Raw genomic sequence first — 110688 nt, 5'->3', positions numbered from 1 at the left:
TGCTTTCATCAACATGTCGGTACCCTTGGGATCACTTGATCAGGCTGAGGAATTCGCTGCGAGTAGCGGCGTTTTCGCGGAACTCGCCCAGCATCACCGAGGTGATCATCGACGAATTCTGCTTTTCCACGCCGCGCATCATCATGCACATGTGCTTGGCCTCGATGACCACGGCAACGCCCAAGGCACCGGTGACCTGCTGGATCGCGTCGGCGATCTGGCGGCTGAGGTTTTCCTGGATCTGCAGGCGGCGGGCGTACATGTCGACGATGCGCGCGACCTTGGACAGGCCCAGCACCTTGCCGCTCGGGATGTAGGCCACGTGGGCCTTGCCGATGAACGGCAGCAGGTGGTGTTCGCACAGCGAGTACAGCTCGATGTCCTTGACCAGCACCATCTCGCTGTTGTCGGAGCTGAAGAGCGCACCGTTGGTGACGTCTTCCAGGGTTTGTTCATAACCGCGGCAAAGGTACTGCATGGCTTTGGCGGCACGCTTCGGCGTGTCGAGCAGGCCCTCGCGGGATACGTCCTCGCCGAGTTTGCCGAGAATCGCGGTGTAGTGCTGTTCCAGGGACATGGATCTAAACCTGTGGGAATTTTCGCAAACGCGAAGGGTACGGCGCTGGCCGCGTCGCTGCAAGCGCGAGGTTATTCGTCGCGCCCTTCAAGCATGGTGCGCTTGAGCATCACGTACACCGCGCCAGCGCCGCCGTGGCGCGGTTGGCAGGACGTGAAGCCCAGCACCTGGGCATGTTGTCGCAGCCAGGTGTTGACGTGGCTCTTGATCATGGGGCGCTTGCCGTCCAGGCGCACGGCCTTGCCGTGGGTGACGCGCACGCAGCGGATTTCGAACTTCACCGCCTCGGCCAGGAAGGCCCAGAGGGTTTCCCGGGCCTTTTCCACGCTCATGCCGTGCAGGTCCAGGCTGCCCTCGAACGGGATCTGGCCGACCTTGAGCTTGCGCATCTGGCTTTCCTGCACGCCGTCGCGGGCCCAGTGCAGGTCGTCCTCGGGGCCCACGTCGATGACGAACTGGTCGCTCAGGCCATCGACGGTGGTGGCGTCCTGGCGCACGGTCGCGGCCTGGCGCAGGGTGGCCAGGTTCTTGCGGTCGGTCTTGGGTTTGCCCGTGTCGGCGCGGTCATGCTTGATCGGCTTTACGCCGCGCATTTCGCTTGTAAACAGGGAAAAATCATCGTCTTGCATGTCAGCCTCCACCAGGAAGGCCTAGTTTACGCGACTCAGTCGTGTTTTTTCATCAGGTGCGGCGCCAGGTTCAATTCGCGGTTGCGATGGCGACGACGACGGCAGCGGCGCCACAGGCCCACGCCCAGGTACAGAATCAGCAGGCCGAACACCACCAGCAGGGCGGCGCCGGTCTTGCTGGCGTTCAGGTCGCCCAGGGCCGGGGGGTGGCCCAGAAGGCTGGCGGCGCCGGCCATGGCCAGCAGCACCCCAAGGGCTGCCAGCAGCGCGGCGAAGGCCTGGCCCAGGCGTGTTCCCCAGTTACGTTGGCCGCGTGGGCGAAGGCGGCGAGCGTCAAAACCATCGGATAACTTCATTCCGATTTCCTCAGTGAATATCCGGCCTTCGACTCGCCAGCGGCGTCGGGGTTCCGACACGGGGGGCAATTAGGAAAAATGAACGCTTTTATCGGATGGGCGGCCACGTCGCGCGGCCGCCGGGTCATGCACTGCCGGTGGGGTCAGACCAGTTCGTCGGTCTGGGCCACGCAGGCGAAGTTGTCATTCATGGTGGCCATGCCCACCTGCTTCACGGTGGCTGCCGGTACCACGCCGTCCTTGAAGGGCAGGTCGCGGGTGGCGCAGGCATCTTCCACCAGGGTGCTGCGGTAGCCGTAGTCCTTGGCCGCGCGCACGGTGGTGCTGATGCTGGAATGGGTCATGAAACCGCAGACGATCAGGTCGATCGGGCCTTTTTCCTGCAGGGTCTGGTGCAAGGCGGTGTTGTTGAACGCGTTGGGCATGTTCTTTTCGATGATCGGCTCGTCACCCAGTGGCTCAAGGCCGGGGATGAACTTGCCGCGGTCGCCCTGGGGGTCGAACAGGCCGCCCACGGTGCCCAGGTGGCGCACGTGCACGATGGGGCGGTGGGCAGCGCGCGCCGCCTTGAGCAGGCGGGCAATGTTGGCCACCGCTTCGTCAATGCCTACCAGGGCCAGGGGGCCCTTCAGGTATTCACGCTGGGCGTCGATGATCACAAGGCTGGCGCGGCTGAGATCGGCAGGGGGATGGCCGCGGCCAGTCAATTGGAACATCGTCTTTGTATCGGACATCGGGGGCTCCTTTGGATAGGGCTTTTGCCACATTCTCCACTGCTGGAGCCTTTCTGTGAATCGCTACGCGCACTTGCGGTGCAGATTCGGGGCGGTAGTCGGGTGCCGCGCTGCTGCAAAATGCCAGCAGGGGCCCCACGGGCCGGGCTTCACTGGTAGAATGCGCGGCTGTATTCAAAGGAGTCTGCCGTGATCACTTCCCGCCTGCGCACCCTGCGCGACCACATCCGTTGGGCTGTCAGCCGTTTCCACGGGGAAGACCTGTACTTTGGCCACGGCACCGACAACGCCTGGGACGAAGCCCGGCTGCTGGTGCTGGGTGCCGTGCACCTGCCTTACCAGATCGCCGACAGCTACCTGGACTGCGCCCTGGAAGAAGACGAGATCGTGCACATCCAGGGGTTGCTCAAGCGCCGCATCGAAGACCGTGTGCCGGTGCCGTACCTGCTCAACGAGGCGTGGTTCTGCGGCATGTCGTTCATCGTCGACGAGCGCGTGCTGATTCCGCGTTCGCCCATCGGCGAGCTGATCGAGGACGGCTTCAGCCCCTGGTTGGCCAACCCGCCGGCGCGCATCCTCGACCTGTGCACCGGCTCGGGTTGCATCGGCATCGCCTGCGCCGACGTGTTCCCCAACGCCGAAGTAGCGCTGGGCGACCTGTCGTTCGAGGCCCTCGAGGTGGCGAACCAGAACATCGAGCGCCATGGCGTGGAAGACCGCGTGTACACCGTGCAGGGCGACGGCTTCGACGGCCTGCCGGGCCAGCGCTTCGACCTGATCGTGTCGAACCCGCCCTACGTGGACGCCGAAGATTTCGCCGACATGCCCGACGAATACCAGCACGAGCCGGAACTGGGCCTGGCCTGCGGCGACGATGGCCTGAACCTGGTGCGGCGCATGCTGGCCGAAGCGGCCAACCACCTGACCGAGAAGGGCCTGCTGATCGTGGAAGTGGGCAACAGCCAGGTGCACGTCGAAGCCCTGTACCCGGAGGTGGACTTCCACTGGCTGGAATTCCAGCGCGGCGGCCATGGCGTGTTCATGCTCAGCGCGGCGCAGTGCCGCGAGCACCAGGCGCTGTTCGCTTCGCGCGCGTAAAGCGCCGCCGGCATCCCGTAGCCGCAACTGTCTTGTGGGAGCTGGCTTGCCAGCGAGCTTTTATGGCCCCAACAACTCGCTGGCAAGCCAGCTCCCACAGGATGTAGCAGCGGCGGGGCGGCCATCCGCCGCCAGGCCGCGTCCCTGGCACCGCCATCAGCGGTGGGTGGCGATCCAGATCAACAGCCCCGCCTGGAACACCGCGAACGCCACCAGGCAGGTGATGGTGAAGCGCAAGCCCGCGTCCTCGCGCTTGAACTTGCTGACCTTTTCTTCCTGCTGGCGCAACTTCACTTCCAGTTCCTGCAGGTTCTGCTCTGCCAACTGCAGCATGTTGGCGGCGTCGAGAATCTCCACCACCTGCACCTTGTCGCCGTTCCAGGTGGCAATCAATTCGCCCACCTGCACGCCCTCGTAGCTGGCCTTGAGGTGCTGGGCGTCGGCATAGCTGACGGTCAGGCCATGGCTTTTCAGCACGTGGTCGCGGCGCAGGCGGGTGTCTTCGTTGAGGGCGTCCTTGCTCGCCAGCGCGGCGCCCTCGACCCGGTAGTGCGCCCATTTGCGCTGGGCCCAGATCACCCCCTGGGCAATCAGGAAACGCCCCAGGCCGCGGTTCAGCGGTTCCATGAACAGGCCGGACTCGGGGCCGAAGCTGACGGTGCGGGCCTGGTGGTTGGCCCATACTTCCAGGCGGTTCTGGTCCTTGCGCACCTTCTGGCCCGGCAGCTGGATGTCCATGCGCAACAGGCTGTAGTCCTTGCTGTGGCGCTCGGCGCGGCCGAACTGCACGAAGCGCAACGGCCGCGCACCGGTGGCGCGGTCCACCGGCAGGGGCACCAGACGCAGCATCTTGAAGTGTTCAGGCAGTACGTCCGCCCACGGCAATTCCACCGGTGCGGGGGCCTGTTCAGGTTCGACAGCCACTTCGGGTGACTCTGGGGTTTGCGTATCGGTCATCTCGGCGATCCTCTTTCGCGCAGCGCTGCGGGTATCAAAGTGGATACCTGCATCGGCGTATCGGCAGGCTTTGCCGATACTTGCGTGCTATTTGCGCGATCAATGCACCGATTGGATAAACGCCACCAGGTTGCGCCCCAGTTCATCGGCCAGCGGCAGGTTGCGGTCGTTGTAGGACGCCACCTGGGCCTTGAGGTCGTTGGGCACGATGCGCAGCACGTGGTTCATGCCGTCGATCAGCACCAACCTGGCCTTGGGCTGGGCGGCCTTGAGTGCCTGGGCGTCGGCGACGCCGACCTGGATGTCGTTGCGGCCCTGGATGATCAGCGCCGGCACCGTCAGGCGGGCGAAGGCGGCGGCCGGGTCCTGGCGCAGCAGCGACACCAGGTAGGGCTGCACGCTGGGGCGGAACACCACTTGTAAGGGCGCAGGTACATCCGCGTCGTACTGGCCGGCCTTGAGGCGGTCCAGCAACTGCCCGGCGCGCTGTTCCAGGTCGGGGGGCAGGCGGCCCTTGAGCTGCTCGCGAATCACCTGGTCCAGCGGGCGGCCGCTGCCGGCCACGGACACCACTGCGTCGGCGCCGGCCTGGGGCGCGGCCAGGGCGGCGATCAGCGCGCCTTCGCTGTGGCCCAGCAGAATCAGCGGGCCGTAGTGCGGGTCGGCCTTGAGCTGCCGGGCCCAGGCCTGGGCGTCGGCGACGTAGCCTTCCACACTCAGGGTGCGTTCGTCCGGCGCCAGCGGCTGGCCGCTGGCCACGCCGCGCTTGTCGTAGCGCACGCTGGCGATGCCGTGGTTGGCCAGCAGCAGCGCCAGCTTGCGCAGGCTGTCGTTGCGCCCGCCCTGGGGGTTGTTGCCGTCGCGGTCGGTGGGGCCGGAGCCGGAGATCATCAGCACCACCGGCACTGGTTTATCGGCCATGGGCAGCAGCAGCGAGCCGTGCAGCACGCCGCTGCCGGTGTCCAGGTCGATGGGGCGCTGGGCAATCACGGGGGCGGCCTGCAGCAGGGGGGAGACGAAGCAAATCAGCAGCGCAACAATACGTAACATCATCAAGCCAGTATCCGGAAGGTGGCAATTGGACTTATACCAAGGGCGAAGGTTCGCACATCCAGGGATGAATCAGGTCACTAGCGTGCGTATACTGCCCGTCTGATCTGATTTCGCGGAGCGTCCTGCATGTCCGGCAATACCTACGGCAAGCTGTTCACTGTCACCACCGCTGGCGAGAGCCATGGCCCGGCGTTGGTCGCCATTGTCGATGGCTGCCCACCGGGCATGGAGCTGTCCCAGCAAGACCTGCAGCGTGACCTTGACCGGCGCAAGCCGGGCACCAGCCGCCACACCACCCAGCGCCAGGAGCCCGACGAGGTCGAAATCCTGTCCGGCGTGTTCGAGGGCCGCACCACCGGCTGCGCCATCGGCCTGCTGATTCGCAACACCGACCAGAAGTCCAAGGACTACTCGGCGATCAAGGACCTGTTCCGCCCGGCCCATGCCGACTACACCCTGCACCACAAGTTCGGTGAACGCGACTACCGTGGCGGTGGCCGCAGCTCGGCGCGCGAGACCGCCATGCGCGTGGCCGCCGGCGCCATCGCGAAGAAATACCTGGCCACCCAGGGCATCGTCATTCGCGGCTACATGAGCCAGCTGGGCCCCATCGAGATCCCGTTCAAGACCTGGGACAGCGTGGAAGAGAACGCCTTCTTCAGCCCCGACCCCGACAAAGTGCCGGAGCTGGAGGCCTACATGGACCAGCTGCGCCGTGACCAGGATTCGGTGGGTGCGAAAATCACCGTGGTCGCCGAAGGCGTCAAGCCGGGCCTGGGCGAGCCGATCTTCGACCGCCTGGACGCCGAACTGGCCCACGCGCTGATGAGCATCAACGCCGTGAAGGGCGTGGAAATCGGCGCCGGCTTCGCCTGCGTGTCCCAGCGCGGCACCGAGCACCGCGACGAGATGACCCCCGAAGGCTTCCTCAGCAACAACGCTGGCGGCATCCTGGGTGGCATCTCCTCGGGCCAGCCGATCGTCGCCCACCTGGCGCTTAAGCCAACTTCCAGTATCACCACCCCGGGCCGTTCCATCGACGTGCACGGCAACCCGGTGGAAGTCATCACCAAGGGCCGCCACGACCCGTGCGTGGGCATCCGCGCCACGCCGATTGCCGAGGCTATGATGGCCATCGTGCTGATGGACCACCTGCTGCGCAACCGCGGCCAGAACGCCGACGTGCGCGTCACCACCCCGGTGCTGGGCCAGCTGTAATGACCCTGGCCCCCGGGGCTGCCGGGGTTCCCTACTGGCGGCTCTCGGGGTTCTACCTGTTCTATTTTGCCTTGCTGGGCGCCACCGCGCCCTTCCTGGCGATGTACTTCGACCACCTGGGCTTCGCCAGCGCGCGCATCGGCGAGCTGGTGGCCATTCCCATGCTGATGCGCTGCATCGCCCCCAACCTGTGGGGCTGGCTGGGTGACCACACAGGCCAGCGCCTGGCCATCGTGCGCTTTGGCGCCCTCTGCACCCTGGGCTGTTTCTCGCTGATCTTCGTCAGCAAGACCTACGCCTGGCTGGCCATGGTCATGGCCCTGCACGCCTTTTTCTGGCACGCGGTGCTGCCGCAGTTCGAGACCATCACCCTGGCGCACCTGCACGCCCAGCCGGCGCGCTACAGCCAGGTACGGCTGTGGGGCTCGATCGGCTTCATCCTCACCGTGGTCGGCATGGGCCGCCTGTACGAGTGGTGGAGCCTGGACGCCTATCCGTATGCGCTGGTGGTGATCATGGCCGGCATTGTCGCCGCCAGCTTCTGGGTGCCGAACATCCAGCCCCAGGTGGACCCGCGGCGGCCGGCGGGGGAGGGCTTTCTCAGCCAGCTGCTGCGCCCCGGCGTGCTGGCCTTCTATGTATGCGTGGCGCTGATGCAGGTCAGCCACGGGCCGTATTACACCTTCCTCAGCCTGCACCTGGAACACCTGGGCTACAGCCGTGGGGTGATCGGCGTGCTGTGGGCGGTGGGGGTGGTGGCCGAGGTGTTGATGTTCCTGGCCATGAGCCGCATCCTGGGGCGCTATTCGGTGCGCCAGGTGCTGGCCGCCAGTTTCCTGCTGGCCGCGCTGCGCTGGCTGTTGCTGGGCAGTTTTGCCGACCACCTGGGCCTGCTGGTGCTGGCCCAGGTGATGCACGCGGCCACCTTCGGCAGCTTCCATGCGGCTTGCATTCATTTTGTCCAGCGCACCTTCGGTGGCCGCCAGCAGGGCCAGGGCCAGGCGTTGTACGCCGCCCTGGCCGGCACCGGCGGCGCCCTGGGTGCGCTGTATTCGGGCTACAGCTGGAACAGCCTGGGGCCGGCGACGACCTTTGCGCTGGCCAGCCTCGCCGCGCTGGCCGCGGCAGTCATCATTGCCACACGGCTCAAGGAGGAGGCTGCATGAGCGTTGAACGCGACACCCTGGCCCAGCAGATCATCGAGGCAGGACGCCTGCTGTACGAGCGTGGCTGGTCCCCGGCCACCAGCAGCAACTATTCCGCCCGGCTGGGCACCGACCAGGCCCTGCTGACCGTCTCCGGCAAGCACAAGGGCCAGTTGGGGCCAGACGATGTGCTGGCCACCGACATGGCCGGCAACAGCCTGGAGCCGGGCAAGAAACCCTCGGCAGAGACCCTGTTGCACACCCAGCTGTACGCCTGGCAAGCGCAAATCGGCGCGGTGTTGCACACTCATTCGGTGAATGCCACGGTGTTGTCACGGCTCACCCCGGGCACCTTCCTGGCGTTTGAAGGCTATGAGCTGCAGAAGGCCTTCAGCGGCGTGACCAGCCACCAGTCCTGCGTGCGCGTGCCGATTTTCGACAACGACCAGGACATCGCCCGCCTGGCCAGCCAGGTGCAGCCCTGGCTGGACGCCCACCCCGAGTGCGTGGGCTACCTGATTCGCGGCCACGGCCTGTACACCTGGGGCGCGGCCATGAGCGACGCGCTGCGCCAGGTCGAGGCCTTCGAGTTTTTGTTCGAGTGTGAATTGAAAGTGCGATCGGTCACCGGTCGCTAGAAAAAGGAGTTGCCCCTGATGAGCAGCCTGACCGTGTACCACGTTTCCACCCCTGGCATCCCCAACAAGGTCCTGACCCACGCCGAGGACATCAGCGCCACCCTGGCCGAGCAAGGCGTGCGCTTCGAGCGCTGGCAGGCCAACGCGCCGATCCAGCCCGGCGCCAGCCAGGAGCAGGTGATCGACGCCTACCGCGGGCAGATCGACCAGCTGATGACTGAATGCGGCTACCAGACCGTGGACGTCATCAGCCTGGACCGCGACCACCCGCAGAAGGAGCAGTTGCGCGCCAAGTTCCTCGACGAGCACGTGCATGGCGAGGACGAAGTGCGCTTCTTCGTCGCCGGGCGTGGCCTGTTCACCCTGCACATCGACGACTACGTGTACGCCGTGCTGTGCGAGAAGAACGACCTGATCTCGGTGCCGGCCGGCACGCCGCACTGGTTCGACATGGGCGAGCAGCCGCATTTCGTTGCCATCCGCCTGTTCAACAACGCCGAAGGCTGGGTGGCGAAGTTCACCGGCGAGCAGATCGCCAGCCTGTTCCCGCGCCTCGACGACTGACCCCGGAGCTCGCATGCCCATCACTGCCATCCTCACCGACATCGAAGGCACCACCAGCGCGGTGAGCTTCGTCTTCGATGTGCTGTTTCCCTTCGCCGCCCAACACCTGCCCGGTTACGTGCGTGCCCACGCCGCCGAGCCTGCCGTGGCTGCGCAGCTGGACGCCGTGCGCCAGGCCAGCGGCGAGCCGGGTGCCGATGTGGAACGGGTGATCGCCATCCTGCTGGGGTGGCTGGCCGAAGACCGCAAGGCCACGCCGCTCAAGGCGTTGCAGGGGATGGTCTGGGCCCAGGGCTATAACGCCGGGCTGCTCAAGGGCCACGTGTACCCGGACGCCGTGGAAGCACTGACCCGCTGGCACGCCCAGGGCTTGCCGTTGTACGTGTATTCGTCGGGCTCGGTGCAGGCGCAAAAGCTGATTTTCGGCTGCTCCCAGGCGGGAGACCTGACGCCGTTGTTCAATGGCTACTTCGACACCACCTCGGGCGGCAAGCGCGAGGCGCAGTCATACCGCACCATCAGCGCGGCCATGGGCGTGGCGGCGGGGCAGGTGCTGTTCCTGTCGGACGTGGTCGAGGAGTTGGATGCAGCGCGGGCGGCGGGAATGCAGACCGTGGGGTTGGTGAGAGAGGGTGGGGAACTCGGCGATCACTGCTGCGTCGAAACATTCGCTGGGATCATTCCTTAACCGCGTCGCCTGCATCGCGGCCAAGGCCGGCTCCTACCACGGAACGCGTAGGAGCCGGCCTTGGCCGCGATGGGGTCAACGCGCGCTCAAGCCGAATGATAGGTCGGCAGCGCGAAGCGGTTCTGGCTCTGCAGCATGTTGATCGCCGGCAGCTCGCTGGCGGCACCTGCCAGGTCACGGCGAATGGCACTGATCACCCAGGTCAGTTGCTCGGCGGTGTGCAGTTGCTGGTACGAGATCGACCGGCGGGTCACTTTGCCTTCGCTGTCACGCAGGGTCAGCAACACGGCGCCATCGGGGCGCGGCTGGGTGGTGACTTCATAGCCTGCGAATACGGAAGCGAATTTTTCTTGAATGAAGTTCATGTCAGCTCCTGGCTCTTTGGTTGGCAAACCTGTGAGTAAGGAGTGCAGAGCCCGTGCCAGCTTTGCCATCAGGGCGAGACCCAATGAAACCGGGCACTTCAGGAAAATCGTGAATTTCAGATCCGTGCAAAATGCATGACTGGTCATTTGTTGCACGGCATTTTGCGCGACGGGTTCGGACAAACCCGGGGGAGGGTGGGGCGACTTTTCAGCCATCCCTATGGTCTATGACAACGTATTGCCAATTAATTCCCTTGTCCGCCGCCATAGGCAGGTTCTGTTGACCACCTGTCGCCGCCCCCGGACACTGAACAGCATTAGCCAGCCAGGAGAGCCCACCATGACCGACGCCCAACCCGCCCGCCAGATGACCCCGGATGAAGCCGCCGAATTCGCCGCGCAAGTGTTCGACGTGGCCCGCAGCGGCGACGCCGACATGCTGGGCCGCCTGCTGGACAAGGGCCTGCCGGTAAACCTGCGCAACCATAAGGGCGACACCCTGCTGATGCTGGCCGCCTACCACGGCCATCAGGACGCCGTGCGCGTGCTGCTGGCCCACGGCGCCGACCCCGAGCTGCGTAACGACAACAACCAGAGCCCGGTGGCCGGTGCCGCGTTCAAGGGCGACCTGGCGGTGGTGCGGCTGTTAATCGAGGGCGGCGCCAGCGTCGAAGGCGCCGGCGGCGATGGCCGCACCGCGCTGATGATGGCGGCCATGTTCAACCGCACCGCCATCGTCGACTACCTGCTGGCCCAGGGCGCCGACCCTCATGCCCGCGACGCCAACGGCGCCACCGCCCTGGCTGCGGCCCAGACCATGGGTGCCCAGGACACCGCCGCGCAGCTGGCCAGGCTCACGGCCTGATACCCTCGGGGCGCGAATGCGGCTATGCTTTGCGCCCTTTTTTCGTCCGCTGCAGGCTGCCCCCATGAAAGACCAACTGATTGAACTCATCACCAAGATCAGCTCGGGCTGCCTGGCGGACACCGACATCGCGCGCATCGCCGACGAAGCCGCCCAGGCCTACGCCGACCCACAGGCGTTCCTGGCGGCCAACCCGGACATCAACTACGACGACAGCTTCCCCATCGCCCTGGGCGAGTGGGTGGTGGTCGGCAGCCTGCCCGACACCGTGCTGTTCCAGGCCGACACCTACCAGGACCTGTTCCAGCAGATCACCGACTCGTTCGGCCCGGGCGTGGCGTTCAACTTCAAGGCCAAGCAACTGGCCAAGGTCGAGCCGCTGACCGCGCTCAACCGCATCCAGGTGCAGATGAGCAGCCTGGCCAAGGAAGACGGCGGCTACACCCTGGTCGACTTCAGCCAACCGCTGGATGACGAGCTGCAGTGCGTGCTGGTGTTCGGCAAGGACGTGGAGCGCGTGCTGGAGCTGTGCGCCGCAATGAACATCGCCGCCGCCGCCTCCCTGGAAGCCCTGAAAATAGCCGTGCACATCTAACCCGTAGCAGCTGCCGAAGGCTGCGTCCGTGTTCCAGGCACCCATTGCGGCGCTCCCGGACGCGGCCTGCGGCCGCTGCTACAACGTGGTGGGCTACGCTGAAGGGGGAATCCCTTTCTCGGAGCACTTCCCCATGGGTTCCACCTTCAACGGCCTGGTCGGCCTGATCATTCTGGCCCTGGATATCTGGGCCATCATCAATGTGCTGAAAAGCAGCGCCGAAGTCGGGATGAAAATCATCTGGGTGCTGCTGATCCTGCTGTTGCCGGTGCTGGGCCTGATCATCTGGGCCATCGCCGGCCCACGGGGCAATGTGCGGCTCTGAATTGTTACGCGGTGTGTGGGGGGCAGCCTTGCCCCCCGCTCTACAGGCCTTTCACAAAGATATGACGTTGCGCCTGGCAAAATTATGCAGTGCATCGCCTGCCATCTTGATGCACCATTTGCCGCCTCGTGTTTCACGATTCCAATAAACCATCCACGGATTTTCTATCGACATGGCCAACACGGACGCCCTGGGTCCGGCGCAGGCGTACAAACGCCGGCAGCCGACCGTCAAATCCCACCTTGCCTACACGTTGCTCAGCGGCCTGGCCATCATGGTGCTGCTCAGCCTGCTGCGCCTGGCGCTGCTGATCTACAACCGTGAAATGATCCTCGACACCCCGGCCGCAACCTTCGTCGAGGCTTTCGGCAACGGCCTGCGCTTCGACGTGCGCCTGGTGGTGTACACCCTGGTGCCGCTGATGATCGCCACGCTGGTGCCATGGCTGATGGCTCGCCGCGGCCTGTGGCGTTTCTGGCTGACCATCACCTCCAGCGTGATGATGTTCCTGGGCCTGATGGAACTGGACTTCTTCCGCGAGTTCCACCAGCGCCTCAACGGCCTGGTGTTCCAGTACGTGAAGGAAGACCCCAAGACCGTGCTGAGCATGCTCTGGTACGGCTACCCGGTGGTGCGCTACCTGCTGGCCTGGGCCCTGGTGACCTGGCTGCTGAGCCTGGTGTTCAAGGGCATCGACCGCCTGACCCGCCCGCGCGTTGACTACGTGGCCAGCGGCCGCCGCCCGGTGGCGCCCTGGTATGGCCGCCTGGCCGTGTTCGTGGTGCTGCTGGCCGTGGCCGTGGTCGCCGCCCGTGGCACCCTGCGCCAGGGCCCGCCGCTGCGTTGGGGTGATGCCTACACCACCGACTCCAACTTCGCCAACCAGCTGGGCCTCAACGGCACCCTGAGCCTGATCGGCGCGGCGAAAAGCAGCTTCTCCGACGAGCGCGACAACATCTGGAAGGCCACCATCCCCCAGGATGACGCCCAGCAGACCGTGCGCAACATGCTGCTGACCGCCAACGACAAGCTGGTGGACGCCGACACCGCCGCGGTGCGCCGTGACTTCACGCCGCCGGCGCAGAACGTCATGGGCTACAAGAACGTCGTGGTCATCCTGATGGAAAGCTTCGCCGGTCACTCGGTGGGCGCCCTGGGTGCACCCGGCAACATCACCCCGTACTTCGACAAGCTGGCGAAGGAAGGCGTGCTGTTCGACCACTTCTTCTCCAACGGCACCCATACCCACCAGGGCATGTTCGCCACCATGGGCTGCTTCCCCAACCTGCCAGGTTTCGAATACCTGATGCAGACCCCGGAAGGCGCGCACAAGCTGTCGGGCCTGCCGGAGCTGCTCAGCGCGCGCAACTACGATGACGTGTACGTGTACAACGGTGACTTCGCCTGGGACAACCAGTCCGGCTTCTTCGCCAACCAGGGCATGACCACCTTCATCGGCCGCAACGACTTCGTCAACCCGGTATTCTCCGACCCCACCTGGGGCGTGTCCGACCAGGACATGTTCGACCGTGGCGCCCAGGAACTGGCCAAGCGCGACAAGGCCGGCAAGCCGTTCTATGCCTTGCTGCAAACCCTGTCCAACCACACCCCGTACGCCATCCCGTCGCCGCTGCCGGTACCCCAGGTCACCGACCGTGGCCCGCTGAACCAGCACCTCACGGCCATGCGCTACTCCGACTGGGCCCTGGGTCAGTTCTTCGAGAAAGCCAAGAAGGAGCCGTACTACAAGGACACCCTGTTCATCGTGGTGGGTGACCATGGCTTCGGCAACGAACAGCAGATCACCGAGATGGACCTGGGCCGCTTCAACGTGCCCATGCTGATGATCGGCGAAGGCCTGCAGCAGAAGTTCGGCGCGGTGAACCACACCGTGGGCACCCAGATCGATATCGTGCCGACCATCATGGGCCGTGTCGGCGGCGAAACCCGCAACCAGTGCTGGGGCCGTGACCTGCTGAACCTGCCGGATGGCGACAAGGGCTTCGGCGTGATCAAGCCTTCGGGCAACGAGCAGACCGTGGCCATCATCACCGGCGACCGCATCCTGGTTCAGCCCAAGGACATGCCACCGCGCATGTTCCGCTTCCAGATGGGCAGCGACCCGAAAGCCGAGCCTATCGCCGATCAGCCCGACCAGGCCGACCTGCTGCACAAGCTCGACTCGTTCATCCAGACGGCCACCAAGAGCCTGTTGGACAACACCGCTGGCGTGACCGACTCGAAGAAGTAAGCTGATACCTGCACTGCAAAAAACCGATGCCAGCGATGGCATCGGTTTTTTTATGCCCCGCTTCAGGTGAAGGGTGCGCCCCCCGGGCGCTGGATGACCAGCCGGTTCAGATATACCCGCGTGTGGGCCAGGTCAAGGCCCACGTCTGCCACTACCACGGCGGGCGTCAGGCGGTGGGCATTGTGCGCGCGCCGTATCGCGCGGCTCAGGTCGCCCTCTGGAACATAGCGCATGAGCGCGTGGGCCCAGGAGCGATCGCTCAAGCCCATCATCAGCCCGGTGAACGCGAAGGTGTCGGTGTCCCAGAACAAAACTCTGGGAGAAACGACGTACAGGGTCTGGGTGTGCGGGTGCCTGCAGAGGGGCATCTCGATGCCGCGGACGTCGAGCATACCCAGCACCGTGTAGCCTTGTTGCTCCATCGCTCGGCTGGCCAGCCGGGCGTTGACCCGACGCTGCATCACCAGGTCACGCTGACCGCGCAGCGAAGCCTGGCGCAGCGTGCGCAGCCTGTCGATGTCATCGGCCAGGGCATGCATCTGCCCGGGGGTGAGTGGCCAGTGCTGCAACCCCTGCAGGGCGAAGCGCGAGACCGTCACCTGGTCGGTGCTCAACAGCCCTGGCGTCAACACCAGCGGCTCTGTAGTCAAGAGCGCATCGGGCCCGGCAGATGGAGGTGGCCCGGGTAGTGGCGCCAGCACTTCTTCCTCGTTGAACTGGTACTGGCCTTGCTCCAGCAACTGCGCGGCCTCGGCGAACGCGGCCCGGTCCTGGGGCATCAGCCCGGCCATCGCCAGCAGGTTCGGGTCAACCCATTGGTGCGCGTGCAGCACCGCTGCCGGGCCGGGCGACACGGCAGGCGGTCCCTCGGCCACCGGCAGCTCCAGTTCTGGCGCCCACAGGGTGGCGACGTGGGTACGCCAGGCCATGGAGTCGCTGCGCCGGACGGGCTGGCGTAGGGCATCGGGTTGCCTGGCGTCGAGGGCGCGGTAGCTGCCATGCACGGCGCTGTAGTCCACCTCGTGCTGGCGCACCTGGGTGGGGCTGTCGATGTGCCGGATGTAGTGGCGCCCGGCGTGATGGTAGACGCCGTCGCTGTCGGGGCTGGCGTGGGCCAGGTCGACCTTGGCCTCGGCCAGGGCAGGCAGCGCCTCGGCGATTGGACGAGGGCCCAGCAGCCTGGGTTGCAGCGCCTCGGGCCCGCGCCTGAACAGTGCCACGGGGGTGTGCGCCGGCCCCGGCAGGTGGCCGACGGGCACCAGCCCGGCCAGCGCGCCGCCGATTGCATCCACCGCCTGCTCGTGGTCGCCACGCTTCCAGGCCCGTACGCCATCGGCCACTGCCCGGGCGCTGAGCAGGCCGTTGACGGCGAGGCCCAGCCACGGGTTGACGGCCATGGCCACGGCGGACACCGCGATGGTGCACAGGGTGACGGCCACGTGCAGGTCGCTTTCCCGGTCGCTGGTGGACGCTGCGTCCGCCGAGGCCATCAGAGTATCGACCTGGGCCTCGAAACCAGCGTCCAGCGTGGCTTCGGTCAGCAGGCCGTCCTGCAGGGTCGGCTGCCAGGCGGGGTCGGGCGGGGCGCCCATGCGGGTGCGCTGGCGTTGCACGGCATGGCGGGCACGCTGCAGAAGGGCAAAGGCGGCGTGAAATTGCAGCTGGGCGGCGTTGTCGATCTGCCCGCGGACAAAGGCCGGGTAGCTGCCGCCCACGTCCACCTCGCGCACCACCTCGCGGATCAGGTCGGCCTCAAGGCCTGGGACGATGTTGCGGTGCTGGTCCACCACCAGCGCGGTCAGCCGGTAGTCCACGTCCAGCGGGCTGATGTTGGCCAGGGCCTTGTCGACGATCGGGGCCACGTCGCGGCCACGCTTCACCTCGCTGTAGATCAGCCAGGGCAGGCCTTTCCATAAATTGGGGATGATCCCCAACACCCGTGCTTCGCTGATGTACAGATGGTCGACGTCGATGCGCCGCTTCAGCCGGCGTCGCAGTTCGCCTTCTACGCGGGCCTTGGCGAAGCCCTTGAGGCTGGGCAACTGGTTCATCAATTGCTGGAACTGCAGGTGGTATTTGATCAGCGTGCGCGTGCGCTTTGCCAAGGCTTTGCGAGCAACGGCAGTGGAGTTGGCTAGCCAGGGCGGGGCAACCGCCTGGAGCAGGGCAGCGATGCGGCGGGTGAAGAAGCCGCTGGGGTTGAGCGCGTCATGCAGGTCGGTGGCACGGGTCAGGCCAATGACCCATTCCTCGCCCTGCAACGGGCTGAGGTCGCGGTGGTGCAGGTGGTAGTTGAAGTCGTCCAGTTGCTTTTCATGCCAGTGGCCGAGCAACTGGGCAATCAGGTGCCCGGTGATCTCGCTGAAGGTCACCGGGGCCTCGGGTGCCCGGCCCAGGCGCTTGTGGTCGCGGGTGGGCACGCCGGCTCGCAGGGTGTCGAGGCGGGCCAGGCGCTGACGCAGGCCGGCCAGGTCATTGAAGGCCTCCAGGCCTCCACCGGGGGTGAACAGTAGCAACAGGCCGACCTCTTCGGCTTGCGCCAGGCTGGCCAGCGGTGCATGTGCAGCCTGGGCCAGGACGAAACTGCCGATGGCCGGCACGCGCGCGTCGCTGGTCTCCAGGTGCAGGGCGTAGGCACGGGTGACGCGACCGTAGTGGCACGTACGCTCGGCCAGCTCGGGCCATTGGTAGACACTCTTGGCCATCAGCCAATGGTCGTTGCCGAGCAGGCCGTCGGCGTGCAGCAATTGGGCCTGGGCATGCACGAAGCCAGCCAGCGCCTTGGCGGCTGCGGCGGCGTGGGCCTGCCCCCCTTCGGAGCGCCGGTAGTCGCGGTAGCGGCTGGGGTAGGCCTTGGGCAGTTTTTCCAGCGGCGTGCGCGGGTCATCAGGCTCAAGGCGCTGCCCCATGCGCTGGAACACAGCCAGCGGCGTGGGCGCCTGGGCCAGGGCGCCCAGCAGGGTGTGGTAGTGGGCGAGCACGTCATCGTAGTGCTTCACGGCAGCTAGGGTGTCGGTCATGACCGTCTCCTTGGGTGGAAACGGTGCATTTCGCCCGTTCGTCTGCCCGCCAAGGTGTTATCTAAATGAATCATTGCCGCTGGCGGGCACCCGGCCGGAACGATGCCGGCCCTGGCCGGTCAAGTGAAGTAAGGCGCAAGCCTTGTGTCGTCGACTCCGTTCTGCCGAGGAGATCTAGATGAAAAAGTGGCAAATCACGTTTATCGATGAACATGGCCAGCAGTTGAACCTGCAGGTCGATGCGCAGGAACGTCCCGACAAGGACGAGGCGGCCAGGCATGTACGTGCCTATTACCGCCCGGTGCTGGAAAAGGCCGACCTCAATGATTTTGATAATCGTGCCGCGGAACCGGCGGCCAAGGCGCTCAAGGAGATGAATGCCATGGAAATCGTTTCTGTGACGCCAGTCGACTGATCCGCAATTGGTGCGCCTGACCCTCTGGCACAGGCGCCGCCTTCGCGCTACTCTGCAATCGAGAGCGGCCTGCCCCCTTTGGCCGTGCCCTCGTCTTGTTGTCAGCTCCATGCTTGTTTCCGGGTGACCCTTGAGTCGCGTAGTCCCATTGCAGTCGTTTTTCTGCCAACGGAGGTCCTGGAAGTACTGAAAGTCTATCCATCAATGATGAGGAGGACGATTCATGAGCACAGCCTATCAAGAAGACATCAGCACCCACGTGCTGCGCCGCATGAAGGAAGGCGGCTTCGATTTTGCCAGCATCCATCCCATCGAGTTCTATGCCGTGTTCCCGGACGAAAAGCGTGCGCGCACGGCAGCGGGCAAGTTCCAGGGCGAGTCACTCAATGCCCAGGTCAGCGAACGTGACGATGGGGCCTGGTACCTGGAGTTGAGCAAGGTGATGTTCGCCACCTATGGCGGCATTGGCGAGTTCGAGCAGGACTTCGAAGCCGTGATCGAACCGCTGGGCGGCGAGATAGAAGGGTGGGGTGTGAAGCATCAGGTGCAGCGCCTGCAGGCTTGACTGACCCCCGCAGTACATGACGGCTGGCCCATGGGCTGGCCGTTTTAGTTTGCAGGCCATCCACAATACCTCCAGTTATTGCTGCTGCCCTGGCTTGTGATCTTGATCTGGCTTTTGACTTGGCTTTTGACTTGGCTTTTGATCTGGCTTTTGATCTTGATTGTATGCCCCGTAAAGCGCCCGGGCCGACTGGAGGCGTCGATCAAGCGGACGACGGCCCGGAATAGAAGCGCCTCCGGTTCCGTCTCCCTCGGCTACGCCTCGGCCCGCTTGATCAACGCCTCCAGTCGTCCCGGGCGCTTAACGGGGCCAAGATCAAAATCAAAAGCCAGATCAAAAGCCAGATCAAGATCAAGAGCCAAATCAAGATCAAGAGCTTCAAGATCAAAAACGATTTGCGGGGATTGAATATTCATTAAAAAAACTGTCTGGCGCAGCGTTGCCGAAATCATCTCTGTCTATGCTGGTCATAGCAATTAGCCTTGAACTACCGCTTCGCAATGAAGCGTCCGGGGACGGGTTGGGGTCAATGACGCACAGGAATGGTGCGAGCGCGAATCGGGCGTTATCCAACCTGTTGTTATTTAAGCGTTTCTGCCGCTGGCACGAGCCTTGCGATGGGCTTGGTGTCCGGGTGACAAGGAGTACGGCATGATCCGCACCTTTTATGATGAGATGTACGATGCCGGCGGCGTGGTCCGCCCGCATTACCGGGAGTTCGCGCGCTGGCTGGCCGACACCCCCGAAGAGCTCCTGGCCCAACGGCGCCGGGAAGCCGATCTGCTGTTCCACCGGGCTGGCATCACTTTCACGCTCTATGGCGACGAGCAGGGCACCGAGCGGCTGATTCCGTTCGATACCATTCCGCGCAGTATCCCGGCCAGCGAGTGGCGGGTGGTGGAGCGCGGCTGTATCCAGCGGGTCAAGGCACTGAACATGTTCCTGGCCGACCTGTACCACGACCAGCGCATCATCAAGGCCGGCATCATCCCCGCCGAACAGGTGCTGGCCAACGAGCAGTACCAGCTGGCGATGCAGGGCCTGAACCTGCACCGTGACATCTACTCGCACATTTCCGGCGTCGACCTGGTGCGCGACGGCGATGGCAGCTACTACGTGCTGGAAGACAACCTGCGCACGCCCAGCGGCGTGAGCTACATGCTCGAAGACCGCAAGATGATGATGCGCCTGTTCCCCGAGCTGTTCGCGGCCCAGCGCATCGCCCCCATCGACCATTACCCGAGCATGCTGCTGGACACCCTCAAAAGCTCCAGCCACCTGGACAACCCCAGCGTGGTGGTGCTGACCCCCGGGCGCTTCAACAGTGCGTTCTTCGAGCATGCGTTCCTGGCCCGCGAGATGGGCGTGGAACTGGTGGAGGGCGCCGACCTGTTCGTGCGCGACGACCGCGTGTTCATGCGCACCACCGACGGCCCCAAGGCCGTGGACGTGATCTACCGCCGCCTCGACGATGCCTTCCTCGACCCGCTGGCGTTCAACCCCGAATCGATGCTGGGCGTGCCCGGCCTGCTGGCGGCATACCGCTCGGGCAACGTGGTGCTGGCCAACGCCATCGGCACCGGCGTGGCGGACGACAAGTCGGTATACCCCTACGTCACCGACATGATCCGTTTCTACCTGGACGAGGAGCCGATCCTCAAGAACGTGCCGACGTGGCAGTGTCGCAACCCCAAGGAACTGTCCCACGTGCTGGCCAACCTGCCCGACCTGGTGGTCAAGGAGACCCAGGGGTCGGGCGGCTACGGCATGCTGGTGGGCCCTGCCGCCAGCGCGGCCGAGATCGAGAACTTCCGTGCCCGCCTCAAGGCGCGGCCCCATGCCTACATCGCGCAGCCGACGCTGTCGTTGTCGACCTGCCCGACCTTCGTCGAGAACGGCATTGCCCCGCGCCATATCGACCTGCGCCCGTTCGTCCTTGCCGGCCGCGAAACCCGTGTGGTACCCGGCGGGCTGACCCGCGTGGCGCTGCGCGAGGGCTCGCTGGTGGTCAACTCGTCACAGGGTGGCGGAACCAAGGACACCTGGGTGGTCGAGGATTAAGGATGCCTGCCAAATGCTGAGTAGAACTGCCTCTGATCTGTATTGGATGTCACGTTACCTGGAGCGCGCGGAGAACCTGGCGCGCATGCTCGAAGTCAGCTATTCGCTGTCGCTGATGCCCCAGGATGGCCGTGGCGACGGTCTTGAAGAAATGGCCATGCCGCTGTTGATCACCGGCACCCTCGACGACTACCTGGAGCGCCACGGCAAGCTGCACGCCGAGCGCCTGCTGCACTTCTTCGCCCTGGACGCCAGCAACCCGGCCAGCCTCTACAGCTGCCTGGGCGCCGCCCGCGCCAGTGCCCACGCGGTGCGTGGGCGCATCACCGCCGACATGTGGGAAAACATCAACGCCACCTGGCTGGAGATTCGCGGCATCGCCGAGCAGGGCCTGGGGCGCTACGGCCTGAGCCGCTTCTGCGAGTGGATCAAGGAGCGTTCGCACCTGTTCCGTGGCGCCACCTACGGCACCATCATGCGCAATGACGCGTTCCGCTTCATTCGCCTGGGCACCTTCATCGAGCGCGCCGACAACACCCTGCGCCTGGTGGACGCGCGCTACGAGATGCTGGGCGACGAGGCCGAACTGGTGGACGAAAGCTCGGCGCGCAGTTACTACCAGTGGAGCGCGCTGCTGCGGGCGTTGTCGTCGTTCGAGGCTTACACCGAGATCTACCGCGACGCGCCCTCGGCCAACAACGTGGCGGAGATGTTGCTGCTGCGCGCCGACGTGCCGCGCTCGCTGCGCGCTTGCACCGAGGAAATCGACCAGATCCTGGCCTCGCTGCCCGGCCTCAACGGCCGCCCGGCCCAGCGCCTGGCCGCCGAGCTGGACGCGCGCCTGCGCTACACCGGCATCGGCGAGATCCTCGACGAGGGCCTGCATGCCTGGCTCACCGAATTCATCCCGCTGGTGGCACAGTTGGGCAACGCCATTCACAGTTCCTACCTGGAGGCAGTATGAGACTCTCCATCAGCCACGAGACCGCCTACCACTACGATGACGAAGTGCGCGCCAGCATCCAGTACCTGCGCCTGACGCCCCACGACAGCGAGCGCCAGCACGTGCTCAGCTGGCAGCTGGACCTGCCACGCCATGTGCGCGCGCAGATCGACCCGTTCGGCAACATCCTCCACGTACTGACCCTGGACGAGCCGCACCACGACATCATCATCGGCGCCCGCGGCCAGGTCGACATCGACGAGACCCGCGAGGCCGAGCACGAATCGCAGTCGCCATTGCCGTTCCGCCGCTTTACCCGCCTGACCGAGGCCGACGAGGCGCTACGTACGTTCGCCGCGAAAGAATGCGGGCAGCGTACTGACCGTACGGCGCTGATCGACCTGATGCAGGCGCTGAACCAGCATATCACCTACAGCCCCGGCGCCACCGAGGTGGACACCAGCGCCGCCCAGGCCTTCGCCGCCCGTGCCGGCGTGTGCCAGGACCACACCCACGCGTTCCTGGCCTGCGCCCGCAGCCTGGGCGTGCCGGCGCGTTATGTGTCGGGGTACCTGTTCAGTGGGGACAGCGAGCACCTGGCCAGCCACGCCTGGGCCGAAGCCTGGCTGGACGACGCCTGGTACAGTTTCGACGTGACCAACCAGCTGGCGCGCCCCGAGCGCCACCTGAAGCTGGCCGTGGGCCTGGACTACCTGGACGCCTGCCCGGTGCGCGGCATGCGCCGGGGTGGTGGCTTCGAACAGATGCACGCCAAGGTCCACGTGACGCCGACGGTGCAAGTGCAGGTGCAGTAACCCGCGCCCCGTAGCCGCTGCCGTCAGGCTGCGCTGGCCCCTGGGTACACTGGAAATTTCCAGCGAGGTCCAGGCCCAGCGCAGCCTACGGCAGCGGCTACGCCCATTCCGCTGATCCCGCCCGCGTCAGCAGTAGAAACTGTCCTTCTGGCACAGCCGGAACAGCGCCGAGTTCAAGTCCATGTAATTGCCGCCGTTGACGATGGCCAGGAACCCGGCTTTCTTCAGCGCCGCTTCCGCCTTGTTGGCGTTCGCGTCGGTGTCGCTGTACAGCACCACGACCTGGGCCTTGTTCTGGATCGCCTTGCCCAACTGGTAGGCCAGGCCGCGCGCGTCGGTGTCGCTGGAGGAGAGTGGGCGCAGCGACATGTCGACTTGCAGCGCATTATTGATGTGGCCAGCGGAATACTGGTCATCGGTGCGCACATCGAGAATCATCACGCCGTTTCCGATCTGGTCCACCGCCTCGTCAATGTCGACGTAGGCGTGGGCCTGGGTGCTGATCAGCAGTGAAAGGGAAAAGGGGGCAATCCATCTGCGCATGGGCCAATCTCCAGGAATTCAACCTGAAGATTGGCACAGATGCGCAGCGCCCGGTAGCAACGGGTGGCAAATTTTATTCGGCAACCGGTCGGTTGTGTTCAGCCGAACAACCGGGTGAGGTTGGGGAGGATGAGTAGCAGGGTGGTGATGGCGACGATAATGCCCGCCTGGCGTACTTTGTCGTGTTTGAACATGGTTGGCTGCCTTCTTGTTATTCTTCCTTTGCGCCGACTGCGGGCCTTTGGGCCGGGCGAAGACGTGCACCTTTACCGCGATCGCCTGGCGTGCTCGAAAAGGCCTCGGGCAGCTGAAGCGATATTTCTAACAGTAGGGCCCGGGAAGCCTGTGGCTTAGAACGCTTTGGTCTGGCTTATTCGATAAATAATCGCCAATTTGTCTAGCAGTGGCCTGAACATCTGCTTGATACCCATGCTAGAGAGGCTGCCTGCCTCTGAAGTCAGCTTTGTCGGCCTTGCACCGTTCGTCAGGCGCCGCCCAACGGTACAAAAAGCGCGGTGATCAGCCTTCATGGTCTTGCAAGGCCGCGTCGATTCGCGCAGTCTCAGCGCCGTGCACTGTTGCCTCTAATCGTGTCGGGTATTCTTTCTATGTCGTTACGCATCTGCATCCTGGAAACCGATGTCCTGCGGCCTGAGCTGGTCGAGCAATACCAGGGCTACGGCCGGATGTTCGAACAGCTGTTCGCGCGCCAGCCCGTTGCCGCGCAGTTTTCCATCTATAACGTGCTGAACGGCGAGTACCCGCCCGAGGGCGAGGTGTTCGACGCCTACCTGGTCACCGGCAGCAAGGCCGACTCCTTCGGCACCGACCCCTGGATCCAGACACTCAAGACTTTCCTGCTGGAGCGCTACAAGCGCGGTGACAAGCTGCTGGGCGTGTGCTTCGGCCACCAACTGCTGGCGCTGCTGCTGGGCGGCCGTGCCGAGCGGGCCAACCAGGGCTGGGGCGTGGGCGTGCATGACTACCAGGTGGACACCACTGCCGAGTGGATGAGCCCACCCGCCAGCGAACTGGCGCTGCTGATCAGCCACCAGGACCAGGTCACCGCGCTGCCCGAAGGCGCCACCGTGGTGGCGTCCAGCGCGTTCTGCCCGAACGCCGCCTACCACATCGGTGATCAGGTGCTGTGCTTCCAGGGCCACCCGGAGTTCATGCATGACTATTCCCGCGCGCTGCTGGACCTGCGCGTGCAGAGCCTGGGTGAAGCAGTGCACGGCAAGGCCGTGGCCAGCCTGGCGCGCGAACACCAGGGCACCCTGGTAGGCGAATGGATGATGCGCTTCGTCGCGCAGGGCCGCTAACGTCGCTGTGACGCTGTGTGTGGGAGCTGGCTTGCCAGCGAGCTTTTAGGGCCTCAACAGCTCGCTGGCAAGCCAGCTCCCACATGATCGAGTGTTTTGTTACAACCAGCCGGAGCGCTTGAAGCTGGCGTACAACGCCCCGCACCCCACCGCAATCGCCCCCAGCACCACGAAGTAGCCGTACTGCCAGTGCAGCTCCGGCATGTTCTGGAAGTTCATTCCGTAGATGCCCGCCACCGCCGTGGGAAACGCCAGGATGGCCGCCCAGGCGGCGAACTTGCGCTGCACGATGCTTTGCCGCGACGACTCCAGCAGCATGCCCACCTCGATGGTCTGGCTGGCGATGTCGCGCATGGTGCCCAGGTCTTCCATCTGCCGCGTCACATGGATCTCCACGTCGCGGAAATAAGGGCGCATGTTCCGGTCGATGAACGGGAAGTCCAGGCGCTGCAGTTCTTCGCTGATCTCCACCATGGGCGCCACGTAGCGGCGCAGGCGCAGTAGCTCCCGACGCAGGCTGTGCAGGCGCTGCACGTCGGCCTCGCGCAGGCAGTCGGCGAGCACCGCGGCCTCGATCTGCTCGATCTCGGCGTGGATGGCCTCGCTCACCGGCTGGTAGTTCTCGGTAACGAAGTCCAGCAGGGCATACAGCACGAAGTCCTCGCCGTGCTCCAGCAGCAACGGCCGCGCCTCGCAGCGCTGGCGCACCAGCGAGTACGACGCCGAGTGGCCGTTGCGGGCGGTAATGATGTACCCCTTGCCGGCAAAAATGTGGGTTTCGATGAACTCCAGCTTGCCGTCCTGGCGCACCGGCGAATAGGTGACGATGAACAGCGCGTCGCCGAAGGTTTCCAGCTTCGGCCGGCTGTGTTTTTCCAGCGCGTCTTCTATGGCCAGTTCGTGCAGGCCGAACTGGCGCTGCAGGTTGGCCAGTTCCGCGGCATTGGGCTGTTCCAGCCCGATCCACACGAAGTGCCCGGGCTTCTTGGCCCAGGCAGCGCCTTGATCAAGGCTGATATCAACGACTTTCTTCCCGGCGCTGTAGACCGCCGCGGCAACGACTCGACCCATGGTTTGGCTCTTGTTCTGGTGGCAGTGAATGCAGCTTGGCCTCAGTGTTGAGAGTCGGCAAGCGGCGCGGGGTTCAAGCGCTTCGCACGTCCTGGTCGAGGCCGTCGATGCACTGCTGCATCTGCTCGCGGCACTGGCGCATCAGTTCCGGGATGTCCTTGCTGGTCAGCCCCTGGGTGGAAATGGCCGGCAGCGAGCGCACGGCAATGCGCCCGGCGCGCCAGCGGTTCAGGCGCACGCTGCGGGTGTAGCGGCTCACGCACAGCGGCACGATGGGCACGCCGGCGTCGATGGCCATCTGGAACGCGCCTTTCTTGAAGGGCAGCAGGTCGTTGCTGGCATTGCGCGTGCCTTCGGGGAACACCCAGATCGACGTGTCGCGCTGCAGGGTGCGGGTGGTGGTCTGCAACGCACGGCGCGCCTGGTAGGCATTGTCACGGTTGATCAGCACGTTGCCGCCCAACCAGAACAGCTGTCCGAAGAACGGTACCCACTTCAGGCTCTTCTTGCCGATGCACACCGTGCGGCGTGGCACCACCTTGCCGAGCATGAACAGGTCGTAGTTGGACTGGTGGTTGGCGATGATCACGCAGCCGGGCGGCTGGTCGAACAGCGGGCCCACCTGGGCGTCCAGGTCGACCCCGAGGATCTTGAGGGCCGGTCGCGAATACAGGCGGGCGAACACCCGGCTGTTGTCGGGATGAAAGGGGCGGCACAGCCCTATCACCAGGCCCACGCCACCCACTGCAAGGAAATGCAGCCCCATCAGAAACATGCGAACGATAAAAAGCATCCAGCGACTCACCTTTGGCAGAGCGCTGGAGTTTAAGGGCGGGGCTGCGGTTGGATCAATTAACTATATGGATAGCCCTGACGCGGCCCACGGGCCGCTGCTACACCCCAGTCCCGTAGCAGCGGCCGCCAGGCCGCGTCCGGCCACACTTCAACCTCACGCCGTAACCGAATGCTCCTGGTCGCGGATGATCGCGTCGTCCAGCAGCTCCAGCAGCGCCTTGCGTACCTTGAGCTTGGTCTTGCGATGGGCGCTCATGTTGATCTTCTTCAACTGCTGCGCTGCCGCCAGCGCCTGCTCGCGCAATTGCTCGGCCGGCACAACCACGTCGAGGAAGCCTGCGTCCACGGCCGTCCCGGGCGTGAACATCTCGCCATTGATCACCGAACGATGGAACGCTGCCTTGCCCAGGCGATCACGGGCCAGCTCGATACCGGCGTGGTGCATGGTCATGCCGATCTGCACCTCGTTCAGGCCGATGCTGAACGGCCCCTCGACGCCGATGCGGTAATCCACCGACAGCAGCAGGAACGCACCCTTGGCCACGGCATGGCCCGGGCAGGCGACGACGACGGGGAAGGGGTGCGACAGCAACCGGCGCGCCAGGGTCGAGCCCGACGTGACCAGGCCGATGGCCTGTTGCGGGCCGGCGGTCATGACCTTGAGGTCATAGCCGCCGCTCAGGATGCCAGGCTGGCCGGTGATGATGACCACGGCGCGATCCTGCTCGGCACGGTCCAGCGCTGCATTGAAGGCGGCGATGACCTCCGGGGAAATCGCGTTGACCTTGCCGTTGCTCAGCGTCAGCGTGGCAATGCCATCTTCCAGGTGGTAATCGATCAACTCGCTCATGACGGTGTTCCTTGTTAGGGTTTTGCCGCTGACGTTACCCAGCCCGCAGGGCCAGGTAAAGCGCCGTGACTGACCCACCAGTCACGCTTGCCGCCGCCACCCGTACCGGCCGGGCAACCCCCGCCCGCCATGGCCGGTTTGCCCCGAACACAGGCCGTTTTCCCCGGATCGGCATAACTGCATGAAAAAATTGAAAAAAATGTTTGCCATCAGAAAAGCTTTCGACTACATTAGCGCGCCTCGACAGACAGAACATGTTTGAAGAGAAAACGGTGAAGTGTCCGAGTGGCTGAAGGAGCACGCCTGGAAAGTGTGTATACAGGAAACTGTATCAAGGGTTCGAATCCCTTCTTCACCGCCATATTCGATACGCAAGAGACCCCTGAAGCGGCAACGTTTCAGGGGTTTTTTGTTTGTGTCGCGTTTGTGTGAGCAAGATGGGTAGCCGATCGGCTACCGGGAGAGAGCTTCCTTACGCATGCAACCCCTGCAACCTCCCATTCAACTTCGAAAACGTCCGGCTATCTGCCACCGCCGTCAGTTTGCGGCCGTCCTTCAAGGTGGCGATGAACGTCACCTGTTCTTCCTTGCCGCCCAGCCACAGGCCCGCCACCAGGCCGATGGGGCCGGCGACCAGGGCGCCGGCAAAGCCCCAGCCGATGGCGCCGCCCAGGCTGCGGTTGACCTCGTGGTTGGCGACGGTGATGTTCTTGATGCGGTTGAGGGGGATCCGTTCCCCGGGGGAAGGGTGGTTGGCAGTCTTGAGTGTGAGCGATCCATTGCTGTACTCGCCTTCGCACTGCAAGAAATCACCGGCTTTTATTGTCAGCTTCATGGTGGGGATTTCCAGGTTGAATGCATTCATTTTCAAACCTTTGGAATAGCTCAACGCTGACGCAAGTCAATGTCGCGCGACGAGAGGCGACGATTTCGGGCTGCTGCGCCACAGCCACAGGCCGAGGGCCAGCACGCTGATGGCGGCGCCTGCGGTGACAATGCCCGACCAGCCGAAGCGGCTGAACAATTGCGTGCCGAGGGCCGAGCCCATGGCGCCGCCAATGAAGTAGCAGGTGATGTAGCCGGCGTTCAGGCGGTTGCGCGCCTGGGGGCGCAGGGCGTAGACGGCGTTCTGGTTGCTGACGTGGGTCAGTTGCACGGCCAGGTCGAGGATCAGCACGCCGGCCAGCAGGGCCCACAGTGATTGCCCGGCGAGTGCCAGGGGCAGCCAGGCCGCGAGCAGGGCGGCGAGGCCGATGAGGGTGGCCAGGTTGCCCTTGCCGCGGTCGGCCAGGCGGCCGGCAGCGCTGGCAGCCAGGGCGCCGGCGGCACCCGCCAGGCCAAACAGGCCGATGGCGGCATCTGAATAGCCGTAGGGCGGGGCGGCCAGCAGGAACGCCAGGGGTGTCCAGAACAGGCCGAACAGGCAGAACGACAACAGGCCCAGCCAGGCGCGCAGGCGCAGCACCGGTTCTTCCACGAACAGGGTCAGCACCGAGGCCAGCAGTTGCGGGTAGCTGAGCCCGGCCGACTGTTGCCGGCGCGGCAGCGACAGCCCCAGGGCAATGGCGCACAGGCTCAGCAACGCGGCAGCCAGCAGGTAGATGGTGCGCCAGTCGGCCAGTGAAGACACCAGCCCGGCCGCCGTGCGCGCCAGCAGGATGCCCAGCAGCAGGCCGCTCATCAGCGTGCCCACCACCCGGCCGCGATGCTCGGGCGCCGCCAGGCTGGCGGCCATGGGCACCAGCACCTGGGCCACCACCGAGAACAGGCCGGTCATGGCGGTGCCCAGCAACAGCAGCGGCAGGTTGGGGGCGAAGGCGCTGATTAGCAGCCCGGCGGCGCTGAGCAGGGTCATGGTGACGATCAGGCGGCGCTGCTCCAGCAGGTCGCCCAGCGGCACCAGCAGGAACAGCCCGGCGCCGTAGCTCAGCTGCGCGGTGATGACGATGGTGCCGGCGCTGGCGGCGCTCAGGCCCAGGTGCTGGGCAATGGTGTGCAGCAACGGCTGGGCGTAATAGTTGCTGGCTACTGTAAGGCCGGTGGCGATGGCCATCAGCAGGATCAGGGCGCTGCTCAACGGTTTTTCACGGGGCGAAGACATGGCGGCTTTCCAAGGCAGTGGCAGTCGGGGCAAGTATCGGTACTGGCTATCCATGACACCAATGTATTGTTGTCATCGGAATGATCGTGAAATGAGATGAGTGCCATGAACCTCAAGCAGATCGAATACGCCCTGGCGGTGGCCGACGAAGGCAGCTTCACCCGCGCGGCGGCGCGCTGCCACACGGTGCAGTCGGCGCTCAGCCACCAGATCGCACGGTTGGAGCGCCAGCTGGGGGCGCAGTTGTTCGAGCGCACCTCGCGGCGGGTGGCGTTGACCCCGGCGGGCGAGGCGTTCGTGCGCAGTGCCCGTGCCGCGTTGGACGCCACCCGGCGCATTGGCGACGACGTGGCGGCGGCCTGTGGCCAGGTGCGCGGGCGCTTGAGCCTGGGCATGATCTCGTCGCTGACCGGGTTGGACCTGGTGGAACACATCGCTGCCTTCCACCAGCAATACCCCCAGGTGGATATCCACCTGAATGTGGGGCGCAGTGAATGGATGGTGGAGGAGGTGCGCGGGCGGCGCATGGACGTGGCCATGATCGGCGTGTGGCCGGGTGCGCCGGTGGAGGGGGTGGCGCTCAGGGCGTTGGTGGATGAAGAACTGGTGGCGGTGCTGGCGCCGGGGCATCCGTTGGCGGCCGCGCAGCGCTTGCCGTTGGCGCAGTTGGCGGATCAGCCGTTGGTGGATTTTGCAGCGGGTACCGGCGCGCGGCGGCAGACGGACGAAGCGTTTGCGGCCGCCAACCTGGCGCACCGGGTGCAGTTCGAGATCACCGACATGCGCCTGGTGGAGCAATTCGTGCGCCGTGGCCTGGCGGTAGGGCTCGTGCCTGCCGCCGTGGCCCAGGGGTTCGAAGGGGTAGTGGCGGTGCCGATCAGCGATGCGCCGGTGCGCCGCGTCTACGCCATCTGGTCGAACACCCCGACCCCGGCCGCCCAGGCCTTTGTCGCGATGCTCGAACAGACCCTGGCCGATCAGGCGCCGAAGCCACCGTCGATGGTCAGGCTGGCGCCGGTGATGTAGCCCGCTTCCGGGCCGGCCAGGTAGCTGACGAAGCTTGCGATCTCGTCGGCATGGCCGTAGCGTTTCACCGCCATGAAGCCCAGCATGATGTCGGCGAAGTCGCCGTTGGCCGGGTTCATGTCGGTGTCCACCGGGCCGGGCTGGACGTTGTTGATGGTGATGCCGCGCGGGCCGAGGTCGCGGGCCAGGCCTTTCACCAGGCCCACCAGCGCCGATTTGCTCATGGCGTAGGCGGCACCGCCTTCAAAGGGCATGCGGTCGGCGTTGGTGCTGCCGATGTTGATGATGCGCCCGCCGTCGCCCATGTGCCTGGCAGCCGCCTGGCTGGCGATGAACACGCTGCGCACGTTGACGGCGTAGGTGCGGTCGAAGTCTTCCAGGCTGAACTCGGCCAATGGGCCGAGGGCCAGCACGCCGGCGTTGTTGACCAGGATGTCCAGGCGACCGAAGGTTTGCACGGTCTGTTCCACGGCGCCGCGAATGGCGTCGGCGTCGGCGCTGTCGGCCTTGATGGCCAGGGCCTTGCCGCCCTCGGCGGTGATGCTGTCGGCCAGTGCCTGGGCCGGGGCCTGGGAGCTGACGTAGGTGAAGGCCACGGCAGCGCCTTCGCTGGCCAGGCGCTTGACGATGGCGGCGCCGATGCCGCGGGAACCGCCTTGTACCAGGGCCACTTTGCCGCTGAGTTTCGCTTGATTCGACATGAGGGTGCTCCAGTTGCCAAGGCGGAATGCCTTGGTTGATGGGTTCAGTATCGACTGCTGATTATGCTGCCGGTAGACCATGGTTGAGATAGGCTGTGTAAACCAACGGTATCGAATAGCGGCCATGGAAACCTTCAGCAGCATAGAGTGTTTTGTCCGCAGCGCCGAAGCCGGTAGCTTCGCCGAGGCGGCGCGGCGCCTGCACCTGACGCCCGCAGCGGTGGGCAAGAACGTGGCGCGGCTGGAAGCGCGCATGGGCGTGCGCCTGTTCCAGCGCAGCACCCGGCGCTTGACCCTGACCGAGGCGGGGCAGCGCTTCCTGGCGGAAGTCAGCGCCAGCTTCGGGGTGATCCAGAATGCCGTGGCCAACCTGGCCGGTGCCCAGGGGCAGCCGGCGGGCACCTTGCGGGTCAGCATGGGCACGGTGTTCGGGCGCCTGTACGTGGTGCCGCTGCTGGGTGAGTTCCTGCGCCGTTACCCGGACATTGCCCCGGACTGGCATTTCGACAACCGCCAGGTCGATCTGATTGGCCAGGGCTTCGATGCCGCCATCGGCGGCGGGTTCGAGCTGCCCCAGGGCGTGGTGGCGCGCAAGCTGGCGCCGGCCCATCGGGTGCTGGTGGCGTCAGCCGGCTACCTGGCGCGGCGCGGACCGGTGCGCACCCCCGAAGACCTGGAGCAGCAGGACGGTATCCTGATCCGCTCGCCGCAGACCGGGCGGGTGCGCAGTTGGCCGTTGACCGGGCGCCAGCAGGCGCAGGCAGAATTGCGTTTGCCGGCGCGCATGACCCTCAGCGATTCCGACGCGGCGTGCGTGGCGGCGCAGCAGGATTTGGGCATTGCCCTGGTGAGCATGCCGTTTGCGGTGCCGTACCTGCAGGCGGGGACGTTGCAGCGGGTGCTGCCGGACTGGTACGTGGATGATGGGCATATCTGGCTGTACTACGCCGAGCATAAATTGCTGCCGGGCAAGACCCGGGCGTTCATCGATTATCTGCTGGAGCAGTTCACGGCCCAGCGCCTGGCCGAGCGTTTCACCGCCTGACGGCTCCCGTACCTGCACTTGCCTTCCTTGCGTGGGAGTGGGCTCTGCCCACGAAAAGGACGCCACCGGGTGTCAGGTATTGCGCAGGGTTCTTTTCGCGGGTAGAACCCGCTCCCACAGGCTATGGAAAAAGCGCGGCGCCTGGGGACGCGGCCTGGTGGCCGCTGCTACGGGTCATGCGGCGTGGATGACCCGTAGCAGCTGCCGTAGGCTGCGTCCGCCCCCAACGCGGTATACCTGGAAAAGCGCGGCGCCTGGGGACGCGGCCTGGTGGCCGCTGCTACGGGTCATGTGACGTGGATGACGGTATAGGCCTGGCGCACGGCTGCCACGGTGATGTTGACCTCGTCATCCTCGCGCTTGCCCAGCAGGCTCTGCCCCAGCGGCGAGCGCGGGGTGATGACGGTGACCAGGCGCCCGTCCAGGGTAATTTTCAATCCCGCCGCCTCGGGCCCCAGGAACATCCACTGCAGCTGGCCGTTCTCGGCCTCCAGGGTCACCAGCGCGCCGACTTCGATGCCACGCTGTGCGTCGTATTCCCGCAGGGTCAACTGCTGGTACAGCCCCTGCGCCTGGCGGATTTCTTCCATGCGCCGTGCCTGCCCGGTGGCCAGGTACGAAGCCTCCAGGCCCAGGGTGTCGTATTTGTTTTCGGCGACGTTCTCTTCGTGGGTCGCGGTTTCGTAGGCGGTCTGGGCGGCGCGCTGCAGCACCTCGAAATCTTGCGCCAGGCGTTCGACGATCAGCTGCCGCAGGGCGTGCTTGTCCATTTCAGTTGCAGAACTTGAGTACATTGGTGCGGCTCTTGTCGGTCGGGGCAGTGCGGTCCTGCTGCAGCCAGAACTGGCACTTGGGGTCCTGGCTGTGATTCTGCGCGTCGCCCTGGCTCTGTTCCTGGCGGCGCAGGTTGTCCTTGTACTGGTCGAACATGGCCGAGCTGTCGTCCGGGGCGCGCATGGCCGGCGGCGGTGGCGCCGGGGTGGCCACGGTCAGCGGCGCGTTGAAGAACAGCTTGTAGCCCAGCCAGGTGGTCAGGGCGATGGCCAGGAACCCCAGCCAGATACCCAGGGCAATGCAGCCCACCAGTTGCGCGGGGTTGAGGGTGACGAGCAATTGGCGGTGATTGGGACGGTAAGGCATGACGGGCCTCCTGGCGGCGCGGGCAAGGTTATGATTGTCTCACGAGCGATGACTTTGCCTCTACAATGCCCGATTTTGCCCGGAGGGCGTGATGGAAGCGAACATGAAAGCCTCCTGGGACATTTTCTGCTGTGTGGTCGACAACTTCGGCGACATCGGCGTGACCTGGCGCCTGGCCCGGCAGCTGGCCGCCGAACATGACGTGGCCGTGCGCCTGTGGGTCGACGACCTGAAATCGTTCGAGCGGCTGTGGCCGGCGGTGCAGCCGAGCCTGGCCAGCCAGCGCCACGAAGGCGTGGAGATTTGCCAGTGGCCGCAGCAGTGGCCCGCCGTGCAGGCCGCCGACGTGGTCATCGAAGCCTTCGGCTGCAAACTGCCGGCCGACTATCGCGCGGCCCTGGCCGCCCGCGCTGTACCCGCGCTGTGGCTGAACCTGGAATACCTCAGCGCCGAAGGCTGGGTGTCGGGTTGCCATGGCCTGCCGTCGCCGCAGCCGGACCGCCTGCAGAAGTATTTCTTCTTTCCCGGCTTTGTCGAGAAAACCGGTGGGTTGTTGCGTGAAAGCGGCTTGCTGGCGCGCCGCCAGGCGTTCCAGGCCGACCCCGAGGCGCGCCGCGCGTTCCTGGCCAGCCTGGGCGTGACGGTGGCCCCAGGCGCCCGGCTGGTGTCGTTGTTTGCCTACGAGAACTCCAGCCTGGCCGGGTGGTTCGACGCCATGGCCGCCGATGCCTCGCCCACCCACGTGCTGGTGCCCCAGGGCCGTGTGCTGGGGGACGTGCAGGCGTGGTTGGCAGTGGATGAGCTGGCGGTGGGCGCCGTGCATCGTCGTGGCGCCCTGACCGTGCAGGTGGTGCCGTTCGTCCGCCAGGACCAGTACGACCTGCTGCTGTGGAGCTGCGACTTCAACGCCGTGCGCGGCGAAGACTCGTTCGTGCGCGCGCAGTGGGCAGGGCAACCGCTGTTGTGGCACATCTATGAACAGGAAGAGTACGCGCACTGGGAGAAGCTCGAAGCCTTCCTGGCGCTCTATGTCGAAGCCTTGAGCCCGGCGGCGGGGCAGGCGCTGACCGACCTGTGGCGCGCCTGGAACCAGGGCCTGGCCATGGCCGACAGCTGGCGCCGGGTGCTGGAACACTGGCCGGAGCTGGCCGCCAATGCCCGCCAATGGGGCGAAAAACAGGCCGCTCAGCCTGATCTTGCGACGGCGCTGGTACAGTTTTACCGAAATTGGATATGATACGCGGCCTAGATTTTTGTAAATCCATCCAAATTCGGATATTCGCAATGAAAACTGGTAAAGAGCTTAAACCCGGTACCGTGATCCGTATCGACAACGACCCTTGGCTGGTTCAGAAAGCTGAATTCACCAAGTCGGGCCGTAACAGCGCGATCATGAAGACCAAGCTGAAGAACCTGCTGACCGGCTACAAGACTGAAACCGTCTACAGCGCCGACGACAAGCTGGACGACGTGATCCTGGATCGCAAGGAAGCCACCCTGTCCTTCATCAGCGGTGACTCCTACACGTTCATGGACACCACTGACTACACCATGTACGAGCTGAACGCCGAAGACATCGAATCGGTACTGCCATTCGTTGAAGAAGGCATGACCGACGTCTGCGAAGCCGTGTTCTTCGAAGGCCGCCTGGTTTCCGTTGAGCTGCCGACCACTATCGTGCGTCAGATCGACTACACCGAAGGTTCGGCTCGTGGCGACACTTCCGGCAAGGTCATGAAGCCTGCCAAACTGAAGAATGGCACCGAGCTGAGCGTTGCCGACTTCATCGAGATCGGCGACATGATCGAGATCGATACCCGCGAAGGCGGTTCGTACAAAGGTCGCGCCAAGTAATTCTGGCCCTTCCTGCGTAACAAAAAGCCCGACCATGAGTCGGGCTTTTTTGTGCCTGGGATTTGTGCGCCGCAGGCTTACACCGCCACGTGCAGGCGTACATCCACGTTGCCGCGGGTGGCGTTGGAGTACGGGCACACAAGGTGGGCGGCGTCTACCAGCGCCTGGGCGTCGGCTTGTTCCAGGCCCGGCAGGCTGATGCGCAGGTCGATGTCCAGGCCGAAACCGCCAGGGATCTGGCCGATGCCCACTTCGGCAGTGATGCGGGTGTCGGCGGGCAGGGCGCGCTTGGCCTGGCCGGCGACGAATTTCAGCGCGCCGATGAAGCAGGCCGAGTAGCCGGCGGCGAACAGCTGCTCAGGGTTGGTGGCTTCGCCGCCGGCGCCGCCCAGTGCCTTGGGGGTGGCCAGTTTCACGTCAAGGATGTTGTCGCTGGACACGGCGCGGCCATCACGACCACCGGTTGCAGTTACGGTTGCAGTATAGAGTGTTTGCATGGTGACACCTCAAGGCTGAATGTTTGGGGGTGTTGTCTGGGTACGGGGTTAGATTAGTGCGCTAATAGTTTGCGCGCAAGATAAATAATCGAAGGGCACGACGAACGGCGCACCCGTGGGCGGGAATCAGAGGCTTTCGTGCAGGTTGCCGCGCAGCTCCAGCAGGTCGCCCTGCAGCTTTTTCAGGCGTTCCACGGTCTCGCCGGTGGCGGCCAGGATGCAGCCGGGGATGGTCTTGGCCTTCTCGCGCAGGGCGCGGCCCTGGTCGGTGAGTTGCACGATCACCACGCGCTCGTCTTCACGGCTGCGGGTGCGGCTGAGCAGGCCTTCGGCTTCCAGGCGCTTGAGCAGCGGGGTCAGCGAACCGGGGTCGGTCAGCAGCCGGGTGCTGATTTCGCCCACGGTCAAACCGTCCTTTTCCCACAGCACCATCATGGTCAGGTACTGCGGGTAGGTGAGCTCCAGGGCTTGCAACAGCGGTTTGTAGACCTTGGTCATCAGCAGGGAGGTGGAGTACAGGGCAAAGCACAATTGGCTGTCGAGCAGCAGATCGTCGCAATGGCCTTCGGCAGCGCTGGAAGTGGGGCGGTCGGCGTTCATGCTGATCCTTGATTCAATTGAAGCGGGCGAATTTAGCGTCGAGGTGTTTAACGCGCCAGCTAATTCATCATGGCCGTATGGGCGGCTTCTTGAAAGGTTTGAGCCACGGACCACGCCCATAGTTCGTTAAATTACAACTTGAAGCCCTCGGCGATATGGTCGGCCAGGCAGTCGGTGATCGCGTTCTGCGTGCTGTCGTTGCGCAGCAGCATGATGCTCGCCATGGGCAGCTGTGGCAGGCCCTCGGCTTCACCGAGGATGCGCAGGTCCGGGGTAATCAGGCTCTGCAGCTGCGCGGTTACCGCAAGGCCGGCGCTGACCACTGCCATGATCGCCGCCAGGCTGGGGCTGGAGTAGGCGATGCGGTAGGGCTTTTGCCGCGCGTCCAGGGCGTTGCAGGCCCAGATGCGGCAGAAGCAGTCGTTGTTGAACATGGCCAGCGGGATGGGGTTCTGCTCCACGGGGTTGAAGCCGATGGCCTGGGCCCACACGAAACGTTCGTGGCGCAGCATCTGGCCGATCTCGCTGCCGGGCTCGCGGGTGACGATGGTCAGGTCCAGGTCCTGGCGCTGCATCAGTTGCTTGGAGCTTTCGCAATGCACCTCGACCTGCACCAGCGGGTAGGCCTGGGCGAATTGCGAGAGGATGCCGGGCAGGAAACGCATGGCGTAGTCGTCCGGCGTGCCGATGCGCACCGTGCCGACCATGTGCGGCTCGCGCAGGGTGGTGAACACTTCGCTGTGCAGCTTGAGGATGCGCCGCGCATAGCCCAGCAGGATCTGGCCTTCGGCAGTCAGGCGTACCTGGCGGCCGTCGCGCTCGAACAGCTGGCGCTGGAGGATGTCTTCCTCCAGGCGTTTCATCTGCATGCTCACCGCCGACTGGGTGCGGTTGACGCGCTCGCCGGCACGGGTAAAGCCGCCCTCATCGGCGATGGCGACGAAGGTGCGCAACACCTCTGAGTCGATGCTCTGGTACTGGGACATTCATCAATCTCCGAGATGCTACGCATAAGAAACATTCGTTGGATTGATCATAAGCCCGGCGCGACACTGAGTCATCCCCAACTGGAGGGTCGGATGATGAAAGGTCAAAAAGGTTATGTGCTGGTGATGCGGGTGCCGTTCCACGGCGTGTCGTTCCAGGGCCTGTTGCAGCGTGTGCGGCGCTGGCGGCAGTTGGCCTGGGAGCGCCGGCAACTGGCGGCCATGAGTGACGACATGCTCAAGGACATCGGCATGTCGCGGGCCGACGTCAGTCGCGAGACCGAACGGCCGTTCTGGGATGATCCACTGAAGAAATAAGCGCTGGCGAGGCGCCGGTGCCAGGGCTAACGTAGGGCAGGTTCACAAGGAGTGGTGCATGCCCGACTCACTGTCCATTGCCCAGGCCCGGCGCCTCGCGCTGGCCGCTCAGGGGTTCGCCCCGCGGCCGTTGCGCACGGCGCTGGCGCCCGGGCACCTGCTGAAAATGGTGCAGCGCCTGGGCGTGCTGCAGATCGACTCGGTGAACGCCGTGGTGCGTTCCCATTACCTGCCGCTGTTTTCGCGCCTGGGCGCTTACTCCCACGGCCTGCTTGATGACATGGCCTGGGGCCGTGGGCGCCAGCGCAAGCTGTTCGAATACTGGGGCCACGAAGCCTCGCTGCTGCCCCTGGAGCTTTACCCGGCCATGGCCTGGCGCATGGCCAGGGCTGCCCAGGGCAGGGGCATCTACAAGCAGCTGGCGCGCTTTGGCCTGGAGCAGAAGCCGGTGCTGGCGCGGGTGCTGGATGCCGTGCGCGAGCAGGGCGCCCTTGGCGCTGGCAGCCTGTCCACCCGCCAGGAGCGCGCCGGGCCCTGGTGGGACTGGAGCGCGGAAAAACATGCGCTGGAGTGGCTGTTCGCCGCCGGCGAGCTGACGGTGGCGGGGCGGCGTGGCTTCGAGCGTCTTTATGACTTGCCCGAACGGGTGATCCCGGCGGCGTTGCTGGCAGCGCCTGCGCCCAGCCTGGCCCAGGCCCAGCGTCAGCTGTTGCTGCACGCGGCCACCGCGTTGGGCGTGGCCACCGAGAAAGACCTGCGTGATTACTTTCGCCTGGAGCCTGGCGACACCCGCGCGCGCCTGGCCGAGCTGGTGGACGACCGCCAGCTGCAGCGTTGCAGCGTAGAGGGCTGGTCACAGCCGGCGTACCTGCTGCGTCAGGTGCGCATCCCGCGCCAGGTCACGGCCAGCGCCTTGCTGTCGCCCTTCGATTCGCTGGTGTGGGAGCGCGACCGCACCGAGCGGCTGTTCGATTTTCGCTACCGGCTGGAGATCTACACGCCGTCGCACAAGCGCGTGTACGGCTATTACGTGCTGCCGTTCCTGCACAACGAGCAGATCGTGGCGCGGGTGGACGTGCGGGCGGCACGCGCCACGGGTGAGCTGCGCGTGCTGGCGGTGCACGATGAACAAGGGCGCCTGGACGCCGAGGGCCTGGCGGCCCTGGCCGGGCAGTTGAAGGCGATGGCAGGGTGGCTGGGCCTGGCGTCGGTCACCCTGGAGTGCCAACGCCATACGCCATTTCTGTAGCCGCTGCCGCAGGCTGCGCTGGACCTGAGCCACACCGAGAATCTTCAGTGTGCCCAAGGGCCAGCGCAGCCTGGCGGCAGCGGCTACGGGGCTGCGGTGGCGGTAATCTAGCGGCGGACCTGCTTCAGCGTCTCGGCGATCATGAACGCCAGTTCCAGCGACTGGTCGGCGTTCATGCGCGGGTCGCAGTGGGTGTGGTAGCGGTCCGACAGGCCATCTTCGGTGATCGGCCGGGCGCCGCCGATGCATTCGGTGACGTTCTGCCCGGTCATCTCGATGTGGATGCCGCCAGCGTAGGTGCCCTCGGCCTCGTGGGCCTGGAAGAACTGCTTCACCTCGCTGAGGATCTGCGCGAAGTCACGGGTCTTGTAGCCGCTGCTGGCCTTGATGGTGTTGCCATGCATGGGGTCGGAACTCCACAGCACCTGGCGGCCCTCGGCCTTCACCGTGCGCAACAGGCGGGGCAGGTGGTCGGCGACCTTGCCGGCGCCCATGCGTGCGATCAGGTTCAGGCGGCCGGGGTCGTTGTCCGGGTTGAGGGCGTCGATCAGGCGGATCAGTTCGTCGGGCTGCATGCTCGGGCCGACCTTGACGCCGATGGGGTTGTTCACCCCGCGCAAGAACTCCACGTGGGCGCCGTCGAGCTGGCGGGTGCGGTCGCCGATCCACAGCATGTGCGCCGAGCAGTCGTAGTAGTCGTTGGTCAGGCTGTCACGGCGCACGAAGGCTTCTTCGTAGTTGAGCAGCAGCGCCTCGTGGGCGGTGAAGAAGCTGGTTTCGCGCAGTTGCGGCGCGCTGTCCAGGCCGCAGGCACGCATGAACGCCAGGGTTTCGTCGATGCGGTCGGCCAGCTGGTGGTATTTGTGCGCCAGCGCCGATTCGGCGATGAAGTCCAGGTTCCACTTGTGCACCTGGTGCAGGTCGGCGAAACCGCCCTGGGCGAAGGCGCGCAGCAGGTTGAGACTGGCCGTGGACTGGTGGTAGGCCTGCAGCAGGCGCTCCGGGTCGGGGGTGCGGCTTTTCTCGTCGAAGCCGATGCCGTTGACGATGTCGCCGCGGTAGGCGGGCAGGGTGACGCCGTCGATGGTTTCGTCATTGGCCGAACGCGGCTTGGCGAACTGCCCGGCCATGCGCCCCACCTTCACCACCGGGCAGCCGGCGGCAAAGGTCATGACAATGGCCATCTGCAGCAGCACCTTGAAGGTGTCGCGGATCTTCGCCGCCGAGAACTCTGCGAAGCTTTCCGCGCAGTCGCCGCCCTGCAGCAGGAATGCGCGGCCCTGGGTAACCTCGGCGAACTGCCGGCGCAGCTCGCGGGCCTCGCCGGCGAACACCAGCGGCGGGTAGCTGGCCAGGGTCTGCTCCACGTGGGCCAGGCGGCTGGCATCGGGGTAGAAGGGTTGTTGCTGGATCGGCAAGGCGCGCCAGCTGTCGGGGCTCCACGGAAGGCTCATGACAGGCTCTTATGCAAGGTGTTGATAGGTGAGTCGATGGTACCACCGTCACGCCCTGTGGGAGCTGGCTTGCCAGCGAGCTTTTAATGCTCAACAGCTCGCTGGCAAGCCAGCTCCCACAAGGGCCGCTGCTACGGTGTGCGCTGGGCCAATAAATGCGACAATCGCATTTTTCCAGGCTTGATGAGCGCCCGTGGTGCAAGACAACGAACCCGAAGTAACCCGTGAGCGCGTCGAGCGTCTGCTGGCCGAAGTGCATGATCAGTTCGGCATGATCCGTGTGCTGGAAGTGGAGGATTACCGCTTCCTGGAGTTTGGCGATGCCATCGAGCAGAGCTGTGTGTTCACCGCCGACCCCAGCTGGCTGGAGTATGACTACACCCGCGCCATGCTGATTGGCGCGCTGTGCCACGAACAGCCCGAGAGCGCGCTGTTCCTGGGGCTGGGCGCCGGCACCCTGACCCAGGCGTGCCTGAAGTTCCTGCCGCTGGAGGACGTCGAGGCCATCGAGCTGCGCCCCGACGTGCCGCGCCTGGCCATCGAGTACCTGGGCCTGGACGACGACCCGCGGCTGTACATCCGCACCGGCGACGCCATCGAGCTGTTGCCCACCGCGGAGCCGGCGGACCTGATTTTCGTCGACCTGTACACCGACCACGGCCCTGGCGTGGGCCATCTGGCCTGGCGTTTCCTGGAAGACTGCCAGAAGCGCCTGAACCCGGGCGGCTGGCTGGTCATCAACCAGTGGGCGGGCGATGACGGCAAGCCGTTGGGCGCGGCGCTGCTGCGCGGGCTGTACCACCGCCACTACTGGGAGCTGCCGGTGACCGAGGGCAATGTGATCCTGATCATTCCCGCCGAGCTGGACCAGGACCTCGACTTCGACGGCCTGAAAGCCCGCGCCGATGCCCTGGCGCCGCGCCTGGGCTACTCGCTGCAGGCGCTGATCGCGCAGCTGCGCCCGGCCTCCTGAGTCACTGCCCGGTAAAGGTGCCGGGCCGGCGCTCGTGAAACGCCGCCAGGCCTTCGCGGGCGTCGTCGCTGCCCAGCAGCAGGTGCGCCTGGGCGTGCAGGGTGGCGACGCTGGCCGCCTCGCCCTCCAGCACCGCCAGCCGCGCCGACGCCAGGGTGGCCTTGACGCCCAGCGGCGCCTGGGCGGCAATCCGTTCGGCCAGGTGCAGGGCGTTGGGTAGCAGGTCCTCGCTGGCCATCACTTCCTGCACCAGCCCCAGGCGCAGGGCCTCGTGGGCGTCGAACTCGTCACCGGTCAGCAGCCAGCGCATGGCGTTGCCCCAGCCGGCTATCTGTTGCAGGCGCACGGTGGCGCCGCCGAAGGGAAACAGGCCGCGCTGCACCTCCATCTGCGCGAAGCGCGTGTTGCTGGCGCACAGGTTGATGTCGGCGGCCAGCATCAGCTCGATGCCGATGGTCAGGCAATAGCCTTGGGCGGCGACGATCAGCGGTTTGCTCAAGGTCGGCCCCAGGCCCACGCGCCACGGGTCCAGGCCGCCTTCCGGCAGCTTCCAGCCCTGCACGAAGGCGGTGTTCACCGCCGCCAGGTCGAGGCCGGCGCTGAAGTGCTCGCCGTGGCCGTACAGCACCGCGGCGCGGGCGGCGGGCTCGCGCTCGTACTCGCCGTAGGCCAGGCTCAATTGTTCCAGCAGGGGCAGGTCGAAGGCGTTGCGCTTGGCGGCGCGGTCCAGGCCGATCAACATCACGTTGCCACGCAGTTCGCGGCTGACGTGGCCGGGGCAGGGTTGGCTCATATCGGCATCCTCGGGGGCAAGGGGTGAAACGATTAAGCCGGGGCGCCGGGCGCGCAGGTCTCTAGCAAAATAGACGCGTGGCCGATGTTGCGCAAAGCCTGTGACAATCGTGGGTTCAGCCGTCTGATAACAATAAAAAACTCTCACGTGCACGGCGATTTCAGGTATAGTGCGCGCCGGTCTTTAATCAGGCCACGTTTAGGTAGCGCAATCCCCCGAAGACAACTTCGACTGCACGTCCGTTCCGCGGACTCTTCCTAACGTTTCTTTTTTTTCATTCAATCGTTTTCGCAAATCCCCGCCGACAAAGCTGCCAGGGTGACTCTCGAGTCTTACAAGGCATGCGCAGCTTTGGAGCATGGGTCTTTGCGGATGCACTTAGAGGCAGACCCATGACCCAGGAAACCGGCGGCTTCGCCGCTCTCGGACTTAACCCGAACATTGTTGCAGCCGTCATCGCGACTGGCTACGAAGAGCCGTCGGCTATTCAGCAGCAATCGATCCCAATCATCCTGGAAGGTCATGACATGATCGGCCAGGCGCAGACTGGTACCGGTAAAACCGCTGCCTTCGCACTGCCGATTCTGAATCGCATCGACCCGAGCAAGCGCGAGCCGCAAGCCCTGATCCTGGCGCCAACCCGTGAGTTGGCGCTGCAAGTAGCCACTGCATTCGAAACCTACGCCAAGCAGATGCCTGGCGTTACCGTAGTGGCCGTGTATGGCGGTGCCCCGATGGGCCCGCAACTGAAAGCTATCCGCAACGGCGCGCAAATCGTCGTGGCAACCCCTGGCCGTCTGTGCGACCACCTGCGTCGTGACGAGAAGGTCCTGGCCACCGTGAACCACCTGGTTCTCGACGAAGCCGACGAAATGCTCAAGCTGGGCTTCATGGACGACCTGGAAGTCATCTTCAAGGCCATGCCCGAGTCGCGTCAGACCGTACTGTTCTCGGCTACCCTGCCGCAGTCGATCCGCGCAATCGCCGAGCGTCACCTGAAAGACCCGAAACACGTCAAGATCCAGAGCAAGACCCAGACCGTTACCGCGATCGAGCAGGCTCACCTGCTGGTTCACGCTGACCAGAAGACTTCCGCTGTCCTGCGCCTGCTGGAAGTGGAAGAGTTCGACGCCCTGATCGCCTTCGTGCGTACCAAGCAAGCCACCCTGGACCTGGCCAGCGCCCTTGAAGCCAAAGGCTACAAGGCTGCCGCCCTGAACGGCGACATTGCCCAGAACCAGCGTGAGCGCGTCATCGACTCGCTGAAGGATGGCCGCCTGGACATCGTCGTCGCTACCGACGTCGCTGCCCGTGGCCTGGACGTACCGCGCATCACTCACGTGTTCAACGTCGACATGCCGTACGACCCAGAGTCCTACGTTCACCGTATCGGCCGTACTGGCCGTGCCGGTCGCGAAGGCCGTGCCCTGCTGCTGGTTACCCCGCGTGAGCGCCGCATGCTGCAGGTCATCGAACGTGTAACTGGCCAGAAGGTTGCCGAAGTTCGCCTGCCGAACGCCCAAGCTGTGCTTGATGCCCGCATCAAGAAGCTGACCAACGGCCTGGCGCCGCTGGTTGCCGACGCAGAAGCCACCCATGGCGACCTGCTGGACCGCCTGACCGCTGACATCGGCTGCACTCCACGTGCCCTGGCCGCTGCCCTGTTGCGCAAGGCCACCAATGGCCAGGCGCTGACCCTGGAAGCGGTAGAGCGCGAGCAGCCACTGGTGCCGACCAGCGCGCCGCGTGAGCGTACCGGTGGTGACCGTCCTGAGCGTGGTGACCGCGAGCGTCGCGCGCCAATGCCTCTGGGCGAAGGCCGTGCACGCTGCCGTACTGCCCTGGGTGCTCGCGACGGTATCGCCGCGAAGAACCTGCTGGGCGCCATCCTCAACGAAGGCGGCCTGGCCCGCGAAGCGATCGGCCGTATCCAGGTACGCGACAGCTTCAGCCTGGTCGAGCTGCCTGAGGAAGGCCTGGAGAAGCTGCTGGCCAAGCTCAAGGACACTCGCGTTGCCGGCAAGCAGCTGAAGCTGCGTCGCTATCGCGAAGACTGATCCTGCCTTGCGGCTGATCTGAAATGAAAAATCCCCGGCCTGGTGCCGGGGATTTTTTTTGCCTGCGTGTGGGGCGGGACGCGGCCTGCGGCCGCTGCTACAGAGGCCCTGCGTAGCAGCTGCCGCAGGCTGCGTCTGTCAATCGAAGCGATAGATATCCATGCCGAGCGCGCCCAGGGTCCAGCCCGCGTGGGCCAGGCCGAAGGTGTCGCCTGCGCCGCGGGCGAAGTACAGCGGCAACAAGTGCTCGTCGTTGGGGTGGTTCTTCGCCGCAAAGGGCGCCTGCTGGCGGTAGTCGAACAGCGCGGCCTGGTCATCGGCCTGCAGTTTCTCCAGCATCCAGTCGCGGAAGGCCTTGGCCCACGGCGTGGCGCTTTCCGGGCCGGCGTGCCAGTCCAGTTCGCGCAGGTTGTGGGTGATACTGCCCGAGCCGATCAGCAGCACGCCTTCGCCGCGCAAGCCGGCCAGGGCCTGGCCCACCAGGTGTTGCAGCTGCGGCCCCAGGCGGCTGGGCAGCGACACCTGCACCACCGGAATGTCGGCCGCCGGGTACATCAGCGACAACGGCACCCAGGCGCCGTGGTCGAACGGCCGTTGTGGGTCCAGGCGCGCCGGCAGGCCGGCGTCGGTCAGGCGCTGGGCAATGTCCGCGGCCAGGGCGGGTTCGCCGGGGGCGGGGTATTGCACGGCAAACAGCTCGGGCGGGAAGCCGCCGAAGTCGTGCCAGGTTTCCGGGGCCGGGCTGCTGGCCACCAGCAGCTCGCGGCTTTCCCAGTGCGCCGACACCAGCACGATGGCTTTTGGGCGCGGCAGTTCGGCGGCCAGCCTGGCCAGTGCCGGGCCGCTGGCGCCGGGCTGCAGGGCGAGCATGGGCGAACCGTGGGAGATGAACAGGCTGGGCAGCATGATTGAAGTCCTGAGCGTTGAGATGGGATTATCATCGGCCAGTGATTGATCTAAATCTAATATAAGTTTTAGTGCCGTTTGATCGAATTGATGGGGTAAAGCATGCAGGCTGATTTTTGGCAGGAGCGCTGGCAGCGCAACCAGATCGGTTTTCACCAGGCGCAGGTCAACCCGTACCTGCAACGCCATTGGCCGGCCCTGGGCGTTGCGCCTGGCGCCCAGGTGCTGGTGCCCTTGTGCGGCAAGAGCCTGGACCTGGCGTGGCTGGCGGGGCAGGGCGTGCGGGTGCTGGGCGTGGAGCTGGCGGAGAAGGCCGTGCAGGCATTTTTCCATGAGCAGCAGCTGCAGCCCCAAGTACACGCCGAGGGCGCGTTCACGCGCTACCAGGCGGGTGATGTGCAGCTGTGGTGCGGGGATTTCTTCGCGCTGACGGCGCAGGACGTGGCCGGTTGTACGGCGCTGTATGACCGCGCTGCGCTGATTGCCTTGCCGCCGGACATGCGTCGCCGCTACGTGCAGCACCTGACGGCGATTCTGCCCAAAGGCTGCGCGGGGCTGCTGGTGACGCTGGACTACGACCAGGACGTGCTCCCCGGGCCGCCGTTCGCGGTGCCGGATGATGAAGTGCAGGCGTTGTGGGGCGGCCAGTGGCAGGTCGAGCAGCTGGAGTGCCGGGACATCCTGGGGGAGGGCGGCAAGTTCGTCGATGCCGGCGCCCAGCGCCTGCACGAGCGCGCCTACCACCTCACCTCGTAGCCGCTGCCGCAGGCTGCGCTGGCCCTTGTGTACGCTGGAGATCTCCAGTGTGGCTCAGGGCCAGCGCAGCCTACGGCAGCGGCTACAGGTGGTGTTGCGCCTCCATCAACCGCGGCGGCGCAGCGCCTCGATGCGGTCTTCCAGCGGTGGGTGGCTCATGAACAGGCCAGCCAGGCCGTGCTTGAGGCCGCCGTTGATGCCGAAGGCGGTCAGGGTGTCAGGCATGTGCACTGGCACGCCCTGTTCCGAGCGCAGGCGCTGCAGGGCGCCGATCATCGCCCCGGTGCCCGCCAGACGAGCGCCGGCTTCGTCGGCGCGGAATTCACGCTTGCGCGAGAACCACATGACGATGACGCTGGCCAGGATACCCAGCACCAGTTCGGCGAAGATGGTCGCGATGTAGTAGGCCATGCCCTGGCCTTCCTCGTTCTTGAAAATGACCTTGTCGACGAAGTTGCCGATGATGCGCGCGAAGAACATCACGAAGGTGTTCACCACGCCCTGCACCAGCGCCAGGGTGACCATGTCGCCGTTGGCCACGTGGCCGATCTCGTGGGCCAGCACCGCTTTCACCTCGTCGGGCGAGAAGCGCTCCAGCAGGCCCTGGCTGACCGCCACCAGGGCATCGTTCTTGTTCCAGCCGGTGGCGAAGGCGTTGGCCTCGTAGGCCGGGAAGATGCCCACCTCGGGCATCTTGATGCCGGCCTCGCGGGACAGCTGTTCAACGGTCGCCAGCAGCCACTGTTCGTGGCGGGTGCGTGGCTGGCTGATGATTTGCGTGCTGGTGCTCATTTTCGCCATCCACTTGGAGATGAACAGCGAGAACAGCGAGCCGGCGAAGCCGAACACGGCGCAGAAGACCAGCAGTTGTTTGAGGTTCAGATCCACGCCGTTGGCTGCCATGAACCCGTTGAAGCCAAAAAGGCTCAGGGTGATGCTGGCAATCAGCACGACCGCAAGGTTGGTGGCTAGAAACAGCAAGATGCGCATCATGGTTGTTACGTACTCCTGACGGAAGAAATTGTCGCGTTGACGGGTATATAAGGGGAGGGCCCCGGCGATTCAACAACGCGACTATTTCAAACTGTGTCACAACCATGATTCTAGACAGCAGGGCGCTACCGCCGTGGGGTGGCGGGATCAGTGGTTGTTCGGAGAAGTGTTACCAAATGCGTAGCAGCTGCCGCCAGGCTGCGTCAGGGCTCCACGGGGTGGGGCTGACGCAGCCTGGCGGCAGCTGCTACGGGGGGGTATTACTGCTTGTAGTTCTTCAGGAAGCCGCCGATGCGGCCGATGGCCTGTTCCAGGTCGTCGACGCGCGGCAGGGTGACCACGCGGAAGTGGTCAGGCCATGGCCAGTTGAATGCGGTGCCCTGCACCACCAGCAGTTTTTCCGACAGCAGCAGGTCCAGCACGAACTTCTCGTCGTTGTGGATCGGGCACACTTTCGGGTCGATGCGCGGGAACGCGTACAGCGCGCCCATGGGCTTCACGCAGCTCACGCCAGGAATGTCATTGAGCAGTTCCCAGGTGCGGTTGCGCTGCTCCAGCAGGCGGCCGTTGGGCAGTACCAGATCGTTGATGCTCTGGTAGCCGCCCAGGGCGGTCTGGATGGCGTGTTGGCTCGGCACGTTGGCGCACAGGCGCATGTTGGCCAGGATGTCGATGCCTTCGATGTAGCTCTGGGCGTTGTGCTTGGGCCCGGAGATGGCGATCCAGCCGGAACGGAAGCCGGCCACGCGGTAGGACTTGGACAGGCCGTTGAAGGTCAGGCACAGCAGGTCCGGGGCCAGCGAAGCGGTGCACACGTGCACGGCGTCGTCGTAGAGGATCTTGTCGTAGATCTCGTCGGAGAACACCACCAGGTTGTGCTGGCGGGCGATTTCCAGCATGCCCAGCAGCACTTCCTTCGAATACACCGCGCCGGTGGGGTTGTTCGGGTTGATGATCACCATGGCCTTGGTGTTGGGGGTGATCTTGGCCTTGATGTCGTCCAGGTCAGGCCACCAGTTGGCCTGCTCGTCGCACAGGTAGTGCACGGCGTGGCCGCCGGCCAGGCTCACCGAGGCGGTCCACAGCGGGTAGTCAGGCGCCGGTACCAGCACCTCGTCGCCGTTGTTGAGCAGGGCCTGCAGGGCCATCACGATCAGCTCGGAGACGCCGTTGCCCAGGTAGATGTCCTCGATGCCGATGCCTTCCACCTGCTTCTGCTGGTAGTACTGCATCACGGCCTTGCGCGCGCTGAACAGGCCCTTGGAGTCGCTGTACCCTTGGGCGGTGGGCAGGTTGCGGATCACGTCCTGGAGGATTTCGTCCGGCGCCTCGAAGCCAAACGGCGCCGGGTTGCCGATGTTCAGCTTGAGGATGCGGTGGCCTTCCTCCTCCAGGCGTTTGGCGTGCTTGAGCACCGGCCCGCGAATGTCATAGCAGACGTTGGCGAGCTTGTTCGATTTGCTGACCTGCATGATGGAATCCCAAGGAAAAAAAGTGCCGCGAGATGGCGCGGTGAAAATGAAATTGAATGCGCCTGGCGTGGGTGACAGACTGGGGTCTGAACAAGGCGCAATCATACGTGCCACCCGATCCCCGGAAAAGGGACAGATCGGGGTTTTTCAGCTGCCGAGGTAACCCGATGACCAAGTTCACCAAGACCGAGGAAGAATGGAAGGCGATGCTCGACCCCGAGCAATACAACGTCTGCCGCCTCAAGGCCACCGAACGCCCGTTCACGGGCAAGTACAACAGCACCAAGACCGATGGCGTGTACCATTGCGTGTGCTGTAATGCCGCACTGTTCGATTCGACCACCAAGTTCGATTCCGGTTGCGGCTGGCCGAGCTTCTACGCGCCGATCGAAGACAGTGCGATGATCGAGATCCGTGACACCAGCCACGGCATGATCCGCACCGAAGTCACCTGCGCGACCTGCGACGCCCACCTGGGCCATGTGTTCCCCGACGGCCCGCCGCCGACCGGCCTGCGCTACTGCATCAACTCGGTGTGCCTGGACCTGGTACCCCGCGAGTAACAATTCCCGTAGCAGCGGCCCCAGGCCGCGTCCCAGGCGCCGCGCACCCTCGGCCAGGACGCGGCCTTCGGCCGCTGCTACGGGATGTTATTTAAATTGTGTGCAATTGAATTGCACGCTATGGTTATCCTTCCACCCACGGAGGACCTGCCATGAGCGACGCCCTGCTGAACATTCCCTGCGCCACCATCACCGGTGAGCAGAAAACCCTGGCCGATTTCGCCGGGAAGGCCATCCTGGTGGTCAACACCGCCAGCAAATGCGGCTTCACCCCGCAATACAAGGGGCTGGAGCAGCTGTGGCAGGACTACAAGGACCAGGGCCTGGTGGTGCTGGGCTTTCCCTGCAACCAGTTCGGCAAGCAGGAGCCTGGCAGTGAAGACCAGATCTCGCAGTTCTGCGAGCTGAACTTCGGCGTTACCTTTCCTTTATTCAAGAAGATCGACGTCAATGGCGCCCACGCCCACCCGCTGTTCGTGCAGCTGAAAAAGCGCGCGCCGGGGCTGCTGGGGTCCCAGGGCATCAAGTGGAACTTCACCAAGTTCCTGATCGGCAAGGACGGCAAGCTGGTCAAGCGCTTCGGCCCCACCACCAAGCCCCAGGAGCTGGACGGCGAGATCCAAGCGCTGCTGAAATGACCGGCCTGCTGTTGGACGACCAGTTGTGCTTCAAGCTGTACGCCGCCTCCCGCGCCGTGACCCGTGGCTACAAGCCGATGCTCGACGCCCTGGGCCTCACCTACCCGCAGTACCTGGCCATGCTGGTGCTGTGGGAGTGGCACGCCAGCGCGCCGGAACAGCCCACGGTGAAGGCTTTGGGCGAGCGGCTGATGCTGGATTCAGGCACCCTCACGCCGTTGCTCAAGCGCATCGAACAGTTGGGCCTGGTAGTGCGCCGGCGTGCCGTGCACGACGAACGTGAAGTGCACCTGGGCCTGACCGATCAGGGCTTGGCGCTGCGCGACCAGGCCGCTGCATTGCGCGAGCGGCTGATTTGCGCCAGTGGCCTGGACCTCAACCAGCTGCAGCCCTTGCAGCAGGGGCTGGAGCACCTGCTGGCGCAGCTCACGGCGCGAGGTTGAGTGGGATCCAGTGGTCGATCAGGGTGATCAGCTCTTCGCGACGGAACGGCTTGGCCAGGTAATCGCTCATGCCCGCCGCACGGCAGCGCTCGCGCTCCTCGGGCATGGCGTTGGCGGTCAGCGCCACGATGGGTAGCTGCGGCCAGCGCCCGCTCTGGCGGATGCGCCGGCTGGCCTCGTAGCCGTCCATTACCGGCATGTTGCAGTCCATCAGCACCAGGTCGTATTCCTTGTCTTCCAGTGCCGCCAGGGCCTCGCCACCGTGGGCGGCCACCGTCACCTCGCAGCCCAGCTTGCTGAGCATGCCCTTGGCCACCAGCTGGTTCACCGGGTTGTCCTCCACCAGCAGGATGCGCGCGCGGCGGGGCAGCGCCTCGCCGCGCTCCAGCGCCAGTTGCTGGCTGGGCTCGTCACCCAGCAGGGTGCGCCGCAGGGTCTGGTACAGGGCGTTGCGCGCCAGTGGCCGGGCCTGTTGTTGCAGCGGGCTGAGGGCCGTGGCCTGTTCGCTGGGCAGGAAGTTGCCGTAGGCGGTCACCAGCAGGATCGGCGCGGTAATGGCCGGGCGCAGGCCGAACAGGCAGTCCAGGCAGTCGGTAATCAGCAGGTCGGGGTTCAGGCCTTCCAGCGGCGCGTCGGTGCTCAGCCGCTGGTAGTCCAGGCCCCAACCAGGCAGCAGGCTTTGCAGCAGCTCGGCGAGGCCGCTGCTGGCCGGGCTGATGGCAATGACCTTGCCCTTCAATAAAGGCGGGGCGACGGCCGGCGTATGGGTCAGCAGTGGCAGGTCGGCGCTGAAGCGGCTGCCGAAACCGGCCTCGGAGCTGATGCTCAGGCGCCCCTGCATGGCCTCGCACAGGTTGTTGGTGAGTGCCAGGCCCAGGCCGGTGCCGCCGTATTGGCGAGTGATGCCGGCGCCGGCCTGGGTAAACGGCTGGAAGATCTTGACCTGGGCTTCCTGGGGAATGCCGATGCCGGTGTCGCACACCTCGATGCTGACGCCACCGGGGTAGGTGCTCAGGCGCACATCCACGCGGCCGAAGCGGGTGAACTTCAGGGCGTTGGACAGCAGGTTGCTGACGATCTGCCGCACCCGGGTCGGGTCGCCCAGCACCATGGCGGGGAACCGGGGGTCGATCAGGCAAGCCAGCTCGACGCTGGGCGCAGCGTTCTGCGACAGCAGGTTGGCGGTGTCTTCCACCAGCGCGCCGAGGTCGAAGGGAATGCGTTCCAGCTCCAGTTGGCCTGCGTCGAATTTCGACAGGTCGAGAATGTCGTTCAACAGTTCCACCAGCACCTTGCCCGAGTCATGGGCGATGGACAGCTGCTGGCGCTGCTCGGCGTTCAGCGGGCTGTCCAGCGACAGCGCGATCATGCCTAGCAGGCCGTTGAGCGGGGTGCGGATCTCGTGGCTCATGTTGGCCAGGAACGCCGCCCGGGCCTGGGCCATTTCCATGGCCGTGCGGCGGGCGTTCTCCAGCTCTTCGTTGGACAGGCTCAGGCGGATGTTGCTGGCCTTGAGCTCGGTGGTGCGCGCCGAAACGATGTTCTCCAGCTCGGCCAGGTAGTCGGTAAGGCGGTTTTCGGCCGTGCGCCGTTGCTGGATCTCGGTGCTCATGCTGACGAACTGCTGGTTGGCCGCACGCACCAGCACGCCGATTTCATCGTTCTCGTGGCCAGGCGGGTAGTCGAGCTTGGTAGGCTTGGCCGCGTGGGGGTTGGAGTTGCTCAGGGCGCTGATCACCCGCACCAGCGGCTTGGTCAGCATGGTGTAGAACAACGCCAGCATGATGGCCGCCAGCAGCAGGCTGCGCAGGAAGCCGGAGAACAGGGTGATCTCGGCGCGGCGCAGGAAGCGCGTGCCGAAGGCCAGGGTGTCGACGTCCAGGTGCAGGGTGCCCAGGCGCTCGGTGGGCATGTGGCTGAGGAACAGCGCGTCATCGTAGGTACGGCGCTCGCCGAACAGGAAGTCGCTGACGAAGCGGTAGCGGCTTTCCAGGCGTGGCCGGCTGACGTTGGCCAGCACGGTATTGTTGTTGTCGGACAGGCGTGCACCGACAATGGATTCGGAATGCAGCAGCCCTGCGGCCAGTTCCTTGGCCAGCTCGGCGTCGATGTTGTAGGCGATGCGTGAAGCGGGGTTGTGGCTGATCTCGAGCAGCGAGACCATTTCGCGGTTGATGGCCGCGTCGACGTTGGCATAATCGATGCCGATCTGCACAATGCTCAGCAATGTCCCGATAATGAAACCGACCACTACTGTCAGTCGAGCCTGCTTGTATGACAGTCTGTGGGTGAACTTTATATCCATATATACCGGGCCAAGGGTTCGTTCCGTGCGCGCTGGGCAAGCATAGCTGATGTCGTGTCCTTATCGGCGCTGTGATTTCAGTATATCGACAGCGTCCGCGCGCGTTTTACTGTGAAAATGTGCAAAGGAGAAGTCATGGATTCGCGTCTGGAGGCATTCCTGCAACGCGCCGAATCGGTGCTGGCGCGTTTGGAGCCGTTGTTGCCCGCCGTGCGCCCGTCGCTCGACTGGGAACAATGCCTGGCCGCGCGCTGGCAGCGCGACGGCCGCACGGGCTATTTGCTGCCGTTGCAGGTCAGCCTGAGCACGCGGCTCACCGACTTGATCGGCGTGGACCGCCAGCGCGACCAGCTGGGTGGCAATACCCGCCAGTTCCTCCAGGGCTTGCCGGCCAACCACGCCTTACTGTGGGGCTCGCGGGGCACCGGCAAGTCGTCGCTGGTGCGCGCGCTGCTGGCCGAATACGCCGGGCAGGGGCTGCGGCTGATTGAAATCGAGCGCGACCATCTGGCCGACCTGCCGCGCGTGGTGGAACAACTGGCGGGCCTGCCCCAGCGCTTCGTGCTGTTCTGCGACGATTTGTCATTCGAGGCGGGGGAGGGTGATTACCGTATCCTCAAGAGCGTGCTCGACGGTTCACTTGAATCGGCACCGGACAACGTGCTGCTGTACGCTACCTCCAACCGCCGGCACCTGGTGCCGGAGAAGGAGAGCGACAACGCCCACTGGCAAAACGTCGACGGCGAGATCCACCCCAGCGAGGCGGTGGAAGACAAGATCGCCCTGTCGGACCGGTTTGGCCTGTGGTTGTCGTTCTACCCGTTCAGCCAGGAGCATTATCTCAACGTGGTCGAGCACTGGATCGGCGAATTCGCCCGCCAGGCCGGCCTGCAGTGGCAGCGCACCGCGGAGCTGGACATCCTGGCGGCACGCTGGGCCACCGGCCGTGGCAACCGCAATGGCCGCTGCGCCTATCAATTTGCCCGTTATTGGGTAGGTCTCACATTACTGGAGCAACCGCAATGATCGATTTGAACAGCACCGGCCAGGGCCTCGAAGGCTACGCGATGCTGACCGCGCAACTGGAATCGCTGCTCGCCGACGAGCGCGACTTCATTGCCAACGCCTCGCAGTTCTCGGCGTTCCTCTACAACTATGTGGACGACCTGAACTGGGCCGGCTTCTATATCAACCGCAATGAAGAACTGGTGCTGGGGCCGTTCCAGGGCCAGGTGGCCTGCGTGCGCATTCCGTTCAGCAAGGGCGTGTGCGGCGCCGCGGCGGCCACCCGCCAGACCCAGCGCGTGGAAGACGTGCACGCGTTCCCCGGCCATATCGCCTGCGACAGTGCCTCGAACAGTGAGCTGGTGATTCCGCTGGTGAAGGATGGCCGCCTGATTGGCGTGCTGGACCTGGACAGCCCGAAGCTGGCGCGCTTCAGCGAAGCGGACCAGGCGGGGATGGAAAAGATGGTGGAGATTTTCCTGCGTTCCACCGATTGCTGATTCGGTGACGCAACCCCTGTAGCAGCTGCCGAAGGCGGCGTCGGCAGCGACGCGGCCCTGGGGCCGCTGCTACAGGTCAATCGTAGATGACTTTCTTCTTCCACTCGGGCTCGACTTCCTTCAGCCCCTCGGTCAATTCGTTGTGGTCGTCTTCGCTCGGTGCAGTGCTGTCCAGCACCAGGGCGTTGGCCCGCGCCAGCAACTTCTCCATGTACTTGAGCTGTTCCTGGTAAACCGCGGGCTCCGGCTGCTTGCGCAGGTATTGGGCGCCGCGCTCGAACGCCAGGCGCGCCTGGCCCGGTTGTTCGGCCTGCAGCGCCGCCTGCCCCAGGTTGTTGAAGAACTCGATGTGCAGCAGCACCAATATATGACGAATCTCGCGGATCCAGTGCTTGGCCTCGTTGGCCGGCAGGAAGCCGTCCTGGGCCGCGCGGGTCACCTGGGCGTGCAGGGCTTCGAGCAGGAAACGCACGTCCTTGGCCTTGACCTCGGTCTGGATAGGGATAGGTGCATTCTTTACAGCAATGCCTTCGCCCTTGGCGATTTCCGCTTCCAGTTCCACCAGGCGCGCCTTGATGGCGGCGTTGCCCTTGTCCTGGGCCAGGATGCGTTGGTTGAGGTTGAGTTCCAGGCGGGTCAGCAGCAGCTTCAATGCCGGTGTCATGAATTGCCCGGGGAAGGTCTCGGTGATCTCGCCACAGCGGCGCAAGCGGTCGGCCAGCTCATGCTTGAGCTTGGTCTTCTCCAGCTTGTTGGTCTCCACCACGTTATTGAGATAACCGATGGCGATCAATGCAACGATCCCCGCTACTATAATCAGGGTGATCATGAGTGGTGTCACCGTGTAAGCCTCGTCAGATTGTCGTCCATTTGAGTGTAGTGGCTAAGCCACGGCCCGGATAGAGGCTATCGCCTGAAGGCCGCCACGCCGGGCCGGCGAACGCCGCTCCCGGTCAGGCTATCGGCAGGGAAGTCATTGATTTAAATAAATTTATCATTGGGGGTTGACGACTTCCCAAACCACCCCTAGAATGCGCGCCACTTGCAGCGTAAAGCACACAGCGAAACGCAGCAGGGAGTGAATGTTGTAGTGTGTCCCCTTCGTCTAGTGGCCTAGGACACCGCCCTTTCACGGCGGTAACAGGGGTTCGAGTCCCCTAGGGGACGCCAATGCGGGAATAGCTCAGTTGGTAGAGCACGACCTTGCCAAGGTCGGGGTCGCGAGTTCGAGTCTCGTTTCCCGCTCCAATTTTGGTTCTGTAGAGTTCCACCGAATTCTGCAAGCCATTGAAAACTGGGCCGAAAGGCCCTTTTTTCATTCCAGTGACGTCCACTGGAAACCGCCAACATCCGGGACTTTTAAGTCCATCTTTAAGTCCATGAATACGGGTGAGGCGCTTTCCGGATTGTTGCTGGAGGAGCGAGGTCAACGAGACAAGCATCTAGTCCTGACTCAAAGTTCAGGAGCTGGAGCATGGCACTCTCAGATATGGCCGCCCGGAACGCCAAGGCGACCGGCAAGGCTTACACCGTCAGCGATATCGACGGACTCTCCCTCGCGGTCTCCCCGACCGGAGGCAAGACCTGGCACTACCGTTACTACTGGGCTGGCAAGCAGAAACGCATGTCGCTGGGCACCTACCCGGAGGTTGGCCTTCGGGAAGCACGTGGCCTTCGCGATGCGGCTCGTGCGTTGCTGGCCAAGGGCATCAATCCCCGAGCGGATCGCAAGCAGAAGCGGCAGGCCGTCCGGCTGGCCGACGAGCACACCTTCCAGGCCGTGTTCGACAAATGGGTCGAGCACCGCAGGCTTGTCCTCAAGGAGGGGCGGCAGAGTACGCTGACGCAGATCCTGCGCATCTTCAAGAAAGACATTTTGCCGACGCTCGGAAAGCGTCCTATCTACGAAATTCAGCGTCCCGACCTTCTGGAGGTCGTTGCCAAGATCGAACGGCGGAAGGCGCTCAGCGTGGCGGAAAAGGTGCGCACCTGGTTCAGGCAGATGTTCCGCTACGCGCTGATCATCGTGCCTGGCCTGCCGCAGAACCCGGCGTTCGATCTGGATGTCGTCGCTCTGCCGATGCCTCCCGTTCGCCACAACCCTTTCCTGCGAATGGATGAGTTGCCGGCGATGCTGTCCCGGTTGCGCAAGTACCACGGCCGACTTCAGACCCAGCTCGGGCTGCGGCTGTTGTTCCTGACCGGGGTGCGTACCGGGGAGTTGCGCCTGGCGACACCGGATCAATTCCATCTCGACCAAGGCCTATGGATCATCCCCCCGGAGGTCGTGAAACAGTTGCAGCTTGAGATGCGCAAGGAGGGCAAGCGACCTGGTGATATCCCTCCGTATATCGTGCCTCTCTCGGCACAGGCCATGGAGATCGTCCAGCACATGCTGGAGCAGTTCAAGCCGGCACAGCGCTACCTCTTCTCCCATGGCTGGGACCTGAAGAAACGCATCAGCGAGAACACCCTGAACCAGGCGCTCAAGCGTATGGGCTACACCGATCAATTGACGGGTCACGGTATCCGCGCGACGATTTCGACCGCACTGAATGAAATCGGGTATCCGAAAGTCTGGGTCGACGCGCAGCTTTCGCATTCAGACCCCGACAAGGTGAGCGCCGCCTACAACCACGCCGAATACGTGGAGCAACGCCGGCGCATGATGCAGGATTGGGCTGATCGGCTCGATCTTTTCGAACAGCATCAGGTCGAGGCCGCGAGCATGCACCTGACCGTCCACCTGGAAGGTGTTCCGGAGGTGCCTGATGAAGTGCCAGAGGGCGCTGAAGCAGCAATTCCGCCTGCCCCCATCGTGTTGGTCTCGAAGCCTGGAGCGGGTATGCCGACGCTGCCGGACTCGGTGCATCGATTGTCCGCTATCACGGGACCGCGCACACCGCCGGTCTTGTCGGAAAGCCAGCGCGAGCAACTGGAGCGGCTGGACATCTTCAATTCGCCACACCTTCTTTCCGCAGCCGATTTTGCAAAGATGGCTGGGAAGTCGCGGCGATGGATCAGCTACGAAATCAGTGGGCGCAAGATGTTGGCGCTCAGCCTCGGCAACCTGGGGCAGCGCGTCCCGGACTGGCATTTCACGCCGCTGAAACACAAGCTGATCCAGGCGGTACTCAAGTTCGCACGCGAGGCGGACTCATGGGAAATCTACCGTGCGCTTTCCCAGTCGCACGATGACTTTAAGGGGCTTGCTCCTATCGAAGTCGTAACCGTAGACAATCTTCATGAGGTTGCTATGGTTGTGTGCTTTACCTTGAAGGAAAATGAACACGCGTTGAGTCAATATGCATAATATATAAGTGGCAAAGCTGTCTTTGACGGCCTTGCCACTTATCGAACTACAAGAAACCGTATTGCTGCTAAATTCCGCCTGTTTTTCTCGGCAGTTCTGGGGCACGCTTTCACTCTGTCGAGGAATGCAGGTGCTTCAACACAAACGCTTAGCAATGTTGTTGCCATCGCGATGTCTGCCTGGCCAAAAAAGTGATCATATGACGCTAGAGAGTCCAGCAGTAAGATGATCAGGTCAATTACTTGAAAGGTATCCCATGAAAATTAAGAGCAGCAGCTTCAAAGACGGTGACATGATACCGGGCGACTTTGCATTCGCAGTTCAAAACGCCGCAACGCATATCCAGTTGTCGTCCAATCTGAATCCTCACCTTGCCTGGGAGGAGGTCCCTGAAGGGACGCAGTCATTTGTCGTTGTGGCACATGATCCAGATGTTCCAGGCAAAGGGGATGATGTCAACCAGGAGGGGCGAGTCGTTCCCGCGACCCTGCCTCGCATTGCATTTTATCACTGGATACTTCTCGACATTCCCGTGTCCACTGCTGAAATCAGTGCGGGCTCACACTCCCAGGCTGTTACACCTCGTGGAAAGCCCGGGCCCGACGCACCGGAGGGGCTGCGTCATGGTGTCAATGATTATACGGCCTGGTTTGCCGGAGATGAGCAGATGAAAGGCTCTTATTTTGGCTACGATGGCCCTTGCCCACCCTGGAACGACGAGCTCATGCATCGGTATATTTTTACCGTATATGCTCTCAGTGTTCCTGCCCTCGACGTTAATGGTGAGTTGAATGGCCCCAATGTCATGGCCGCACTTGAAAAAAACGTAGTGCTTGGTACAGCCAGCTTGACCGGCTTCTACACCCTGAATCCTGAAGTCAACAAAGACTGAGGACCTTCCGTCTGCATTCGAGTTGGCCCGTTATTTGCAGGACTACACCGTAAATGAGGTGCTGATCTGGCAAGTGGTGACGGTCGCTCATGGCTAGGTGTATTTATGTATACCTGGTAGGGGTTTGGTGCCTGGTTGAAACCGCGTGTACGGTGTGTATCATCGATTCTTTTACCTATCGCCTCTGCCTTAAATTTGGGGCTGCGGAAGAGGGCTGATCATGACACCTGTAAACCAATCAGCGGCGCTCATAAGAAACAACATTACGCGGTTTGCCTGCAATGGGTGCGGAACTTGTTGTAAAGGGCGTCTTATCCCCCTGACGTTACAAGAGACTGAGGAATGGATAAGTCGCGGAGGTAGCATCGCAGTCATACTTGAAGCTTTCGACACGTCAGTCTTTCCATTGCTGGATCACTACCGCCACAGTGTGCGACGCGCAGTAGAAGTCACCAGTGGAGAGGCACGTATTCAACTAATAGCCATTTTTGCTGGTAATGCACTGACGCAGTGTCCAAGTTTAGGGGAGGATAACCGCTGTAATATTTATGAAGATCGACCGCTGGTCTGTCGAATCTATCCGATGGAAATCAATCCATTTCTAACCGTCCGTCCTGAAGAAAAGGTTTGCCCGCCAGAAGTCTGGGAGGCGGGAGAGGTATTGTGTTCTGACCGTATAGTCGCTCCGGTCCTGGAGGATCAGATTCAGCGCTCCCGGCAGGCTGATCGCGACGACGCAAAGGCTAAAGTGTTAGTTTGCGCGGCGATGGGCATGAATGTTGCCGCCTGGAAAGGCAATGCGCTGGCTGTTTATCTTACCGACAGTGTGCAACTGCAGCAGGCCATTAGCCGCGTTCGCTCTGGAAGCGATGTACCGGAAAATGTGTTTTGGAAAGTACGTGTCGAGGATGCTGACCTCCACACTCGTGTCCGTGGGTCAGGTGTTGAAATGGATGTTCGCGCACAGACTGAATATATCTTTCACTCGATTTAACTGGAGGCCTGAGTGACTTATCTGTTTGAGTCGGCATCGACAAAATGAGTCCTGGGCAGGCGAGCCTGGCGGATGACCTGATCTCTGCCGATATCCCAGCGATGAGGGCGAGTACAGGACGCCTGGCTTGAGCGCCCCCAGGATATTCCGGGCGAGCGTCGTGCGTATGCGTAAAAGCAGATCGCTGAACTCGCGTCGTACTGGCTTTCCCCTGATCCGTTGTTATCCCAGGCCAGCGGCTATCCATTCATGGCCTGACGGTATAGAAAATATCGTCGCGGGGATATACGCTGATGTCGGTATGCCACTCGTGGCCGCAAGCGGGTAACTCTAATGGCCAGTCCTCATGATTAACAGGAAAAAACATTGCAGCCATTAAGTGAAGCATTATTGGGTAATCATAAGTCCGACTTTCCACGATTTAAGTGGCTACTTAACGTGGCATTCATTTTCACAACCCTTGGAATCTCAGGGCAAGCGTTGGGTTCTGATACCGATGTAGAACAGATCCTGTGTCGACCTCCGCTACCGGACAAACCCATCGAAGTGACATCAGCTTGCGTTGATCCTGTGTTTAGCAAACCGGTGATCGACTCAGTGCAAAACATCTCGCATCCAATGGTATTGCACAAGGTGTCAGGGCATTTTGATGGCACACCTGTTACGTTTAATTTTTACTATCCGCCAAAATCACAATGGCGCGGACGATTCTTTCATAACACGTATCCGTTTACTGATGGTGAGGCCACTGACCATACTCTAAAATTTGGTTCCGAAAGCGGTGCTTACACTGTGAGAACAGGACAAAGCTCGGGGTACAGGGCTGATGCTGCGGCCGCGAAGTTTTCTCGTCAGGTTGCTCGTGAGTACTACGGATTAGGTGATGAGCACATCTATGGCTACGTATATGGGGGAAGCGGTGGTTCATATCAAACCATTGCGGCTATTGAAAACAGTGATGGTGTATGGGATGGGGCTGTGCCCTATGTCATAGGGACGCCGACATCTATCCCTACTAACTTCTTCGTTCGTGTCTTCGCACGAGTAGTCCTGATGGGTAAGGCGGAGCTGATTGCGGATGCAATGAGACCTGGCGGCTCCGGTGATCCTTATTTGTTACTCAACCCGACGGAGTCGAGCGTGCTCCGGGAGGTGACTTCGATGGGGGTTCCTCTGGAGGGCTGGGCAGATCCGAAGTATTTGCTTGGCCTTGGGGACGAAAAAGGGTTGATGGGATTTCGCGAGACCGTCAGGCAATTTGATCCTGAATACGCGGCGGACTTCTGGAGTAAGCCAGGATATCTGGGGACTGAGAAGTCAGCTCTGGGTAACCTTTTTCGTGCGGCGGTTGTGGATATACGCACCGGATTCATCCTGGACAAGCAAACGCCAAATCTCCTCCGGCTTGAGGACATTCCAGAGGGGGGCTATCCGCCTGAATGGGAGTTTACCCTCCTCGATGCTAATCAGCGACCGCTCGCCGTCGTTTCTGGAAATCTGAATATCGCAGAAAAAACTCTAAAACTTGATGACGGGCAGAACCTTGACATCGAGGCGATGAGCAAGAAGGCGGCCACGGTTCGAATCGACAATCGCTGGGCGCTTGCCCTCGCCGTGTATCACCGCTACCAGGTACCCCATGAGCCCGGAATAAAAGTTTGGGATCAGTTTGTCAGTGCTGAGGGCCACCCCAAATTTCCTCAGCGCCCGGAGATTGGTCCAGTGATCGCACGTGGTGCATCGGGGGGAGGCGTATTCACCGGGGTGTATACGGGCAAAATGATTCTTCTCGGCAATCTGTTGGATGTTGATGCTTTTCCCTGGGACGCAGATTGGTACGCCGCCCGGGTTAAAGCTCGGCTGGGCAGGACCTATAATGACCGCTTCCGGGTCTGGTTTAACCAAAATGCAGATCACCATGACGGAAGCGTAATCGTGTCCGGGAAAACCGACACAAAACAGATCCGTCTGGTTAGCTATGTTGGGATCCTGGAGCAGTCGTTGCGTGATCTCAGTGCATGGGTTGAGCAGGGAATCGAGCCGTCACCGTCGACGAATTATGACATTGCCGACGGTCAGGTCAGCGTCGCTGCAAAGGCAACCGAACGTCATGGAATTCAACCGGTGGTTCAATTGAGCGTAGAAGGTGAGGAGAAAGCCACCGTAGACATACTCGAAGCCGTTAAATTGAATGCAAGGGTTGAGTGTCCGCCGGGAGCGGGAAATGTGGTCAGGATTGAGCTGAGCGGTTCTGGCGATGACCACTTTGTAGTGGTTCCCTTCAAGACGGCTGTGGACGGGAGCGTCATTGTCGAAAAGAGCTTAACGTTTTCAAAATCGGGTACCTATTATCCAGTGCTTAGAGTGATCACAAATCGTGCTGGTATTGCTGATAATGACGTTGCCGCAGTGCAAAATTTGTCCCGAGTCAGAGTCGTGGTGCTGGATAGATAGCAGGGACAGGTATTCGGATTGAAAATGCTCAGGTCGACAAGTCAGTTCGTAAGAAGCGCTATGGGGTCTCTGGATCTTAAAAGTGCCTCTAAAAACCCCGATTCCTGGCATCATGATTCCATTGCCATCCAGGGGCGGTGCCGATGATCAGTCTGTTTGCCGGAGCCGAGCGCGAGGTCAGGCGCCAGCACTTGAGCGATCCGCTGGAACTGCTGTCACGGCACATCGACTTCGCCTGGGCATCGACCCCAAGGGAGGTCGCCCGGCGTGGCCGACGGGGTTGATGATCGGCTGCTATTGCAGCAGCAGTTGGACAACCTGTCCAACGAGGCACTGGAGTATCCGGTGCTGGCCCGTACAGCTTCCAGCGCTTTCCCGGAGTGAAGCACCGCGGCAAGGTGCCCAACGTCAACACGATCCGGGTGTGGCATGAGCGGCTCAGGAAGCAGGATCTGATCAGCGAGATCGGCGCGGCGGTAAGCGGGCAACTGTAGCGAGCCTGATTCATCGTCCGAAGCGGACAGTGAGGCTGCCCCTGAAAACCGGAGCGCATAGCCGCATCCACGAACTGCTGCTCCAGCCTGTAGAACTGAATCTTACTCTATGTCAAGTGCGGGGCGCTTAAGAGCTGGCATTCGGGGTATCTGATTGACAATGTAAGTATAACTTATAAACTTGACGTCAATCAGGTACTCAGGCCCGCCAAATCCACTGAATCAGTGAATTCGGATGTCATCCCCCAGGTAAATATGCCCGATTTCAACGATTCATTGATTCTGGTACTTAAAAGGAAGCCGTCATGCTTAAAATTGAACCGCTCTGCTTCTCGTCCGACTGCCCCAGCCGGGCCTTGTTCGACCAGATCGCTGATAAATGGTCGATGATGGTGTTGGCCGTGCTTGATGACGGTCCACACCGATTCAATGCGATCCGTCGTCGCCTGGAAGGCGTCACCCAAAAAGCGCTTACTCAATGCCTGCGCCGGCTGGAGCGCAACGGCCTGATCGCGCGCGAGGTGATCTCGCTTTCTCCGGTCGCGGTGCATTATCAGATCACTCCGCTGGGTCGCACTTTGCAACAGCCTTTTCAGGCGCTGCACGAATGGACGCTCACGAAGCTGCCGGAGGTCGATGCTGCACGGCAGAGGTTCGACGCTGCTGCAAGCCAGGCGGCAAGTGCGCAGGGCAGGTTGCTCCACTCGATGGCATGAACGCGTCATCGGTCGATCGTGTATCGGTAGCCGAATGCCAACCGCCACATGCCTGTGGAACGGGGTGATGGGGTACACCGCCGCCCATGGCAAAACGCCAGGCGCGTCTACTGTCGGCGCGGGTGATGAAGGTTCACGGGATGCTTCTTCAGCGCCACACCGGTGCAATCGACACCGGTCGCCATGATGGACGTGTCGCCTTCGAGCAATCCAGTTTGTGCTGGGGTGGAGATCGGCTGCGACAACAAGGAGAAGGTTGGCATTGCCTTGTCCTCGATTTCTGCGATCGCGAAGCCATCGAACATGTCACGACAACCGAGGGCACCAAGAGTGAGGTCATCCAAGACCTTGTCATCACGGCTGTTGAGAATCGCTTCGGTTGCATCAACACCCTTCCAGAGTTGCTTGAATGGCTGGCGGACAACGGCTCCTGCTTTATCGCACAGGATACCAAAGCATTGCTCGTCGACATCGGTATGGCCGAGGCCCTCGTTAAAACCTTCAAGCGCGATAACGTCTCGGTGAACTAATTACCCGACGTCATAATCGTTATCGCGCAACTGCCCTCATGGTCCGAACATTAGAGTGCTCTTCACCCCGCATAAGGCATTGGTGTATCGGTCGCCTCGTGAGTTCTTAAACCGTCAACAGAAACCTGATCTTGCCCGGTTTTTAAGGGGCAACTCCAGACAGCGACGGCTATTACGGGATACCAGGTTTCTTCAGGCCTACCAGGGTTACAGGAGGTGCCTGATTGACACTAGGTTTATTTTTGATACCGTCTGATCTGTCCTCACTGAGGCGAGCGGTCCGGGCCGTCAGATTCGTTCGTCACGCTTACCGGCGAGTTGCAACCCGCAAATAGTCATTCGGCAGGAAGTCCTTCTTTGGTCAAGCCGTGCCTGACTAATCATTGAGCGCGGGCGGACGCCCATTAAATTCAATATCTGAGGAAAATATGGAAAATTTAAAACTGCTGACTCCCCTGAGCAACAAAGAGCTCACCTTTAAGAATCGGGTATTCATGGCGCCGATGACCAGAGGCCGATCCAGGGATCAGGTGGCCAACGAACTGACTGCATCGTATTACGTGCAGCGCGCATCGGCGGGGCTGATTTTCACGGAAGGCACCCAGATCAGCGCCCAGGCGGTCGGCTGGACAAATACCCCGGGCATTTACACGCCCGAGCAGATTGCGGGCTGGAAGAAGGTCACCCAGGCGGTTCATGAAGCGGGCGGTCTTATTTTCGCTCAGCTCTGGCATACCGGCCGGGCATCTCACCCTGATTTTCATGGTGGAGAACTACCGGTCGCGCCATCGGCGGTTCCCTTCAACAGCCAGGCGTTCACGCCGGAAGGCGTCAAGCCGTCTGTGACGCCGCGTGAAATGACGATCGATGAAATCAAGTCCACCATCGCAGATTATGGAAAAGCCGCACAGGCTGCGAAGGATGCAGGTTTTGACGGTGTCGAGGTGCACGGTGCCAATGGCTACCTGCCTGCGCAATTTCTCGAAGATGGTCCGAACAAGCGAAATGACGAATATGGCGGCACCACAGAAAAGCGGGCGCGGTTCCTGCTTGAAGCCACCGATGCTGCGATAAAAGTCTTCGGCCCGGCCCGTGTCTCGGTCAGGTTGTCGCCGCGCATTCCCTACAACGATATGGGGGACTCTAATCTGGAGCAGACCTACATGTACGCGGTGGAAGCGCTGGAGAAGAAAAACGTTGGCATTCTGCATTTCATGGAGCCGGCGGTCCTGCCGGAAGGCGTTAAGCCTCTTGCGCCCGGGGCTCGCCAGCGATTCTCGGGGATTTTCGTTCTGAATGTTGGCTATGACCGCAAGTCTGCAGAACATGCCCTGCAAACCGGCGCGGCCGATGCAATTACATTCGGCACGCTGTTTATCAGCAATCCGGACCTGCCGGAACGCTTCCGCCTGGACGCTCCGCTGGCTACCGCGGATGCTTCTACTTATTACAGCGGTTCAGAAGGAGGCTACACAGACTACCCGCCACTGGCCTAGTCAATCGTGATCGACGTGGAGTTCCGGCCTTGTTCTGAATCGCCTTGCTCCTCAGTGCGCCGTGCCCGTCGGGCACGGCTTTTTTGTGGAATGGATTTCGATGCGAAGGCGTATCCAGGGATCGGTCCGTCACCAACCCGCCACACTGTTTTTTACAAGGCTGACCAGTCGGTACGGCAGAGTGGCGCGAAGCTGACGATATTGCCCCTGCTTCGGCAAGAAGTCCGGCTGGCCGAATGATTACCCCGATGGCGCGCATACATGCCTGGTATCCCAAGCCCTACCAGAGCGACTTAAAGTACCTTATTGACTCCAGGTTTAAAAAATATACTAATGGTTCTTCCAGCTAATGAATGGGTTATTTTATGAGAAACAATCTTCAGTTTTATATCGATGGATCCTGGGTGCAGCCTGCCAGCGACTCGGTACTCGACGTCATCAACCCGGCGGACGAGACCGTCGTTGGCCAGGTCGCTCTTGGCGATGCCAGCGACGTGGACAAGGCCGTCTCAGCGGCGCGGAAAGCGTTCGGGACCTACTCGCAGACGTCGGTCGCGGAACGTATCGCCCTTTTTGACCGCATCATTGCCGCGTATGAAAAGAGAATGGGTGATGTTGCTCTCGCGATCACCGAAGAAATGGGTGCGCCGCAGTGGCTGGCCGAACAGCTGCAGGCGACGGTTGGTGTCACTCATTTTCAAATCGCACGTGCCGCTCTGGCTGACTACCGTTTCGATGAGCCACTGGGTGCGACAAAAGTGGTGCGCGAGGCGGTCGGCGTCTGCGCCCTGATCACGCCGTGGAACTGGCCGTTGATGCAGATCGCCGCAAAGGTCGCCCCGGCGCTCGCCGCAGGATGTACCATGATCCTCAAACCATCCGAAATTGCGCCATTTTCCGCGACGGTCTTCGCCGAGATCCTGGACGAGGCCGGTGTCCCCAAGGGAGTATTCAACCTTGTTCATGGTAATGGCCCGGGTGTCGGCAATGCGCTGACGACCCATCCCGACGTCGATCTCGTGTCGTTTACCGGTTCGACGGCCGCAGGTGTTCAGGTCGCGCGCAGCGCTGCGGGTACGGTCAAGCGGGTGCATCAGGAACTGGGGGGGAAATCGCCAAATATCATCCTGCCCAGCGCCGATCTGGCATCGGCTGTCGAGGGCGGTGTGGCGCAGATCATGCTGAATTGCGGCCAGTCTTGTAACGCCCCATCGCGCATGCTTGTCCATGTCGATCAGATCGCAGAAGCGATCGGTTATGCCCGGGCAGCCGCCGAGACCTGGTCGGTCGGACATCCTTCATCCAATGCGAAGATGGGGCCAGTGGCTTCCGAGGCGCAGTGGAACAAGATCCAGGGCCTGATCCAGACCGGCATCGATGAAGGGGCCACGCTCGTTGCTGGCGGGCTCGGCCGCCCTGACGGACTTGAAACAGGCTTCTACCTCCGGCCGACGGTCTTCGCCGACGTGCGCAACGACATGACCATTGCCCGGGAAGAGATTTTCGGCCCTGTTCTGGTCATCATTGCTTATTCCGACGAAGAAGAAGCCGTGAGGATTGCCAATGACACGGTCTACGGTCTTGCTGCCTACGTACAGGGCGAACGAGGAGCGGCTGAGGCGACGGCACGTCGCCTGCGGGCCGGTCAGGTGCTCCTGAACAACGCCAGTCTCGATCTGGCCGCGCCCTTCGGCGGGTACAAGCAGTCCGGCAACGGCCGCGAGTGGGGGCCGATGGCTATTGCTGACTTCCTTGAAACCAAAGCCATCGTGGGCCTCAACGGGGCAGTCTGATATCAGCTTTAAGTAAGTGCCTCTGGACCGGGTCACCCGGTTTCGGGGGCAAGCCTCTGGTCGGGCTTCTGAGCGCTCGAATATCAGAGCTCTTGGAACCGCCGGGATGTGGCTGCCACGGAGGCGACGTTCCGCAACCCGCCACGCGTGAACGGGAAGATAATGAATTCTGATCTCGTGACTGGGCGGGTGTTTCCCGTCCCGCCCGAGAGGCTATTTCTGGCGCATTTGAACAAAGAGCTTCTGGGCAGTTGGTTTCCACCACACACAGCGCAGAGGATCGCATCCAAACTGGATTTGCGCGCAGGAGGGCGTCTGGATTATTTGAAAGTCCACCGTCCAGTCCGACGAATGCCAGCCGAACGCTGATGGTGGTGTCGCTCCATATGTGTCCGTTTCGAAAAAGATCAAAGCAAAGGAGGTCATTTCCATGTCACTCAGCAAAACCGCCGTCATCTTTGGCGTGGGCCCCGGCATCGGCATAGCTGCCGCCCGCGAGTTCGCGGCACTGGGCTACCGGCTTGCGCTCGTCGCCCGGACCAGCTCGAAGCTTGAGCGGGTTGTCGCGCAGTTCGAGGCAGCCGGGGCGACCGCGAAGGGGTTTGTGGCCGATGGCGGAGACGGCGAATCGATTGACGCCGTCGTACCCGAGATCCGCAGGTGGGCGGGGGGCGACCCGAGTGTCGTGTTGTTCAACGCATTCACGTCTCAGCCGGCGGGGCCGACACACAGAGTCTCCCCGGCGGGATTCGCGCGAAGCCTGCTGGTGAACGCTGCTGCGGCGCAGCATCTGGCCTATCACTTCGCACCCGCGCTGGTGGCGGCAGGGGAAGGCTCGTTGCTCTTTACCGGGAATTCGATGCCGCTCCATCCGATGGGCAACGGCTTCGGCACGTTAAGCGCCGGCAAGTCTGCGATGCGCTCGTTGGCCCTGACTTTGGCCGAGGATCTTGCCGGGAGCGGCGTGCGTGTCGGCCTCCTCACGGTAGACGGCCCAACGGCACGGGGAAGCGCCCTTGATCCTGACGTGATCGCGGCCGAGTTCGTGAAGATGCACGAAGGCACCGTCACCGACACGGAGGTCATCTACAGTGGGCCATCCGCTACGGCCTGATGTTGATCTCGCTCCATGCGCGCAGTCATCAAAGGGCGCCGATACCAAGTTGCGACGAGCCGCCCAGCGTGACCGACGCCCTGCAAGGGGTCGGGTACCACGTTTGGCGGGCTACGCGGGCCTTCGATTGTCGTTCGGGAACGAACGGGCAGCCGCCCTTGATATTCTCCGGGACCGGACCAGCCGGTCCCGGAGAATATCCTTAAGGATGCCTCTTGTCGGACTTCTGAACGCCTGGAAATCAGCGCTTTTGAAAAGCCGAGATGTTCTCGCTCAGCCATGCCGCGACCGACCGCGGCGCCTTGCCGGTCAGCTCGGCAAAAGTCGCTGTCGTTTCGGCAAGGACGGATTCCCTGAACAAACGGTCGATCCCGAGCAGAAGGTCAGCCACTAAATCACTGGAACCCGAACCGATCAACACTTCGCGCTGCTCATCCGGGGTGCGATGCTGGTAAGTTATGGTTTTGCCCAGAAGCCGTGAGAGTTCCCCGGCAACGTCCTCCATGCTGACCGTGGACGGGCCCGTCAGATGGTAGGCTCGCTGGGAGCCGGTATGAGCCGCATCAAGTAGTGCGACGCGCGCTGCATCAGCGACATCGCGCGTGTCGATCAGATTGACGCGCCCGTTTCCGGCAGCGCCACCCCAGGTTCCCTGAGCAACCGGTGCTCCAGCACGCGCCAAAATATCGACGAAGGAAGATGGGCGCAGGAGGGTGTAGCCGATGTCCTGGCGAGCAAGGTGCGCCTCTATCTCCATGTGCCAGTCGAAGGGGTGTAGCTTCGATGCGGGGCCCATCACGGACAGCTTGACGATGTGGGCGACCCCGGCGGCGACTGCCGCATCTATCAGGGCAATCTCGTTGACGACCTGCTGCGCAGAAGTGCCATGCGCCAGGAACAGCTTGTCCGTACCGCGCAGCGCATCCAGCAACGACGATGGCTTTTCGAAATTGACCGTTGCCAAAGGCACGTCAGGTGGCACACGCCCGGCATCCGGATTCCGGGTCAGCGCCACGATGTCCACCGGATCACTGAGCAGGCTTGAAACCAGCGCAGCGCCGACACGACCGCTTGCACCGGCGATCGCAATGCGCGGACCCCCTTTAGCAGGTTGCTCATGAACATCCTTACCAGTATTGCTCATCATTTTCAGATTTCCCCTTTTGGTTTTTGCTTCGGTTCACTCTTGCCTGGCGAGTTGCGAGAAAGCTACCGGTCCTGGCCAGGGTCGCAGTCGACTGTCCAGTCAGGACGGAATCTGCCCGGCGACGCACGTTCAGCGGCATCCTGTTGACGAAACGCGCGGGGCGACATGCCGGTTGTGCGCTTGAATACTTTGGAAAACCCGAAGGCATCCTGATAACCGACGGCAGCAGCAACAACTTCCAGCGATTGCCGGGATCCGGCCAGCAACTGCATCGCATGTTGCATCCTCAAAGTACGGAGGTAATTGAGTGGGGTATCCCCCGTAGCGATGCGGAAGCGTTCGGCCAATGCCGTGCGTGACAAACCTGCCCGCTTTGCCAGTCCATCAAGTGTCCAGGCACTGGCCATCTCTTTCTGCATCAGCGCCATCACTTTGCCAATCTGCGGATCGCTTGCGCCCTGGCACCAGCCGGGTTGCTCGATCGCCTGGCGGGTAACCACCTCCCGCATTACGTAAGCGAACACCACGTCCAGCAAGCCATTGATGACGATCCCGCGGCCGGGCTCGCTGTTGCGTAGTTCCTGGGCCAGCATCCCGCAGGCCATGGTCAACGGGCTCAGGCGTGGCATGTCCTCCGCGCGCAGCACGTACCATGGGGGCATCTCGGCGAAAAACTGGTGCAGCGGCGTGTGCCAGAACTGATAGACCCCACTGAGCACATGTGCGGACTGCTCGGGAGAGGGGAGTTCCGTCGCCTCGCGAATATCCAGATAGATCTGATGCTGTCCGGCCAACTCTGCCGACAAACTGATGACGTGGGAAGTGCCCCGTGCCATCACCACGATATCGCCACGCGCCAGGGCCAATGACGACGCTTGACAGCTGGCGTGCAGGTACACAGGCCCGCGCAGCACGACGTGGATGCCAACGCTTCGTTCGCAGGGAAACTGCAGCGCCAGGTCTGGCTGCATGAAACTCAATGCGAGCTTGCGTGAAGACCAGCCGTTGTGCCGCAGTAAGTCGGTCAAAAGGTCGGTTGACATGAATTATGATCCAAAACTGAACGTATGGACATGATTTGTGAATCTAATGGCATTATAAGTTCAGATCAACGGGATTATATTTCATTCCTTCGCTACCAGAACGAAGCTCGACCATGGTCGTCATTACCGGTGCCACCGGCCAGCTCGGCCGTCTTGTTATCGAACAACTATTGAGCCTGGGCGTACCCGCTGGCGGCATCGTGGCCGCCGTGCGCAGTCCCGATAAGGCCGGCGATCTGGCCGATCAGGGGGTGATCGTGCGCGAAGCCGATTACGCCCGTCCGGACACCCTGCGCACGGCCATCGCCGGTGCGCGGCGCGTGTTGCTGATTTCGTCCAGCGAGGTCGGCCAGCGCACCACCCAGCATCGCGCCGTGATCGAGGCCGCTCGCGCCGAAGGCATTGAACAACTCCTCTACACGAGCATCCTGCACGCTGACCGTTCCCCGCTGCTGCTGGCCCAGGAACACCGTCAGACCGAAGCATTGATCCTGGCCTCTGGTTTGCCCTACGTCTTGTTGCGCAATGGCTGGTATACGGAGAACTACTTGCTGAGTGTGCCGGCTGCGTTGCAGGCGGGTGCCTTTATCGGCTCGGCCGGCGAAGGGCGCATCGCCTCTGCCACCCGTAAGGACTATGCGGCTGCGGCTGCGGCCGTGCTGACCCGCCCGGTTAAGGGCAATGCCGTGTTCGAACTGGCCGGGGATACGGCCTACACCCTCTCCGAATTGGTGGCTGAAGTGAATCGTCAGAGCGGTGCCCACCTACATTACCAGGATTTGCCGCAGACCGAGTTTGCCACTGCGCTCACGGCTGCCGGCTTGCCGGAAGGGTATGCGCAAATACTGGCTGATTCCGACGTCGGTGCTTCCAGGGGCGGTCTGTTCGATGATCGTCGTCAGATCAGCGCGCTGACCGGACACCCCACCACATCGCTGGCCGATGCCTTGAAAAGAGCACTGGCTCAAAGCGCGAACGCCAGTCACTCGCCAAACAGGAAAACAAGGTGACTGGAACACTTGTCGTCGGCACATCCGAACTGTGCGCAGTTACGAAACAACTGGGAAGCCTGTGCTGTTTGATTTTTGCGGCCAGGCCAACGACAAGGCACAGGTGCGAGCACCGCCCAAAGTTATGCTTTCTTAGTTCGAGATGAGGCGTGAAGGAATGACTCTGTTTGCAACGCTTAGCAGGCTACTGAAATATCGAGTACCACAAAGCCGTCTTTGGCGACAGCGTGAGCAAGTAGCGTGGATGTTGATCGTTCGTCTGAATTCGGCATTCCAGTGCTTGCACAGCGCCGTATCTGCCTCTCCAGAGGCCCGTTCATGCCATTTCCCCCGATTGCAGACACACCTGTCCCAAGGTTCACATCCGCACCAGGTTGTCGGCCGCCATGTTCAACACGAACATCTGATCCACCTTTCCAGCCCGCGCACCATCACTTGTCGGACGTTGCCGATCAGCTTGGCCTAGCCGAACCCCAGCTCGATCAGCTTGCGCTTGCGTTGTGAAACTGTGTAGCCATCGCTGGCCGCGATCTCGTCCGCAACCGCAGAGCGACGCTCTGACGTGTTCTGCGCCACGTGCGGTGTCACGCCCATCTCTTGCAGCGCCTCAATGAGCTCGGCCGCGTCGTACCCTTGTCTGCACCTGCCGTCACCTCCGCTTCCAGATCGGCCGCTTGCAGGGCATCGCCTTGGCCTCCTCTCGTTCGGCGTAGCCATCAGCGCGCCCGCCCATTATCAATCAGTCCGTGCAGGTTATCGCTCAGCGTGTGCCCGAGGTAGCGCAGTTCGCTGGCCGTGTTGCCCTTGCGGTACAGCAGGTTGTACTGCACCTGCTCCATCAACTGCCATTCCGAACGGATGCTGTAGGACACCTGCAGCAGCATCGCCCGCATCTCCAGCGCGATGCTGGCTGCTATTCGAGGGGGGCGTTGTATGGGATCTTGCGGCTGTCAATCGGGTAACACAGACTGGTTGAGCTTGCGTGCTCGCTGGATCAGTCGTTCGGTGAACGAAGACGGTGCGTTGTGAGCGCGCAGCAGATACGTGCTCAGATCGTTATGCGACCCCGCCAGGGGTCGCATAACGATGCCTAGCTTTCGCGCGGTATCGATGCGTGACTTTCCCGCGAAGCCGATTCCGTAGCCCGCAGCGACCAGAACGGCCATCAGCTCGAACGACTTCGCGTGATTAGCCACGTTGAGTTTCGACGATACCGAGTTCAACAATTGCATGACCTGACCGCTAAGGGGTTCACAGTGCTCTGCTGACCAAAGCACCACGGGATACTGCACGGCCTTCTTCAGTGTAATTTCCGCAAACTCCAGTAGCGGTGAGAGCGCGGGAACCGCCACGGCAATCTCATCATGCCACAGCACCTCGCTTTGCAGCCCGGCTTCAGCGGGCGGTGCGACGGCAAACCCAAGATCGTAACGGCCTTCCTTCACCCCCCGAACCTGCTCGGAAAACGAAGCCTCCGTGAGACATATCGCGGTGCCGGGCTCCTCTGCGCGCTGCTTTGCCAACAGTGCCGTCAGCGTAGCGTTGAAGGCTCCAAAGGAGACGGCGATCCGTACGGATTCAGGGGCGTGCTGGCTGTGCATGGCTGGCTCTCCTGTCAAGAAGGATGCAGTAAACAATGCCAGATAATAGCAGTTCGCGTTTAATTAAACGTGGTTTAATTTGTGCTCTTATCTCACGCTTTTGTAGATGCAAAAGCGTGAGATGAGGCGAGGCCGGCCTACAGGCAGTAAACGTTTTGAGGAGGAGCCGGCCAAGGCTTTTGGCATGGCGGTAAAGGCGTTGAGGACGGAGCGTGGAACGGCACAGGAAGCACTGGCTAACTTGGCCGGAGTTGAGCGAGCTCACATGGGCCGGATCGAGCGGGGTGAGCACATGCCCACGCTCGCGGTCATCCTGAATGTTGCAGATGCGCTGGAATGCAGCGCGGCTTTCCTTATGGAAGAGACGGAGAAATGCCTGAAGCTTGTTCGAGCAGGTGTCATGGTGAGCGGGGACCATGACGGTCGGGTTTGATGCTCGCCATCTCGTGCGCTTCTCCTGACAGAAGGCGTCGTCTCATCTATTCGACGTTCTTCCAGGCTGATGCAGGTACTTTGTCCCATAGTTGACCGTGGGTGATTTCCGCGCGGCGATGGTCGCATGCCCCTTCAAATTCACCCAGTTCAGAGGACGGAATACGGTCCTTCATATGGCTGTAGACCTGCTCCAAGGTATGCAAGGTCTGGCATTTTCTGAATTTCATCAGATATTTTTTTCTTATCATCGATTGTTTTTATTTTGTCCGCATCGAGAGTTTGAGAAAAAACAGCTTTTTCTCGGTTGGTGTTGTCTTCTGGATTTTCGTTGATGGCAATTGTTATTAAAGTGTACTCAGAGAGTATGTTTTCGGATAAATATTCACAACGACTTATTGAAGAGTGGCCAGAAAATTCCTGAGGTTCAATTTCTGCGGCCTTGATGGCATGTGATCGTTAAACTGGCGACATAGGTAGGAGCCACGCCTCGACGTAGGCACGCACCTTCATTACTCGGATATGGGAATGTTCCAGAAGGTGCGCTGGAGGCGATCCAGCTCGGAGACCTGCTCCCTTGCTCGGTGATGCTCGAAGAAGGTGATCAATGGATGCGCATTTGGCTGGTTTCTCCTACGGGATGCGGAAGGGCGTACTCCATCCCGAGCTTGATTAACGCACCAAAAAACAGGTAAATTTCGCCGCAACTCAATTGGCGATCCGTATGCCGACAGCAGGATCACCACGAACAATGACAAGAGGCCGCGCGTAGTGGCCCGCACATCGTTGCCAACCATCCCGTACCGGCCGCTCTACAGCGGTAACTGCCTGCCAGTGTCACTCCACGCAGCGGTCACTCGGCGCATTTTGGCGATGAAATTGGGCGGTTCCGTTGTTCGGTTCGCCCGTTCTTGAACTCTTTTTTCTGGACATCCAGTGCGGCGCCCTTCGAGGCCAGCCTCGGGTGTTCATGGGGCCGATGCATGCGGAACAACCAGCCAGTAACCGACCGTGAGGTCACCTATTCGAGTGACGTGCGGCTGATCACGACCACCGACCTGCAGGGAGATATCACTTTCGTCAATGACGACTTCGTGAGTGTCTCAGGCTTCACCAGAAATGAGCTGGTCGGGCAGCATCACAACATCATCCGCCACCCCGATATGCCGGCTGCCGCTTTTGCCGATATGTGGCAGACCATCAAGTCCGGCCGGTCATGGAAGGGATTGGTCAAGAATCGCTGCAAGAATGGCGACTACTACTGGGTGGACGCCTATGTCACGCCCATCATGAGGGATGGCGAGGTCATCGAGTATCAGTCGGTACGGACCTTGCCCGATGCCGGGGCCAAGGCCCGCGCCGAGCACGAGTATCGTCGCTGGCGATCGGGTCAGCGGCCTCCCCTGAGAGACTGGATCAGATTGTCCTGGGGCTCGAAGCAAATGCTGGTTGCCGGGCTGCCGGCGCTGCTGTTGACTGGCCTGGCGATCAGTCGACAGGATTTGTCGATGGCCTTTGTCGCCGGCTTGATTACCGCGCTGGCGATCGGGACGCAGTTGGTGTTGATGCGGCCTTTCAGACGTTTGGTGAAGGAAGCGCGGCAGGCTATCGGCAGTCCGGCAATGTCCTATCTGTACAGCGGCCGCAGAGACGAGTTTGGTGGCATACAGCACGCGCAACTCACGCGGATGTCCGAAATGAGTGCGGTTATTGCCCGCCTTGAAAACACCTGCCACTACCTTGAGCGATCCAAGAGACGCAGCGACGATTTCATCGATCAGTCGAACCAGGCGATCGAGGGGCAAGGCAAGCATGTCGAGGAGATATCCAGTGCCATGACCAGGATGCTCGATAGCCAGACCCATGTCGCGGAGGCATCGGCGCGCACGGCGGATGCCTCAAACGCTTCGCGCGACGCAACGGTACAAGGTCGGGAACAATTGGAGCATATGGTTGGGTCGATCAATCAACTCGCACTCTCCCTGGAGGACACCCGGGCCACGGTATCGGCACTGGCTGAGCGCAATACAGACATCGGCAAGGTAGTCGATGTGATCACTGCCGTCGCTGACCAGATCAACCTTCTGGCCCTGAATGCAGCCATAGAAGCCGCACGCGCTGGTGAAGCGGGACGCGGTTTCGCCGTGGTGGCCGACGAGGTACGAAATCTGGCACAGCGTACCCAACAATCAACGCGGGATATTCGTGAAATTATCCTGGGCCTCGAAGAAGATACACAAGCGTGCGTAGCAGCCATTGAGAACGGGGTCGAAGTGTCGCAGCGGACCGTTGGTCTCGCCGGGGAGACGGATCGTGCATTCGGTGTGATTCTGGAATCTGTGAACCGCATCAATGAACTGGCTGGACATGTCGATACGTCGATGATCGAACAGTCCAGCATCAGCGAGCAGACCGGGAAGCAAATGACCGTGCTGCGAGACAGCGCGATGGAAGCGGTCAAGGCCAGCGGCGCAGCCAAGCATGAAGCTGACCGATTAGGTTGGCAAATTGACAACCTGAATGTGCTAGCCAGCCACTTCAATGCGAACATGAGTCGGTAGCTGGTGTCACGGATCATTGTCCTGAGCTGTAGCAATTGTTCGCCGGTACGTTGTCGAGCAATCTACCGTTCGCACGGGCAGATGGGGTTATTTCCCTTGTCTTATGCTCTTTCATCCCATGGCGCCTGCCGCCATCGTTCGAGCAGGAATTCGCTGAATGCAGTCAGTCGGTGCGGCACGGGCTCCCTGCGTGCTCGCACAAGGCTGATTTTCGATGCTACACCCTCCCATTCGGGCAGTATGCGCACTAGCTGGCCGTTGCGTAGCTCTTCGTGAACGTCCCACGTTTCACGCAGTGAGATTCCCAGTCCGGCAAGGCACCATTCATGCAGAACGTCCCCGTTATCGCTGCAGAGCGTGCCTCCGATCAGCACGGACTTCTCGCGTCGTCCCTTTTGAAGCGGCCATGTGTTTTGCAGCAATCCTGGATAGGCAAACACCAGGCAGTTGTGGTGCTCCAGTTCCTCCGGCCGTGCGGGGTTCCCATATGCTTCAATGAAGGTCGGCGAGGCCACGAGGATGCGCCGGTTCTCCGCCACCCTGCGAGCAAGAAGCCTTGAATCGGCCAGTTCACCCATGCGTATCGCCAGATCCAGGTCGCCGCTATAGAGATCCTGAACCTGATCGGAGAGGCGCAGATCAAATCCGACCCTGGGATGTAGTCGGCAAAAGTCAGTGATCGCAGGCGCAACAAACTTGCGCCCAAACGGGGCTGGAGCGGTCAGACGTATGTTGCCAGTCAGTTCCTGACTTCCGCCTCTTGCGAGTTCTTTCACTTCATCGAGGACCGACAGGGCTACGCGCGCTCTTTCGGCGATGGCACGCCCTTCGTCGGTGATACGTAAGTTACGGGTGTTCCGTTCAAACAAGGTAGTTCCGAGAGCACTCTCCAGCCTGGCGATCTGCTTGCTGACAGCTTTGGGCGCGATCTGTAGATCCCTTGCCGCAGCTGAAAAGCTGTGACGGTCAACCACATGCAGAAAGACGGCAAGATCATCGTTGCGCAATTGATTTGGGCCTTATTGGGGAAAGTGTTTGTCAATTTTAGGCGCTTTGAAGGTTAAAGTAAATCATCCAGAATGACTGCCGAACATGCTCATCCAGCCGTGCGGTCTAAAAGCTGCGGGCGGATTCCATATGCACTTTCAAATCTTCAAAGGAGCCAGGAAATGTCACAGCGCATACTCTTTGTGTTGACCAGTCATGACAGGAAAGGTCTCGCAGGCGCACCTGATGCCGCACCCAGCGGCTTCTATCTGTCGGAGGTGAGCCATCCATACAAAGTTCTCGTGGAGGCGGGTTTTACCGTCGATTTCGTAAGCCCAAAGGGTGGCAAGACCCATGTCGATGGGCTGAACCTGGATGATCCGATCAATGCTGAATTCTGGAATGACGCGACGCTCCGCGGCGCTACAGAAAACACGTTGGCACCGACCCAGATCGATCCCGACGTTTATGCCGCCATCTTCTATGCCGGCGGTCACGCGACGATGTGGGACTTCCCCGACAATGCTGAACTGGCAGCCATCGCGGCACGAATTTATGAGCATGGTGGCGTGGTATCGGCGGTTTGCCACGGGCCGGCCGGATTGGTGAACATCAAGCTCTCTGATGGTCGCTATTTAGTCGCCGGCAAGGAGGTTTCGGCCTTCACCAACGATGAGGAGCGTGCAGTCGGCTTGTACGACACCGTGCCATTCTTACTGGCCGACGTTCTCCGGGACCGAGGGGCAAGCCATCTGCCGGTAGCAAACTTTGAGTCTCAGGTCGTCGTGAGCGAGAGGCTTGTGACTGGACAGAATCCTGCGTCGGCAAAAGGAGTAGCCGAAGCGATGCTGCCTCTGTTGGCATCCGGTGCTGATGGGCGGGCGTGAGTCATGAACGAGCGTATGCCCTTTGTTATCTACGTTTTCGCGCTCTGCGCCTTCGCACTGGGTTTCACCGAGTTTGTCACCATCGGCCTGGTGTCCAACATTTCCGCGGATTTGCACACCAGCGTCAGTCAGGTGGGAACGGCGGTGACGGCCTATGCGCTGGGAGCGGTGATCGGTGCGCCAGGGCTGACCGCTCTCGCAACTCGCTGGCCTCGTAAGCGTCTGCTGTTGGTGGCCATGGGATTGTTCACCGTTGGCAATGCGGTGGTGAGCCTCTCAGACGCATTGATGCCGATGTTGGTGGCACGCTTCGCTTCGGGACTCGGCCATGGCGTATTCCTTGCGGTCGCGTCCAGTGTTGCCACTCAACTGGTTGGGCGCAATCGCGCAGGAGCTGCTGTCGCTGTGGTATTCGGCGGGTTGACCCTCGCCCTGGCTCTTGGGGTGCCGCTGGGAACGTACCTTGGCAGTCTCCTGAACTGGCAAGTGATTTTCATGGCGGTGGCAGCCAGTGGTGCGATCGGTTTCCTGGGGTTGCTCATCTTGATGCCGACCGACCACGACGACGCCTCGGCCCAGGCCAACGCGATGGATGGACTCAAGGCGATGTTCAATCCGCGCCTGTTGGCAGGCGCCGGTATCACTGTTCTGGCGTATGCCGGTTCGTTCGCGCTGTACACCTACATTTCACCGATCCTCCTGCAGGTCACGCAGGTTACCGAAAGCACCAGCAGCTTGCTTATGCTCGGCTATGGCGTCATGGCGGCTATCGGCAACATTTGGGGTGGCCGCCTAACCGACCGCAAAGGTGCAGACCATGCGGTGATGGTGGTATTGGTTGGACTGGCCCTGGTGTTGCTTGCAATGTGGGTATCGGCATCTTCGCTTGCGCTGATGGCAATTCTGATTGGTTTGCTGGGTGCGCTGACCTATGCCGCAGTCCCGGCACTGCAGGCTCGGGTGATCGGGCTGTCTCATGACTACGCACCACAGGCGCCTGCAGTGGCGGCTGGTCTGAATATCGCCGGGTTCAATGGTGGTATCGCCCTGGGTTCGATTTTGGGCGGCGTTACCCTGGAGATTATCGGCCTTGTGAGCACTGCATGGGTGGGCGCGGCTGTCGTTATCCTGGGCATACTCTGGATGATGATACAAATGGCTGATTCCAGACACAGAACGGCCCAAGGGGCTTCCTCAGACTGATTTCAATATCATACATAGCATTCCTGGAAGCCAGCGGTATGATTTACCGCTGGCTTCCCTGTTTTTGCATCGATTCATGTCGGCGTGCGGTATCATCGTATTGTTATTTCATTCAAATCAATACAACGGATCTTTAAAAATTCTCAGCCAACATATAATTTATTTTTATATTTCTGGTGATTATCTCCATTGAATAATTTCAGATACGAAGTTTCGGTGATGTGTACAGAGCGGATTTAATATCACGGGCCGCTGCACGATTGGGAGTAACTCGACCGACCGTATCCTCACACATCTTGGAACCATTTCTTGGGAAGAAGATCCGTTCGGCAACAGCCAGTAAGTCGCGGATGCCGAAGTTCCATTTTTCATTCTCTCCCATCTACCGACCGCGCTAGCGCTTTGAAGGCGAACAACCCGCCAAAAATTGCCACTAGGCTCAGCACGACGGAGAACAATGTGGCACCACCTGCCAATCCGAGCCGGTCGATCAAGAAGCCCGCCGCGACCGGAAGCAGGCCCGCGGGGATGTAGCCACCGATATTCAGTACCGCATTGGCCTCAGCACGTCGCTCATCAGGAACATGCAGACCAATCAATGTAAGGCCGCCTAATTGGCCCAGGCCCTGTCCGGCACCAGCCAGCAACGCGGCCGCCACCAGCATGGGAGCCAGCGAGGAATGCACGGCGAGGCCTAGGCTCGCCATCGCCAGTACCGTGGCCGTGGTGCTGCCCAGGAAGATCGAGCGTATCGGCCAGTGGCGCACCGCGAACTGCACGCCCGTGGCGGTCAGGAACATGGCGCACGCCATGCCGCCGGCGATCATGGGACTGCGCACGTCGAGCAGCCGCGATGGTCCCAGTGCCAGCACGAACGAGGTTGCCGTGATGCCCGGCCCGAAGGTAGCGATGCCGCAGGCCAGATGCCGCCAGTTGGCGGTGGGCACCGTGGGCAGGAGAAGCCGCAAAGGCTGGTCGCTGGATCGCAACGAACGCCGCAAGGGCAACAGGCAGGCAACGATCAGCGCGCTGCCGAGGACAACCAATTCGGTGCCGAACACCGGCAGGATCGGATGCACCATCGTCTGCGCCAGGCCGCCCGCGATTTTGATGGACGACAAGAACGACAGTCCTATGCTCGGAGCCAGGCTTGAAGCCAGGCACCTGGAGAGTTACCGCCGGGCAGAAGTGATCACGGGCGAACGGCTACGACGGGACTGGTTGCCGGAAGAGAAAGACCAGTTCCTTTCAGAATGTGCCGAGCGCGGTGTGAACATTTCGGAGATCGCGCGACGGTTCGGCGTTAATCGAGGGCTTTTGAACAAGCGGCGGAAGGCTGCGTGTCTGCCAGTTGCGCATATGCGGCAAACGCATTTTCGATCACTTCAATCACGGCTCTGATTTTGGCTGATTTTTTTAGGTCGGGGTGTAAGACAAGCCATATATCGATCCAGTCTTTATTTTCCGGGAATATGCGAAGAAGCTCAGGGTCTTGATCAGCAATAAACGATGAAAGTAAGCCTATTCCCAAGCCATTTCGAGCTGCCGAGCGAAGAAGCATCTGTGAGTTTGATTGCAGGACCACATTGGGAGGGTTGATCTTTTCGCCGCAGAAATCACTCCAATGACGCGGTACCAAATCACGTGGAAACATCAGAAGATCGTGATCTTTTAACTTGGTATCTTTGGTGGGCATCCCTTTTCGCTCTATATATTCCTGTGCCGCATAGAGCCCCATTTCGATTGTTGCCAACCGTTTGATGATCAAAGTTTCTTCTTCCGGACGTGCACCACGAATTGCCATGTCTGCGCTACGGTAAGAAATATCTGATATGTCCACAGCCGTTAATAGCGTAATGGTGATGTCGGGGTACTGCGCTCGTAGAGTTTTCAAAGCAGGAATTACAAATGTTTCGGCCATCGTGTCCGTCGTCGCAATGCTGACATTACCAGACGGACTGCCATCACCTTTCGACGCCTTTCGATTGATTGTGCGGATTACATTTTCAATATCAATGGCATCAGACAGCAACTCTTCCCCCAGCGCGCTAAGCGAGTAGTGCTTCGGTGTGCGAATAAAAAGCTTGGAGTTTAGCGATTCTTCAAGTGCGAGTATGCGCCTGCCGACTGTCGCTTGATCTACATGCAACTCCATCGCGGCTTTACGCAAAGTACCGCAGCGTGCCAAAGCGAGGAAAAACCGGGCATCGTCCCAGTTCACTGAAAATCACCTTTCCCGAATTCTTGTGTATTGCAGGACATTTGTTACTTCCTTTATTTATACTTGCTGAACATTAGTACAACCACCAAAAAACATAGCATGTTTACAACACGTGGGCAACGCAGAGTGATGCGAAAATGCATCACTCTGCTGCATTTTTAAATCTTCAGGCGCGTGCTAGTTTTATGATTATATAAAGACATAACTTGAGACATCTTGTAGCAAGATTAACAATCTTACATAAGAACCTGTTTGCGATCTTTTCATGGGATGCATTGCTCTGCCAGGGCCGGCGGGTTCTAAGAGCGGCTAACAAAAGCCTTTTGAACTTGGCTGCTGAGCCCGCACTGTGCGGAGCATGGCCCATCGCACCGAAATCAACAAAACGCTGTGGGATCGCATCAAGCCCTTGATCCCGGAAGCCCCCCCCCTTCAGCGAAGGGTAGCAGACCGCGAGTAGACGACTAAAGCGCGCTCAACGGCATCGTGTACGTGCTGCGTACCGGCATCGCTTGGGAGGATCTGCCGCAGGAACTGGGCTGCGGCAGCGGCATGACCTGCTGGCGCCGGTTGCGTGACTGGCAGGCCTCCGGGGTATGGCATCGCCTGCACCAGGTGCTGGTGACCGAACTACGCCGGTCCGACAAGCCCGACTTCAGTCGGGCAAGCCTGGACGCGGCCAGCGTGGCCTCCCCCGGGGGCCTTGCACCGGGCCGAACCCGACCGACCGCGGCAAACTGGGCAGCAAGCGGCACTTGATTACGGACCGACACGGCGTTCCCCTGGTGTTTTGCGCGACCGGGGCCAACCGGCACGACTCGGTCGTGTTCGAGGAACTGGTCGATGCGTTGCCGCCGATCGCCGGCAAGCCAGGGCGGCCACGACGCTGGCCGGACAAGCTGCATGCGGACAAGGCCTACGACATTGATCGGTGCCGGGACCACCTGAAGCAACGAGGGATCACACCACGTATTGCCCGCAAGGGCGTGGAGCTAACGATCGGCTGGGCCGGTATCGCTGGGTGGTTGAGCGCACACATGCCTCGTTTCCCGGCATGGGAAAACTGCGGTCCCGCTTCGAACGCCGGACCGACATCCACCTGGTGTTGCTGTCCTTGGCATGTTGCGTCATCTGTGCGCGGCGACTTCCAGAGTTTTGTTAGTGGCTCTAAGAAGAAAGTGGTCATTCATATGAATGAGATTATTCAAATCTATTATTTAGTTTTGGAAAAAACCATGAAGAAAAACGTAAAAGGTTCAACGTTATTAGACATTTTGGACAACGAACGAAAAGACGATGAATCAATAATTTATTCCGGGGAAGCAAATAATGAGCTAAACAATGCCGAAGAAGTGGTGGGGACAATATTACGGCAAGGCGTTACACATATCTTTTTGGTTCCCGGAAAGCTCATTTATCCCTTTATCAATGCGATAGATCGCACGGCAATCAGAACCATTGTCTGTGCGCATGAAACAGCCAGCGGTTTCATGGCTGATGGATATTCTCGCGTCAGTCGTCAGTTCGGGGTATGCCTTGCAATCTCTGGGCCAGGGACAATGAATTTGATACCAGCCATGGCCGCAGCACAGGCTGATAGGACGCCTGTCTTGTATATAGTTGGTGGCATTTCAACACTCCATGAAGCTCAGGGCGCATTTCAGGATGGCAGTAATAGTGGATTGGGTGAATTAAACATCGTCAGGCCGTTATTAAGTTCAGCCGTGGAAATAAAAAATGATTCTACACTTCAGTATGAATTGCGACAGATTTTCAGGAACCTAAATTACAAAAGGAAAGGTCGAGCCTACTTGAGTTTGCCTGTGGATATTCAGAAAAGAAAGGCCACCGTGATTCCACACCTCAGACCGATAGAGATGTTGGAACGTCATGACTCTCCAATCGACCAAACAGCGCTTGATAAGATATTGAAAGATTATATCCTAAATAAATCGAACGTAGTAATTCTCTCTGGATGTCGTGTTAATAATCACGAAGGTTCATCATTACTTCGTCGTATTGCAGAAAAATATCATTTGCCCGTGACTACCACATTGGCTGGAAAGGGGTCTTTCCCAGAGTCCCATCCGCTTTTTTTAGGTTTATATGGTTTTGCTGGGCATGCGCGCGCCATTGAAACCTTAAACAGCAATGATGTCGATGTACTTGTGGTTGTTGGCTGTGACTTGAGTCAAAGGGATAGTCTGAATTGGACACCAAGATTACACGGCCATAAAACGTTGATCGTCATAGATGAAGAATTTGATAAACCTTGCTTGCATTACCAGCCAGATATTCAAATTTTCTCCAGCTTGAATGAATCGCTGCAATATATGATCAACGAGGTGGATGAAAAGAGTGCTAAATTGTCAGCGGCTCGAAGTCATCGCGCGGCCTGGGTTGAGGAGTTGAAAAAGCTGCCCTTGATTGTGGAGCGAAATGACCCGAAGAAGACTGTCAGCTTATCTCCTGGAGATGTCGTACGTCACCTGCGCCGCCTTATGCCTTTAAATACCAATGTTGTTGTTGATTCCGGTGCCCATCGAATCTTCATGGCTCATTATTGGCAATCGAACGGTTGCGGCGATTATCATACATCGAGTTCACTCGCTCCGATGGGATGGGCCATTTGTGCAGGCATAGGGATCAAGCTGGCGGCCCCCAATCACGAGTGCCTGGTGGTTACTGGTGATGGTTGCATGCTCATGCATGGGGTCGAGATTCAAACAGCAGTTCGATATGGTGTTAAAGTCATTTTTGTCGTCATGAATAACAGTGCTCATGGCGCAATGCTGATAGATACTTTGAAAGGTCATGGTGTTTCAGCGGAATATATTCGGCTGCCTAGTCACGACTGGGTCAAGTTCGCCAATAGTTTAGGCGTGGAGGCGGAAAGGGTTTCATCCATTGCCGAAATGGATGGTGTTTTTGTTCGTGCCCGAAGGCATGATGGGCCATTTTTGGTCGAGATCATCATCGGTAACGACACGCCTCCGAACCGTTATTACAACGAAAGCGTCGTTCAATGCGATGGACGTACGATGGACGCTTGAAATGTAAAGTTAATTTTTATTTGGTGCGAATAGCCTTCAATTAATAATTTAGGTTTCTTAGATGATTAGGATAATTTCAGTGTTATTGTTATCATTTTTTCTTGTGAAGCCAGCCATGGCTGGTGACATGGAGCATAAAAACATCCTTAAAACGATTTTACTTCAATCGGATGGCTCTTGGGAAAGAACCGCATATCAACAATATCCTAGAGGACGACCCAAAATTACTGTGCTGAGAGTAAGCGTCAAGCCAAATCAAACATTGAAATGGCATAGCCATCCTTGTATAAGCGCCGTCTATATGGAAGAGGGAAGTATCAGCCTAACGATTCGAAAATCAGGAAGACAACGAACTTTTAGACGAGGTGAATTGTTTGCCGATACTGTCAACATTAAGCACAAAGGAATATCAGGCAGCAAAGGGGCTGAAATGTTGGTATTCTTTGCCTGTACTGGAAATACGCCTTTGAGTATATATTGAGACTTCTGAAAGTATTTTATTATTTAGTTCTGTAGCTTCACTTTCAACTCGGGGTGGCTCCCGTTGCCTACTTAGTCTGGTGGTTCGGGGGCGATCGTTGTTCCTGGTCAATGTGCTGTGGCTATGATTGCCACGCTTACCATCGTGCCTGTTGCCGCGGCTTTACCGCGCGCGGCTGCTCTTCGGGCAGGTACGTCCTGAATTGTCAGCAGTATAGGGACACTTGGCACAGCATCGACAATCAGCTCCTCGCTGAGGGAATTCTCGTAGCGCGTCACCCGCCTCTTTTGTGTGCGCTCAATGCTGTCGAAGTCCCGTTAACGGGACAAGGCAGACGTCCTTCGTGTAAGCCACGCCAGCAGAATCCGGCTTACCATGTTCAGCATCGGCCCATCAGTGATGAAATATTGCTTCAGTCCGATGCATTTCTATTCGTTACCTCGGTTAATTCATTGCGGTATAGTGAAAATACTCAATCATTAATATGCGATGGCGTCATAGAAAGCGGTTTGGAGAGATAAATGTCATATATTCTTTCAATGAAGAAAAATCAGGTCAACAGCAGTCATTTTTCAATTTTATTATTTATTGCGATGGCACTGATGGCCGCATTACTGAACAGCACTGCGCCGACACCTCTTTATCCTTTGTATCAGCATGAGTTTGGTCTCACTTCTGTAAGTTTGACGATCATATATGGGGCATATGCCGGAGGGGTCCTTATTTCACTCCTTTGCATTGGCAACATGGCAAATAAGGTCAGCGACTTACGCTACATGATTGTTCCCGCGTTGCTGGTGGTTTTTGTTGGTGCGGTTTTATTTGCAATAGCCAATTCATTCGTGATGTTGTTTTTTGCCAGGTTACTAGCCGGCATCGGAACAGGCGCATTAACCGGCGCTGCCAACATCGCTTTAGTGAAATTTGGTCCGAAGGATAAGGGGAAATCTGCAGCGCTTATTGCCACGCTATCATTTACGACTGGCTTGGCTCTGGGGCCCATTATAAGTGGCGTGGCATTGCAGACCAGTTTTCATGCGACTTCGTTTCCGTTTATTTTCATTATGGTTGTTACGTTCCTGTCCGTGCTGGGGGTGATTATGACATGGCCAGAGGATAATCATGCCGCAATACAGGAAGTCTCTGCGGTCCAGGTGACACCTTCTTCGGAAATAGGTGGTCTGAAAATAGACCGCGATTTTACAAGATTCAATTTCTTCTTGTGTGCTATGTCCTTATTTACATGTTGGTCGGTCGCTGCGAGCTTATTCTCCATTGGCCCAAATGTATCTGAGTTATTGTTGGGGATTCATTATCGAGGGATGTTTGGGTACGTTATTGCTATTTATCTCATCATTGCTGGTATTAGTCAGATCATCAGCCGTCGCATAGATGCCAAAAAATCCTTATTTGCGGGATGTGTGGCTCAGATTTTCTCCCTGTTGATGTTCTATGTCGCCATTGAATCAAAGTCTGTGATCATTGCCAGCATTGGAATGATTGTGGCGGGATATGCATATGGCGCCATATTTGTCGGAAGCGCAACGCTGGTGAACATAATCTCCCCTAAAGAGAGCCATGCTAGGTTGGTCTCTTTGTTCTATATAATAGCTTATGCGGCCAACTGGGTTCCTGTACTATTGGGCATTGTGATCGACTATCAAAGTCTGCAATTGGCTGTCGATTTATTGTTTTATGTCAGCGCGGCTTCCTGTGTGATTCTTGGTGTCATGATCAAGGGAGCCCATTTCGAAAGCTAGGCTGATTTTTGCTAACAGGAGAATGTCCTTTACGCTACGCTGTCGTCGCGGGTGCATGCATCACCCTCAGATAGGGATTGTTCATGGGGACTTCATCGAACAATGCCCCAGGGTCAATCAAAAGGTAGCCATGCAGCCGGCGTGATTTCCGCGGCCCGGTGACTTCGCAAGTCCAGATGTTGAGACCGCTGTCCTGTTTACGATGCAACTGCAATTTCTCGAAGCGCTTCTGTACCCACTGCCAGTCAGCCAATTGTTCCTGCTTTGCCAGAACCGCCGTTGCCGGGTGCTCCTGCGCGTAGCGCTGGAACACCCCAGGGCTGACCAGGTAAACGGTATCGGCGACTGTATGCACCAGGGCTTTGGCGTCGTTGATAATCAGCTTGCGGGTGCTAATGTGCCGACGCAGCCAGGCGATAAAGTGTTCGCCGGATGGAAGCGCCTGAGTTTCGTTTTTCACCGCGGTGGCTGGGGGAGCAGCAGGCGTCGGCAGCTCAGGCTCCTGATCCTGCCCGATTCCTGTCTCGATTGGTTCGTTCGGAGATGCTGTGGTCGACGGCATCTCGATGTCCGGTGTTCCGAGCAGATCGAGCAAGGCATCGACGCCATCCCCGCTGGCCGCTTGCGTGCCAGGTGCAGGAGCGGAGAGCGCTGAAGTGGATGCCATGCCGGCTGACGGCAAAGGCTGCTCCGCAGCGTTTGGTGAAGCGGGGGATGCATCCGCTGTAGCGGTGTCGTCCTGCACCACTTCCACAGTTCCCTGAAACGCCGGCGGACGCTCGCTGCCTTCCCATATCAGCGCCGGTGCGAGCCGAAGCAGCGTGAACGTGTGTGTCCAGCCTGCCTCGCTGGTGACGACCGCTTTCCAGATGGCTTTGTCGTCAGGTGTGGCCTGGAGCATGCCGTGGTCCTGCAGGATGTTGAATACGGCCGTGTTGTTGGCCGGAATGCCCTCGATGCCCTGCGACAGCAAATGTGCGCGCAGTTTGTCCGATACCGTCTTGGATACGAGCCACAAGGCATCCTGTGTCAGCCAGCCATCCGATGCCTGCGGCTGGTTCAGCTTCAGTTCCTCCTTGAGCAGATAGCGAAGCCCCTCCAGCAATTTGCGCTGCAAAGCGTGCTTCGGCGCGGCCATTGCCTTGGCGGGATCGCCGCCCAGCTCCTGGGCGACTGAGGCGCGGTCGGCTTGCGTGACCAGCTCGCCCAGCACGCCGGCGTGCTCGTACTGTCCGGCCAGCACGTAAAGCAGTGCTGCCCATAGTTCACGGTAGCCACTGAGCCAGTCGAGGATGTCGCGATCGAGCAATCGGTTGTAGAGCAAGCCGCTCGATGCGCTGTGCAGGCGGTATTCGCGGTCCTTGCGGTAGCGGAAGCGGTACGGATGCTGCAACGGCCCGTGCCAGGGGTGCCACACGCTGCCATCGCTCATCTCGACATGCAGATCGACGGCGATCTTGCCAATATCATGGAGCAGCGCGGCATAGGCCGTTGCAGCCGTCCAGGCTTCGGCTTGTGCGGCCTGGTCCTCGGGTGTCGTTCCCGCCGGAAGAAGGTGGGACTGACGTAGCTTAAGCGCATAAGCGACGATCTCAAGCCCGTGATCGAGCAGCCCCCCGGGATAGGCATGATGATGCGATTCCGATGCTGGGAACTGCTGGACCAGCTCGGCGTAGCGTTCCAGTGGAGCGAGGTACAGCGCAGCGAATTGCGTGCGTGAAAGTGATGTGCGTTGCCAGATGTGTTCCAGCAACTTCTGTCGCCGAGATGTCGCCAGCAGAGACGCGGCCGACTCCGGCCGCGTCAGCCCTTTGCCTTTTGTTGCAGTAGCTGGCGCTACGGTGGCGGCCTGCACGGGTCGTTTTCGTTGGAACAGCGCGAACATGTAAGCACCTGAAATTGCGGTCACAGGATAGCCTTTTCCTTTTCAGGTAGGCCCATTCCCCTTGGGCCCCATTCCCTTGCCCCTTGCCGACCTTTTGCCCTTGCCGAAGCCTTTTGATATAGCCCTGTGGGCCAGTGCCAGCGAGCAAGAATGCGGTACTGGAGGAGTCCCTTTGTCGTCCTGCGTTAATAGTTAGGCTCGTGCATTCCTCGCTGAGGCAACGGGGTTGTGACAGAGTTATCTATCGGAAAAAGCTAATCTTTTGATTGATCCAGCAAATTGCGATGTGCAATCCTTGCTGTGCGCCGCTCATCGGCGCCGGGTGTGAGAACCCGAATTGATACCAGCGGGTCGCGTTATGGCGATCCGTAGGGCAGACGCATGCGTCTGGTCGGTCTGGTATCAGCCGGTTTCTCACCCCTGCGGGTCGCCGCCATCTGTCGGATTCCATTCCGAATGGCGCGAGGATTAAAGCCATGGAGGGGACGGCATGGATCACTCAGACAGCAACAAGAAAACCAGCATTCATGCGCAGCGTGCGTACTCGCTTATCCTGTCAGGCGTAGCCGAATGCGACACTGCGCTGGACCAGCGTCTGTTGCTCGACTCTCTCATCTGCCAGTGTGCGGTGTTCACTCGTATTCTGGGCGGTGAGCGTGAATTTTATGATTTGCTGGAGAAGCTGAAGCGTATCGATTTCGATGTGGCTGGCGATTTGATGCCTGCAACGCAGCACTAATGTTCGACTTCGTTGGAGCGGCGATACCTGGCAGGGTCTTGCATTTTTGACCGCTGGATATACAATTAAAATGTATATCTATGAAGGAGGTTCAGTATGCAAGTCGCAAAATGGGGAAACAGTCTCGCCGTTCGTCTCCCGGCCACGCTGGTGGAAGCGCTGGAGTTGCGTGAAGGGGACGATATCGAGATCATCGTGGATGATCCGCGCACGTTCGCGGTTCGCAAGAAACCCGGCGCCGATGTCTTGCTGGAGCGACTGCGCGCTTTCCGCGGCAAGCTGCCGGCAGATTTCCGCTTCAGCCGTGACGAAGCCAACGCCCGTGGCTAAGTTCAGGCACTTCCTCGACAGCAATGTGGTGCTTTACCTTCTGTCGAGCGATGCCGACAAGGCCGACAACGCGGAGGCGTTGCTGAAGGCTTCCCCGGTCATCAGCGTGCAGGTGCTCAACGAAGTGACGAACGTGTGCTTGCGCAAGCTTCAAATGAGCTGGGAAGAGATCGCCCAATTTCTGGAACTGGTGCGCAGCTTTTGCCGGGTCGTTCCGCTCACGGAGACGATTCACGATCAGGCCCGATGGGTGGCCGAACAGCATCGCCTGTCGTTCTACGACGCCTGCATCGTGGCGGCCGCAGCATCAGCCAATTGCAGCACGCTCTACAGCGAGGACATGAACCACGGGCAGATACTGGAAGACAGCTTGACCATCAGAAATCCGTTCGTAGTGAAATGATTGACCTCCAAAGAGGTTGAAGCGTTCGGTCCCTGTCATCAGGTTTGGCTCAAGCCGGCCTGAAGTGTGTTGGCCTGGGCTTCAAAATCAGCAGGACGACGCTTGCGGAAGGTTTCCAGGTTGCTGAGTTTCCAGCGCAAGGCAGGCAGTTCGGCAGCATGCTGACATTGCAGCAGCGACCAGTCGGGTTGCGCGAACGCAAGGCTTGCCAGAAACAGCTTGTGTGCTTCGCTCAGTCTGGTCGGCAGTTCTCTGCGAAGTCGAGAGCGGGCGTCGAGTAGCGTCTCCAGCGTACACGGGACTTCGGTCATGCCGACAAAGGCTCGTTCGTACTCGGCGCTGATGTCCTTGTCGTTGCCGAACAGCACTTCGTGGGTTGGCCGGTTATGGCCCGCCAGATAGATGACGAAGCACTCGACCATGCCCTCTGTGAGGCCTCCGGTCTCGTAAAGTTGCCATACATCGAACAGGTCCCGTGGATGCTGGCGATCCAGGGCGGCAACAAGTTTACCGGCATAGAGTTCGTCAGGGGCGAGGATTGGCGCCTCCAGCTCGACACCGAACAGTTCTCCCGTTCTGGCGCTCACCTGCCTTCGCTCGACAGGAAGCACCGTGCCGCGGAACACGACATTGACTTCGACCTTTACCTGGCTGGATTCGTTTTCGACGATCACCTTGGTATCGCCGAGATCCTTGCTCCGGATAAGACGTGTCTGCACGCCCAGTGGAGCCAGGCGCTCGCCAATCGCTGCCAGTTCCAGATTGATCGCCTGCAGGGCTTCATCGCGGGGAATCGCCCACGGTAGATACACCACATCGATATCGACGGACAGGCGCGGCATGTCCTGCACGAAAAGATTGATCGCGGTGCCGCCTTTCATGGCAAAGATGTCGTTGGCGAAGACGTCGGGTGCGACGGTGAGCAGAAGGCGAACGGTGTCCGCGTAAACTTTATCCATGGGGTTTCAGGCTCAGTATTGTTCCGTCATCGAGCCGGCTCATCCAGCGCTTGTTGCTACCGGTGCGGATCGGGTGTTGTGTCAGAAGAGTGTCGATATCCGCGACGTTCGTCTCGCGCGCCCAGGTCAGGAATAGCCGGACAGCTTTCACGCTGGTGCAGCAGGACAGGAGTTGTCCCAGAAGTTCCTTGCGAGGGGAGCGCAATCCGTCGAAGAGATTGCGGGCTTCCTCCAGGCTTTGCTTTACGCCGACCTCGTACAGCAATTCCAGGATGGCGCGTTCCGGAACGGACACCCGCAACCCTTCAGGCAGGCCTGGTGGGGTGGAAAGTGTCTTCTCGGCCAGTGCGGTTTCCGGCCAGTCGAACAGGTGGGCGTTGACATAGCGGGCTGGAAATCGTGATGAGAACCACTCGGGCAATGTGTAGCGGTTATCTCCCCACAGAACCAATGTTTCCCGGTTGCCCAGGTTGTGCCGGACCCCCTGTACGGCCAGGGCGCTTCTGCCGCCGACATGCAGGCCGGGCACGCGGCGCTGGAGGAACATGACTGCCCTGTGGACGCCGAACTCATCGTTTGGAAAGGCATAGACGCCCTGACCCAGCCGCACGAGCCAGCCGCTCTCGGCGTATCGGGCGGCAAGCTGCGGCGACACCCCGAACTGCTCCAGGGTGGAAAGGTCGAACGGCGCTCCCCGTGGCAAATCGGCTTGCAGTCGCTTGATTACCTGATGACGTATTTTTCCAATCATAATATAAAAATATCACATAATTCAATCAATGCGAAGTGACTGACAGGAATGTCGCATGAAAAATAGCTTCATGGTATATTTTTCCTGCAAAATCTAATCTGACTGCTGTAGGTCGCAATTTTTCGTGCGCTGATCAGCCCGATCGTGCAACGAGTAGCCGTCGTCGCTGGACGTCGATCTGTCTTGCATTCTCATTAGTCAATGACTAATATGTCATCAATGACTGACGGAGGTGTGCTATGGCGATGACGACAATGACCATCCGCAATATTGATGAGGCGTTGAAGGCGCGTCTCCGCGTACAGGCCGCCCAGCACGGCCGCTCGATGGAGGATGAGGCGCGCGACATTTTGCGGGCCGCGTTGTCTACCGAGACTTCGCGTGGGAGTTCTCTGGTCGAGGCAATCCGTGCGCGGGTGGAGCCATTGGGTGGGATCGATCTGGAACTGCCGGGCCGAGAGGCCATCCGCAACCCGCCGGAGTTGGGTGCATGATTGTCCTGGATACCAATGTTCTGTCCGAAACACTTCGGCCCGCTCCAGATGCGCTTGCCTTGGCGTGGCTGGCAGAGCAACCTCGCTCAGCGCTGTTCACCACGACAGTGACGCGGGCGGAACTGCTATACGGAGCTCGCCTGCTGCCGGATGGTCAGCGCAAAGCCGCGCTGCTGGACGCGATCCACGGGATATTCGCTTCGGATATGACCGGGCAGGTGCTGGGCTTCGACAATGATGCAGCCGATGCCTACGCGGAAATCGCAACGTCACGCAAACTGGCGGGCAAGCCAATCAGCCAGTTCGACGCCATGATCGCGGCGATCGCAAAGTCGCGAGGCGCAGGCCTGGCAACCCGCAACGTCAAGGACTTCGCGGACTGTGGCATCACGGTAGTCGACCCGTGGAAGCGTAGATGACGCTATTAGATAATGAACAAAGCTCCCTTGCGGAGGTCTGATGCAAGGAGGAAGAGCCTCCAATCCGTCTGCGAACGACACAGGAAGATATTTCACCCATGAACTGATGCAGAAGTGAGAACGAGGATATGACCATGGCAACGCACGCACACAACAAACGATGGGCCTACCGGCTCGGTAGTGGCATGGGGCGTGCCTGGCGTGGTTATACACGGTTGGAAAAGAAGGTTGCTCGCCGGCTGGTTGCGCAAGGCGTCCCCGGACTGCTAGCGTCGGCTCTCCCGTGGCTTGCCAGGCTCGCGGTGCTTGGCGTTCTCCTCTACGTTGCGTTCTGGCTGGCTTTGCCGCTCCTGTTTGCTGTCGCAGTTGCCTGGTCAACTGGGTGTGGTGCTGATGCAGAGGAAGATGACTGGCCATTCATCGATCTGCACGAACTCCGGAAGACCCCCGGATATGATCCGGTGCCCTATAACGACTTCGACCACCCTGATTTCCCCGATGAAAAAGACCTTTGAGCAGAGGATTACTTCAGCTTGCTGGAGATGACTCCAGCCCCCTTTGAACCGGCCTGTGTGGCGCCCTTGGTTCCTTCTGCAAGACCTTGAATCGAGTAGCCGGCACGAATCCCGACCCAGCCAAGTCCGGTAAGCCAGAATGCTGGCAATACCAAGAACATCGTCGCCATGACGAAGTTCAACAGCAGATCCCCGAACGCATTGTTCAGCCCCATCACCGGATCGAAATTGGTCATCGGACGGTTGTAGCCCCATCCCCAGCCATAGAGTGCGTCCAGGATCGTGGAATCGACCCAGCGTGCCAATTGGAACCAGAAGTCGACGAAGAACAGTGCGAACTGCACCACGCTCACCGTGACGAGGGTTTTCAGGTCGTAGGTGCCGATCACCAGCACGAGCGGAATGCAGATCACGAGCGCCATCTTGAGCAGCGATAGCGTCATGGGTAAAGCCTGGCGCATGACATCCATCGCAGGAAAAAGTCCGATGGCGCCGACCGCCATTCCCACGTCTCCCGCAGCCCGCGTAACGACATTCGGCAAGGTCTTGTCGATCTGTCCACCGTAATCGGTGTAGACCGAGCCCTGGTTCAGCTTCTGCTGCCGTGGGGCGGCGATGGCGCGGATCACGGAATCGTCCAGTTCGGTCCTGGAGATGAAACCGGCCCAGTTCGCCATGCGCGAAAGCAGATTGGGATCGACCTGAGCCAGCAGGCGCGCGCGCAGGCCGGTTGAGCCATCCGACCACCATTCCCGGCAGTTCGGGTATCCGGCCCCACTCGGCACCTCGGTCAACCCCGCATCCCGGCTCTCATCGTAAGGCCAGGACTCGCGAGGCGTACTGGAACGATAGGTGTCGTAGAAGCCCGGCGTGTCGACAAAGTAGTTGGAGCCGATCCAACTGACGTCCGCCATCTGCTCCTCGCTGAGGTTCGGCCGGTTCATGAACAACTTGGCCCGCGCCGGGCCGTAGCAGTTGAGTGCGAAATCCGTCACCTCCTGAGCCAGCAGGGGATCGTCGATACGGGTGTTGTCGATGTCCATCCTCATCTGCCGCAGGTCCGTTCCGCACGGGATCGCCGCGACGGCGGCGCTCGTGACCGCCTTAGAGATCGAGTGCATGAAGAACCACCAGACCGGCACTTTGGCGGACTGGTTGTTGAGCGTGGTGAATGACTGGCCCCAGCCGGTATCGCTGGGTGCGGGAACGTTCACCTGGCACTGGCTGGAGCGGGACTGGTCGAAGCTGATGGTGTTCAGATCCACGTCGATGAACGGAATGCCGGCGAACATGATCACGACGATGGCGACGAACACCCGGTTTTCTATCCGCATCGAGGAGAGCACGCCCTTGTTGCCTTCGTCGGCCCCTTCCGCACGCGCCTTCAGCCACTCCTGAATCACGATGGCGAGAAACGGAAGCGCGAACAGGCCGCTGGCGACCAGAACCGACCAGATGCCGTTGTGGACGATCCACCCGACGAGGGTGAGGTAATACTCCAGGTAGTCGGACGTGTAGAGCGTCATCGTGTCCTCCGCCCTAATTGGATTGCAGCATCAAGCTGCCTTCGAGAACGGCCAGAGCCGCCACACCGGCGATTTCGACACGGATGAGGCGTTCATGCGATTCCGTGTCGGGTTCGCGCGCCAGAACCCGTTTGCGCATCCATCGCCATCCCCAGGCGATGCCCACGTAGAGCAGCAGGCGCCAGGCCAGGAAATATCCGGTATGGTCGTCCATCCAGCGCTCCCACCTCTCGATGCTGCCCAGCACACGGATGCCGATCACGTTGATGGCGATCGCCACAACGAGCAACAGGACCGTCCAGAGCAGTGCGTAACCGACACGGCGATTGAACAGCCACCGCATGCGAAGCCAGGCCGGGATCATGGATTGCTTCCTCCCGATTGCGAACGCTGCAACTCGTCGAGGCGATTGGGGATGGGATCGCCCTGGTAGACGCCGCGCGAACCTGCGGCCCGGGTGCTGTGGCGCTGGATGATCTGCATCGGGGAGTTGTTGGCCAACTCACGGCGCAGTTCGAGCTCGGTCTTGAGGTTGTTGATCTCGCGATCGAGAATGTCGCTCTCCTGCGTGACCGCATCCTGGGCCATTTCGTTCGCGGCCACATTCGGCTCCATCCGTCCGGTCAGCAGCGTGCGCTGAAGCAGCAAGGCTTTTTCCAGCACGCTGGCGAGCGCAACTTCGGAAGCGAGGCGCCTTGCCAGGATGTCCTGATCCGGCTCATCCCGAAGCGCTTCGATCACGCCGCGGGTGATCGGCAGGGACGTGCTGCTTGCTTTCTGCAGATTGTCGAAGCTCATCGACTGGCTGCCCGAGATCAGTTCCTGCAGGCTTTCCAGCTTGGTCTCGTATTCTTCCTGGATGAGCGGGGTCAGCCCGACGCCGGGCGTGGTCTGCGTCTTGGTGCAGCTTTCGCAGGTGCGCTGCTCCTGCTCGCCCAGGACACGAGTGGCCCAGGTGACCGCAGCCTGCGGAGAACTCCAGGTCTGGCACGTCAGCCGGTCGCCGCAACTGCCGGAATCGATGGACGAGGTGTCATCGACGCTACGGCCGTTGACCAGGTTGTAGCCGGCGCGCGTCACGTCAGCGACCACGCGAATAGGCGCCTGGCCCGAACCGCCGGCATTGTCGCCTCCGACCCATGGCACGCCCTCATTGCCCTTGCTGCTCTCCGCCTCCTCGATCGCGGAAACCGCATCGGTGCTGGCAACCGCCTTCTTGAGCGCCATGCCTTCCGCGAGTTGGTCCCAGCCGAGCTGGCCACCGGCCATGTCGGCCATCCTGTTCGCGATCGCCCTGCAGGTGAGCTTCGAGCGGTCGAAATCGAGCCTGGCTTGCAGGACGCCGTTGGTGAGCAGGTTATAGAGACCGGGATCGGCGCGCTGGATGATCAGCGCAGGCAGCGAAGCCACCGCGCTGGTGGCGTTCTGGATCACGTTTGACATGATGGTCTGGAACCCGTTGGTGATGCCATTCAACTGGTTCTGCAGCGTGGTGGTGAGGCTCATGTCGCCGCAAATGAGGTTGCTGTTCCAGCCAACGCCAACGCCGATCGAGCGCATGTTGGCCGCGCCCGTCATCGATACGGCCCGGCCGCCGCCGATGCTGTACAGCACATCGTCGCCAATCACGCTGCCGCGATGCTGCAGGCCGTAATCGTTGACGCTCGTCTGGGCGACGGCGCCAGAGCATGCCGCCGTCAGCGCGCAAACGAGCAGGCCCCGGCGGAGATGCTTGTGGACGGCAGGAGTGGGAGAACGTGAAGTCATCTCAGGAGCCTCCACCGAAGTCGACGCTGCCAAGGAAAGTCTGGCCCCGGCGCTGGCAGCAGCTGTAGGGCCGCCAGAGCGCCCAGGCGTAGTCACCTTGCTGAGCCTGGACGCGCTGGTTCGAATGGGGGAAGACGGCGCACGAGTTGGTCATCGTGGGCGTGAGTTCCTGCCACTTGCCCGTGGAGGCATCACCTTCGACAAGCTCGCCAGCGGGCCAGTAGCCGTCGCGAGCGGTGGCGAGCAGGGGCTGGTAGACGTGGATCTGGCCGCGGCGGGTGACGATATCGCCGGCGCGCTGCGCGACAACGGCTCCGCTCTTGTAGTCGTCGGTCTGATGCAGGAAGCCGCCCCGCGGGTAGACGGCACCCCACAGGTTGAGGGAGGTCCGCGCCCCGATCTCGCGCATGCCGGGGATCAGTGCTTCCGGATAGACGGCCTCCGGCACGTTGTAGCGCCAGGCTACCGTGTCGAGCGTGCTCAGCAGGTATGGCATGAAGGCCGTGCCGGCACCTTCGCAGGAATAGCCCGAAGCGCTGGCGAGCTGACCCAGGACCGAGCCGCCGGGGTGGCCGATCACGTCAGCGTTCTTGAATTTCGACAGGTTGTTTTCGTGGTCCTGGTTGGTCGTGCCATCTCCGCCGTCCTGCGCCGTGGTGTTCGGCATGCTCATGGCCCGCACTTCAAGCCACGGGTTCTCGCCAGTATTGGCGTAGCTGGATACCACCGCGTCCGGCACGTAGTGGCGCACTTTCACCGACGTCCGCACAGAGCAGCCGAAGGTGGTGCAGAAGAGCCAGTAGCAGATCCCGACGACCCTGTATTCGAGGCAGTCCGGAGACAGGGCCGAAGCCGTGATGGTGGCCGTGTTGAGTGCGAAGGCCGACGATGCGGTTCCAAGCATGAGGGCCGCAATTGCGGCGCGGAGACGACGCGCGCGTTTCATGGCTGCGTCCTCCGGTATGCCTCGATGCGGGCGACCGCCTTGGCTACGTCCGGTTCGCCGTAGATGACGTAGCGCCGGTCGACCACGACAGCGGGAACGGTGGAAATGGCGAGGCTCCAGGCATCGGCGACGCCCTGATAGGCGGAGGCAAGATCGCGTTGCAACTGGGTGCCGCCCTGCTTGAGGCGTTGCTGGACGATGGCCTGGGCGCGATGTGGATCAGCGGGCAGATCGGCCGCGAGGCTGGTCTCGATTTCCTGTGCTGCGTCGAGGCGGACGACATTGGCATTGTCGGCCGATTTCAGCGTGACGGACCGGTCGGTGAAGACCGTCACCTCGGCGGCGCTGGCCGCCTGGCTGGCCAGGGCGAGTGCAATGCACAAGGCGCTGGCTACCACCGATGGAAAGCGTATCGGCCCGGATTGGGTGCAAAACGGGTTGAGCATGTCCGGACTCCTGAAGCATGTTGCCGTTGTGGAGTCTCAGAGTTCATCCGGAACCTGCCCGCGGGTCAGTCAACAATCGGAAACCCGCGGTGCCCGCATTTAGCGTGTCTGGTCTAACACGATGGTCAGCGGAAGGAGGTCGATGCCGAGGTAGGGACGGCTACCCCGGCAGTGATGTCGCTCAGCACTGGCACCGTAGGCGCCGTGGTGATTGTCATGCGAGTCATGACATGCCTGTGCCTGACGACTGGCCGATCCTCGTGATGATCTCGGACAGATGTTCCACCACAGTCAAGTCTTCGGCGGCCTCCGCTGTCGCCGATGACGGACGAACCAGGAAACCATCGTGAGCCAGGCGCAGCATGGCAAGATCGTTGAAGGCGTCACCCGCGGCCAGAACATGGGAACCCTGTTTCAGCAGGCGAGCGACATGATCTTCCTTGCCATTGCGATCGGCCCACGTGCAGCCTGTGATCCAGTTGTCCGGATCTATCTTCAGCGAGTGGCAGAATGTCGCCGGAGAGCCCAGCGCATCGAGCAGGTTCCCCGCCAGCTCGTGGAAGCAATCCGAAACGATGTGTACCCGATAGCCGCCGTGCTGTTCAAGCTGGTGCAGGAAATCACGGGCTTCAGGGTATGGCTGGATATCGGCAAGGATGGCCTGCACGTCGCGAAGGCGCAGTCCATGTTTTCGCAGATGATCGATCCGCCAGCGCATCAGCGCCGGATAGTCCGGTTCTTCCCGCGTCGTGATGGACAGGGCCTCAACGCCGCTGGCCTTCGCGATCCGTGGCCACAGTTCCGGGATCAGCACGCCTTCGAGGTCGATACAGGCAATTCTCATCGCATCCCCCTCTCAAGCGCTGACGTTGGTGAAAGCCAGCGATGCACCCAGCGCGATCAGCGCGACCCCGATGATCCTGTCGACGGTGAGTTGATGGTTCAGCAGGCGACGGCGCATGGCGGGGGCCGCAAAGAAGAGCGCCACGATGCTGAACCAGATCCAGTGCGAAACGGACATGAACAGGCCGTAAGCGAAGTTGTGGCTCATGGGGCTGCCGGCATGGACGACCTGCGTATAGGTGGCGACAACGAAGAGCATGGTCTTCGGATTGAGCGCATTGGTCAGAAAGCCCATGCGGAAGGCCGCCAGCGATGATGGGGCGGAACCGGATGCTTCCTCCAGCTTCAGCACCGTTTTGTTGGTTAGGGACTTGTATCCGAGATAGATCAGGTAAGAGGCTCCCAGCACTTTCATGCCCAGGAACAGCAGGGGTGAATTGACGATCACCACCGCGATGCCCAGCACCGTGTACATCACATGGACCTGCACGCCGCAGGCAATGCCGAATGCCGAAATCAGGCCGGTGCGAGAGCCGAAGGCATAGCTGTTTCGGGTGACCATCGCGAAATCGGGACCGGGACTGATGACCGCCAGAATGGTGATGGTGGCTACTGCAATCAGTTCATTCATAGGTTTGGAACTCCATTGGGAGCCTGCGGAACGATCGGTTCGTTCCGCAGGCGGTCTCAGCGCTTGTTGAAGGTGATGACGAGGACGTCGCGATAGCCCAGCCGGGCTGGATCATCCGCAAGGATGGGCGTTACCCCATGCATCGTGCGTTCGTCATTGACGATGGCTGCGTCGAGAGAATCGGCCAGGGTGTAGCGGGCAAGTTCCTGGCGATCCCTGTCGTAGATGCCGGTCTCGCCATTGAGGACGTTGACACGGTTGACCAGCATCATGAAGACGAAGCTCACACCGTCCCGGTGGATGCCTCGGGAGTAGGCAATGCCTCCGCGCTGGTGGCAACGATCCGGAACTGATGAACTTCGATATGCCAATCGTTGAACGGCGCCAGGCCGCTGAACGTGACGCGGCACAGTTCCAGCGCCGACATCAAGACCTTGCCCGACGCGATCGATGGTTCGATGGGCGCGAAATGTCGGGCAATCCCGCCGTTGAGGGTGTTGTACGTGACGCTTTGGTAGTGAGGCTGCGGCGGCTCAAGCTGAACACCGGAAGCCGGCGTGGCGCTGTAAACGCCATGACGTCGAAACCGGTACGTCCCGCCGTCCTTCATGAACTGATCCTGTTCCAGGCGGTTCCAGCTCTCCTGGAACTCCGCCCAGTCGGCCAGCGCGCTTTCATCCTCAGCAGAGAGCAGCGATCGCACCGTTTCGGATGGCATTATGATGTAGTCCTTTTTGGCGATGATTTCGCACAGATCGTTTGTGCGGTCGTGGGCGCTGGCATGTTTCAGTTGCGTTTGCGCAATCGCTGCTTCAGACGTCGATTTCTCCATATCCCACCCCTGTATTTATGTTTTCATTGGGTTCTCGTGTTGTGCCTATTGAATTATTGAGTGCTTGTGCTGGAGAAAAAAGCGATTTATCTTGAGAGAAATCTGTCAGATTTCATCGCGTATATGAAACTTCCATCATTGGCTTCATTCCGCTTTTTCGAGGCGGCAGCACAAACCGGCAGCTTCGTGAAGGCGGCCGAGCAACTGCATGTGACGCACGGTGCGGTCAGCCGGCAGGTGCGGCTGCTGGAGGAGGCGCTGGGCGTCGAACTGTTCGAGCGGCGCAACCGGGCGATCTTCCTCAATGCGGCCGGACGCTCGTTGCACGCGACCACCTTCGCGGTGTTCGAACAGCTCGAAGGCGCTGTATACCGATTGCAGCAGTCTGCACGGGAAGAGGTGCTGGTGTTGTCCTGCGAGCCGACCATCGCCATGAAATGGCTGATCCCGCGGCTGCCCGCGTTTCACAAGCAGAACCCCGACATCAACTTGCATCTGGTCGCCGCCGGCGGACCGATCGACTTCGCGCGGGCGGGCGTCGATCTGGCGCTGCGCCGCGACGATTTCCGTTGGGGTCAGGACGTTCACGCAGAAAAAATCTGCGACGAGTGGATGGGCCCGGTCAGCAGGGCGAAGAAGAGCCGCAAAGAGCAACTGGATGGCGTGCGCCTCCTGCACTCGGGGACGCGGCCAAAGGCGTGGTCGACCTGGCAGCGGCTGTCAGGGGTTTCCACGAAGGGGAGTATCAGGGTCGACTACGAGCACTTCTACTTGTGTGTTCAGGCAGCGGTTTCGGGCCTGGGGATGGCGATGGTCTCGTTCCTGATGGTGCAGGACGAACTGCAGAGCGGGCAGTTGCACGCCCCCTACGGCTTCATCCGGGACGGGTCCTGCTATTGCCTGCTGTCGCCTCAACCACTCGACCAGGATGAAAAGCGCGCGCGTTTCAAGACCTGGTTGATGGCAGAGGCGGCTGCGAGCCTTTCCGCTATCAGGGAGTGAACCGGCAAGACCGGGACCTTCCTTGTGACGCCGGTCTGCGCGCCGGTTAGTGCTATACCGTCTGCTGACGCCGGTTCTGTTCGAAAACGTGAATGGTGTTGGTAAGCATCGCGGTATGAGCGAACAGATCCCGAGCCGAGTCGGATGATTCTCCAACCAGTTCCGCGTTCTGCATAGCGATACGTTCCAGGTCGACCACGGCCCGGCTGATCTGGGCAACACCCGTGCTTTGCTCCTGCGCGCTGGTCGATATTTCCGCTATCAGCGTGTTGACGCGCTCAACCTCTGATACGACATTCCCGATTGCAGTGCCGGCCTGTGCAGCAAGCTTCGAACCTTCGGCGGTCTGTTGCACGCTTTTGTCGATCAGGGCCTTGATGTCAGCTGCAGCAACTGCCGAGCGCTGCGCCAGACTGCGGACTTCTCCTGCCACGACTGCGAAACTTCTTCCCACTTCCCCCGCACGCGCCGCCTCGACGGCCGCGTTCAATGCCAGGATGTTCGTCTGGAAGGCTATGCTGTTGATCAGGTTGTTGATCTCGCCGATTTCCGTCGATGCGGCCGCGATACCCGCCATTGACTGAACAACCTTATTCACTACCTCCCTGCCTTGTTCGGCGGCATGCCGGGCGCCGGTCGACAGGTCACTGGCCGAGCGTGCATTGCCTGCGCTTTGCTCAACGGCAGCCGTGATCTGCTCTGCGGCGGCGGCAGTCTCATGCAGTCTGGCCTGCGTATCGCCAACGCGCCTGGCAAGATCCTCGTTGCCGTTGGCTACCTGCTCGCTGGATTGATGCAGGCCGCCGGTTTGTGTCGCCACATCGTCCACGAGTGATCGCAGGTTCAAGCCTGCCTGGTTGACCGCGCGCATGATCATTCCGATTTCATCGACGCGGTTCATGTTCATGTTGGCGCTGGGTTGCCCGGCAGCAGCAGCCTTCGCCTGATCGAGCGTTGCGATCAGTGGTTTTGCGATCCGCCTTTCCAGCCAGAGACCGGCAAGGCATGCGCCAGCGGTGGCGGACAACGCCGGCGCCAGCAGACTGTCCATGCCGCCGACCATCAGGCTACCTGCCACGGTCGATGCGACGACGCCTGCGAGGCCGAACCTGAGCCGCCAGCGCACCGGCATGATCTGCCCCCAGCGCATGCATCCCAGCAGACCGGTGCGAACGATCAGGCCCTTGTGGAAGGCCAGTCCGCGGGCAGTGCCTTTTGTAAACCGCCTGTACAGCGATGATGCGGCCTCGATTTCCACCCGATCGGGGCGTGTGCGCACCGACATGTAGCCTACGATCCCGCCGTCTCGCCGAATCGGGGTGACGTTTGCCCGAACCCAGTAGTAATCACCATTCGCCCGGCGGTTCTTCACCAGCGCCGTCCAGGCATCCCCGGCCTTGAGTGTCGCCCACATGTCGGCGAAGGCCTCTCTCGGCGTATCCCGGTGCCGAACGATATTGTGGGGCTGACCGAGGAGTTCATCGCGGGTGAAGCCGCTGACCCGAAGGAAGGCCTCATTGGCGTAGGTGACGTGGCTGCTCGTGTCGGTGGTAGACATCAGCGTTACGTCATCGGGAAATTCGAATTCCTGCTGAGAACTGGCGTGCGTTGCATATCCGCTAATCGAGTTTTGTTTCCAGCCGTCCGTTTTCGGCGCAGGCAGAGAGTGCCGTGTATCTAAAGTAGTTATTTTTTTATCCTCTTGGGAAAGGCAAACGAAAGAACGACAACGGCTCACCCTCGGTCCTTATCAATAACCGGGATGAGTATCGTTGGGTTCGGATGCCGGGCTTTTTGGGTAACGTGCGAAGGCCGACGTTCTGGACGTCGGATCACACCTAATTATAGGTGCCCGGTCTTGATTTCGCTGGGCGCAATTCTGTCAATAAGAATTGAGTCGCTGACTTTTCAGCGTGAATTTTAATTTCAACAGGTCATGATGACCAACGGATCATCGAAATAAAAGCAAAGTTTTTCGTCTGATTTAGTTAATGATGTCTATGGTAGAAGGGGCTATATTCAGTTTTGCTGCCGCTTTACCGGAGGATTGGTCTCGTTTTCCGAAGACGTCGGGAAAGGTAGTGGAGCGGAGGCGCTGACTGGATGATAGTCGAATCGCGTTCAAGATCTCCAACACCCTTGCCGATACATTATTCAAGATCGAAGACCACGCGATCTTTTATGCTCTGCCTATGAGGGGCATGCGCTTATTGGGGGGCAAGCAGGCTTCGATATCCGAGCGGATCTGCCTTACTCGAAAACCAACCTGCAGAGCCTGGCCATGACGACCGGGGTTCGGACGAAACACGGTCTCATACCGCAGAGACAGGGCCAGGAGCCACTGCTGCGGGCTTGTATGAAGGATGCGATGATGAAGATGGAAAGCCTGGTTCCTGATGGCAATCCCATACTGCTTCCTGCGCTGGAGCAGTCGATTGTGGCAGCAGTGCTTGTTGATGAGAACGATTGCGTCCTTTTCTTCAACCAGGCCGCCGAGCGGCTCTGGGGGTACGAACGCCACGAGGTCCTGGGAAAGAACATGCTTCCCCTGCTACCCAAGAGTCTTCATGGGGTCCATGGCGGCTACGTGCGCAAGAACCGTGAGGGCGGGTTGCCCAAGGTGGCTGGCATGAGCCGCGAAGTTCTCATGGAGCGCAAGGACGGCCAACAGGTGTGGGCCATGTTCTCACTGTCGAAGATCGACGTTGAGGGGCGAATCCACTACCTGGCGCTGGTGCGCGACGTATCGGATGAAGTTGCGATGCGAGAGCAGAACCGGATGCTGCTGATCGCGGTCAACAATACTGACCGTCCGGTGCTGGTCCTGAACGCAGAGCGACGGATCGCGCACGTCAATCGCGCGTTCACCGAACTTTGGGGATATGAGATGGATGAGGTGCTGGGGCGGGAGCCGTCCTCCTTCCTGACCAGCCCCAACATGCCCGAGGATGAATTCAGGCATTTTCATTCCCGACCATGGGGACAGCAGCCTTTGCAGGACGACGCCCTGGTCATTTCCAGGGATGGCAAGGAAACATGGATTCGCGTGTCCAGCACCCCTATTGCCGGCCATGACAACGATGGCTTTCGCGGGTACTCCGTCGATGTCATCACCGATATCACCGAGGAACGGCAAATCCGCGATCTGGAACGCGACGTACTGACGGCGTTGACCAGCAGCTTGTCGTTTGAAGAACTGGGTGATTATTTCTGCCGGAGGATCGAGTCGATCGCGCCGGGCGTGCTTGTCTCGGTCTGCCGCGTGGCGGCGCGCAAATTGCGGCCCTGGGCGGCGCCCAGCTTCCATGCATCCTATGGTCCGGATTGGGAAGGTGTCGAAATCGGAGAAGGCGTGGCTGGTTGCGGGACCGCGGCGCATCGCGGCGAACCGGTGATGGTCTACGACATCGAGACCGATCCCCTATGGGCTCCTTACAAGCATCAGATGTTGCCCCATGGCTACAAGGCTTGCTGGACCTATCCGGTCAAGCGCCGCGATGGCAGCGTCGCCGGAACGTTTGCGTTCTACTTCCGCCAGGGGGGGCATCCGGATACGCATCTTGAGCGTATCGCCGATGCCAGCGTCCACCTTTGCGCCCTGGCGATCGAGCGCGAGGAGAACCAGCAACGGGTCAATCAACTGGTTCGGTACGACATCCTCACCGGCCTGCCGAACCGAAGCCTGCTGCGTCAGCATATCGACGAGTTGCTCTTGTCCGGTCCTGGGCGGGAGATCGCTTTCTTCTATTTGGGGGTGGACCGTTTCAAAGACATCAACGAAACCCTCGGGCATGCTGCAGGTGACCTGTTGCTGGTGGAAATGGGCAATCGCCTCAACTCGCATCTGGATGACGGCCAATTCCTCGCTCGTGTCGAGGGCGATATGTTTGTGTTGGTCGTGCCTGATTGTAATGTACATCGGGCTGCACTTGTGGCCGATCATCTCCATGCGATAGCTTGTGAGCCGATGGATCTTTCGGGCTTTACCCTCGATCCGAAGGTCAGCATCGGCATAAGCGTATACCCCGAGAGCAGTCGCAATCGCGACGACTTGCTGCAAAACGCCAAGAGCGCGATGGGGCGGGTAAAGGCGGTCGGGGGAGGCTCTTCTCTGTTTTTCAGCTCAGGGATGAATCAACTGGCGCGCGACCGATTTCTGCTTGGGGCGGCTCTGCGACGGGCAATTGCCGGGAATTGCTTGCGCCTGGAGTACCAGCCGCAAGTCCGACCCGACAGCGGCGAACTCTATGGCCTGGAAGCGCTGGCACGCTGGCGTGATCCAGAGTTTGGTGTCATCCCGCCGAGCCGGTTCATCAGCCTCGCCGAGGAAATCGGGGAGATCGAAGCCATCGGCCGATGGGCGCTACGCGAGGCATGCCGGCAGATGGCTGCATGGCGTGATGAGGGGGTGCTGGTGCCAGTCGTATCGGTCAACCTGTCTCCCCTCAGTTTCCGAGGTGCTGGTCTGCCGGATTTCGTAGCCAGTCTTCTGCGCCAATATGCATTGCCTGGTGAGTGCCTGACCATCGAGATCACCGAGAGCGCCGCCATGGCGTTGACCGCCGGAATGCTGGAAGTCGTCCACGGCATCCGTGCGCTCGGTGTCGGTCTGTCGGTGGACGATTTCGGCACGGGCTTCTCCAGCCTCTCCAATCTGGCGAACCTGCCTGTCACCGAGGTCAAGATCGACCGCAGCTTCATCGACAAGTGCTTGCAGGAAAGTCGCCTTCAATCCCTGGTGATGGCCGTGATTGGCATTGGACAGAACCTGCATCTGACCGTAGTCGCAGAAGGCGTGGAAACCGAGGCGCAGCGGGAACTGCTCAAGGCGCACCATTGCCCGGTGATCCAGGGCTACCTGTTCTCTCGCCCGCTGGCTCCGGCTGACATTCCCAACTGGATAAGAAACGTGGTCGATGCCCCGGTGCGGGGCTAAAGGACGTCACGGCAAACTGAGGTGCCGGCAGGCGGCCGGTGTCTTTCGTCGGAAGAATGCGCGTCTCATCGATGCCTCATTGGGGGGCCCTCGCCTGAGCGTCCGCCGCCGCCTTCATCAGGTGCATCGCGCCCCCCGGCCAACGTCCCGAGGCGGGGCGAAAGTGCAACCAGGCAGAAAGCCACAGGCCTCCGGCCTGTTGCGGTTGCACAGTGCATAATAAAACAGTATCGTTTTGTAAGTATCAATCTGCCATATCGGAACCGCTGATGCCCGCCGTTATCTCTGCCCCCGGCGAAAAATCTCGCACGGGGCGTCCCTCTGTCTTCTCCGCAGAAGAGCGTTGCAAACGCATCCTTGAGGCGGCCGAACGGGTCTTCGCCCGCGTCGGCTACGGGGCGGCAACGATGGAGGAGATGGCTCGCGAGGCCGGCATGTCCAAGCGGACGCTTTACGCCTTCTACGCGGACAAGCGCGAGCTGTTCACTGCGGTGATTGGCGACGTGGAGGGCTTTTCGGGAAAGCGCCCACATGTGCCGGCGGTGGCCGGCCGGGATGCCCTGATCGTGGAACTGCACGACCGTCTCCTGGAGATGGCTCGGTTCGCGTTGTCCGAACGGCAGGTCAGGATCACCCGGCTGATCGTTTCGGAGGCCGGGAACCATCCGGAGCTGGTCGTCGATTTCTGGTCGCGGATCGTGATGCGGGTGCAGGCCTACCTCGCAGATGGCCTGAAAGAGCTACAGCGTGCGGACGAGAGATTGCTCGCGTATGACGCGAATTGGCTGACCAGCTCGATCTTTGGGGCGATTCTGAGCGATCTGCATTTGCGGGCCCTTTTGGGTCGACAGGAGAGCGATGAGTTCGGAAGCCTCGCCGATCATGTTGCCAGCACACTGGCCTTGATGGGGTTGGATCTGCCTTCACAGCGCTTGCCAGTTCGTCCGACGCGCAAGCATTCCGGTTCCGATGGCAGGCGGCGGCATCGGAACACATGAAATCATATTGAGAGAAACGGGCGGGGATGAGCACCAAGAACTACTATGACATCAATGTCTATGATGCGGCCAAGGCCCGTATCCGGCTGATCTTCGAGAATTTCGAGCGCGTATGTGTGGCCTTCTCCGGCGGCAAGGACAGCTCTGTCACGCTCCACCTTGCGCTCGAGGTCGCCCGTGAGATGGGGCGCGGCCCGGTCGATGCGCTGTTCATCGATCTCGAAGGACAGTATCAGGCGACGATCGATCATGTCGAGGAGATGTTCAGCCGCGATGACGTGCGCCCCTGGTGGATTTGCCTGCCGATCAATCTGCGCAATGCTTCCAGCCTGCAGGAGCCTTACTGGTGCGCCTGGGAACCGGGCCGCGAGGCGGACTGGATCAGGCCGATGCCAACCCATCCGGCCGTCATCAACGATCCCGGCCAGTTTCCCTTCTACCGCCATCGCATGGAGTTCGAGGAATTCGTTCCCGAGTTTGACGAGTGGCTTGCTCAGGATGTTCCGACCGCCTTTCTGGTCGGCATCCGGTCCGACGAATCGCTCAATCGCTTTCTGGCGGTCAAGCGCCGCGCCAGGGTGAAGAAACGCGCCTGGACGCCCCCTGGTTCGCATACGCCGGTCCAGTGGAGCGCAAAGGACCAACCGGACAGCCGCGCCGTCACCTTCTTTCCCATCTACGACTGGCGGTTCGAGGACCTCTGGCGGTACGTCGCCGAGCATGGCCACGCCTACAACCGGCTCTACGATCGCATGCATCTGGCGGGCGTTCCGTTTTCGCAGATGCGTATTTGCCAGCCCTATGGCGATGATCAGCGCAAGGGGCTCGACCTGTTTCACAAGCTGGAGCCGGAAACCTGGTTCCGCGTCGTGCAACGTGTCGCCGGCGCGAACTACGCCGCGCGGTACAGCCGGCAGCGATTCCTCGGCTATCGCGGCGGGATGGGGTTGCCACCGACTTTCGAGACCTGGCGGCAATACTGTGAATTCCTGCTGCGAAGTATGCCGGGGCCGCTGCGTCAGGTCTATCAGCGCCGTATCGGAGTCTTCATCGACTGGTGGGAGAAGCACAACTACCCGCTGTCTTCCTGGCCCGATGCCGGCATTCCTGAGCTGGAAAACCGTAAGGCGCAGCCCTCCTGGCGTCGTGTCGCGCTGTCGCTGCTCAAGCAGGATATGGCGCGATCACTGTCCTTCGGTTTCGCCCGCCAGGACATCGACACGCTGGCGCTGATCGAGGGGCAATCATCATGAAGACCTTCGCAAAATACGACTTTACCCAGATACGTTCGGCCGATGGCGAGGCGGCGTTCTTTTCCCATATGGGGTACTTCTTCGCCAGCCCGAGCGTTCGGCGCGAATGCGGGGGCTATCCGCTCAACGATGGACCGCTGTATCGCTGGTTCATTGTCCGCCGCAAGGGCGAGGTTCGCGTTCTGGGCTTCATCAGCATCGAGCAGCGCTCCGATATCGTGCGCCTGCGCGAGGGCTACCTGCGCGCCGAGGCGCGAGGCCGGGGGTTGTTCGGTGAGCTACGCCGCCAGGTTCTGCAGCATGTCGATGGGCTGGGCCTGAGCTGCACGGCGCGCGTGCAGCAGACTACTGCAAGGTTCCTCGAACCTCACGGATTCAACGTTCAGTCCTCCCGCGGAAGCTGGGTGACTTTGGAGAGACAGAAATATGCCGCAAGTAATCAACCTGACGAATCGGGCCGAAGCCCTGTTCACCGAACTGGACAGCCTGCCACTGGCGAGGAGAGTCGAAGCCATCAACCAGATCCGTCTGCGGCTGCACGAGCATAGCCCGTTCGCCGATGAGCCGGTGGACTGCGTGCAGTGGGTGCGGGGGGAACAGGTCGAGGCCAATGACTACAACCCGAATTCCGTCGCGACGCCGGAAATGAAGCTGCTCGAATTGTCGATCGACGCGGATGGCTTCACCCAGCCCATCGTCACTCATCGCGAGCAGGAGGAGAGCCATGTCGTGGTCGACGGTTTCCACCGCCAGAAGATCGGAAAGAAGCAGGGTCCGATCAGGAAGCGGCTGCACGGCTACCTGCCGGTGGTCACGATCCGAAACGGGCGCGCCGCTACCGCTGACCGGATCGCAGCCACCATCCGCCACAACCGTGCCCGCGGGGTCCATTCGGTGCTGCCGATGACCGACATCGTGGTCAAGCTCTTGCAGGCCGGATGGAGCGAGGTCGACGTAGCCCGCGAGCTGGGCATGGACGATGACGAGGTACTGCGGTTCAAGCAGGTATCCGGCCTGCCTGGCTTGTTCAAGGACCATGACTACTCCAGGTCATGGGATTAGAGGCTGCTTTGCCTTGGGAAACGCAGGTCACCTTGGCGCGTTGCTGACCGCATCGGCGGGGGCCTCGACGTTCGTGCCCTGGTCGGTATCACCATCGGCGGCTAGCAAATCCAGCGCGGACAACAGCGCATCGCCTTCCACGGGACCGGGCAGGACAAGTGTACGACCGCTCTGGTTGTCGCTGAGCCTCAGTGTCGGGGTGGCGGTGACGCCATCACGCGAACCTTCGTTGGCTTGCGCCTGAATGATTGCCTCGGTGCGCGTGCTGTCCAGGCAGGTCTGCATTGCCGGCGTGAGTGCCGGGTAACGCACGTTGTCAGGTATGCCGGCCCCGTCGCTACGGGTTTGCTGGTAGATCCAGGTGACTGCCTGCCAGAACGCGGCGTGGCCTTCGGCTTCACCCGCGCATTCTGCCAGTCGGGCCTGCCGTGTCGCTGCCGGCTCGTGCATGGGGAGCGGCAGATGATGCCATTGCAGGTTCGTCTCGGGGTTCCGATCGACCCATGCTTTGAGCAGTGGGTAGTAGCTCTTGCAGTATGGGCATTCCAGATCGGCGTACAGAACCAGTGTAAAGCGTGCGTCGGCGCTGCCGTACCGCCATGGCGGTCCCGCTTGAAAACTTTGCGAGACGGCGTTGTCCGCACTGGTTTTTGCAGGTGAGCCGGATTGGCTCGCCAAATACCAGATCGCCACAAACAACAAGGTGAATGCAAGAGCCATCAGGGGCCCCAGCATGCGGCGAAAGGGAAAACGAGAGAAAAGAGAAGATTGCATGACAGGTTCCTGATCGCCCACCGCAAGGTCGGGTTGCTTCACGCCGGTTCGTCACCACAGTCGAACACAACCGTCCCGTTCCTGATGCAAACAAAGCGAACTTGAGCGAACCGGGTTGTTGTTGGTCCGGTGCGTCTATCTGGCCACGATGCATGAAAGCCGATGCCCAAATGGTCCGGTGCCGGTGTCTCCGGGTCAGAGGTCGATGCTGTCTGAATGGATTGCACTGCGGTTCAAGTTCGGGCCGAACCAGTCGATATGCAAATAAAACATCCCGTTCCGGTCATGCAACTGACAGCGCCAGGGAGAGAAAAACGGTGCTCAGGAGGGGCTTGCAGCTTGGGCGGTCTGCGATGGGAATCACCCATTATCAATATTATAACAGCCAAAGAGTTGGAAATGCACTTGGTTGGTGCGAAATCCCTTCTTAAAGTAGAAGACTTTGTAGTGGCATTACGGAATTAGTTGAATTGCCGTACTGAATTGATTTGAAGAAGGGGAATTATTTAGATGCTTGATGGCAGCTATGACAGCCTGTTGGTGCTGTTCTCGTTGGCGATTGCCATATTGGCATCCTATACCACGCTGGTTGTTGCAGGCCGTATCGCGACATCGTCTGGTCGTCCTGCCCGGTGGTGGTTGGCAGGCGGCGCCACCACCATGGGGATCGGCATCTGGTCGATGCACTTCATTGGCATGCTGGCCTTCGATCTGCCGATCGACCTCGGCTACGACTTACTGATCACGTTGTTGTCGCTCCTGTTCGCAGTCGCCGCCTCGGCGTTTGCCCTCTGGATTGTCACGCAGGAAACGTTGACCTATCGGCTGCTTGCCGCCGGCGCCCTTGTGATGGGAGTTGGTGTAGCTGGTATGCACTATACGGGCATGGCATCCATGCGGATGATGCCGGGCATCGTCTATGACGGCGTGTTGTTCGGATTGTCCGTGCTCGTGGCGATCGCCGGGTCTGCGGCAGCAATATGGTGTGCTTTCATACTGCGTCGGCGTTCGGCGAAAGTGGGCTGGCTCCGCTTCGGCGCCGCCGTTATGATGGGCCTGACGATCGCCGGCATGCACTACATCGGCATGGCTGCAGCGGGCTTTCCCGATGGCAGCATTTGCGGCGCGGCGCAAGGTGGTGTGCAAGCCCAATGGCTCGCCCTGACCATCATTCTGGCTGCGCTGGCTGTACTCGCCATCGCGCTGATCGTATCCGTGCTTGATCAGCGCATGGCGTCCCGTACTGCCGTGCTGGCAAAAGAGCTGGCTGAGGCCAATGAGGAGCTGACGTACCTTGCTCTGCACGACAACCTCACCAAGTTGCCCAACCGTGTGCTTCTCGAAGACCGACTGAGCCAGGCCATGGAGCGTGCGCGCCGGGAGAAAACCCGCTTCGCGCTGATGTTCATGGATCTGGATGGATTCAAGGCAGTCAACGATGCCTACGGGCACCTGTTGGGCGACATGCTTCTTGTTGCCGCCTCTGGCCGCATCGTCGAAAACACGCGGAGAAGCGACACCGTTGCGCGCGTTGGCGGTGACGAGTTCGTGGTCCTGGCTCAGGTGGACGAACCAACCGATGCCGGAGTCCTGGCCAGCAAGCTGGTGACCGCGATCGGAGAGACATACCTGGTGAACGGACAAGAACTTTATGTGTCCGCGAGCATCGGGATCGCCATCTACCCGGGCAATGGCGAAAGCCAAGACGAACTGCTGATGAACGCCGATGCCGCGATGTATCACGTGAAGGGAGCAGGTCGCGCCGACTACTGTTTCTTTGATGCATCAATGACCGCCAATGCGCACGGCCAGGTACAACAGTTGCAGGATTTACGCATGGCACTGAAGCGCAACGAGCTGATTCTCTACTACCAGCCAAAGTTCACGGCTCCGCATGGTCCGATTACGGGCCTGGAGGCGCTGCTGCGCTGGGTGCATCCCGTCCATGGCTTGCTCAGCCCGGTGAACTTCATTCCGCTGGCCGAGAAAACGGGCCTGATCGTGCCTATCGGCGAGTGGGTGCTGAACGAGGCATGCCGGCAGATGGCCGAGTGGCGGGATGAAGGGCAAGAGGAATGGACCATGGCGGTCAACGTCTCGGCGGTGCAACTCGCGCATTCGGGCCTGGTCGAGGCCGTGCGCGGGGCTCTGGATCGCCACGG

At 61.1% G+C, this 110688-nt stretch carries 107 protein-coding genes, 3 tRNA genes and 5 pseudogenes (2 of these 115 only partly in view); 65 read left to right on the top strand and 50 right to left on the bottom strand.

The genetic code is table 11. The annotated features are described in order from the left end of the window. From ACWKWX_RS07760 to ACWKWX_RS07740, 5 genes are all read right to left on the bottom strand, one after another. Positions 1-15: the beginning of a glutaredoxin family protein gene (locus ACWKWX_RS07760; RefSeq protein ID WP_416423070.1), read on the bottom strand. The gene continues 351 nt to the left of window position 1, outside the view; only the first 15 of its 366 coding nucleotides appear in the window; the start codon lies at positions 13-15; its stop codon lies beyond the left edge, outside the window. A 16-nt stretch (positions 16-31) separates the two neighbouring features. Beyond that, the gene (gene folE / locus ACWKWX_RS07755) at positions 32-577 is read right to left on the bottom strand and encodes a GTP cyclohydrolase I FolE (RefSeq protein WP_416423071.1); all 546 of its coding nucleotides are present in this window, start codon (positions 575-577) and stop codon (positions 32-34) included. Positions 578-648: 71 nt separating this feature from the next. Next, positions 649-1206, bottom strand: a complete 558-nt coding sequence (locus tag ACWKWX_RS07750; RefSeq protein WP_416423072.1) for a Smr/MutS family protein — start codon at positions 1204-1206, stop codon at positions 649-651. A gap of 35 nt (positions 1207-1241) precedes the next feature. Then, positions 1242-1562, bottom strand: a complete 321-nt coding sequence (locus ACWKWX_RS07745; RefSeq protein ID WP_473005731.1) for a hypothetical protein — start codon at positions 1560-1562, stop codon at positions 1242-1244. 143 nt (positions 1563-1705) lie between these two features. Then, positions 1706-2296 carry a cysteine hydrolase family protein gene (locus ACWKWX_RS07740; RefSeq protein ID WP_416423074.1) on the bottom strand — a complete coding sequence of 197 codons (591 nt, stop codon included), beginning with the start codon at positions 2294-2296 and terminating at the stop codon, positions 1706-1708. 189 nt (positions 2297-2485) lie between these two features. Between ACWKWX_RS07740 and prmB the strand changes: the two genes are divergently transcribed. Beyond that, positions 2486-3394: a 50S ribosomal protein L3 N(5)-glutamine methyltransferase gene (gene prmB / locus ACWKWX_RS07735; RefSeq protein WP_483827410.1), complete on the top strand. Its 909-nt coding sequence runs from the start codon at positions 2486-2488 to the stop codon at positions 3392-3394. 156 nt (positions 3395-3550) lie between these two features. On the opposite strand, the gene ACWKWX_RS07730 is transcribed toward prmB, so the two are convergent. Beyond that, on the bottom strand, positions 3551-4351 hold the full coding sequence (locus ACWKWX_RS07730; RefSeq protein WP_483827409.1) for a hypothetical protein: 801 nt from the start codon (positions 4349-4351) through the stop codon (positions 3551-3553). A gap of 99 nt (positions 4352-4450) precedes the next feature. Then, positions 4451-5404, bottom strand: a complete 954-nt coding sequence (locus ACWKWX_RS07725; RefSeq protein ID WP_483827408.1) for an alpha/beta hydrolase — start codon at positions 5402-5404, stop codon at positions 4451-4453. Positions 5405-5530: 126 nt separating this feature from the next. On the opposite strand from ACWKWX_RS07725, the gene aroC reads away from it, so the two are divergent. Genes aroC through mtnC form a run of 5 tightly spaced genes read left to right on the top strand, consistent with a single transcriptional unit; the run spans position 5531 to position 9657 of the window. Continuing rightward, positions 5531-6622, top strand: a complete 1092-nt coding sequence (gene aroC, locus ACWKWX_RS07720; RefSeq protein ID WP_416423078.1) for a chorismate synthase — start codon at positions 5531-5533, stop codon at positions 6620-6622. Beyond that, the gene (locus ACWKWX_RS07715) at positions 6622-7788 is read left to right on the top strand and encodes an MFS transporter (RefSeq protein ID WP_483827407.1); all 1167 of its coding nucleotides are present in this window, start codon (positions 6622-6624) and stop codon (positions 7786-7788) included. Before aroC ends, ACWKWX_RS07715 begins: the two co-directional genes overlap by 1 nt. After that, entirely contained in the window at positions 7785-8405 is a 621-nt protein-coding gene (locus tag ACWKWX_RS07710; RefSeq protein WP_483827406.1) for a methylthioribulose 1-phosphate dehydratase, read from the top strand. Before ACWKWX_RS07715 ends, ACWKWX_RS07710 begins: the two co-directional genes overlap by 4 nt. Before the next feature lie 18 nt (positions 8406-8423). Further along, positions 8424-8969: a 1,2-dihydroxy-3-keto-5-methylthiopentene dioxygenase gene (locus ACWKWX_RS07705; protein WP_416423081.1), complete on the top strand. Its 546-nt coding sequence runs from the start codon at positions 8424-8426 to the stop codon at positions 8967-8969. A 13-nt stretch (positions 8970-8982) separates the two neighbouring features. Then, a complete protein-coding gene (gene mtnC, locus ACWKWX_RS07700; RefSeq protein ID WP_483827405.1) occupies positions 8983-9657 on the top strand; it encodes an acireductone synthase in 675 nt (224 codons plus the stop codon). Between the two features lie 86 nt (positions 9658-9743). On the opposite strand, the gene ACWKWX_RS07695 is transcribed toward mtnC, so the two are convergent. Beyond that, the gene (locus ACWKWX_RS07695; protein ID WP_416423083.1) at positions 9744-10022 is read right to left on the bottom strand and encodes a DUF3509 domain-containing protein; all 279 of its coding nucleotides are present in this window, start codon (positions 10020-10022) and stop codon (positions 9744-9746) included. A 340-nt stretch (positions 10023-10362) separates the two neighbouring features. Between ACWKWX_RS07695 and ACWKWX_RS07690 the strand changes: the two genes are divergently transcribed. From ACWKWX_RS07690 to ACWKWX_RS07675, 4 genes are all read left to right on the top strand, one after another. After that, entirely contained in the window at positions 10363-10887 is a 525-nt protein-coding gene (locus ACWKWX_RS07690; protein ID WP_483827404.1) for an ankyrin repeat domain-containing protein, read from the top strand. A gap of 64 nt (positions 10888-10951) precedes the next feature. Beyond that, on the top strand, positions 10952-11482 hold the full coding sequence (locus ACWKWX_RS07685; RefSeq protein WP_416423085.1) for a hypothetical protein: 531 nt from the start codon (positions 10952-10954) through the stop codon (positions 11480-11482). A gap of 133 nt (positions 11483-11615) precedes the next feature. Then, the gene (locus tag ACWKWX_RS07680) at positions 11616-11807 is read left to right on the top strand and encodes a PLDc N-terminal domain-containing protein (RefSeq protein ID WP_416427556.1); all 192 of its coding nucleotides are present in this window, start codon (positions 11616-11618) and stop codon (positions 11805-11807) included. 172 nt (positions 11808-11979) lie between these two features. Then, the gene (locus ACWKWX_RS07675; RefSeq protein ID WP_416423086.1) at positions 11980-14058 is read left to right on the top strand and encodes an LTA synthase family protein; all 2079 of its coding nucleotides are present in this window, start codon (positions 11980-11982) and stop codon (positions 14056-14058) included. A gap of 62 nt (positions 14059-14120) precedes the next feature. On the opposite strand, the gene ACWKWX_RS07670 is transcribed toward ACWKWX_RS07675, so the two are convergent. Next, the gene (locus ACWKWX_RS07670; protein ID WP_483827403.1) at positions 14121-17078 is read right to left on the bottom strand and encodes a hypothetical protein; all 2958 of its coding nucleotides are present in this window, start codon (positions 17076-17078) and stop codon (positions 14121-14123) included. 178 nt (positions 17079-17256) lie between these two features. Here ACWKWX_RS07670 and ACWKWX_RS07665 point away from each other — a divergent pair, with 178 nt between their 5' ends. Next, positions 17257-17493, top strand: a complete 237-nt coding sequence (locus ACWKWX_RS07665) for a hypothetical protein (protein WP_416423088.1) — start codon at positions 17257-17259, stop codon at positions 17491-17493. 223 nt (positions 17494-17716) lie between these two features. Next, complete coding sequence (locus ACWKWX_RS07660) at positions 17717-18058, top strand: ribonuclease E inhibitor RraB (RefSeq protein ID WP_416423089.1); 342 nt, start codon at positions 17717-17719, stop codon at positions 18056-18058. Between the two features lie 254 nt (positions 18059-18312). On the opposite strand, the gene ACWKWX_RS07655 is transcribed toward ACWKWX_RS07660, so the two are convergent. Further along, positions 18313-18510, bottom strand: a complete 198-nt coding sequence (locus ACWKWX_RS07655) for a hypothetical protein (protein WP_483827402.1) — start codon at positions 18508-18510, stop codon at positions 18313-18315. 199 nt (positions 18511-18709) lie between these two features. Between ACWKWX_RS07655 and ACWKWX_RS07650 the strand changes: the two genes are divergently transcribed. From ACWKWX_RS07650 to ACWKWX_RS07640, 3 genes are read left to right on the top strand one after another with little or no spacing between them, the layout of a single operon-like run. Beyond that, complete coding sequence (locus ACWKWX_RS07650) at positions 18710-20119, top strand: circularly permuted type 2 ATP-grasp protein (protein ID WP_416423091.1); 1410 nt, start codon at positions 18710-18712, stop codon at positions 20117-20119. Between the two features lie 13 nt (positions 20120-20132). After that, positions 20133-21083 (top strand): alpha-E domain-containing protein, encoded by a 951-nt coding sequence (locus tag ACWKWX_RS07645; protein ID WP_416423092.1) that lies wholly within the window; start codon positions 20133-20135, stop codon positions 21081-21083. Then, positions 21080-21877, top strand: a complete 798-nt coding sequence (locus tag ACWKWX_RS07640) for a transglutaminase family protein (RefSeq protein ID WP_416423093.1) — start codon at positions 21080-21082, stop codon at positions 21875-21877. Before ACWKWX_RS07645 ends, ACWKWX_RS07640 begins: the two co-directional genes overlap by 4 nt. Positions 21878-22003: 126 nt before the next feature. On the opposite strand, the gene ACWKWX_RS07635 is transcribed toward ACWKWX_RS07640, so the two are convergent. Further along, complete coding sequence (locus tag ACWKWX_RS07635; RefSeq protein WP_416423094.1) at positions 22004-22420, bottom strand: rhodanese-like domain-containing protein; 417 nt, start codon at positions 22418-22420, stop codon at positions 22004-22006. 608 nt (positions 22421-23028) lie between these two features. Here ACWKWX_RS07635 and ACWKWX_RS07630 point away from each other — a divergent pair. Beyond that, entirely contained in the window at positions 23029-23742 is a 714-nt protein-coding gene (locus tag ACWKWX_RS07630) for an amidotransferase (RefSeq protein WP_416423095.1), read from the top strand. Between the two features lie 99 nt (positions 23743-23841). Here the strand turns inward: ACWKWX_RS07630 and ACWKWX_RS07625 are convergent, their stop codons facing one another. The 3 genes from ACWKWX_RS07625 to ACWKWX_RS07615 form a co-directional block, all read right to left on the bottom strand. Then, entirely contained in the window at positions 23842-24813 is a 972-nt protein-coding gene (locus ACWKWX_RS07625; RefSeq protein WP_416423096.1) for a magnesium and cobalt transport protein CorA, read from the bottom strand. 73 nt (positions 24814-24886) lie between these two features. Beyond that, entirely contained in the window at positions 24887-25606 is a 720-nt protein-coding gene (locus tag ACWKWX_RS07620; protein WP_483827401.1) for a lysophospholipid acyltransferase family protein, read from the bottom strand. A gap of 156 nt (positions 25607-25762) precedes the next feature. Continuing rightward, positions 25763-26458 (bottom strand): crotonase/enoyl-CoA hydratase family protein, encoded by a 696-nt coding sequence (locus tag ACWKWX_RS07615; RefSeq protein WP_483827400.1) that lies wholly within the window; start codon positions 26456-26458, stop codon positions 25763-25765. A gap of 271 nt (positions 26459-26729) precedes the next feature. Between ACWKWX_RS07615 and ACWKWX_RS07610 the strand changes: the two genes are divergently transcribed. Beyond that, positions 26730-26819, top strand: a tRNA-Ser gene (locus ACWKWX_RS07610). Positions 26820-26930: 111 nt separating this feature from the next. Here the strand turns inward: ACWKWX_RS07610 and ACWKWX_RS07605 are convergent. Continuing rightward, a complete protein-coding gene (locus ACWKWX_RS07605; RefSeq protein ID WP_416423100.1) occupies positions 26931-27323 on the bottom strand; it encodes a hypothetical protein in 393 nt (130 codons plus the stop codon). Between the two features lie 36 nt (positions 27324-27359). Then, positions 27360-28559 carry an MFS transporter gene (locus tag ACWKWX_RS07600; RefSeq protein WP_483827399.1) on the bottom strand — a complete coding sequence of 400 codons (1200 nt, stop codon included), beginning with the start codon at positions 28557-28559 and terminating at the stop codon, positions 27360-27362. Positions 28560-28664: 105 nt separating this feature from the next. Here ACWKWX_RS07600 and ACWKWX_RS07595 point away from each other — a divergent pair, with 105 nt between their 5' ends. Next, positions 28665-29585 (top strand): LysR family transcriptional regulator, encoded by a 921-nt coding sequence (locus ACWKWX_RS07595; RefSeq protein ID WP_416423102.1) that lies wholly within the window; start codon positions 28665-28667, stop codon positions 29583-29585. Here the strand turns inward: ACWKWX_RS07595 and ACWKWX_RS07590 are convergent. Beyond that, positions 29537-30286, bottom strand: coding sequence for a 3-oxoacyl-ACP reductase family protein (locus ACWKWX_RS07590; protein WP_416423103.1), 750 nt, complete (start codon positions 30284-30286; stop codon positions 29537-29539). The genes ACWKWX_RS07595 and ACWKWX_RS07590 overlap by 49 nt on opposite strands. 124 nt (positions 30287-30410) lie before the next feature. On the opposite strand from ACWKWX_RS07590, the gene ACWKWX_RS07585 reads away from it, so the two are divergent. Then, entirely contained in the window at positions 30411-31331 is a 921-nt protein-coding gene (locus ACWKWX_RS07585; protein WP_416423104.1) for a LysR family transcriptional regulator, read from the top strand. 287 nt (positions 31332-31618) lie between these two features. Here ACWKWX_RS07585 and ACWKWX_RS07580 read toward each other — a convergent pair whose 3' ends face one another. Both ACWKWX_RS07580 and ACWKWX_RS07575 read right to left on the bottom strand, forming a co-directional pair. Beyond that, on the bottom strand, positions 31619-32101 hold the full coding sequence (locus tag ACWKWX_RS07580; protein ID WP_483827398.1) for a GreA/GreB family elongation factor: 483 nt from the start codon (positions 32099-32101) through the stop codon (positions 31619-31621). 1 nt (position 32102) lies between these two features. Next, positions 32103-32471 (bottom strand): hypothetical protein, encoded by a 369-nt coding sequence (locus ACWKWX_RS07575; RefSeq protein WP_483827397.1) that lies wholly within the window; start codon positions 32469-32471, stop codon positions 32103-32105. A 103-nt stretch (positions 32472-32574) separates the two neighbouring features. Here ACWKWX_RS07575 and earP point away from each other — a divergent pair, with 103 nt between their 5' ends. Further along, positions 32575-33708, top strand: a complete 1134-nt coding sequence (gene earP, locus ACWKWX_RS07570; protein ID WP_483827396.1) for an elongation factor P maturation arginine rhamnosyltransferase EarP — start codon at positions 32575-32577, stop codon at positions 33706-33708. A gap of 47 nt (positions 33709-33755) precedes the next feature. Next, positions 33756-34325 carry an elongation factor P gene (locus ACWKWX_RS07565; RefSeq protein ID WP_008370499.1) on the top strand — a complete coding sequence of 190 codons (570 nt, stop codon included), beginning with the start codon at positions 33756-33758 and terminating at the stop codon, positions 34323-34325. 77 nt (positions 34326-34402) lie between these two features. Here ACWKWX_RS07565 and ACWKWX_RS07560 read toward each other — a convergent pair whose 3' ends face one another. The 3 genes from ACWKWX_RS07560 to ACWKWX_RS07550 all read right to left on the bottom strand — a co-directional run bounded on the left by ACWKWX_RS07560 (position 34403) and on the right by ACWKWX_RS07550 (position 36408). Continuing rightward, complete coding sequence (locus ACWKWX_RS07560; RefSeq protein WP_416423108.1) at positions 34403-34822, bottom strand: organic hydroperoxide resistance protein; 420 nt, start codon at positions 34820-34822, stop codon at positions 34403-34405. A 126-nt stretch (positions 34823-34948) separates the two neighbouring features. Continuing rightward, entirely contained in the window at positions 34949-35422 is a 474-nt protein-coding gene (locus tag ACWKWX_RS07555; protein ID WP_416423109.1) for a MarR family winged helix-turn-helix transcriptional regulator, read from the bottom strand. Positions 35423-35553: 131 nt separating this feature from the next. Then, positions 35554-36408, bottom strand: a complete 855-nt coding sequence (locus tag ACWKWX_RS07550; RefSeq protein ID WP_416423110.1) for a LysR family transcriptional regulator — start codon at positions 36406-36408, stop codon at positions 35554-35556. A gap of 96 nt (positions 36409-36504) precedes the next feature. On the opposite strand from ACWKWX_RS07550, the gene ACWKWX_RS07545 reads away from it, so the two are divergent. Further along, the gene (locus ACWKWX_RS07545) at positions 36505-36726 is read left to right on the top strand and encodes a DUF1127 domain-containing protein (RefSeq protein ID WP_416427557.1); all 222 of its coding nucleotides are present in this window, start codon (positions 36505-36507) and stop codon (positions 36724-36726) included. A 58-nt stretch (positions 36727-36784) separates the two neighbouring features. Next, complete coding sequence (locus tag ACWKWX_RS07540) at positions 36785-37975, top strand: winged helix-turn-helix domain-containing protein (RefSeq protein ID WP_483827395.1); 1191 nt, start codon at positions 36785-36787, stop codon at positions 37973-37975. A gap of 107 nt (positions 37976-38082) precedes the next feature. Here ACWKWX_RS07540 and ACWKWX_RS07535 read toward each other — a convergent pair whose 3' ends face one another. Further along, positions 38083-39429 (bottom strand): class II 3-deoxy-7-phosphoheptulonate synthase, encoded by a 1347-nt coding sequence (locus ACWKWX_RS07535; protein ID WP_416423112.1) that lies wholly within the window; start codon positions 39427-39429, stop codon positions 38083-38085. 271 nt (positions 39430-39700) lie between these two features. Between ACWKWX_RS07535 and ACWKWX_RS07530 the strand changes: the two genes are divergently transcribed. Continuing rightward, positions 39701-40402: a spermidine synthase gene (locus ACWKWX_RS07530; protein WP_483827440.1), complete on the top strand. Its 702-nt coding sequence runs from the start codon at positions 39701-39703 to the stop codon at positions 40400-40402. Between the two features lies 1 nt (position 40403). On the opposite strand, the gene ACWKWX_RS07525 is transcribed toward ACWKWX_RS07530, so the two are convergent. Next, positions 40404-41195, bottom strand: a complete 792-nt coding sequence (locus ACWKWX_RS07525; RefSeq protein ID WP_416423113.1) for a crotonase/enoyl-CoA hydratase family protein — start codon at positions 41193-41195, stop codon at positions 40404-40406. Positions 41196-41587: 392 nt separating this feature from the next. Between ACWKWX_RS07525 and ACWKWX_RS07520 the strand changes: the two genes are divergently transcribed. Next, positions 41588-43252: a DEAD/DEAH box helicase gene (locus ACWKWX_RS07520; RefSeq protein WP_473005826.1), complete on the top strand. Its 1665-nt coding sequence runs from the start codon at positions 41588-41590 to the stop codon at positions 43250-43252. Positions 43253-43390: 138 nt separating this feature from the next. Here ACWKWX_RS07520 and ACWKWX_RS07515 read toward each other — a convergent pair whose 3' ends face one another. Further along, the gene (locus ACWKWX_RS07515; protein WP_483827394.1) at positions 43391-44158 is read right to left on the bottom strand and encodes a DODA-type extradiol aromatic ring-opening family dioxygenase; all 768 of its coding nucleotides are present in this window, start codon (positions 44156-44158) and stop codon (positions 43391-43393) included. Positions 44159-44260: 102 nt separating this feature from the next. On the opposite strand from ACWKWX_RS07515, the gene ACWKWX_RS07510 reads away from it, so the two are divergent. Beyond that, entirely contained in the window at positions 44261-44914 is a 654-nt protein-coding gene (locus ACWKWX_RS07510; protein ID WP_483827393.1) for a thiopurine S-methyltransferase, read from the top strand. Between the two features lie 105 nt (positions 44915-45019). Here the strand turns inward: ACWKWX_RS07510 and htpX are convergent, their stop codons facing one another. Both htpX and ACWKWX_RS07500 read right to left on the bottom strand, forming a co-directional pair. Next, positions 45020-45907, bottom strand: a complete 888-nt coding sequence (htpX, locus tag ACWKWX_RS07505; RefSeq protein ID WP_416423116.1) for a protease HtpX — start codon at positions 45905-45907, stop codon at positions 45020-45022. A gap of 260 nt (positions 45908-46167) precedes the next feature. After that, positions 46168-47379 carry a pyridoxal phosphate-dependent aminotransferase gene (locus ACWKWX_RS07500; RefSeq protein WP_416423117.1) on the bottom strand — a complete coding sequence of 404 codons (1212 nt, stop codon included), beginning with the start codon at positions 47377-47379 and terminating at the stop codon, positions 46168-46170. Between the two features lie 167 nt (positions 47380-47546). On the opposite strand from ACWKWX_RS07500, the gene msrB reads away from it, so the two are divergent. The 3 genes from msrB to ACWKWX_RS07485 all read left to right on the top strand — a co-directional run bounded on the left by msrB (position 47547) and on the right by ACWKWX_RS07485 (position 49023). Then, a complete protein-coding gene (gene msrB / locus ACWKWX_RS07495) occupies positions 47547-47942 on the top strand; it encodes a peptide-methionine (R)-S-oxide reductase MsrB (protein WP_416423118.1) in 396 nt (131 codons plus the stop codon). 152 nt (positions 47943-48094) lie between these two features. After that, positions 48095-48580, top strand: coding sequence for a glutathione peroxidase (locus ACWKWX_RS07490; RefSeq protein ID WP_416423119.1), 486 nt, complete (start codon positions 48095-48097; stop codon positions 48578-48580). After that, positions 48577-49023, top strand: coding sequence for a MarR family winged helix-turn-helix transcriptional regulator (locus tag ACWKWX_RS07485; RefSeq protein WP_416423120.1), 447 nt, complete (start codon positions 48577-48579; stop codon positions 49021-49023). Before ACWKWX_RS07490 ends, ACWKWX_RS07485 begins: the two co-directional genes overlap by 4 nt. Here ACWKWX_RS07485 and ACWKWX_RS07480 read toward each other — a convergent pair. Further along, entirely contained in the window at positions 49007-51328 is a 2322-nt protein-coding gene (locus ACWKWX_RS07480) for a hybrid sensor histidine kinase/response regulator (RefSeq protein WP_416423121.1), read from the bottom strand. The genes ACWKWX_RS07485 and ACWKWX_RS07480 overlap by 17 nt on opposite strands. Positions 51329-51463: 135 nt before the next feature. Between ACWKWX_RS07480 and ACWKWX_RS07475 the strand changes: the two genes are divergently transcribed. Next, entirely contained in the window at positions 51464-52354 is an 891-nt protein-coding gene (locus ACWKWX_RS07475) for an ATP-binding protein (RefSeq protein ID WP_483827392.1), read from the top strand. Beyond that, positions 52351-52833 carry a GAF domain-containing protein gene (locus ACWKWX_RS07470; RefSeq protein ID WP_416423123.1) on the top strand — a complete coding sequence of 161 codons (483 nt, stop codon included), beginning with the start codon at positions 52351-52353 and terminating at the stop codon, positions 52831-52833. The genes ACWKWX_RS07475 and ACWKWX_RS07470 overlap by 4 nt, the downstream gene beginning before the upstream one ends. 76 nt (positions 52834-52909) lie before the next feature. Here the strand turns inward: ACWKWX_RS07470 and ACWKWX_RS07465 are convergent, their stop codons facing one another. After that, positions 52910-53674: a hypothetical protein gene (locus ACWKWX_RS07465; protein ID WP_416423124.1), complete on the bottom strand. Its 765-nt coding sequence runs from the start codon at positions 53672-53674 to the stop codon at positions 52910-52912. A 253-nt stretch (positions 53675-53927) separates the two neighbouring features. Here ACWKWX_RS07465 and ACWKWX_RS07460 point away from each other — a divergent pair. The 11 genes and pseudogenes from ACWKWX_RS07460 to ACWKWX_RS07410 all read left to right on the top strand — a co-directional run bounded on the left by ACWKWX_RS07460 (position 53928) and on the right by ACWKWX_RS07410 (position 66629). Continuing rightward, a tRNA-Glu gene (locus ACWKWX_RS07460) sits at positions 53928-54003 on the top strand. Positions 54004-54005: 2 nt separating this feature from the next. Then, positions 54006-54081, top strand: a tRNA-Gly gene (locus tag ACWKWX_RS07455). Positions 54082-54307: 226 nt separating this feature from the next. Further along, positions 54308-56146: a tyrosine-type recombinase/integrase gene (locus ACWKWX_RS07450; protein WP_483827391.1), complete on the top strand. Its 1839-nt coding sequence runs from the start codon at positions 54308-54310 to the stop codon at positions 56144-56146. A 256-nt stretch (positions 56147-56402) separates the two neighbouring features. Continuing rightward, positions 56403-57038, top strand: a complete 636-nt coding sequence (locus ACWKWX_RS07445) for a YbhB/YbcL family Raf kinase inhibitor-like protein (protein ID WP_483827390.1) — start codon at positions 56403-56405, stop codon at positions 57036-57038. A gap of 220 nt (positions 57039-57258) precedes the next feature. After that, positions 57259-58032: a YkgJ family cysteine cluster protein gene (locus tag ACWKWX_RS07440; protein ID WP_483827389.1), complete on the top strand. Its 774-nt coding sequence runs from the start codon at positions 57259-57261 to the stop codon at positions 58030-58032. 366 nt (positions 58033-58398) lie between these two features. Beyond that, positions 58399-60486 carry a Tat pathway signal sequence domain protein gene (locus ACWKWX_RS07435; protein WP_483827388.1) on the top strand — a complete coding sequence of 696 codons (2088 nt, stop codon included), beginning with the start codon at positions 58399-58401 and terminating at the stop codon, positions 60484-60486. 799 nt (positions 60487-61285) lie between these two features. Next, positions 61286-61696, top strand: coding sequence for a winged helix-turn-helix transcriptional regulator (locus ACWKWX_RS07430; protein WP_483827387.1), 411 nt, complete (start codon positions 61286-61288; stop codon positions 61694-61696). 81 nt (positions 61697-61777) lie between these two features. Then, positions 61778-62350 (top strand): annotated as a pseudogene (locus tag ACWKWX_RS07425) (IS3 family transposase); the annotation flags it as partial. A gap of 304 nt (positions 62351-62654) precedes the next feature. Next, positions 62655-63722 (top strand): alkene reductase, encoded by a 1068-nt coding sequence (locus ACWKWX_RS07420; RefSeq protein ID WP_483827386.1) that lies wholly within the window; start codon positions 62655-62657, stop codon positions 63720-63722. Between the two features lie 365 nt (positions 63723-64087). Then, the gene (locus tag ACWKWX_RS07415) at positions 64088-65515 is read left to right on the top strand and encodes an aldehyde dehydrogenase family protein (RefSeq protein ID WP_483827385.1); all 1428 of its coding nucleotides are present in this window, start codon (positions 64088-64090) and stop codon (positions 65513-65515) included. A gap of 430 nt (positions 65516-65945) precedes the next feature. Continuing rightward, complete coding sequence (locus tag ACWKWX_RS07410) at positions 65946-66629, top strand: SDR family NAD(P)-dependent oxidoreductase (RefSeq protein WP_483827384.1); 684 nt, start codon at positions 65946-65948, stop codon at positions 66627-66629. A 241-nt stretch (positions 66630-66870) separates the two neighbouring features. Here the strand turns inward: ACWKWX_RS07410 and ACWKWX_RS07405 are convergent, their stop codons facing one another. Together ACWKWX_RS07405 and ACWKWX_RS07400 are read right to left on the bottom strand one after the other, a co-directional pair. Then, on the bottom strand, positions 66871-67776 hold the full coding sequence (locus ACWKWX_RS07405; RefSeq protein ID WP_483827383.1) for an NAD(P)H-binding protein: 906 nt from the start codon (positions 67774-67776) through the stop codon (positions 66871-66873). 62 nt (positions 67777-67838) lie between these two features. Further along, the gene (locus ACWKWX_RS07400) at positions 67839-68819 is read right to left on the bottom strand and encodes an AraC family transcriptional regulator (RefSeq protein WP_483827382.1); all 981 of its coding nucleotides are present in this window, start codon (positions 68817-68819) and stop codon (positions 67839-67841) included. A gap of 113 nt (positions 68820-68932) precedes the next feature. Here ACWKWX_RS07400 and ACWKWX_RS07395 point away from each other — a divergent pair, with 113 nt between their 5' ends. After that, complete coding sequence (locus ACWKWX_RS07395; protein WP_483827381.1) at positions 68933-69829, top strand: SDR family oxidoreductase; 897 nt, start codon at positions 68933-68935, stop codon at positions 69827-69829. Between the two features lie 358 nt (positions 69830-70187). Here the strand turns inward: ACWKWX_RS07395 and ACWKWX_RS07390 are convergent. After that, positions 70188-70644, bottom strand: a pseudogene (locus ACWKWX_RS07390) (transposase); the annotation flags it as partial. A 135-nt stretch (positions 70645-70779) separates the two neighbouring features. Continuing rightward, positions 70780-71430, bottom strand: a complete 651-nt coding sequence (locus ACWKWX_RS07385; RefSeq protein ID WP_483827380.1) for a LysR family substrate-binding domain-containing protein — start codon at positions 71428-71430, stop codon at positions 70780-70782. A 106-nt stretch (positions 71431-71536) separates the two neighbouring features. Here ACWKWX_RS07385 and ACWKWX_RS07380 point away from each other — a divergent pair, with 106 nt between their 5' ends. Continuing rightward, positions 71537-71863, top strand: coding sequence for a helix-turn-helix domain-containing protein (locus ACWKWX_RS07380; protein WP_483827379.1), 327 nt, complete (start codon positions 71537-71539; stop codon positions 71861-71863). A 46-nt stretch (positions 71864-71909) separates the two neighbouring features. On the opposite strand, the gene ACWKWX_RS07375 is transcribed toward ACWKWX_RS07380, so the two are convergent. Beyond that, positions 71910-72092: an Hha/YmoA family nucleoid-associated regulatory protein gene (locus ACWKWX_RS07375; protein WP_483827378.1), complete on the bottom strand. Its 183-nt coding sequence runs from the start codon at positions 72090-72092 to the stop codon at positions 71910-71912. Between the two features lie 753 nt (positions 72093-72845). Here ACWKWX_RS07375 and ACWKWX_RS07370 point away from each other — a divergent pair. Beyond that, positions 72846-73175, top strand: a pseudogene (locus ACWKWX_RS07370) (PAS domain-containing protein); the annotation flags it as partial. Continuing rightward, on the top strand, positions 73152-74423 hold the full coding sequence (locus tag ACWKWX_RS07365) for a methyl-accepting chemotaxis protein (protein ID WP_483827439.1): 1272 nt from the start codon (positions 73152-73154) through the stop codon (positions 74421-74423). The pseudogene ACWKWX_RS07370 and the gene ACWKWX_RS07365, both read left to right, overlap by 24 nt. 101 nt (positions 74424-74524) lie before the next feature. Here the strand turns inward: ACWKWX_RS07365 and ACWKWX_RS07360 are convergent, their stop codons facing one another. After that, a complete protein-coding gene (locus tag ACWKWX_RS07360) occupies positions 74525-75430 on the bottom strand; it encodes a LysR family transcriptional regulator (RefSeq protein WP_483827377.1) in 906 nt (301 codons plus the stop codon). Positions 75431-75592: 162 nt separating this feature from the next. Between ACWKWX_RS07360 and ACWKWX_RS07355 the strand changes: the two genes are divergently transcribed. Together ACWKWX_RS07355 and ACWKWX_RS07350 are read left to right on the top strand one after the other, a co-directional pair. Next, complete coding sequence (locus ACWKWX_RS07355; protein ID WP_483827376.1) at positions 75593-76297, top strand: type 1 glutamine amidotransferase domain-containing protein; 705 nt, start codon at positions 75593-75595, stop codon at positions 76295-76297. A 3-nt stretch (positions 76298-76300) separates the two neighbouring features. Continuing rightward, on the top strand, positions 76301-77500 hold the full coding sequence (locus tag ACWKWX_RS07350) for an MFS transporter (protein WP_483827375.1): 1200 nt from the start codon (positions 76301-76303) through the stop codon (positions 77498-77500). A gap of 368 nt (positions 77501-77868) precedes the next feature. Here ACWKWX_RS07350 and ACWKWX_RS07345 read toward each other — a convergent pair whose 3' ends face one another. Both ACWKWX_RS07345 and ACWKWX_RS07340 read right to left on the bottom strand, forming a co-directional pair. After that, on the bottom strand, positions 77869-78621 hold the full coding sequence (locus ACWKWX_RS07345) for an MFS transporter (RefSeq protein WP_483827374.1): 753 nt from the start codon (positions 78619-78621) through the stop codon (positions 77869-77871). Positions 78622-78803: 182 nt separating this feature from the next. Next, a complete protein-coding gene (locus tag ACWKWX_RS07340) occupies positions 78804-79721 on the bottom strand; it encodes a LysR family transcriptional regulator (protein ID WP_483827373.1) in 918 nt (305 codons plus the stop codon). Between the two features lie 358 nt (positions 79722-80079). Here ACWKWX_RS07340 and ACWKWX_RS07335 point away from each other — a divergent pair. The 4 genes and pseudogenes from ACWKWX_RS07335 (at position 80080) to ACWKWX_RS07320 (ending at position 85015) form a co-directional block, all read left to right on the top strand. Next, a pseudogene (locus tag ACWKWX_RS07335) lies at positions 80080-80883 on the top strand (IS5 family transposase). Between the two features lie 28 nt (positions 80884-80911). Then, positions 80912-82774: a thiamine pyrophosphate-binding protein gene (locus ACWKWX_RS07330; RefSeq protein WP_483827372.1), complete on the top strand. Its 1863-nt coding sequence runs from the start codon at positions 80912-80914 to the stop codon at positions 82772-82774. A 115-nt stretch (positions 82775-82889) separates the two neighbouring features. Further along, on the top strand, positions 82890-83255 hold the full coding sequence (locus ACWKWX_RS07325; protein WP_483827371.1) for a cupin domain-containing protein: 366 nt from the start codon (positions 82890-82892) through the stop codon (positions 83253-83255). Between the two features lie 521 nt (positions 83256-83776). Beyond that, positions 83777-85015: an MFS transporter gene (locus ACWKWX_RS07320; RefSeq protein ID WP_483827370.1), complete on the top strand. Its 1239-nt coding sequence runs from the start codon at positions 83777-83779 to the stop codon at positions 85013-85015. A 34-nt stretch (positions 85016-85049) separates the two neighbouring features. On the opposite strand, the gene mobH is transcribed toward ACWKWX_RS07320, so the two are convergent. Then, positions 85050-86900, bottom strand: a complete 1851-nt coding sequence (mobH, locus tag ACWKWX_RS07315) for a MobH family relaxase (protein ID WP_483827369.1) — start codon at positions 86898-86900, stop codon at positions 85050-85052. A 490-nt stretch (positions 86901-87390) separates the two neighbouring features. Here mobH and ACWKWX_RS07310 point away from each other — a divergent pair, with 490 nt between their 5' ends. The 3 genes from ACWKWX_RS07310 to ACWKWX_RS07300 all read left to right on the top strand — a co-directional run bounded on the left by ACWKWX_RS07310 (position 87391) and on the right by ACWKWX_RS07300 (position 88372). Then, positions 87391-87639 carry a hypothetical protein gene (locus tag ACWKWX_RS07310; protein ID WP_483827368.1) on the top strand — a complete coding sequence of 83 codons (249 nt, stop codon included), beginning with the start codon at positions 87391-87393 and terminating at the stop codon, positions 87637-87639. Positions 87640-87735: 96 nt separating this feature from the next. Then, the gene (locus tag ACWKWX_RS07305) at positions 87736-87969 is read left to right on the top strand and encodes an AbrB/MazE/SpoVT family DNA-binding domain-containing protein (RefSeq protein ID WP_483827367.1); all 234 of its coding nucleotides are present in this window, start codon (positions 87736-87738) and stop codon (positions 87967-87969) included. Beyond that, positions 87962-88372, top strand: a complete 411-nt coding sequence (locus ACWKWX_RS07300) for a PIN domain-containing protein (RefSeq protein ID WP_483827366.1) — start codon at positions 87962-87964, stop codon at positions 88370-88372. Before ACWKWX_RS07305 ends, ACWKWX_RS07300 begins: the two co-directional genes overlap by 8 nt. Before the next feature lie 38 nt (positions 88373-88410). Here ACWKWX_RS07300 and ACWKWX_RS07295 read toward each other — a convergent pair whose 3' ends face one another. Both ACWKWX_RS07295 and ACWKWX_RS07290 read right to left on the bottom strand, forming a co-directional pair. Continuing rightward, entirely contained in the window at positions 88411-89331 is a 921-nt protein-coding gene (locus ACWKWX_RS07295; protein WP_483827365.1) for a nucleotidyl transferase AbiEii/AbiGii toxin family protein, read from the bottom strand. Next, positions 89324-90082: a type IV toxin-antitoxin system AbiEi family antitoxin domain-containing protein gene (locus ACWKWX_RS07290; protein WP_483827364.1), complete on the bottom strand. Its 759-nt coding sequence runs from the start codon at positions 90080-90082 to the stop codon at positions 89324-89326. Before ACWKWX_RS07290 ends, ACWKWX_RS07295 begins: the two co-directional genes overlap by 8 nt. A 239-nt stretch (positions 90083-90321) precedes the next feature. On the opposite strand from ACWKWX_RS07290, the gene ACWKWX_RS07285 reads away from it, so the two are divergent. From ACWKWX_RS07285 to ACWKWX_RS07275, 3 genes are all read left to right on the top strand, one after another. Next, positions 90322-90576 carry a FitA-like ribbon-helix-helix domain-containing protein gene (locus ACWKWX_RS07285; RefSeq protein WP_483827363.1) on the top strand — a complete coding sequence of 85 codons (255 nt, stop codon included), beginning with the start codon at positions 90322-90324 and terminating at the stop codon, positions 90574-90576. Next, positions 90573-90995, top strand: a complete 423-nt coding sequence (locus ACWKWX_RS07280) for a PIN domain-containing protein (protein WP_483827362.1) — start codon at positions 90573-90575, stop codon at positions 90993-90995. Before ACWKWX_RS07285 ends, ACWKWX_RS07280 begins: the two co-directional genes overlap by 4 nt. 134 nt (positions 90996-91129) lie before the next feature. Then, positions 91130-91510: a DUF3742 family protein gene (locus ACWKWX_RS07275; RefSeq protein ID WP_483827361.1), complete on the top strand. Its 381-nt coding sequence runs from the start codon at positions 91130-91132 to the stop codon at positions 91508-91510. 8 nt (positions 91511-91518) lie between these two features. Here ACWKWX_RS07275 and ACWKWX_RS07270 read toward each other — a convergent pair whose 3' ends face one another. The 8 genes and pseudogenes from ACWKWX_RS07270 to ACWKWX_RS07235 form a co-directional block, all read right to left on the bottom strand. Then, entirely contained in the window at positions 91519-93036 is a 1518-nt protein-coding gene (locus ACWKWX_RS07270; protein ID WP_483827360.1) for a conjugal transfer protein TraG N-terminal domain-containing protein, read from the bottom strand. 13 nt (positions 93037-93049) lie between these two features. Beyond that, positions 93050-93400, bottom strand: a complete 351-nt coding sequence (locus tag ACWKWX_RS07265; RefSeq protein ID WP_483827359.1) for a hypothetical protein — start codon at positions 93398-93400, stop codon at positions 93050-93052. Next, positions 93397-94803, bottom strand: a complete 1407-nt coding sequence (locus tag ACWKWX_RS07260) for an integrating conjugative element protein (RefSeq protein ID WP_483827358.1) — start codon at positions 94801-94803, stop codon at positions 93397-93399. The genes ACWKWX_RS07265 and ACWKWX_RS07260 overlap by 4 nt, the downstream gene beginning before the upstream one ends. 1 nt (position 94804) lies before the next feature. Next, positions 94805-95749 (bottom strand): TIGR03756 family integrating conjugative element protein, encoded by a 945-nt coding sequence (locus ACWKWX_RS07255; protein ID WP_483827357.1) that lies wholly within the window; start codon positions 95747-95749, stop codon positions 94805-94807. After that, complete coding sequence (locus ACWKWX_RS07250) at positions 95746-96195, bottom strand: TIGR03757 family integrating conjugative element protein (protein WP_483827356.1); 450 nt, start codon at positions 96193-96195, stop codon at positions 95746-95748. The genes ACWKWX_RS07255 and ACWKWX_RS07250 overlap by 4 nt, the downstream gene beginning before the upstream one ends. Positions 96196-96418: 223 nt before the next feature. Then, on the bottom strand, positions 96419-97039 hold the full coding sequence (gene thrH / locus ACWKWX_RS07245) for a bifunctional phosphoserine phosphatase/homoserine phosphotransferase ThrH (RefSeq protein WP_483827355.1): 621 nt from the start codon (positions 97037-97039) through the stop codon (positions 96419-96421). A 12-nt stretch (positions 97040-97051) separates the two neighbouring features. Next, positions 97052-97669 carry a LysE family translocator gene (locus tag ACWKWX_RS07240; protein WP_483827354.1) on the bottom strand — a complete coding sequence of 206 codons (618 nt, stop codon included), beginning with the start codon at positions 97667-97669 and terminating at the stop codon, positions 97052-97054. Between the two features lie 56 nt (positions 97670-97725). Next, positions 97726-98501: pseudogene (locus ACWKWX_RS07235) on the bottom strand (2OG-Fe dioxygenase family protein). Positions 98502-98624: 123 nt separating this feature from the next. On the opposite strand from ACWKWX_RS07235, the gene ACWKWX_RS07230 reads away from it, so the two are divergent. Then, positions 98625-99503 carry a LysR substrate-binding domain-containing protein gene (locus ACWKWX_RS07230; protein WP_483827438.1) on the top strand — a complete coding sequence of 293 codons (879 nt, stop codon included), beginning with the start codon at positions 98625-98627 and terminating at the stop codon, positions 99501-99503. Positions 99504-99555: 52 nt separating this feature from the next. Here ACWKWX_RS07230 and ACWKWX_RS07225 read toward each other — a convergent pair whose 3' ends face one another. Then, positions 99556-101061: a methyl-accepting chemotaxis protein gene (locus ACWKWX_RS07225; protein ID WP_483827437.1), complete on the bottom strand. Its 1506-nt coding sequence runs from the start codon at positions 101059-101061 to the stop codon at positions 99556-99558. An 813-nt stretch (positions 101062-101874) separates the two neighbouring features. Between ACWKWX_RS07225 and dosP the strand changes: the two genes are divergently transcribed. From dosP to ACWKWX_RS07200, 5 genes are all read left to right on the top strand, one after another. Beyond that, positions 101875-104439: an oxygen-sensing cyclic-di-GMP phosphodiesterase DosP gene (gene dosP / locus ACWKWX_RS07220; protein ID WP_483827353.1), complete on the top strand. Its 2565-nt coding sequence runs from the start codon at positions 101875-101877 to the stop codon at positions 104437-104439. Between the two features lie 269 nt (positions 104440-104708). Continuing rightward, the gene (locus ACWKWX_RS07215) at positions 104709-105437 is read left to right on the top strand and encodes a TetR/AcrR family transcriptional regulator (protein WP_483827352.1); all 729 of its coding nucleotides are present in this window, start codon (positions 104709-104711) and stop codon (positions 105435-105437) included. Positions 105438-105463: 26 nt separating this feature from the next. Further along, positions 105464-106690, top strand: a complete 1227-nt coding sequence (locus tag ACWKWX_RS07210; RefSeq protein WP_483827351.1) for a phosphoadenosine phosphosulfate reductase — start codon at positions 105464-105466, stop codon at positions 106688-106690. Next, on the top strand, positions 106687-107238 hold the full coding sequence (locus ACWKWX_RS07205) for a GNAT family N-acetyltransferase (protein WP_483827350.1): 552 nt from the start codon (positions 106687-106689) through the stop codon (positions 107236-107238). Before ACWKWX_RS07210 ends, ACWKWX_RS07205 begins: the two co-directional genes overlap by 4 nt. Further along, positions 107129-107752, top strand: coding sequence for an IbrB-like domain-containing protein (locus ACWKWX_RS07200; RefSeq protein WP_483827436.1), 624 nt, complete (start codon positions 107129-107131; stop codon positions 107750-107752). The genes ACWKWX_RS07205 and ACWKWX_RS07200 overlap by 110 nt, the downstream gene beginning before the upstream one ends. A 27-nt stretch (positions 107753-107779) precedes the next feature. On the opposite strand, the gene ACWKWX_RS07195 is transcribed toward ACWKWX_RS07200, so the two are convergent. Next, a complete protein-coding gene (locus ACWKWX_RS07195) occupies positions 107780-108526 on the bottom strand; it encodes a DsbA family protein (RefSeq protein ID WP_483827349.1) in 747 nt (248 codons plus the stop codon). Between the two features lie 510 nt (positions 108527-109036). Between ACWKWX_RS07195 and ACWKWX_RS07190 the strand changes: the two genes are divergently transcribed. After that, positions 109037-110688 carry the 5' portion of a putative bifunctional diguanylate cyclase/phosphodiesterase gene (locus ACWKWX_RS07190; protein WP_483827348.1) on the top strand. It continues 451 nt past the right edge of the window, so only the first 1652 of its 2103 coding nucleotides appear in the window; its start codon is at positions 109037-109039; its stop codon lies off the right edge, out of view.

Source organism: Pseudomonas imperatae (assembly GCF_057128625.1).
Note: the sequence above shows the minus strand (reverse complement) of the source record. Positions and strands in the feature narration are given on the sequence as shown.

Bases quoted from the DNA above. Each gene is read 5' to 3' on its own strand.
- folE (WP_416423071.1), bottom strand. From the start codon at position 577: ATGTCCCTGGAACAGCACTACACCGCGATTCTCGGCAAACTCGGCGAG.
- ACWKWX_RS07750 (WP_416423072.1), bottom strand. From the start codon at position 1,206: ATGCAAGACGATGATTTTTCCCTGTTTACAAGCGAAATGCGCGGCGTA.
- ACWKWX_RS07745 (WP_473005731.1), bottom strand. From the start codon at position 1,562: ATGAAGTTATCCGATGGTTTTGACGCTCGCCGCCTTCGCCCACGCGGC.
- ACWKWX_RS07740 (WP_416423074.1), bottom strand. From the start codon at position 2,296: ATGTCCGATACAAAGACGATGTTCCAATTGACTGGCCGCGGCCATCCC.
- ACWKWX_RS07730 (WP_483827409.1), bottom strand. From the start codon at position 4,351: ATGACCGATACGCAAACCCCAGAGTCACCCGAAGTGGCTGTCGAACCT.
- ACWKWX_RS07725 (WP_483827408.1), bottom strand. From the start codon at position 5,404: ATGATGTTACGTATTGTTGCGCTGCTGATTTGCTTCGTCTCCCCCCTG.
- aroC (WP_416423078.1), top strand. From the start codon at position 5,531: ATGTCCGGCAATACCTACGGCAAGCTGTTCACTGTCACCACCGCTGGC.
- ACWKWX_RS07715 (WP_483827407.1), top strand. From the start codon at position 6,622: ATGACCCTGGCCCCCGGGGCTGCCGGGGTTCCCTACTGGCGGCTCTCG.
- ACWKWX_RS07710 (WP_483827406.1), top strand. From the start codon at position 7,785: ATGAGCGTTGAACGCGACACCCTGGCCCAGCAGATCATCGAGGCAGGA.
- ACWKWX_RS07705 (WP_416423081.1), top strand. From the start codon at position 8,424: ATGAGCAGCCTGACCGTGTACCACGTTTCCACCCCTGGCATCCCCAAC.
- mtnC (WP_483827405.1), top strand. From the start codon at position 8,983: ATGCCCATCACTGCCATCCTCACCGACATCGAAGGCACCACCAGCGCG.
- ACWKWX_RS07695 (WP_416423083.1), bottom strand. From the start codon at position 10,022: ATGAACTTCATTCAAGAAAAATTCGCTTCCGTATTCGCAGGCTATGAA.
- ACWKWX_RS07690 (WP_483827404.1), top strand. From the start codon at position 10,363: ATGACCGACGCCCAACCCGCCCGCCAGATGACCCCGGATGAAGCCGCC.
- ACWKWX_RS07685 (WP_416423085.1), top strand. From the start codon at position 10,952: ATGAAAGACCAACTGATTGAACTCATCACCAAGATCAGCTCGGGCTGC.
- ACWKWX_RS07680 (WP_416427556.1), top strand. From the start codon at position 11,616: ATGGGTTCCACCTTCAACGGCCTGGTCGGCCTGATCATTCTGGCCCTG.
- ACWKWX_RS07675 (WP_416423086.1), top strand. From the start codon at position 11,980: ATGGCCAACACGGACGCCCTGGGTCCGGCGCAGGCGTACAAACGCCGG.
- ACWKWX_RS07670 (WP_483827403.1), bottom strand. From the start codon at position 17,078: ATGACCGACACCCTAGCTGCCGTGAAGCACTACGATGACGTGCTCGCC.
- ACWKWX_RS07665 (WP_416423088.1), top strand. From the start codon at position 17,257: ATGAAAAAGTGGCAAATCACGTTTATCGATGAACATGGCCAGCAGTTG.
- ACWKWX_RS07660 (WP_416423089.1), top strand. From the start codon at position 17,717: ATGAGCACAGCCTATCAAGAAGACATCAGCACCCACGTGCTGCGCCGC.
- ACWKWX_RS07655 (WP_483827402.1), bottom strand. From the start codon at position 18,510: ATGATTTCGGCAACGCTGCGCCAGACAGTTTTTTTAATGAATATTCAA.
- ACWKWX_RS07650 (WP_416423091.1), top strand. From the start codon at position 18,710: ATGATCCGCACCTTTTATGATGAGATGTACGATGCCGGCGGCGTGGTC.
- ACWKWX_RS07645 (WP_416423092.1), top strand. From the start codon at position 20,133: ATGCTGAGTAGAACTGCCTCTGATCTGTATTGGATGTCACGTTACCTG.
- ACWKWX_RS07640 (WP_416423093.1), top strand. From the start codon at position 21,080: ATGAGACTCTCCATCAGCCACGAGACCGCCTACCACTACGATGACGAA.
- ACWKWX_RS07635 (WP_416423094.1), bottom strand. From the start codon at position 22,420: ATGCGCAGATGGATTGCCCCCTTTTCCCTTTCACTGCTGATCAGCACC.
- ACWKWX_RS07630 (WP_416423095.1), top strand. From the start codon at position 23,029: ATGTCGTTACGCATCTGCATCCTGGAAACCGATGTCCTGCGGCCTGAG.
- ACWKWX_RS07625 (WP_416423096.1), bottom strand. From the start codon at position 24,813: ATGGGTCGAGTCGTTGCCGCGGCGGTCTACAGCGCCGGGAAGAAAGTC.
- ACWKWX_RS07620 (WP_483827401.1), bottom strand. From the start codon at position 25,606: ATGCTTTTTATCGTTCGCATGTTTCTGATGGGGCTGCATTTCCTTGCA.
- ACWKWX_RS07615 (WP_483827400.1), bottom strand. From the start codon at position 26,458: ATGAGCGAGTTGATCGATTACCACCTGGAAGATGGCATTGCCACGCTG.
- ACWKWX_RS07605 (WP_416423100.1), bottom strand. From the start codon at position 27,323: ATGAATGCATTCAACCTGGAAATCCCCACCATGAAGCTGACAATAAAA.
- ACWKWX_RS07600 (WP_483827399.1), bottom strand. From the start codon at position 28,559: ATGTCTTCGCCCCGTGAAAAACCGTTGAGCAGCGCCCTGATCCTGCTG.
- ACWKWX_RS07595 (WP_416423102.1), top strand. From the start codon at position 28,665: ATGAACCTCAAGCAGATCGAATACGCCCTGGCGGTGGCCGACGAAGGC.
- ACWKWX_RS07590 (WP_416423103.1), bottom strand. From the start codon at position 30,286: ATGTCGAATCAAGCGAAACTCAGCGGCAAAGTGGCCCTGGTACAAGGC.
- ACWKWX_RS07585 (WP_416423104.1), top strand. From the start codon at position 30,411: ATGGAAACCTTCAGCAGCATAGAGTGTTTTGTCCGCAGCGCCGAAGCC.
- ACWKWX_RS07580 (WP_483827398.1), bottom strand. From the start codon at position 32,101: ATGGACAAGCACGCCCTGCGGCAGCTGATCGTCGAACGCCTGGCGCAA.
- ACWKWX_RS07575 (WP_483827397.1), bottom strand. From the start codon at position 32,471: ATGCCTTACCGTCCCAATCACCGCCAATTGCTCGTCACCCTCAACCCC.
- earP (WP_483827396.1), top strand. From the start codon at position 32,575: ATGAAAGCCTCCTGGGACATTTTCTGCTGTGTGGTCGACAACTTCGGC.
- ACWKWX_RS07565 (WP_008370499.1), top strand. From the start codon at position 33,756: ATGAAAACTGGTAAAGAGCTTAAACCCGGTACCGTGATCCGTATCGAC.
- ACWKWX_RS07560 (WP_416423108.1), bottom strand. From the start codon at position 34,822: ATGCAAACACTCTATACTGCAACCGTAACTGCAACCGGTGGTCGTGAT.
- ACWKWX_RS07555 (WP_416423109.1), bottom strand. From the start codon at position 35,422: ATGAACGCCGACCGCCCCACTTCCAGCGCTGCCGAAGGCCATTGCGAC.
- ACWKWX_RS07550 (WP_416423110.1), bottom strand. From the start codon at position 36,408: ATGTCCCAGTACCAGAGCATCGACTCAGAGGTGTTGCGCACCTTCGTC.
- ACWKWX_RS07545 (WP_416427557.1), top strand. From the start codon at position 36,505: ATGAAAGGTCAAAAAGGTTATGTGCTGGTGATGCGGGTGCCGTTCCAC.
- ACWKWX_RS07540 (WP_483827395.1), top strand. From the start codon at position 36,785: ATGCCCGACTCACTGTCCATTGCCCAGGCCCGGCGCCTCGCGCTGGCC.
- ACWKWX_RS07535 (WP_416423112.1), bottom strand. From the start codon at position 39,429: ATGAGCCTTCCGTGGAGCCCCGACAGCTGGCGCGCCTTGCCGATCCAG.
- ACWKWX_RS07530 (WP_483827440.1), top strand. From the start codon at position 39,701: ATGATCCGTGTGCTGGAAGTGGAGGATTACCGCTTCCTGGAGTTTGGC.
- ACWKWX_RS07525 (WP_416423113.1), bottom strand. From the start codon at position 41,195: ATGAGCCAACCCTGCCCCGGCCACGTCAGCCGCGAACTGCGTGGCAAC.
- ACWKWX_RS07520 (WP_473005826.1), top strand. From the start codon at position 41,588: ATGACCCAGGAAACCGGCGGCTTCGCCGCTCTCGGACTTAACCCGAAC.
- ACWKWX_RS07515 (WP_483827394.1), bottom strand. From the start codon at position 44,158: ATGCTGCCCAGCCTGTTCATCTCCCACGGTTCGCCCATGCTCGCCCTG.
- ACWKWX_RS07510 (WP_483827393.1), top strand. From the start codon at position 44,261: ATGCAGGCTGATTTTTGGCAGGAGCGCTGGCAGCGCAACCAGATCGGT.
- htpX (WP_416423116.1), bottom strand. From the start codon at position 45,907: ATGATGCGCATCTTGCTGTTTCTAGCCACCAACCTTGCGGTCGTGCTG.
- ACWKWX_RS07500 (WP_416423117.1), bottom strand. From the start codon at position 47,379: ATGCAGGTCAGCAAATCGAACAAGCTCGCCAACGTCTGCTATGACATT.
- msrB (WP_416423118.1), top strand. From the start codon at position 47,547: ATGACCAAGTTCACCAAGACCGAGGAAGAATGGAAGGCGATGCTCGAC.
- ACWKWX_RS07490 (WP_416423119.1), top strand. From the start codon at position 48,095: ATGAGCGACGCCCTGCTGAACATTCCCTGCGCCACCATCACCGGTGAG.
- ACWKWX_RS07485 (WP_416423120.1), top strand. From the start codon at position 48,577: ATGACCGGCCTGCTGTTGGACGACCAGTTGTGCTTCAAGCTGTACGCC.
- ACWKWX_RS07480 (WP_416423121.1), bottom strand. From the start codon at position 51,328: ATGGATATAAAGTTCACCCACAGACTGTCATACAAGCAGGCTCGACTG.
- ACWKWX_RS07475 (WP_483827392.1), top strand. From the start codon at position 51,464: ATGGATTCGCGTCTGGAGGCATTCCTGCAACGCGCCGAATCGGTGCTG.
- ACWKWX_RS07470 (WP_416423123.1), top strand. From the start codon at position 52,351: ATGATCGATTTGAACAGCACCGGCCAGGGCCTCGAAGGCTACGCGATG.
- ACWKWX_RS07450 (WP_483827391.1), top strand. From the start codon at position 54,308: ATGGCACTCTCAGATATGGCCGCCCGGAACGCCAAGGCGACCGGCAAG.
- ACWKWX_RS07445 (WP_483827390.1), top strand. From the start codon at position 56,403: ATGAAAATTAAGAGCAGCAGCTTCAAAGACGGTGACATGATACCGGGC.
- ACWKWX_RS07440 (WP_483827389.1), top strand. From the start codon at position 57,259: ATGACACCTGTAAACCAATCAGCGGCGCTCATAAGAAACAACATTACG.
- ACWKWX_RS07430 (WP_483827387.1), top strand. From the start codon at position 61,286: ATGCTTAAAATTGAACCGCTCTGCTTCTCGTCCGACTGCCCCAGCCGG.
- ACWKWX_RS07420 (WP_483827386.1), top strand. From the start codon at position 62,655: ATGGAAAATTTAAAACTGCTGACTCCCCTGAGCAACAAAGAGCTCACC.
- ACWKWX_RS07415 (WP_483827385.1), top strand. From the start codon at position 64,088: ATGAGAAACAATCTTCAGTTTTATATCGATGGATCCTGGGTGCAGCCT.
- ACWKWX_RS07410 (WP_483827384.1), top strand. From the start codon at position 65,946: ATGTCACTCAGCAAAACCGCCGTCATCTTTGGCGTGGGCCCCGGCATC.
- ACWKWX_RS07405 (WP_483827383.1), bottom strand. From the start codon at position 67,776: ATGATGAGCAATACTGGTAAGGATGTTCATGAGCAACCTGCTAAAGGG.
- ACWKWX_RS07400 (WP_483827382.1), bottom strand. From the start codon at position 68,819: ATGTCAACCGACCTTTTGACCGACTTACTGCGGCACAACGGCTGGTCT.
- ACWKWX_RS07395 (WP_483827381.1), top strand. From the start codon at position 68,933: ATGGTCGTCATTACCGGTGCCACCGGCCAGCTCGGCCGTCTTGTTATC.
- ACWKWX_RS07385 (WP_483827380.1), bottom strand. From the start codon at position 71,430: ATGCACAGCCAGCACGCCCCTGAATCCGTACGGATCGCCGTCTCCTTT.
- ACWKWX_RS07380 (WP_483827379.1), top strand. From the start codon at position 71,537: ATGCAAAAGCGTGAGATGAGGCGAGGCCGGCCTACAGGCAGTAAACGT.
- ACWKWX_RS07375 (WP_483827378.1), bottom strand. From the start codon at position 72,092: ATGAAATTCAGAAAATGCCAGACCTTGCATACCTTGGAGCAGGTCTAC.
- ACWKWX_RS07365 (WP_483827439.1), top strand. From the start codon at position 73,152: ATGAGGGATGGCGAGGTCATCGAGTATCAGTCGGTACGGACCTTGCCC.
- ACWKWX_RS07355 (WP_483827376.1), top strand. From the start codon at position 75,593: ATGTCACAGCGCATACTCTTTGTGTTGACCAGTCATGACAGGAAAGGT.
- ACWKWX_RS07350 (WP_483827375.1), top strand. From the start codon at position 76,301: ATGAACGAGCGTATGCCCTTTGTTATCTACGTTTTCGCGCTCTGCGCC.
- ACWKWX_RS07330 (WP_483827372.1), top strand. From the start codon at position 80,912: ATGAATGAGATTATTCAAATCTATTATTTAGTTTTGGAAAAAACCATG.
- ACWKWX_RS07325 (WP_483827371.1), top strand. From the start codon at position 82,890: ATGGCTGGTGACATGGAGCATAAAAACATCCTTAAAACGATTTTACTT.
- ACWKWX_RS07320 (WP_483827370.1), top strand. From the start codon at position 83,777: ATGTCATATATTCTTTCAATGAAGAAAAATCAGGTCAACAGCAGTCAT.
- mobH (WP_483827369.1), bottom strand. From the start codon at position 86,900: ATGTTCGCGCTGTTCCAACGAAAACGACCCGTGCAGGCCGCCACCGTA.
- ACWKWX_RS07310 (WP_483827368.1), top strand. From the start codon at position 87,391: ATGGATCACTCAGACAGCAACAAGAAAACCAGCATTCATGCGCAGCGT.
- ACWKWX_RS07305 (WP_483827367.1), top strand. From the start codon at position 87,736: ATGCAAGTCGCAAAATGGGGAAACAGTCTCGCCGTTCGTCTCCCGGCC.
- ACWKWX_RS07295 (WP_483827365.1), bottom strand. From the start codon at position 89,331: ATGGATAAAGTTTACGCGGACACCGTTCGCCTTCTGCTCACCGTCGCA.
- ACWKWX_RS07290 (WP_483827364.1), bottom strand. From the start codon at position 90,082: ATGATTGGAAAAATACGTCATCAGGTAATCAAGCGACTGCAAGCCGAT.
- ACWKWX_RS07285 (WP_483827363.1), top strand. From the start codon at position 90,322: ATGGCGATGACGACAATGACCATCCGCAATATTGATGAGGCGTTGAAG.
- ACWKWX_RS07280 (WP_483827362.1), top strand. From the start codon at position 90,573: ATGATTGTCCTGGATACCAATGTTCTGTCCGAAACACTTCGGCCCGCT.
- ACWKWX_RS07275 (WP_483827361.1), top strand. From the start codon at position 91,130: ATGGCAACGCACGCACACAACAAACGATGGGCCTACCGGCTCGGTAGT.
- ACWKWX_RS07270 (WP_483827360.1), bottom strand. From the start codon at position 93,036: ATGACGCTCTACACGTCCGACTACCTGGAGTATTACCTCACCCTCGTC.
- ACWKWX_RS07265 (WP_483827359.1), bottom strand. From the start codon at position 93,400: ATGATCCCGGCCTGGCTTCGCATGCGGTGGCTGTTCAATCGCCGTGTC.
- ACWKWX_RS07260 (WP_483827358.1), bottom strand. From the start codon at position 94,803: ATGACTTCACGTTCTCCCACTCCTGCCGTCCACAAGCATCTCCGCCGG.
- ACWKWX_RS07255 (WP_483827357.1), bottom strand. From the start codon at position 95,749: ATGAAACGCGCGCGTCGTCTCCGCGCCGCAATTGCGGCCCTCATGCTT.
- ACWKWX_RS07250 (WP_483827356.1), bottom strand. From the start codon at position 96,195: ATGCTCAACCCGTTTTGCACCCAATCCGGGCCGATACGCTTTCCATCG.
- thrH (WP_483827355.1), bottom strand. From the start codon at position 97,039: ATGAGAATTGCCTGTATCGACCTCGAAGGCGTGCTGATCCCGGAACTG.
- ACWKWX_RS07240 (WP_483827354.1), bottom strand. From the start codon at position 97,669: ATGAATGAACTGATTGCAGTAGCCACCATCACCATTCTGGCGGTCATC.
- ACWKWX_RS07230 (WP_483827438.1), top strand. From the start codon at position 98,625: ATGAAACTTCCATCATTGGCTTCATTCCGCTTTTTCGAGGCGGCAGCA.
- ACWKWX_RS07225 (WP_483827437.1), bottom strand. From the start codon at position 101,061: ATGTCTACCACCGACACGAGCAGCCACGTCACCTACGCCAATGAGGCC.
- dosP (WP_483827353.1), top strand. From the start codon at position 101,875: ATGAAGATGGAAAGCCTGGTTCCTGATGGCAATCCCATACTGCTTCCT.
- ACWKWX_RS07215 (WP_483827352.1), top strand. From the start codon at position 104,709: ATGCCCGCCGTTATCTCTGCCCCCGGCGAAAAATCTCGCACGGGGCGT.
- ACWKWX_RS07210 (WP_483827351.1), top strand. From the start codon at position 105,464: ATGAGCACCAAGAACTACTATGACATCAATGTCTATGATGCGGCCAAG.
- ACWKWX_RS07205 (WP_483827350.1), top strand. From the start codon at position 106,687: ATGAAGACCTTCGCAAAATACGACTTTACCCAGATACGTTCGGCCGAT.
- ACWKWX_RS07195 (WP_483827349.1), bottom strand. From the start codon at position 108,526: ATGCAATCTTCTCTTTTCTCTCGTTTTCCCTTTCGCCGCATGCTGGGG.